Source organism: Pseudomonas sp. XK-1 (assembly GCF_038069885.1).
Lineage (GTDB): Bacteria > Pseudomonadota > Gammaproteobacteria > Pseudomonadales > Pseudomonadaceae > Aquipseudomonas.
Window position 1 is genome coordinate 961,171 of sequence record NZ_JBBPES010000001.1, and the last position, 112,766, is coordinate 1,073,936.

Here is a 112,766-nt window from a genome sequence, read left to right on the forward strand (position 1 = left end):
TGCCCCATGGTGTTGCGCACGCCGATGGGTGCCGGCATCCGCGCCCCCGAGCATCACAGCGAAAGTACCGAGGCGATGTTCGCCCATATCCCCGGCCTGCGCGTGGTCATTCCCTCGTCGCCGGCGCGGGCCTATGGCTTGCTGCTGGCAGCCATCGACGACCCCGATCCGGTGATCTTTCTCGAACCGACCCGGCTCTATCGGATGAACCCTCAGGAACTGCACGACGACGGCAAGCGCCTGCCCCTGGACAGCTGCTTCACCCTGCGCGAGGGCAGCGACCTGAGCCTGATCAGCTGGGGCGCGAGCATCCACGAATGCCAGCAGGCCGCCGAGCTGCTGGCCGAGCGCGGCGTGTCGGTGGAGCTGATCGACGTGGCCTGCATCAAGCCGCTGGATCTGGACACCCTGGAGGCTTCGGTGCGCAAGACCGGGCGCTGCGTGATCGTGCACGAGGCACCGAAAAGCTGCGGGGTTGGCGCGGAGATCGCCGCCAGCCTCTACGAGCGGGCCTTGCTCGATCTGCAGGCACCGATCCAGCGGGTGACCGCGCCGGATATTCCGCCACCGCTGTACCGCCTGGAGGGGCTGTATATCCCCGATGCCTCCGACATAGTCGCGGCTTGCGAGGCGGTCTTGAATTACGCCTGAACGACAAGGGCTGGTGCGCACGGCGCACCCTACGAGGTTGGTGCGGGCAGGGTAGGGTGCGCCGTGCGCACCACGATGGAGAATGTGGGGAGAGCGCCATGAAATATTTCAAACTGCCCGATCTGGGCGAAGGCCTGCAGGAAGCCGAGATCGTCGAGTGGCACGTCAAGGCCGGCGACGAGGTCAAGGCCGACCAACTGCTGGTCTCGGTGGAAACCGCCAAGGCCATCGTCGATATTCCTGCGCCCTACGACGGGGTGGTGGTGAAAACCTTCGGGGCCGAAGGCGATATCCTGCATGTCGGTGAGCCGCTGCTGGCCTACGAAGGCGAGGCCGATGCCGGCACTGTGGTCGGCCGCCTGGAGGGGGGTGGCAGCGCCCAGGCCGACAGCTTCTTCGTCGGGGCTGCGCCGTCCACCCGCGAACACCTGGCCCCGCGGGCCACCCCGGCGGTGCGCCAGCTGGCGCGGCAACTGGGGGTGGACCTGGGGCACCTGGCGGGCAGCGGCACGGATGGCCTGATCACCCGCGCCGATGTTGAGGCGGCGACCCAGACGGCGCGGGACCGGTTTGGCGGCGAGAAGCTGCGCGGAGTGCGGCGCAGCATGGCGATCAATATGGCCCGCGCCCACGCCGAAGTGGTGCCGGTGGTGATAGTCGGTGATGCCGACCTGCACCTCTGGGCTGAGGCCCGCGACCCGCTGGTGCGTCTGGCCCAGGCGATTGCCGCGGCCTGCCGGGTGGAGCCGCTGCTCAACAGCTGGTTCGATGGCAAGAACCTGTCGCTCAAACAGCACGAACGGCTCGACCTGGGCATCGCCGTGGACAGCCCCGATGGCCTGTTCGTACCGGTATTGCGCAATGTCGGCGCACGCAGCGCCGAGGACCTGAAAGCCGGTGCCGCGCGCCTGCGCGCCGACGTCAAGGCGCGTTCCATCCCGCCCCAGGAAATGATGGGCGCGACCCTGACCCTGTCCAACTTTGGCACCCTGTTCGGTCGCTACGCCAACCCCATCGTGATGCCGCCCCAGGTGGCGATCATCGGGGCCGGCGGCATCCGCGACGAGCCGGTGGCGGTCAAGGGCAAGGTCGAAGTACACCCGATCCTGCCGCTGTCGCTGACTTTCGACCACCGTGCGGTTACCGGCGGCGAGGCGGCGCGTTTTCTTCAGGCGTTGGTGCAGGCGCTGGAGCAGCGAGAGGGGTGAGAAGCCCTATAGGCATGGTGTAGCTGTGTAGGGTGGACGGCGCTATGTCCATCCACCACATCGCGATGGTGGATGGGAGCGGCGTCATCCACCCTGCAAGGCTGAAAAACATCACGGGCATGGGTCAGGCACCCCGGCCGCTCCTACGGGGCGGGTGGTTGTTCAAACGCTACGGTGTCTAGCCGGTAGCCCGGATAAAGCGCGCTACACGCTGCAATCCGGGACAAAGGGCGGGTGGCCGGTATAGCTGGGGGCTACTCGGCTTGGGCTTCGCCCAGTTCGCTTAAGGCATCGGGCTGGTTCTTGAAGGCCTTGGCGAAGATCTCGCGGTTTTTCGCCATAAAGATCCCCAGTTCCTCACCCTGCTGCTCGTTCAGCGAAGGCACGGCCTTCTGCAGCACATCGGTCAACAACTCGGCCAGCTCGAGCATCTTGTCATGGCGGTCGGCTTCGGCTTTATCCATAAACAAACGCTCCAAATCTCGGCTGCTGCGGTACACCACTTCGACGGCCATTCATCACCTCTACGCCTTCACGCTGATGGGTTACGGGGAGTTAACTGTTTATTCGTACAGTGGTGACGAGCATAAAGAACTCGCGCGACTTTGCCCAGCGCTAATTGCTTGGCTGTGTAGGGTGCGCCGTGCGCACCGCGAAGGAAAGAGGGCCAGGTTGCTCGCTGTAGCGAAGTAGGTGAGCAGTCCATAGACCCAGTAGGGTGCGCCGTGTGCGCAGCAGCAGTCCCCCTTGGTGGTGCGCACGGCGCACTCTACGAAATCGGCGTGGCGTAGCGCGTGAACAGGTTTTCAGTCACTTAACGGCGCAAACAGCGCCTGCAGGTCTTCCTCGCCGAGCTGCCACTGGGCCTGACTACCGCCCTCCAGCAGGCCGCGGGCCAGGTCGGCTTTGCTCTGCTGCAGTTGCTGGATCTTTTCCTCGACGCTGCCGCGGGCGATCAGCTTGTAGACGAACACCGGCTTGTCCTGGCCGATGCGGTAGGCGCGGTCGCTGGCCTGGGCTTCGGCGGCCGGGTTCCACCAGGGGTCGAAGTGGATCACGGTGTCGGCGGCGGTGAGGTTGAGGCCCGCGCCGCCGGCCTTGAGGCTGATCAGGAAGATCGGCAGTTCGCCTGCCTGGAACTGCTGCACCGGGGTGCGGCGGTCCTGGGTGCTGCCGGTGAGCTTGGCGTAGGGGATATGCCGCACCTTTAATTCGTTTTCGATCAGCGTCAGCATCGCGGTGAACTGGGAAAACAGCAGCACCCGGCGGCCCTCGGCGAACAGTTCCTCGAGCATTTCCAGCAGCTCGCTCAGCTTGCCGGAGTCGTGGCTGCCCAGCGCCGCGTCGCCGTCTTCGCCGAGCAGGCGCAGGTCGCAGCAGGCCTGGCGCAGGCGCAGCAGGGCTTCGAGAATCACGATCTGGCTACGGGCCAGGCCCTGGCGGGCGATTTCCGCGCGGACCTTCTTGTCCATGGCCAGGCGCAGGGTTTCGTAGCGGTCGCGCTGCACCGCGGTCAGCTCGATCCAGTGGGTAATCTCGGTCTTGGGCGGCAGCTCGCGGGCCACCTGCTCCTTGCTGCGGCGCAGGACGAAGGGCTTGATCCGCCCGGACAGGTGCGCCAGGCGCTGGGCGTTGCCCTGTTTCTCGATGGGGGTGCGGTAGTCGCGCACAAAGCTCTTGCTGTCTCCCAGCCAGCCGGGCATGAGGAAATTGAACAGCGACCATAGCTCGCCGAGGTGATTTTCCAGCGGCGTGCCGGTCAGGCACAGGCGCTGCCCAGCCTGTATCTGCGCGGCGGCCAGGGCGGCCTTGCTGCGCGGGTTCTTGATGTTCTGCGCCTCGTCGAGAATCAGCAGGCGGTAGCTGTGCGCGTTGAGCGCCTTGAGGTCGCGGGGCAGCAGGGCGTAGGTGGTGAGAATGATGTCGTGCTCGCCGATCTGCTTGAACAGCGCCCGGCGCTTGGGCCCGTGCAGGGCCAGCACCCTGAGCTGCGGGGTAAAGCGCGCGGCCTCGTCCTGCCAGTTGGGGATCAGGCTGGTGGGCATCACGATCAGCGCCGGCTGGCGCAGGCGTCCGGCCTGCTGTTCGCAGAGGATATGGGCCAGGGTTTGCAGGGTCTTGCCCAGACCCATATCGTCGGCCAGCAGGCCGCCGACTTCCAGCTCGGCCAGGGCCTGCATCCAGGCCAGGCCCTGCAGCTGATAGGCACGCAGCTCGGCCTGCAGGCCTGGCGGGGCCTGAATCTGCGTGGCATTGAGGCTGTGCAGGCGCTGGGCGAAGTCGCGCAGCTGAGCGCCACCGTGCCAGTTCAGGGCTGGGCCCTGTGCCAGCAGGTCCAGGCGCGCGGCATCCAGGCGCGACAGGCGTAGGCGCTGGCTGGATTCGCCCGGCTCGCGGAAGAACAGCTCGCCAAGGGTCGCCAGCAGCGGCTTGAGGCGGGCGAAGGGCAGGGCGACGCGCTTGTGGTTGTGCGGCAGGCTGACCAGCAGCACCTCACTGTCATCGCGCTTGTTCAGCGCCTCGCCATTGAGCAGCCAGGGCGTGCGGCGGATCGCCTGCAGCAGGATCGGTAGCAGGCTCAGGCGCTGGCCTTCGACCTCGATACCCAGCTCCAGGTCGAACCAGTTCTGTTCCGGATCTTCCTCGACCGTGGCGTACCAGTCGTCCACCTGCGCCAGGTTGAACTGGAACTCCGGCTGCATACGGATTTCCCAGCCTTCCTCGCGCAGGCGCGGCAGCTGTTCGCGGACAAACAGCAGCCAGGCCGCCTCGTTGGGTTGTTCATAGGCCTCGCCGGCGCTCTCCGGCAGGGCTTCGCTCTGGCGCAGCGCAACCTGCAGGCCGGTCTGCTCAAGGCGCTTGCGCAGCGCGGCCTCCTGGCCGGCGTCGCGGACGATGCGCAGGCTCTGCTGCGGACTCTGTTTAATCAGCAGATCCTTGACCGGCTTGCCCGTGGCCAGATGGCCCTGGTAGTCGAAGGCCAGGGCGGCGCGGTGCTGGGTCTGCTCCTGCATCCGGCCTTTGCGCGCATCGAAATGCACCCGCACCAGGCTGCCCAGGCTGAGCACCGGCTTGGGCTGCACGTCCTGCAGCAACTGTTCGACCGATTCCGGGCTGGGCACGATCAGGGGCGACAGGTCGACGCCCTGATCCTGCTGGTTCTGCAGGGTCAGCAGGGCGCTGGCCACGTGCTTGCAGTTGAAGCCCACCGGGCAGCTGCAGCGGCCGCTGACGCTCCAGCCCTGGCCGTAGGGCTTGAGGGTGATGCGTTGGTGGTAGGTCTGCGCGCCCGAGCCGCGGCAGTTGGCCAGCAGCAGGTCGCCCTTGAGGCTGAGCAGGGTGCTGCGGCCCTGCGCGGCATAGCCCTGGCCACGCTGCAGGTCACCCGAGCCGAATTCCGCGCGCCAGTCTTCCTGGCGAATGCGCAGCAGGTCGAGGGGCATTAGCACCACCCCAGGGTGGCAAAGGCGATGCGTGGCATGGCGAAGGCATATCTGAAGGACAGCCGACGATTCTGGCACAGGCCGGGCGGATTAGCAGGCTGTTGTGCGGCCCCGTGTGTCGCCAAGTTGGTGCAGGCCTTGGCCGCGGGAACGACACCTGGGGCTTAGCGCCCGGCGAATGACTGGCGGTACTGTCCCGGGGTCGCCCCCAGGGCCTGGCGGAAGCGGTTGCTGAAATGGCTGGCACTGGCAAAACCGCAGGCCAGGGCCACCTCGCCCAGGGGTAGCGGACTGCTGCGCAACAACTGCTGGGCGCGCAACAGGCGCTGGGCCAGCACATAGCGGTGTGGCGGCAGGCCGAAGCTGAGCTGGAACATCCGCGCGAAGTGGTATTCGGACAGCGCGCAGAGCCCTGCCAGCTGTCCCAGGCTGAGCGGCTCGGCGAGATTGGCCTGAACAAAGTCGCGCAGCCGGCGGCGCAGGCCGGGGGCCAGGCCGCCGTTCAGGCGCAGGCCCTCGCGGCGACCGACCTGGTTCAGCAGGGCATGGCTGATCAGGTCGTGGGCCAGGCTGCTGCTGAGCAGGCGCTCGCCCGGCTCGCTCCAGTCCAGGCTGCTGAGCTGGCGAAAGCGCCGGGCCTGCTGTGCATCGTCGAGAAAGGTGCCTTCGCGCAGCTCCAGCTCCCGGGGTTCGCGATCCAGCAGATTGACCGCCGCCAGGGCGAACTGCTCCTGGCTGATATACAGATGAGCCAGATGGATTTCACCGTTGATCACCCAGGCCGACTGATGGCCCGCGGGGAGGATGCACAGCTTGTCCGGCGCGCCCTTGCTGTGCGGGCTTTCGCGGCGAAAGGTGCCGGTGCCGCCGGCCAGGTAGCAGGACAGGGTGTGATGGCTGGGGGCCTGGTAGTCGCGAGCGTCATGACGGTTGCTCCACACGGCCGCGGCCAGCCCATCGCCCAACTCGGCGCTGCGGTGCAGGCGGGTGTTGGGTGAGCTGTGCATGCTCTGGAAAACCTGTAGATGCTCAAGTTGCGCCATAAAACCTCCGGTCGCCCAATGCTACGCCGGCCCGCATCGGCTGCCAGCCCCCGGTTGGAGAAATGCGCAAGATTGTGCAAGGCGTGGTTCAGGCGTTGAGCAGTTTTTCCACTTCGCCGACGGTCAGCACCTTGCCGACCGAGACCACCTTGTCGTCAATTGCCAGGGCAGGTGTCGACATCACACCGTGGGCGGCGATTTCGGCAAAGTCGGTGACCTTGATGACTTGTGCCTCGCGCCCCAGATTGGCCAGTGCCGCTTGGGTGTTTTCGCTCAGAGTGATGCATTTCTTGCAGCCGGAACCGAGGATTTTGATGATCATGCCGTGCTCCAAAAGTCAGATAAACAGATAGGTAAACGCATTAAACAGATAGCCGATCAGCACGATGCCAACGGCCACAATGCCGAAGAACAAGGCCAGCAGCGGTGCCTTGACCACTTTCTTGAGCATGATCAGCGAGGGCAACGACAGCGCGGTAACGGCCATCATAAAGGCCAGCGCCGTGCCCAGGCCGATGCCTTTGGCCACCAGCGCTTCGGCAATCGGCAGGGTGCCAAAGATATCGGCATACATCGGCACGCCTACCAGTGTCGCCAATGGCACCGACCACCAGTTGTCCTGCCCCAGCAGCGCTTCGATCCAGTCCGCTGGAATCCAGTTATGGATGGCCGCGCCTATGCCGACACCAATCAGCACATAGAGCCAGACCCGGCGGAAAATATCGCTGACCTGGGCCCAGGCGAATTCCGCCCGGTCACGCCGCATCAGTTCTGCCTGGGGGATGTCGAGCACCGGGTTGTGCATGACAAAGGCTTCGACGTAACGCTCCATCTTCGCCCGGCCGATCAGCGTGCCGCCCAGCACCGCCAGCACCAGGCCAATCAATACATAGGCGATGGCAATCGACCAGTTGAAGATGCTCGCCAGCAGAATCACCGAGGCCAGGTCCACCAGCGGTGAGGAAATCAGAAAGGCGAAAGTCACCCCCAGCGGCAGCCCCGAGCTGGTAAACCCGATAAATAGCGGAATCGACGAGCAGGAACAAAACGGCGTGATGGTGCCCAACAATGCTCCGGTGAGTTTGGCCTTGAAGCCACTCATGCCGCCGAGAATCCGCCGCGTACGTTCGGGCGGAAAATAACTCTGCACCCAGGAAATGCTGAAGATCAGCACCGCCAGCAGGATAAAAATCTTGATCACGTCATAGATAAAGAAGTGCAGGCTGGCACCAATGCGGCTGGTCATGTCCAGGCCGAAGCCGTCCTCCAGCAGCACACGCACCAGCCAGGCCAGCCAGTCCATGCGCAGCAGTTGGTCGTTCAGCCATTTGAACAGTTCCATGGGTTTTCCTTAGTCTTGCACCTGAGTGCGCTCGTACCAGCCCTTGCTGTTATTGACCATGCGCACCAGCCAGAGCATCACCGGCACCTCGATCAGCACGCCGACCACCGTGGCCAATGCTGCGCCGGAGTTGAAGCCGTAAAGCGCGATGGCCACCGCCACGGCCAGCTCGAAGAAGTTCGACGCACCGATCATCGCCGCCGGGCCGGCGATATCGTGGCGCACCTTGAGTTGGCGGCACATCCAGTAACCCAGCGCAGCGATAAACAGCGTCTGCAGCAGAATCGGCACGGCCAGCATGGCGATGATCAGCGGCTGCGCAACGATGGTCTGGCCCTGGAAGGAGAACAGCAGCACCAGGGTGGCGAGCAGGGCGAGGATGGAGAACGGCCCGATACGCGCCAGCACCGCTTGCAAGGCCGCATCGCCATGGCGCAGCAGGCGCGCGCGGATAAATTGGGCGATGGCCAGGGGGATAACGATATACATCACCACCGACAGCAGCAGGGTGTCCCAGGGTACCGGAATCGATGACACGCCCAGCAGCAAAGCGACTATGGGGGCGAAGGCGAACACCATCACCAGGTCGTTGATCGCCACCTGGGTCAGGGTGAAGTTGGCGTTGCCCCTGCACAGGTTGCTCCAGACGAACACCATGGCGGTGCAGGGCGCGGCACCGAGCAGGATCAGCCCGGCCACATAGCTGTCGATCTGCTCGGCCGGCAGCCAGCCGGCGAATGCATGACGCAGAAACAGCCAGGCCATAAAAGCCATGGTAAAGGGCTTGATCAGCCAGTTGACGGTCAGGGTCACGCCCAGGCCGGCGCGCTGCTGGTAGACCTCGCCAATGGCGCTGAAGTCGATCTTTATCAGCATGGGGATGATCATCACCCAGATCAGCAGGCCCACCGGAATATTCACCTGGGCGATTTCCAGTGCGCCCACGGCCTGCGCCGCCTCTGGGGCGAACAGGCCGAGCAGGGTGCCGCCGATGATGCAGAGCAATACCCAGAGCGTCAGGTAACGTTCGAAAAAGCCCAGTGGCGAGCCGGCCTGAGAGGCCGAGGATTCGAGGGTGTTGGTCATGCTGGCTTCCTTGAGGCAACGTCACGAGTCTAGTCAGGCCCGCCGGGCGCGGTATTGATCTGGGTCGGCTTGGGCTTGGCTGAATATACGGTTTACAAGATATATGGATATCAATATATTCGCAAAACCGTATTTATGTGACGCCCACCGCCATGAGCCAAAAGACCCGCGTGCTGTTTCTCTGCGTGGCCAACGCCGCCCGCTCGCAGATGGCCGAAGCCCTGCTGCGCCATACCGACCCCGAAGGCTACGAGGCCTTTAGCGCCGGCACCCAGCCCGGCGAGGTGGACCCGCGTGCGCGTCTGGCGCTGGAGCAGCTGGGGGTAAGTACCGAGGGGCTGCAGAGCAAAGGCCTGGAGCATTTCGACGGTCAGCAGTTCGACTACGTGATCACCCTGTGCGACAAGTCCGCCTTCGAGTGCAGCACCCTGCCCGGGGCCGGCGAATATATCGCCTGGGACTTCGAGGACCCGGCCAGCAGCCGCCAGCCGAATGCCTACAAGCACTGCCTGCAGCAGATCCATGAGCGCATCAAGATGTTCGTGCTGGTCAAGAACAAGACCAGGGCCCCACTGCAGATGCTCGCCCCTGTCACCCTGTTCAAGGCCCTGGCCGACGACACCCGCGCGCGCATGACCCAGTTGATCGCCCAGGAGGGCGAGCTGTGCGTCTGCGAGCTGACCGCTGCCCTGGAGGAAAGCCAGCCGAAGATCTCCCGCCACCTGGCCCAGTTGCGCAGCAGCGGCCTGCTGCAGGATCGCCGCGCCGGGCAGTGGGTCTATTACCGTTTGCACCCGCAACTGCCGGCCTGGGTTGGCCAGACTCTGGCCCAGGTGCTTGAGGCCGGTGATCCGCAACTGGCCGAGGATCGCTTGCGTTTGCACGGTATGCGTGACCGCCCCGATCGCGCCGCGGTGTGCGGCTAAGCCATTCGAGGGATAAGGCAACGATGATCAATACCTTGGGGTTATTCGCCCTGACGGCGCTGGCCGAGATCATCGGCTGCTACCTGCCGTATCTGTGGCTCAAGCAGGGCAAGAGCATCTGGTTGCTAGTGCCGGCTGCTGTATCGCTGGCGCTTTTTGCCTGGCTGCTGACCCTGCATCCAACCGCTACCGGGCGGGTGTATGCCGCCTACGGCGGGGTCTATGTGGCGACGGCAATCATCTGGCTGTGGCTGGTGGACGGCATTCGTCCGACCCATTGGGATCTGCTGGGTGCGGCTGTGGCCGTGCTCGGTATGGCGATCATTATGTTTGCACCGCGCAATATCTAATCCCTTCAACAGAGAGAGTCTGTGCATGGCTATCAAGGTAGGTATCAACGGTTTTGGTCGTATCGGTCGTCTGGCGCTGCGTGCTGCCTGGGGCTGGCCGGAGTTTGAGTTTGTGCAGGTCAACGACCCGGCCGGTGACGCCGCGACCCACGCTCATCTGCTGAATTTCGACTCGGTGCATGGCCGCTGGCAGCATGAGGCGAGCAGCGAAGGCGAGTGCATCCTGATCGACGGCAAGCGCATCCAGATCACGGCCAACAAGACCATCGACGATACCGACTGGAGCGGCTGTGATCTGGTGATCGAAGCCAGCGGCAAGATGAAAAGCGTCGCGGTGCTGCAGGCCTATCTCGACCAAGGCGTAAAGCGCGTGGTGGTCTGCGCGCCGGTAAAAGAGCCGGGCGCGCTGAATATCGTGATGGGCGTCAACCAGCAGCTGTTCGACCCGGTGCAGCACCGCATCGTTACCGCCGCTTCCTGCACCACCAACTGCCTGGCTCCGGTGGTCAAGGTGATCCACGAGAACCTCGGCATCCGCCACGGTTCGATCACCACCATCCACGACCTGACCAACACCCAGAGCATTCTCGATACGCCGCACAAGGACCTGCGCCGGGCACGGGCCAGCGGCATGAGCCTGATCCCCACCAGCACCGGTTCGGCCACGGCGATTGCCGAGATCTTCCCCGAGCTGCGCGGCAAGTTGAATGGCCATGCCGTGCGCGTACCCCTGGCCAACGCCTCGCTGACCGATTGCGTATTCGAGGTGGAGCGCGCCACCACGGTGGAAGAGGTCAACGCTCTGCTTAAAGCCGCCGCTGACGGGCCGCTCGCTGGGATTCTTGGCTATGAGGAGCGGCCGCTGGTGTCCATCGACTACCGCACCGATCCGCGCTCCTCGATTATCGATGCGCTGTCGACCATGGTGGTCAACGGCACCCAGGTGAAGCTCTACGCCTGGTACGACAACGAATGGGGCTACGCCAACCGCGCGGTGGAATTGGCGCGGATGGTGGGGTTGGCCGATTGATCCGTAGGGTGGATGACGCCTTTTTCATCCACCTTGGTTATCTGGTGGATGGATAAAGCGCCATCCACCCTACGCTCTGTAGGGGCGGCGGGAACGCCTAGTTATTGGCCGCGATGGATCGTCGGTATTGCCATCGCGGGCAAGCCCGCTCCTACAAAAGCCTGTTGCGAAATCCATCACTTACTCCATGCGGTACAACAGGATTTCTCCGATGCACGCCTTATCCCGCCTAGCCCCCGACGTGCGCCAATACCTGCTGGTGACCGGCAACTACTGGGCCTTTACCCTCACCGACGGCGCGCTGCGCATGTTGGTGGTGCTGCATTTTCACAGCCTGGGTTACTCGCCGCTGGCGATCGCCGCGCTGTTTCTGTTCTATGAGATTTTCGGCGTGGTGACCAATCTGGTCGGCGGCTATCTGGGGGCGCGGCTGGGGCTGAATCGCACCATGAATATCGGCCTGGGCCTGCAGGTGGCGGCCTTGCTGATGCTCACCGTGCCAGCGGCTTGGCTGACCATTCCCTGGGTGATGGGCGCGCAGGCGCTGTCCGGTATTGCCAAAGACCTGAACAAGATGAGCGCCAAAAGCTCGATCAAGTTGCTGGTGCCGGACAGCCAGCAGGGCAGGCTGTACAAGTGGGTGGCGATTCTTACCGGCTCGAAAAACGCGCTCAAGGGCGTGGGCTTCTTTATGGGCGGCGCGTTGCTGGCGTTGCTCGGTTTCACCGGCGCGGTCCTGGCCATGGCGGCTGTGCTGGCGCTGATCTGGCTGGCCAGCCTGCTGCTGCTGAAAAAGGATCTGGGCAAGGCGAAGGCCAAACCGAAGTTTCGCGACATTCTGTCCAAGAGCCGGGCGATCAATATTCTGTCGGCGGCGCGACTGTTTCTCTTCGGTGCCCGCGATGTGTGGTTTGTGGTGGCGCTGCCGGTGTACCTGTCCAGCGTGTTTGGCTGGGATTTCTGGATGGTCGGCGGCTTTCTCGCTGCCTGGGTGATTGGCTACGGCATTGTGCAGTCCTTCGCCCCGACCATCACCGGCAAGGCCAGCGGCCAGTTGCCGGATGGTCGCGCGGCATTCGCCTGGGCTGCCGTGCTGGCCGGGTTGCCCGCAGCCATTGCTCTGGGTTTGAGCACTGATCTATCGGCGCACTGGGTATTGCTCGGCGGGCTGATGGCGTTTGGCGCGCTGTTTGCGGTGAACTCCTCGCTGCACAGCTACCTGATCGTCAGCTACGCCAAGGAAGACGGCGTATCGCTGGATGTTGGCTTCTACTACATGTCCAACGCCCTTGGTCGGCTGATCGGCACGCTGCTGTCGGGCTGGGTGTATCAGGCCTATGGCCTGCAAGCCTGCCTGTGGGTGTCGTCGGCCTTTGTCCTGCTCGCCGCGCTGATTTCCATTGGCCTGCCCAGGCATGCTGAGCAGAAACCCGCGGGCTGATCAGTCGCAGCTGGCCCCACAACCACCCTCAGGTCCCGGGTATACGGGGGCAAAGCCGCCGCCTGGGGTACGAAAATTGGTGGTCTGGCCCTGGTACAGGCGCGCGGCCAGCCACTGCACCTGGCTGTCGTAGGCATAGGCGCGCAGGTCGAACTTCAGTGCCGGGGTTTCCGGTGACATGGCGCGTTGCCCCGGCAGCACCAGGGCCTGGGCCACGTAATCGCCGGCGAGGATTTCCTGCCATACGCGCTGGGTCAGTTTGTCGCCGCGGTAGGCGGCGCGGCTGCCGTAACCGGCGCAGGGTTTGAAGAACAGCTGCTTGCGCGTGCGCCACAGGCGTTCGGCATTGGCTGGCTCGACTACTTCGGTATGCGGAATGGCCGCCAGCAGCAGTGCCTGAATATCCTCGGGCACGCCGAGGGCCTGCAGTTGCTCGGCATCGCTCAGCAGCGCCAGGTTGCGTTTGTCGGCATACAGGGCATGGGCCTGCGGGTGCGGGGTGAGCAGGGTGGCGCGCTCAAGATAGGCCTGGCGCAGCTGGGCATGGGCCGCATCGTCCAGGGCGAAATCGGTCAGGCGGTTATAGACCAGGTCGATGGCCAGTTCGCCATGCCAGAGCTGGCCGTCACGCAGGCTTAGCTCGCTGGGGTCGGCGATTACCGCCTGCAGGCCGTGGCGTTGGAACAGCTGTTGGAACAGCAAAAACTCCGGGTACAGATACTGCTGCTCGGGCCTCTCGTCGACTATGGCGATGCTGCGCAGCGGCCGGGTATGACCCGCCAGGGCCCATTCCTGCTGGAACATGGCAATGATATTGGCCTCCAGGCTTTCGGCCCGCAGCGCCGGCGGCAGCAGTTGCTCGATGGCCGGGCAGCACGCCCGCTGCGCCCGCGCCAGCACGGCGTTAAGCATGGCCCCGCCGGCATTGCTGTTGATCTCGATCAGGCCGATGCCGTCTTCGGCGATATGGAAGTCATAACCGAAAAACACCCCCTTGGCCCCAGGCTCAAACCGGGCAATGGCCGGCGAGCGGGCCAATACCCGCTCGCGATAGGCCGGCAGGGCCACCACCGACTCGATGGCGCGAATCACCTCGGCCATGCGTTCGAGCTGGGCCCTGGCGACGAATACAGGGTGGGCGGCAAACAGGTAGGGGCAGCGCTCGCGCACCAGTTCGAACAGCCCAGGTTGGCCCAGGTTTGACTCCAGGGCATCGCGCAGCGCCGTCTGATCCAGGCTGATGCAGAAGCAACGGCTGTTGAGCGTTTTGATCGACACCTCGGCCAGGGCCGCACCGACGCTGGCCGAAGAGAGATAGCTAGCGTCTTGTTCGCTGAGGGGGAGCAGCGGCTGGGTCATGGTGGTTTCCGTGTGATTCTGGAGTGGATTGCCTAGGGTTGTAGCAGTCGCTGCCCGCGTTGGCCATAGCGCCCAGCCAATACGTCCGTCACTGCAACTCGCGTCCAGAAAAAGCGCAACTTTATGCAAGTGGTGGCGGCCTAAGGCGCGCAGACTTCAGGCTTGTTATCGGGAGTCTGTTGATGAACCTGTCGCTCTATCTATTGACCGTACTGATCTGGGGCACCACCTGGATCGCCCTCAAGCTACAACTGGGCGAAGTGGCGATTGCCGCCTCCATCGCCTACCGCTTCGCCCTGGCCTCCGCCGTGTTGTTCGCCATCCTGCTGCTCAGCGGCCGCCTGCAGAAACTCGATAAGCGCGGCCAACTGATCTGCCTGGCGCAGGGGCTGTGCCTGTTCTGTATCAACTTTATGTGCTTCTACACCGCCAGCCAGTGGATCCCCAGCGGCCTGGTGGCGGTGATCTTCTCCACCGCGACGCTGTGGAATGCGATCAACGCGCGGCTGTTCTTCAAGCAGAAGATCGCTGCCAATGTGCTGGCCGGTGGTGCGCTGGGCTTGGGCGGCCTGGCGTTGCTGTTCTGGCCGGAACTGGCCGGGCAGGAGGCCAGCCATGAAACCCTCCTGGGCATCGGCCTGGCGCTGATCGGCACCCTGTGTTTTTCTGCCGGCAATCTGCTCTCTAGCCTGCAGCAGAAGGCCGGCCTCAAGCCGCTGACCACCAACGCCTGGGGCATGCTCTATGGCGCGCTGATGCTGGTGGCGATCTGTCTGGTCAGTGGCACGCCGTTCGGCTTTGAGTGGAATACCCGTTACGTCGGCACTCTGCTGTACCTGGCGATTCCCGGCTCGGTAATCGGCTTTACCGCCTACCTGACCCTGGTCGGGCGCATGGGCCCGGAACGTGCAGCCTACTGCACCGTACTGTTCCCGGTGGTGGCGCTGAATATCTCGGTGTTTGTCGAGGGCTACCAGTGGACCGCCCCGGCGCTGTTCGGTCTGGTACTGGTGATGCTGGGCAATGTGCTGGTATTTCGTAAGCCCAAGGCGATACCTGCAACCGTGGCTAGCGCACAGGGTTAGCTGCGCCTTTCTCTGCCGGCCCATAGCGCCGGGTTGTTGCCCCCGGCGCTGCGTGAGGCTATTCAGCCGGCATAGTCCGGACTAGTGATTTCTCGGGTCGTCCGCCGGGTCGAGGTAGCTGAGGCCCCAGGGGCCGACGCCATGTACCTGAACGATGACTTCCTGATCCCGGGTGGTGGCGAACATCGGCATCCCCGCGGGAATGATCAGGGTATCGCCCGGTTGGTAAGCCTTGACCATGGCCGGGTCGGACTTGTCGCCGGTGGCAAAATAGAAAGTGCCCGAGATAACGGTCACGCGCTCGGCGAGCGGATGGGTGTGCACGCCGATATTCGAGTTTGCCGGCACCTTAAGGCGGAAGGTAAAGGGCTCGGCGGCTTTCAGGTCGCCTTCGATCACGGCGATCATCGCGCCGGGGCCTACTGACGGCGCAGGGGTCCATTGCAGGTCTGACGGGGTAGCCGCAATAAATCCTGAATCCTCCGCCAGGGTGGTGGAGGCCAGGCATAAGCCGCCGAGCAATGCCAGGGCTACAGCGACGGGTTTAAAAGTGTTCATCATGGTTTCCTCTTGTCCGGCTGGAACAACGTGAGGGCAGGGCTTATCGCGACAGAGGGAAACAGATGGCCGTCACAGGGAACTCTGTGCGATCAGCTTACATAGATGACGTTAGCCGAGATTGGCCCTCTGGATAGACCTATTCAGCACAGGCTTATAACGGCCAAATATGAGCGCAAGCAGGTACTGCCGGGTTGCGCCTGGGAGGCGCGTCATCCCGGTTGCGCTGCGCTTGTCGGCGCGATGGAGGTGGAGGCCCGCGAGACATAGAGCCGTAGGGTGGATGACGCTCTTTTCATCCACCATTTGGCCCGCATCGCGCAAACGTCTTTAGAACAGCCCCAGCTGCCCGCCGATCAGGGTGGCGAAGTCGTCGTCGACAAAGGGCAATATGGCATCGGCCACCGGCTGCAGCTGGCGGGTCAGGTAGTGGTCGTAGTCGATGGCGGCGCTGCGCGCTTCCAGCGGTTGCGGGCCGGCGGTGGTGATCACATAGCTGATCCAGCCGCCATTCTGGTACTGCAGCGGGCGGCCGTGCAGGGTGTTGTATTCATCGGCCAGGCGCGCGGCGCGCACATGGGGCGGCACGTTGCGCTCATAGTCGGTCAGCTTGCGGCGCAGGCGTTTGCGGTAGATCAGCAGCTCATCCAGCTCGCCATTCAGGGTGCGCTCGACATAGTCGCGCACATAAGCCTGGTATGGCTGGTTGAGGAAGATCCGCTCGTACAGCTCGCGCTGGAACTGCTGGGCCAGCGGCGACCAGTCGCTGCGCACGGTTTCCAGGCCCTTGTAGACCATTTCATGACTGCCGTCGGCGTGCGTCACCATCCCGGCATAGCGCTTCTTGCTGCCTTCCTCTGCACCGCGGATGGTCGGCATCAGAAAGCGGCTGTAGTGGGTTTCGAACTGCAGTTCCAGAGCGCTTTGCAGGCCGTACTCATGGTGCAGATGCTCGCGCCACCAGGCATTGACCTTGGCCACCAGGGCGCGACCGATCTGCGCGGCATCCTCCTGGGCTTGCGGGCGCTTGAGCCAGACGAAGGTGGAGTCGGTATCGCCGTAAATCACCGCATAGCCCTCGGCCTCGATCAGCGCGCGGGTGCGGGCCATGATCTCGTGGCCGCGCAGGGTGATGGAGGAGGCCAGGCGCGTATCGAAAAAGCGGCAACCGCTGGAACCGAGTACCCCATAGAAGGCGTTCATGATGATCTTCAGCGCCTGCGACAGCGGCGCGTTGTGCTCGCGCTTGGCGGCCTCGCGGCCCTGCCATACGCGCTCGACGATGCTCGGCAGACAATGCTGAGTGCGGGAGAAGCGCGCGCCGCGAAAGCCCGGCACCGAGTGCGCATCGTCCGGTTGGCTCAGGCCTTCGATCAGCCCCACCGGGTCAATCAGAAAGCTGCGAATAATTGACGGATAGAGGCTCTTGTAGTCGAGCACCAGTACCGACTCGTACAGCCCCGGCTGCGACTCCATGACGAAGCCGCCGGGGCTGGCTTGCGGCGGGTTGTCGCCCAGGTTCGGCGCGACAAAACCGCGGCGGTGCATCAGCGGCATATACAGGTGCTCGAAGGCCGCCACCGAGCCGCCGTTACGGTCGGCGGGCAGGCCGGTGACGGTGGCGCGCTCCAGCAGGAAGTCGAGGATCGCGGTCTTGGCGAAGATCCGCGTGACCAGCTCACAGTCGCGCAGGTTGTAGCGCGCCAGAGCCGGTTTGTCCTCGCGGAACATGCGGTCGATTTCGTCCATGCGCTGGTAAGGCGTGGAGATATCCTTGCCTTCGCCGAGCAGGGTTTGCGCGACGTTTTCCAGGCTGAACGAGGGGAAGCTCCAGGTCGCCGAACGCAGCGCCTCGATGCCGTCGATGATCAAACGGCCGGCGGCGTCGGCGAAAAAGTGGCCGTTGCGGCTGCCATGCTCGCGCCACTGCATCTCGCTGCCATCGCGGCCCAGGCGAAGAGGGATGGCCAGGCTGCGCGCGTGCTGGTGCAGCACGCGCAGGTCGAACTGCACCAGGTTCCAGCCGATGATGGCGTCGGGATCGTGCTGCGCCATCCAGCCGTTCAGGCGTTCGAGCAGCTGGCCCCGGCTGGCGCAATATTCCAGCTGAAAATCCACGGCCGGCGGCTGCTCGGGCGTGCGGCCGAGCATATACACATTGCGCTGGCCGCAGCCTTCGATGGCAATCGAGTACAGCTCGCCGAAGGCATTGGTTTCGATATCCAGCGAGGCCAGCTTGAGGCGTGGTCGGTAGTCGCTGCAGGGCTTGATCTGCGCATCCAGCAGCAGGCCATTGCCGCTCGGGTCGGGCGTGCCCGCAAACAGCAGTGGTGCGGTGATAAAGCGCTCCATCAGGTAGCGCTCCGGCGGGCGCACATCGGCCTCGAATACCTCAACGCCGGCACGGCGCAGCAGCTTGTCGATATCCATCAGCTGGCGATGCTGCTGGCAATACAGGCCCAGCACCGGGCGCTGGTGAAAATCCTTGAGGCCCAGCGGGCGCAGCTCGACGCCGCGCTCTTTGCTTAATAGCGCTTCGGCTTGCTCGCGCTGCTCTGCCGGAATAAAGGCCACCGAGGGCTGATAGGGCAGGCGCAGTAGACGTGGGCCGTTATCGGTGGCCAGCCAGAACTCCACCTGCGTCCCTGCCGGCGTATCACGCCAGTGCCGGGTCAGCAGAAAGCCCTGTTGTAAGTCCACCGCGGTATCACCTCAAAACATGCCAGGGCGGTGATTCTACGTGGCATTGCCTGCCGGTGCGCGCCTCTCGGGCCGCTGCCCATCGAGAGGCAGCAGGCCCGCTGAAGGTGTTCTCCAGGCACCGCTGGATAAATGGCTGCTGAATGGGCTTTGAGCCATACCAGGCGAGGCCTCCGCAGCTGCAATGGCGGCGCTCAGAACAAGCTTAAGGGGGCCTTAAGCAGGCGTTTTATTGGCTTCAGCTTGGCTTCAGGCGAGGGCGCTAGGGTTGCGTCATTCCTACTGGAGAGATTGATCATGAACAACACAGCTTTCGCCCTGGCCCTTGCCGGTGTGGCCGCTTTTCCCGCCTTGGCACAGGCCCGTGAAATCACCCTGCAGACCACCCTCAAGGAGTACCGCGGTAACGAGGCTTACCTGGCGATATATGTCACCGATGCCGAAGGTAGCTATCAACGCACACTCTGGGTGGCTGGCAAGAAAGCCAAGTACTACAAGCATCTGCGTGACTGGGCGCGGGCGGGCAACAAGGCGGCCGAGTACGACGGGCTCACGGGGGCCAGTGTCGGCAGCGGTGAGACGCTGGAGGTGGTGGTGGAACTGGAGGACGCGCTGATTGATGCCGGCTATCAAGTTCGTATCGATACGGCCGTCGAGGATAAGCGTGACAACCGTGCCGAAATCACTGTGCCGCTGACCGGCCAGGCTACTGAAGCCCGCGGCAGTTCGACAGGATATGTCGACAGTTTCCGTTACCAGTTCTGATCCCGGAGCACGCACATGCTGCAACGCACTCATGTTGTGCTCAGTCTGGCCCTGGGCATCCTGCTTATGCTGTCCGCCGCCACGGGCCTGGTTTTATCCGGCAGCACACTTGTCGATCATCTGCGCGCGGCACCTGGCAACGGGCAGAGCGTGGCTGCGGTGGCAGGGCTTGTCGCCGAACAGGTGCCGGGTGTCGAGCGTATCGAACGCGCACCCAGTGGCGAGTTGCGGGTCGCGTTCAGCAATAACGGTGCGAGCGACGTCGTGCTGGTTGATCCGGCTACGGGCGCGGTTATCGCGCCTTACCAGCCTTCGCCGGCCCTCAGCTGGGTGCGTAAGCTGCACCGTGAGTTGTTCCTGGGTGATTTTGGCCGCTGGTTGAGCGGTTTTTCGGCCCTGGCCTTGCTGTTGCTGGTGGCAACGGGCAGCTGGCTGCTGGCGCGTCGGCTGGGGGGCTGGTCTCAGCTCTTGCTGCCGATTCCCGCCGGCCAGGGGCTTGCCCATTGGCATACGGTGGTGTCGCGCTGGGCCTTGCCTGTGCTGGCGATTGTTGCCGTAAGCGGGCTTTATATTTTTGCCAACAGCCAGGGGCTGCTGGGTGACGGTGAAGGTGCCGAGCCGACCTATCCAGAGGCCAGCTATAGCGCGCCGGCAGCCGAACTGGGCAGCCTGTCCGCACTGCGCAATATCGCGCTGCAGGACCTGCGCGAGCTGGAGTTTCCCAGCGACCCCGAGCAGGCCAACTACTTCTTGTTGCGCACGACCTCAGGTGCAGGCTTGGTCAATGCCAGCACCGGGCAGTGGATCAGTTACCAGCCCCACGGATTCGCCGCGCGCCTCTATGAAACCTTCTACGAGTTGCATACCGGTGCGCACTCGCCTCTCTGGGCCTTGATCCTGAGCGCAGCCAGCCTGTGTGTGGTGTTTCTCGGCGCTACCGGTTTACTGGCCTGGTGGCGGCGCAAGCGTCAGGCGGCCACGCTGCGCGGCAATACGCCGGCCAACCGGGCGGACATCATTATTCTGGTTGGCAGTCAGGGTGGGGCCACCTGGGGCTATGCGCGGCAGCTCTATGAGCAAATGCGCGCGCAGGGCCTGCAGGTGCATTGCGCCAGCATGAATCAGCTGCAGCCGCGTTACCCCCAGGCCCGGCAGATGCTGCTGCTTACTTCGACCTACGGTGATGGCCAGGCACCGGATTCGGCCCGCGAGTTTCTCCCGCGTTTGCAGCAGAGCCAACTGGGCAGCGGGCTGCAGGTTGCACTGCTGGGCTTTGGTGACTCCCGCTTCCAGTCTTTCTGCGGTTACGCCCGTGAAGTTGAGCAAGGCCTGCAGCAACAGGGTTTGCCGGCGTTGTTGCCCCTGCACTGCATCGACCGTAATTCGCTGGATGCGCTCAATCAGTGGGCGGAAAAGCTCGGCCAGCAACTGGCTATTCGCCTGCGCTTTCGCCAGGAAGTGGCCCATGAAAACCCGCAAACCCTGCAACTGCTGAGCCGCAAGGTCTACGGCGAGAACAGCGAGTCACCGGCTGCCATCCTGCGCTTTGCCGTTATGCCGCGGCAGTCGCGCGGCTGGTTGCGCTCGCGCCGCAGCCGTTTTGCGCCGGGCGATCTATTGGCCGTCAGCCCGGGCAGTGGCTTGCCCGCGCGCTATTACTCGATTGCCAGTGGTGATGAAGACGCTGCCCTGGAAATCTGCGTGCGCAAACAGGCCGGCGGGCTCTGCTCAACGCGCCTGCATCAGCTGCAGGTGGGGGAATGTATCGAAGGCTTTATCCAGCCCCATGCCGATTTTCGTCCGACAGCTGGGCAGCACCCGCTGATTCTGGTCGGGGTGGGAGCAGGGCTGGCCCCCTTGATTGGTTTCGTGCGCAAGAATGCCAAACAGCGTGCGCTGCACCTGTACTGGGGGGGTCGCAATGCCCAGTCGGACTTCCTCTATGAAGCGGAGTTAAGCGAGTACCTGGCTGACCATCGCCTGACCAAGCTGGGGCTGGCGTTCTCCGAGTCTGCCGAGCCCATGTATGTGCAGGATCGCCTGCGACAGGACGCCGGTGAACTGACGAGGCTGTTGCAACAGGGCGCGCAGGTGCTGGTCTGCGGGTCACGGGAGATGGCCGCCGGGGTCCGCGCGGTCATAGAGCCGCTGCTGCTGCAGCTGGGTTCCACTATCGAGCAGCTCAGGCTGCAAGGACGTTATCGTGAAGATGTCTACTGAGCCCCAGGCGCTGCAGCGCTTCAGCCTTAGCGGTGCGACCATGGGCACGCGCTTCAGTGCGGTGCTGTATAGCGCCAGCGGCCTCGACCTGGCCGCCTTGACTGGACAGCTGCAATTGGCGGTGGACCAGGTCGACCAGCAGATGTCGACCTGGAAGCCCGAGTCTGACCTGATGCAGCTCAATGGGGCCGTCTGCGGCGAGTGGCTGAGCGTGCCCGAGGAGTTGTTGTGGGTGCTGATCAGCGCGCTGCGTATCAGCGAAGACTCGGCTGGTGCGTTTGAAATTGGCGTTGGTGCGCTGGTCAATGCCTGCGGCTTTGGCCCCCAGCAGCCGGCCGCCGCCTTGCCCGGCAAACAGCCCAGTGCGCGCGCAGTGCTGGAAATCGATCCGGGCAATTGCCGGGTACGCAAGCATGCGCCGGTTACCCTGGATCTCAATGGCATCGCCAAGGGCTTTGCCGTCGACCAGCTAGCCCGTTGCCTCGACCGCAATGGCCTGGAGTCATACCTGGTGGGCATTGACGGGGAGATGCGGGCCAAGGGCGTGAAAGGTGACGGCAGTGATTGGCGTATTGCCCTGGAGAAACCCGTCAAGGGACGCCGTGAGGTGCTCGGTTCACTGGAGCTGAGCAACACCGCTATTGCGACCTCGGGCGACTACCGACAATGGCGTGAGCGCGAGGGCCTGGTGTTCTCGCACACCATGGATCCCCACACCGGCGCGCCGCTGAGTTCGGTGCTCGCTTCGGTATCGGTGCTTTGCACCAGTTGCATGTACGCCGATGCCTGGGCCACCGCGCTGATGGTGCTGGGTGTGCAGCGTGGTGCGCAGCTGGCCAGGGCCCAAGGCTTGAGCGCGATTTTTGTGATTCGCGATGGGGATGTGCTGCGCGAGGTGACGGTTGGGCTCTGACAGCAGGCGATCTCTAGTGGCCTGACGTTGGCCGCTGCGTGGCCAACCGAGCCGAAGCTGTCAGGGCTGGGGCTACCAATCCGTACCCTGCTTCAGCTGCGCCGCAGCGCTTTAGCCATCGCCTGATCAACATGCTCGCGCCAGTCGCTATCGCGCTTATCGTTGTTTCGTAGCTTCAATTCAATGGCACTTTCCAGGGCGGCTTGGCATTGGCGGAATCCGTCGTCCCAGCCTTGTGCATACTCGGGTTGTTGCAGGTAGCGCGGCACATCCTTGCGAAAGCTATCGAGTGCTCCCGCCGCTTGCCGGCCGCTGCTACAGCCCGCCTCGAAACCATCAATAAAAACTGGTGGGTAGCCTTCGGCCTGCATCCATTCCCGAGTACTTTGGCAGCCGCCGAGCAGCAGCACGCTGACGATGACTGCCGCGCAGCGCCAGCCGCCAGGGCGTGCGCGGCCTTTGCTGCCTATCGACTGATCGTTCACCCCTTGAGCCTCTCAGTAAACCAGGTCATTACCATGCACAGGCTCCAGGGGCTGGTGCTGCAGGCACCCTGGCTTAGCGCTGTTTGCAGCTCGGTGATATCGACATTAGCCATGTAGCGCTCGGCATCGCCCAGGCGCTGCTCGCCGCCAAAACCGCCGCCGCGCATTTCCGCCAGGGCCTGCTGCTTGCTCCAGCCTTGGTAAACCACGCGGTACAGTGCAGCGATCAGCCCAGTGCGGTTCTGTCCATGCTTGCAGTGAATCAGCACCGGACCACGGACCTGGGCCTGGCGGATGTTGCGCAGCACCTCAAGTACATCGCTGTCGTCGATCCGGTCGGTGCGCAAAGGTAGATGGATCTGACGTATCTGCGGGTCGTGCAGCCAGGCACTATCCTCGCGCTGGTAGAAATTGATCACCGTAACAATCCCCAGCGCCTTGATAAGTGGCAGCTCCGTAGCGGTGGGCAGGGCGCTGCGGTACAGGTCTGGCTGCATGCGATACAGATTCAGGCCCTGGTCTAGCGGTTGAGCCCAGGTCTGCGGACGCGCAACGGAATCAATCCCCGTGCCTGCCTGCACCGCGCTCCAGGCCATGCTTATGGGCAATGCCAGCAGTGCAACTGCCAATACCAGCGTGGCCAGCAGCAGACGACCAACCAACAGTAAGTTACGCATCACTCCACGCCTCCCAGCAATTTTGCCTCGATCTGCCTGGCGGGCTGCGGCGCGGGCGCGCGGTAGAGCAGCCCGCGATAACAAAGCAGGCAGATCAGCCAGTCGAACAGTAATGTCCACAGGTTGTGTGAGAGAAAGTGCGCGCCCTGCATCATGCGTCCGAGGGAAAACACCGCCCCCAGGCCCAAGGCCAGTACCAGCGCTACCCGCGCCGCGCGTGGGCGGCGGTCGCGCAAGGCAAAGAACAGCGCCAGCAACGAGAAGCCTGATGAGGCATGACCACCCGGCCAGCAACGTCCGGGGTTGTCGGTGGGCGCGCGCGGGCTCAGCAGCGGCGTAAAGGTTTCGCTGCCACCAAACTCGCTGAGGCTCCAGGGGCAATGCACGGCGGTGAGGTTTTTCAAGGGGGGGACAATGCTGGTCGACAACCCCAGGGCCAACACCAGAAAGCCCATCGGTCGCCGCCATGCACGCCACGGGGGCAGCAGGCTAAGGCCGAAGCCGAGGATGGCCAACACCCCGAACAGGATTACCAATTGTTTGGCGCGGTCATGCAGGATGTCTTCCAGCCAGAAACTATGCCGGCCGATAAACCCCTGGCCCGGCTCATAGAACAGCCGCGCCAGGGCGAAATCCAACCCGCTGGGTTCAAGAGTCAACAGCAGAACCATCAGGGCCAGCGGTATACCCAGGCCCAGGCGAAAATCAAAAAACCGCGAGACCGGCGGCGCGATAACCGTCATGACAAGGCTCCAATAAGGCACTGTCATGCAGTGCCGGGACAGGTGGTGGATTAGCGTTTGCTCAGGCGCGGCCCCTCTGGCGAGGAGGCGTCCGGGTGCCAGGTAATCAGCTGTTTCTTGAAGGCATGGCTGGCCCCCTGGTAATAGGCGATGTCGCGGCGCAGCAGGGCATCGTTGCTGTCGGCGGATGACTCATGGCTGAGGCCCAGAGCGTCGTCGTGGCGGCGCATGTTTTTGCGTGGGCTGAGAATCGCCAGGCTGTCGCCATCGAACAGCCCCAGGTGCTGATAGTTGCCCACCAGCGCGCGGCCTGGGGCATGGTCTTCACGCAGCAGGTTGCGGCCGAAGAAGGTCGACACATAGTCGATATTGAGCAAACCCAGCAGCGTCGGCGCGAGATCGATCTGGCTGGCCAATACGCTGAGTTCGTCGGGCTGGATATGCGCCGGGCCATAGATAAACAGTGGGATGTGGTAGTTGGCCACCGGCAGGTCTTCCTTGCCGGCGCTACCTGCGGTGTGGTCGGCGACGAAGACAAACACCGTGTCCTTGAACCAGGGTTTGTTGCGCGCCTGGGCGAGGAACTGGCCAATCGCATAGTCGGTGTATTTCACCGCGCCTTCGCGGCCGTCACCGGAGGGAATATCAATACGGCCCTCGGGATAGGTATAGGGGCGATGGTTGGAGGTGGTCATCAACTGCAGGAAGAATGGCGTGCCGGCGGCATGGTCGGCATCGGCCACTTTCAGGGTCTGCTGGTAGACGTCTTCATCGGACATGCCCCAGGCGTTCTGAAACTGTATATCCGCCTCGGCTACGCTGCTCTGGTCGACGATGCGGTAACCGTTGCCGCCGAAGAAGGCATTCATGTTGTCGAAGTAGCCCCGCCCGCCGTAGATAAACACGCTGTCATAGCCCTGCGCGCTGAACTGCTGGCCCAGGCTGCCGTAACCGGACTCCCGGCCAATGCGCTTGACGATGGAGCGCCCAGGGGTTGGCGGAATCGACAGGGTGATGGCCTCCAGGCCGCGGTCGGTGCGTGTACCAGTGGCGTAGAAGTTGCTGAACGCCAGACTCTGGGGGCGTAGCCGATCAAGGTTGGGGGTCAGGCCACGGCTATCGCCGAAACTGCCGAGGTACTTGGCACTCAGGCTCTCGATGGTCACCAGCACCACATTCAAGCGCCTGGGCTGGCCGGGGTTGTCGATGCGTCGGCGAATATCCAGCGGGTCGCTGCCAATAAACTGCGCATTCGGTTCACTGAGTTCCTGGCGCAGCAGGCTGGCCACCTCGGCCTTGGGCAAGGTGGCAAAGAACTGCTTGTAGTCCAGTTCGTTATTGCGGAAGGCGGCGAAGAACTGAAAGGGCCCGTTACTGGCCAACTCCCGCAGGTAGGTGTTGCCGCCCAAGCCGCGGGGCGTATCCTGACCAATCGCAAGACCATCCAGCCCGGCCAGCAAAAGCACTATCGCCAGGCTTGTGTAAGCGCGCACTCGGGGCAGGGGAGGCGCATTAAATGCCGCCTCCAGGTATTTATGCAGTGCAACGCTGATGGCTGTGGCGATAACCGCGAGCAGCGCAATCAGGGGGTAGATCGGGTAGGACTCGAGAATGTTGTTGATTACCTCTTGCGAATAAACCAGGTAATCCACGGCAATAAAGTTGAAGCGCACGCCGAACTCATCCCAGAACAACCATTCGGCTACCGCGGTAAACAACATTGCGAACAAGCTTATACCCACAAGTCCACGTAACAGCCGCTGGTGCCAGCGCCGCCGCCATAGACTGGTTGGACACAAGAGCAGATAGAGTGTCAGTGGCAGGATCGCATAAAGCAGAAAGCCCAAATCGTAGGCCAGGCCAATGCCGTAAACGCCGACCAGTTGCAACAGGCCGACATGGGTGTCCGCCAGGGAAGTGACCAGCAAGAAGCTGCGCGTCAGGAAGAACACCGCTAGCCATGTCAGCACAATGATGGACAGGTAACGAAGTTGGGCGTAATGGAGCTGAGGCATCGTATGATCCTTGCTGGATGAACGTGCCGAAGTCTGTTGTAGGGCCTGTGAGCCGCGCGTCAACGCGATGTGAAGAAAGTGTCAAAACCAGAGAAGAGATAGACCTGTGCGCATCCTAGTCATCGAAGACAACCGCGACATCCTGGCCAACATCCTCGACTACCTGCAGCTCAAGGGGTTTACCGCTGACTGTGCCCAGGATGGTTTGAGCGGTTTGCACCTGGCCAGTACCGGCCACTATGACCTGATCGTGCTGGACATCATGCTGCCCGGCATTGACGGTTATCAGCTGTGCAAGCGTCTGCGCGAAGATGGCCAGAATGACGTGCCGATACTCATGCTGACCGCCCGCGATGCCCTGGATGACCGCCTGCAAGGCCTGCAGGCCGGTGCTGACGATTATCTGATCAAGCCCTTTGCCCTCTCCGAACTGGTGGCGCGTATCCAAGCCATCCTGCGGCGCAGCCAGGGCAGCCGTAAGCGCCAGCTGCAAGTGGGCGATTTACTTTATGACCTCGATACCCTGCACGTCAGTCGCGCCGGCCAGCCGCTCAAGCTCAACCCCATCGGGCTGAAACTCTTGGCTGTGCTGATGCAGAAGAGCCCCGCCGTAGTCCGCCGCGAAGCGCTGGAAGAAGCGCTCTGGGGCGATGACTGCCCGGACAGCGACAGCCTGCGCAGCCATATCCATCAACTGCGTCAGGTGCTGGATAAACCCTTCGCCACACCGCTGCTGCATACCCTGCATGGCGTCGGCTATCGCCTGGCGGAGTCTGCCAATGCCGTCTAAACAGCCCTTTGCCCGGCGTATTCTGATCGCCTTTGTCCTGATGACCATCCTGGTCAGCGGGGTGTTTTCCCTGAGCATCGTGGCGGTGGTGCACCTGATTGAGGAGAATCTGGTTTCCGAGGAAATGCAGCGTGAAATCAACACCGTGCTGCACGAGGATCTCCGCCAGGGGCGTACCCCACGCCTGGATGCGGCCACCCGATTCTTTGCCTCCAGCCTGCCCGAATACGCCATACCTCCGCAGTTCTCGGGCCTGGACGAAGGCTTCAACGAAGTCGTGGATGGTGATCAGGCGTTCTATGTCTACGTGCAAGAGCTCAACAACCAGACCTATCTGCTGGTGCAGGCGCAACATGAATTCGAGGCCCGTGAACAGGCGTTGTTCAATGTAGTGTTGGCGGGTTTTCTGCTGACCGTGATCGGGGCCTGGGCGCTCGGCCTGGTGATGGCGCGCAAGGTCATGGCCCAGGTCAGCCGCCTGGCCCAACAGGTGCGCCATCGCGATCAATTGCATGCTCTGGCCCCGCCTCTGGCCCCGGACTACCCCGATGACGAGATTGGCCAATTGGCGGCGGCTTTCGACAGCACCCTGGGCCAGGTGCGTCAGTCGCTGGAGCGCGAGCGGCTGTTTACCAGCGATGTCAGCCATGAGCTGCGCACCCCGCTGATGGTTATCGCCAGCTCCTGTGAACTGCTGGCCGAGGCCGCTTTGTCGCCCCGCGAGCGCGAGCAGGTTGAGCGCATCGGCCGGGCCTGCGAGGAAATGCGCGAGCTGGTGCAGACCTTTCTGCAACTGGCCCGGGATAAGGTCAACGAGAGTGCTTTGGTCGCCAATAGCAGCCTGGCCGAGGTGGCTGCCGAGCAGGCGGATCGTTGGGGGCGGCTGTGCAAGGACAAGGGCCTGGATTTCCAGTGCGTGGAGGAGGGGGGCGATAGCGGTCTGTACAACGTCACCTTTCTACGTGCCGTGATGGCCAACCTGTTGCGCAATGCATTGCATTACACCGAGCAGGGCACGGTCCGTCTGGTGCTGGAAACCGGTGGTTTTCGCGTCGAGGACAGCGGCCCGGGCATAGCGCTTGAGCAGCAGGAACGGATCTTCCAGCCATTCGTGCGGGGCACCCAGGCCCGTGGCGAAGGGTTGGGGTTGGGCCTGTCGCTGGTCAAACGCATCTGTGCCAAGCAGGGTTGGACGATTTCGTTGCATAGCTCGGCGGGCGGCGGCAGCTGTTTCAGGCTGTCATTTATCAAGCCGGCTTAACGAGTTTTTCACATCCCTTTGACGGGCTGTTGATGCCCCGCTCTTTAGTCTGGCTAGCGTACCCTCTACCGGACGCCTCGCCATGCTCAAGCCCAGCCCCATCGAACTCGAGTTTTCCCGCAAGTACGATCAGGGCCATGCCTGGGAATACCTGCACAAGCATCGGGATGGACTGGCCCGCAGTTTGTCCCATTGGCGTGATGTACAGGTGGCGCGGCAGGCCTTGAAAATGGCCGATGAGCCCAACCTGGTGCTGGATCTGCCCTGTGGTGCCGGGCGCTTCTGGCCACTTTTGGCCGAGCAGCCGAATCGGGTGATTCTGGCCGCTGACAACTCCGCCGCTATGCTCGCCACCGCCCGCGCCGCGCAACCGGCTGAGGTGGTGGCGCGGGTCAATACCTTTCAGACTTCGGCGTTTGCCATCGATCTGAGCGCCAATGCGGTGGACTGCATCTTCTCTATCCGCCTGCTGCATCACATCGAATCCGCCGAGCATCGCCTGGCCATGCTGCGCGAGTTCCATCGGGTCAGTCGCGATACGGTCATTCTTTCGCTCTGGGTCGATGGCAACTACAAGGCCTGGAAACGCCGGCGTCTGGAGCGCCGCCGCGCCGCCGAGGGCCGGGCGACGCAGAACCAGAATCGCTTTGTGGTGGACCGGGCGGTGATTGAGGCCGAATTCAAACAGGCGGGTTTTCAGGTCATCGGCCATCAGGATTTTCTCCCCGGCTATGCCATGTGGCGCACCTATGTGCTGCGCAAACAGGAGGCCCGCGCATGAACACGCTCTCCACGCGTACCGCCAGCCTGCCGGTTGCGACCCATTTCGACCGTTGGTGGCATAGCTCCGGCACTTGGGTGGAACCGGCCAACCAGCGGCGTGGTGGCGAAAGCGGAGTGCAGTTGCTGCAACCGCGCGAGCCCAGCCATGCGCCGCTGTACTGCAAGCGCCAGAGTGGACACCTCTATCGCTCGCTGCTGCACCCCTTCGGCCGTCCGACCATATTGCGTGAGCAGCAGGCCTACCGCGCCCTGGCCCGCATCGGGGTCAAAACACCGAAGCTCGTCTATTGCGCCGCCCGCCGGCAGCAGGGCCATTGGCAGGCGCTGCTGGTGACCGAGGCGCTGCCGGGCTTTGTCAGCCTGGAACAATGCTACGCCAGCACGCCGAGCGCCGAGTTCAGGCACGCGATGCTGCAGCAACTGGCGGCGACCCTGGCGCGGTTGCACCAGGCGGGCTGGCAGCATGGCTGTTGCTATGCCAAACATATCTTTGTCAAAGCCCAGACCGGGCGGCAGGACGACGTGCAGGTCGAAATTGCCCTGCTCGACCTGGAAAAAAGCCGCCGTCGCTGGCGTAGCAAAGCTGCCGCGCGGCATGACCTGCGCCAGTTGGCCCGCCATCGCGGCGCAATGCCCGAGGCCGACCTGGCGGTGCTGCTGCAGGCTTATCAATCAGCCGTGCACGGCCCTGCTGGGGTGTTGCGACCATGAGTGACCACGCCTTGCACAAGGATCAGGATGCCCAGTCGCTCAAGGGCCGCCGCGGGCTTGTGCGTATTCTGCATGCCGCAGGCTATTCGCTGGCGGGGCTGCGGGCGGCCTATTGCGGTGAGGCCGCGTTTCGTCAGCTGCTGCTGCTCAATGGCTTGCTGCTGCCACTTGCCTGCTGGCTCGATGTGACCCGCAGCGAGCGTGCCTTGTTGATGCTCGTGCCGCTTCTGGGACTGGTCGTGGAACTGCTCAATTCGGCCATCGAGGCTACCGTGGACCGTATTTCCCTGAGCCTGCACCCACTGTCGAAACAAGCCAAGGACATGGGCAGCGCGGCGCAGTTCGTGGCGCTGGCGATGATCGCTCTGACCTGGGCACTGATCCTGTTGTAAGTCGTTTTCGCCAACCTTATAAGGCTGCCCCTGCATGACCCAACGTCCACCCGCCCCAGACGCCACACCCCGGATAGGGTTGCGCGAACATCTGACCTTTGTGTTCACCAGCGCTCTGTTGCTGCTACTGCTGTTGTCCTTGCTGCGCCTGGCGTTACTGCTGTTCAACCGTGAATTGATCGGCGACACGAGTCTGTTCAGCCTGGGTCATGCCTTTGCCAATGGGGTGCGCTTTGACCTGCGCCTGGTGGTGTTTATCTGCGCGCCGCTGACCCTGGCGCTGGCCTGGCCTTACGCCATGATGCGGCGCGGCTGGCAGCGCGTGTGGCTGGGGGCATGCGCCATCCTGGTGATACTGCTCGGGTTGATCGAGCTGAATTTCTACCAGGAATTTCACCAGCGCCTCAACGCCCTGGTCTTCCAGTACCTGCAAGAAGACCCGGCAACCGTGCTGAGCATGCTCTGGTATGGCTTTCCGGTACTGCGCCTGCTGCTGGCCTGGGCGGTGCTGAGCGTCGGCCTGGTTGTTCTGCTGGGTCGGCTCGACCGCTACAGCCGTGGTGCCAGCCCCGCAGTGCGCGTGTCGCGCCCCATAACCACGCTACTCCAGCATGGGCTGGTACTGCTGCTGTGCGTGGTGCTGTCGGTAGTGGCGGCGCGCGGCACCTTGCGGCAGGGGCCGCCCCTGCGCTGGGGCGATGCTTTTACCACGGACTCGGTGTTTGCCAACCACCTGGGGCTCAATGGCGTGCTCAGCCTGTATGCCGCGGCCAAGAGCCGCTACGCGGACACCAGCAGTAATATCTGGAAGCCCAGTATGCCCGCCGAGCAGGCCACAGCCCTGACCCGCGAGCTGTTGCTGACAGACCACGAGCAACTGGTCGATCAGGACACCGCAGCGGTGCGCCGGGATTTTCTGGCCCCCGCGGACACCCGCCTGCCAGTGCGCAACGTGGTGGTGATCCTGATGGAAAGCTTTGCCGGTCACTTCGTCGGCGCGCTTGGCAGTGAGGCCGGCATCACGCCGAACTTCGACCGCCTGGCCGAGCAGGGGCTGCTGTTTCGTCGTTTCTTCGCCAATGGCACCCATACCCACCAGGGCATGTTCGCCAGCATGGCCTGCTTTCCCAACCTGCCGGGCTTCGAGTACCTGATGCAGACGCCGGAGGGCGGGCATCAGTTTTCCGGCCTGGCGCAGCTACTCAGCGCCCGCAACTACGACGACCTGTATGTCTACAACGGCGACTTTGCCTGGGACAACCAGCGCGGCTTTTTCAGCAACCAGGGCATGACCCGTTTTATTGGCCGCAATGATTTCGTCGATCCGGTGGTGTCCGATCCGACCTGGGGCGTAGCCGACCAGGATATGTTCGACCGCGCCGCCGCAGAGCTGCTTAAACAGGACCCCGAGAAACCCTTCTACGCCCTGTTGCAGACGCTCTCCAACCATACGCCCTATGCCTTGCCGGATACCCTGCCGGTGGCCAGCGTTCAGGGCCATGGTTCGCTCGATCAGCACCTGACGGCCATGCGTTATTCCGACTGGGCCCTGGGCCAGTTCTTTGAAAAAGCCCGCAAAGCGCCCTATTTCAACAACACCCTGTTCGTGGTGGTGGGCGATCATGGCTTCGGTGCCCATGAGCAACTGACGGAAATGGACTTGTACCGTTTCCATGTGCCCCTGCTATTGATCGCGCCGGGTATCCAGGACAGCTTTGGCGCAACCGAGGACAGGGTCGGCAGCCAGGTCGATATAGTGCCAACCATCATGGGCCGCCTGCCCGGTGCCGTGCGCCACCAGTGCTGGGGGCGTGATCTGTTGAGCCTGCCCGCCAGCGACCCCGGCTTTGCCATTATCAAACCCTCCGGTAGCGACCAGACCGTGGCCATGCTCAGCGGCGAGCACATCCTTGTCCTGCCCAAGGGCGGGCCGGCACGTGGCTACCAGTATCGGCTTGGCCGGCAGGCCGAGGCGCTTCCCCTGACGACACCGACGCAGGAGCAGCGCCTCGGCCAGCAACTGCAGGCCTATCTGCAAACCGCCACCAGTAGCCTGCTGGGTAATACCACCGGGGTTGTCGATAACAACGCTATGCCACAGGGGGCGAACGTCGCGGAGTTGTCATCGAAGCTGGCCCCGGTGCGCGGCAAATGAGCCGTGTCCTGGGGCCGTGGCAGGTTGCGCGGCCTACAGGTGGTCGGCCGGCACAGACAAATGGTCGATTCCGGGTAAAATGCTCGGCCTGATTGACTGCCCGATACCCAAACCATGTCCCTGCCCAAGCACCACCTCGAACTACTGAGCCCGGCGCGCGATACCGCGATTGCCAAGGAAGCCATCCTGCATGGTGCCGATGCGGTGTATATCGGCGGGCCAGGCTTTGGGGCGCGGCACAACGCCAGCAACAGCGTGGCGGAGATTGCCGAGCTGGTGCAGTTTGCCCACCTGTTCCATGCGCGGGTGTTTGTCACCCTCAACACCATCCTCCATGAGGATGAGCTGGAACCGGCGCGGCAGATGATCTGGCAGCTGTACGAGGCCGGCGTCGATGCGCTGATCGTGCAGGACATGGGCGTGATGGAGATGGACCTGCCGCCCATCGAGATCCATGCCAGCACCCAGTGCGATATCCGTACCCTGGAGAAAGCCCGCTTCCTCGATAACGCCGGCTTCTCCCAGCTGGTGCTGGCTCGCGAGCTTAACCTGCAGGAGATCAACAACATCTGCCGCAACGTCGATTCGGCGGTCGAGTTCTTTATCCACGGCGCGCTCTGTGTGGCGTTCTCCGGGCAGTGCAATATCTCCCACGCGCAGACCGGGCGTAGCGCCAACCGCGGCGACTGCTCCCAGGCCTGCCGCCTGCCGTACACCCTGAAAGACGATCAGGGCCGCGTGGTGGCGTTTGATAAGCACCTGCTGTCGATGAAGGACAACAACCAGACCGACAACCTGATCCATCTGGTGGATGCCGGCGTGCGCTCGTTCAAGATCGAAGGGCGCTACAAGGACATGAGCTACGTGAAGAACATCACCGCGCACTACCGCCGCGAACTGGATGTCATTCTCGAACAACGTCCGCATCTGGCTCGCGCGTCCAGTGGGCGCACCGAACACTTCTTCACTCCGGACACCGACAAGACCTTCCACCGTGGCAGCACCGATTATTTCGTCACCGACCGCAAGGTGGATATCGGCGCGTTCGATTCGCCGACCTTTACCGGGCTGACCGTGGGCGTGGTGGAGAAGGTCAACAAGCGCGACCTGATCGCCGTCACCGACACGCTGCTGTCCAACGGCGATGGCCTTAACGTGCTGATCAAGCGTGAAGTGGTGGGTTTCCGCGCCAATATCGCCGAACTCAAAGGTGAGATCGAGGAAGACGGCGAGAAGCGCTACCGCTACCGCGTCGAGCCTAATGAGATGCCTGAGGCCATGCACCGCGTGCGGCCGCTGCAGCCGCTGCATCGCAACCTCGACCACAACTGGCAGCAGGCCCTGCAGAAAACCTCATCCGAGCGACGTATCGCGGTAAGCTGGCAGCTTGCTGTGCAGGGCGATCAGCTGAATCTGAGTGTCACCAGCGCTGACGGCATCAGCGCCAGCGTTAGCCTGGCCGGCCCCTTTGCGGCCGCCAAGGATGCCGAGCAGGCCCGCGAGCAACTGGCCGATGGCTTGAGCAAACTGGGCACCACCATCTATTACAGTGCCGGCGCGCAGATCGACTGTGAAACCGTGCCCTTTATCCCCGGTTCACAGCTCAAGGCCCTGCGCCGCGAAGCCATCGAAGCCCTGACCCAGGCCCGCGTCGCCGCTCACCCGCGTGGCGGACGCAAGGCGGTCAGCGTGCCGCCGCCGGTCTACCCGGAGTCGCACCTGACCTTCCTCGCCAACGTCTACAACGACAAGGCCCGCACCTTCTACAAGCGTTACGGCGTGCAACTGATCGATGCGGCCTACGAGGCCCATGAAGAGGCGGGCGACGTGCCGGTGATGATCACCAAACACTGCCTGCGTTTCTCCTTCAACCTGTGCCCGAAACAGGCCAAAGGCGTGACCGGCGTACGCACCAAGGTCTCGGACATGCAGCTGATCCATCAGGACGAAGTGCTGACCCTGAAGTTCGACTGCAAGCCGTGCGAGATGCACATCATTGGCAAGATGAAGGGTCATATCCTGCATCAGCCGCAACCGGGCAGCGCCCAGAGCAAGGGCGGCGCGGTGGGCTATATCACCCCGGACGACCTGCTGAAGACCATCAAGCGGTAAGCCTGTAGGAGCCAGCTTGCTGGCGATGCTCTTGCTTTGGCATGGATCGCCAGCCAGCGGCGGGCAAAGCTTCGCCATGTCCAGCCTGGCAATAGCCTTCGTGGATATTCGGCCTACGCGCGAGGCAGCAGCCGTCGTTGGTGCGCGCGGCGCACCCTATGGGTGGGCTTTTCTGTAAGTAGCAACCCCAACGAAAAAGGCGAAGCCCATGGGCTTCGCCTTTTGTTTTTCAGCGCAGGCTCAATGCTTGCGCGGTACCGGTTTGAGCAGTTCGTCCGGCGGCATTTCGCAGGCGATCTTGCGGCCCATCAGGGCCTCGATGGCCGGCAGGGCGTAGGCGTCGTCTTCGCCAGCGAAGCTGATCGAGGTGCCGCTGCTGCCGGCGCGGCCGGTACGACCGATGCGGTGCACGTAGTCGTCCGGGGTTTCCGGCAGGGTGAAGTTGATCACATGGCTGATGGCGTCGACATGGATGCCGCGGCCGGCCACGTCGGTGGCCACCATGACGCGGATCTTGCCTTCGCGGAAGCCTTCCAACGCCTTGATGCGCTTGTGCTGCGGCACGTCGCCGGACATCTGCACGGCGCTGATGCCGTCGCGGGTCAGGCGCTCTTCGATACGCCGCACTTCATCCTTGCGGTTGGCGAAGACCATCACGCGGATCCAGTCGTTCTGCGTGATCAGGTTGTACAGCAGCTTGTATTTGTCGCTGCCGGCCACGGCGTAGACATGCTGTTCCACCGTGTCGCTGGCGACGTTCTCCGGTTCGATCTCGACGATGGCAGGCTCCGTGGTCCACTGCTTGGCCAGGTTCATCACGTCGTCGGTGAAGGTGGCGGAAAACAGCAGGGTCTGGCGCTCGCCCTTGGGCGGGGTCTGGCGGATGATCTGGCGCACCTGGGGGATAAAGCCCATATCGAGCATGCGGTCGGCTTCATCCAGCACCATCACCTCGACCATATCCAGGTGCACTTCGCCGCGCTGGTTGAAGTCCAGCAGGCGGCCCGGGGTGGCCACCAGGATGTCGCAGTAGCGCGATTCGAGCAGCTTGAGCTGTTTGTCGAAGTCCATGCCGCCGACAAACTGCATGACATTGAGGCCGGTGTACTTGGTCAGGTCGGCGGCGTCCTTGGCGATCTGCACCACCAGCTCGCGGGTCGGCGCGATGATCAGTGCCCGCGGCTCGCCCATATAACGCTCTTTCGGCGGCGGGGTCTGCAGCAGCTGGGTGATGATCGAGACCAGGAAGGCCGCAGTCTTGCCGGTGCCGGTCTGGGCGCGGCCGATGGCGTCCTGACCCTTGAGGGTGAAGCCCAGCACCTGTGCCTGAATCGGCGTGCAATAGGGGAAGCCCAGGTCGTGGATGGCGTGCATCAACTCGGGGGCCAGCTTGAAGTCGTGGAAGCGGGTCTTGCCCTCGGCGGGCTCGACCTGGAAGTCTTCCAGTTTCCAGGTGTCTACCGGCTTGGCTGCACGTTCGCGGCGTGGCTTGTTCTCCGCGCGGGCACGCTCGGGCTTGGCGGCGCTGGCCGTGGGAGCCTCTGGGGCCGGGGAAGCAGTGGGTTCGCTGGCCGCCTTGCGCGGGGTGGCGTTGCGGTTGCGGTTTTCGCTGGGGGCATCGTTAGCACGAGGCGTTGCAGGCTGGCTTGCTGGGCTGGGCTGCTGGCCCTCGGCTTTGCCGAACATTTTCTTGAGTGCTTTGAGCACGGTCATCTCTTCAATTGGTTAAGGAGTGAACGGCTGCCAGTGTAAAGCAAGAAGCCGGCGCGGCGAAGTGCCGCGCGGATCGCCGCCATTCCAGGGTTTTCGCGGCGGTTTTTCTGGGTGGAGGGCGGATAAAATCGGGTTTTCGACGCAGGCGGCCGCCCTTGCACCCGGCCTTTCAAGGCTGCGGCAGGCTGGCCAGCAGCAGGCGCTGCACATTGCCGCCCATGATCGCGGCGATCTCCTCGTGGCTGAACCCCGCTTCGAGCAGGCCCTGGGTCAGCTGCGGCAGGCCGGTGACGTCGAAGGGCGTGTGCACGGTGCCGTTGAAATCCGAGCCCAGGGCCACGTGCTGGACGCCGACTTTGTCGGCGGTGTAGCGGATCGCCTGGACGATAGCGTCGACCGAGGTGGCGCATACCGCGGTTTCCCAGTAGCCGATGCCGATCACCCCGCCAGTGGCAGCGATGCCTTGCAGGTGCTTGTCGCTGAGGTTGCGGGTGCCCGGGCAGGTGCCTTCGACGCCGGTGTGGGACACCAGCACGGGGCGGGTGGCCATGGCCAGCACATCGTCGATCAGCGCCCGCGAGGCGTGGGCCAGGTCGACCAGCATGGCCTTTTCCTCCAGGCGCTTGACCACCTGGCGGCCCAGCGCGGTCAAACCGCCTTTTTCCAGGCCGTGGGCCGAGCCGCCCACTTCGTTATCGAAGAAATGGGTCAGGCCGGCGATGCGGAAGCCGGCGTCATAAAGGGTGTCGAGGTTCTCCAGCTGGCCTTCGATGGGCTGCAGCCCCTCAGTGGCGAGGATGGCAGCCAGGCGCTGCGGGTTCTGTTGCCAGGCCTGGATAAAGTTGGCCAGGTCGGCGCGGGTTTTGATCATGACCAGGCGGCCCTGGCTGTTGGCGCTGGCTTCGTCGAGTTTCTGCGCCTGATAGAGGGCACGCTGCAGCAGGCTGCTCCAGGTTTCCCGCGGCCAGCGCTGAGCCATGGCCAACAGAGTGATATTGTCGGTTTCCGCGCTGTTGCGTTCGTAGTTGAGACCGCGCGGGGTCTTGGTCACGGTGGAGAAAACCTGCAGACCGACGCGGCCTTCGAGCAGGCGCGGCAGGTCGGAGTGGCCGAAGTCATAACGCCTGAGCAGGTCGCGCTCCCAGAGCAGGGCGTCGTCATGCAGGTCGGCGATAAACAGGGTCTGGTGCAGCTGCTCGGCGGGGGCGCTGGCGGGGTAGGGCGCGGGCGTCTCGACGCTGTTCATCCGGCGGTCGAGCAGGGACGGCAGGCTGAAGATCAGGGCGCTGCCGACCAACAGGGTAATCAGCAGGCTCAGGAGAAGTTTGCGCATGGGCTGCCATCCGGGCGTGGTTGTGATGCGCGGACTCTAGCAGAGCGCTGGCTGTTAGCCGTACAGGCAGTTGCGACCTTGCCGCTTGGCCCGATACAGGGCGCTGTCGGCGCGGGCGATCAGGCCTTGCAGGCTGTCCTTGGGGCGCATCCTGGCCAGGCCGATGGAGACGGTTACTCCCGGTATGACGCCTACGGGGGAGTGGAACGAGCCGATCTTCTGCAGTGCCAGGCGCAGCCGCTCGCCGATGCTGCGGGCTTCCTCTTCGGAGATGTCCGGCAGCAGGATAACGAACTCTTCGCCGCCGAAGCGGGTCAGGCTGTCCTTGGGCCGCAGCTGGTTGCGCAGGGTATTGGCTACCAGGGACAGGGCATAGTCGCCAGCGAGGTGACCGTGCTGGTCGTTGTAGGCCTTGAAGTGGTCGACATCGAGCATCAGCATGCACAGGGGCTTGCCATTGAAGGCGCTGCGGGTGCTTTCCCGCTCGAACATCTGTTCCAGCCAGCGTCGGTTGTAGGCACCAGTGAGGGCGTCGATATTGGCGTTCTGTTCGCTGCTGATAATGATGCGGTTGCCCTTGCGCACTCGCTCGCAGAGCAGCTCCAGCATGTTCTGCATCAGTTCGGGGGATTGCTGGAACAGCTGGAACAGCGACTCGCGGTGCAGGCGCAGAACCTGGCTCGGTTCGCTCGCCACGACATAGGCGGAAGGGTGGTCGTTGTCGATAAAGCTGATTTCGCCGGCGCAGTCGCCCGTTTTCAGGGTGCTTACCGCCTGGCTTTCCAGGGTGCCGAGGTGGACCTTGAGTTGGCCCTTGAGCAACAGGTAGAGGTACTGATTGCGGTTGAAGGGCGAGAGCAGCACTTCTCCTGCTTCTAGATCGCAGGCGTGAAACTCCTTGAGCAGCAGATTGACGCTGCCGAGCGCGACATTCTGGAACAGCCGCAGTTGCCGCAGCTGGTGCAGGTCGGCCTGCCAGGTGGCCTTTTTCATGGCAGTGCCATCGCGGGTTGATTGAACGCTGTGGTTGGCATCGCTAACGCTCCCTGCATTGTGGGCGAACACCTGGGACGAACATATTCCTAAGTCCAGTGGCCTGACAATCCCAAAACCCAGTCTGAGTGACCGGCGGCATTTAAACTGAACCTTCGGTCACACTTTCGGCGCAATCCCTGCGCCGGCGTGCATGTTAGTGGCCGTGATGCAACTCGATGGGGATGGCGAAACCCGCCAGTCGTTCAGTCACTGCCTGTGCAAGCGCCGCATCCTTGCTGGCCAGGTGGATATGGGCCACCTGGCCGAGGCGCTCATCGCTGAGCACTTCGACTTGCAAGTTGCCGGGCAGTTCACTCAGAGCCAGTTCATAGGTGCGGCGAATGGCATCGAAGCGCAGGCTCGGTTTGAAGGTCTTGCCCACTGCGGTCAGCGGAATGGCGTCGATGATCCACACGTCCTTGGGGATGGCTGCGCGCTCGGGGATATGCGCAGCGGCATGGGCCAGCAGTTCGGCCTCGCTGGCCTGCAGACCGGGCTTGAGCTGCACATAGACCACCGGCAGTTCACCGGCCTTCTCGTCGGGCTTGCCGACTGCGGCGGCCAGGGCCACGGCGGGGTGTTTGTGCAGCGCTTCTTCGATCAGCTGCGGGTCTATATTGTGGCCGCCGCGGATGATCAGGTCCTTGCTGCGCCCGGTCAGCCAGACATAGCCATCGGCGTCCATACGGCCCAGATCGCCAGTGTTGAACCAGTCGCCATCGACCCAGATACCGGCATTCTTGCCGGCTTGCAGATAACCCTTGAACACCGTGGCTCCGCGGATGCACAGGTTGCCGATTTCATTGCGCGCCGCTTCGCGCACGTACTGGCCCTGGTCGTCGAGGACCTTGATGCTGACCTCGCAGTAGGGCATGCGCAGGCCGATGGAGCCGGGACGGCGCTCGCCGCCGACCGGGTTGGCGCAGCTGCCGCAGGTGCCTTCGGTAAGGCCGTAGCCTTCGATCAGGGTCAAGCCGGTCTTGCCTTCGAACTGGCGGATCAGTTCCACCGGCATCGGTGCGGCACCGCACAGGGCGTATTTCAGCGAGGACAGGTCATGGCCTTCGCTGGACACCTGCAGGAGGCCTGCGTAGATGGTCGGCACGCCGCTGAAGAAACTGACCCGGTGGCGTTCGATGATCTTCCAGAAATTGCCGATCAGCGCCGTGTTGCGATAACCCTGGGGAGTGGCCAGCAGCACCTCGGCCCCGCCGGTGAAGGCGGTCAGGCCGGTGACGATCACGCCGTTGACGTGGAACAGTGGCAGGCCGCAGAGGGTCACGTCGCCCGGGGCGAAGCGGGTCACCAGGTTCATGCTGTAGGCCATGGCCACTTCGTTGCCATGGCTGTGTGGCGCGAGCTTCGGCGTACCGGTGGTGCCGCCAGTGTGGAAGTAGCTGGCGATGTCGTCGGCGGCGATAACCCGGCCGCTTTCCAGGTGGTCGGCGGGGCAGGCGGCGATCAGCTCGTCGAAGTCCAGTACGCCGTCCGGCAGCGCGCCGCGCTGGTCCTGCATGGCACTGCGCTGCGGCTCGGGCAGCAGCTTGGCCATGTCCACGCAGATAATCGCCTTGAGCTGCGGCAGGCGCGCGCGTAGCCCGGCGACCTTGGCCCACAGGTCAGTGCCGGGGAAGGGTGCCAGGGTCACCAGCAGCTCGGAGTCGGAGGCCTCGATCAGCTCGGCGATGTGCTCGGGCTCGAGCAACGGGTTGATCGCGTTGACGATCCCGGCCGCTTCGCCGCCCCAGATGGTGAAGTGAGTCTGCGGTAGGTTGGGCAGCAGGAAGGACACCGCCTTGCCCGGGCGCAGGCCCAGGCGATGGAAGGCATTGGCGGTCTGGGTGATCTTGCCCAGCAGCTCGTTATAGCTCAGGCGATAGGCCGCTTCATCGGCGTTGCCCTGCAGGATAAACGACAGGGCGGGGGCATCCCCGTGCCGGGCGGCACTGCGGCGAATCAGCTCGAAGGTGCTGGCCGGCAGGTCGCGGGCGGCCAGTGGGGTCTGTTCGATCTGTTCGATATCGCGCAGTGATTCGATTGCGGGGATGGCGTGCATTTGTTGTTGTCGCTCCGGCAGTCAGCGGTTCAGGCGTTGCTCCAGCCAGTCGGCGATGTCGCGGATTTCCTCATTGATCACTTCGTGACCCATCGGATATTCGCGCCATTGCACGCTGACGCCAGAGGCGCTCAGGTAGTCATGGGCGGCGCGGCCCATGGCCGGCAACACGATGTCGTCGAATGTGCCATGCAAACAGAGGGTTGGCAGTTGTCTTTTTGTATCCGTCAGCTGCACCTCGGCACCGAAGGTCGGCGCGTAGGTGGACAACGCCAGCACCCCGCCGAGGGCGAACTGCCAGCGCAGGAAGGCGGTGTGCAGCACCACCGCGCCGCCCTGGGAGAAACCGGCAAGGACGACGCGCGCCGGATCGATGCCGCTGTCGCGCTGCGCCTCGATCAGCTCGATCACCTGCTGTGCCGAGGCTTCCAGCTGGTCGCGGTTGATCGCCCGCGCCGGGCTCATGGCCAGAATGTCGTACCAGCTGGGCATGGCGTAGCCGCCATTGATGGTCACCGCCCGGGTCGGGGCCTGCGGCAGGACAAAGCGGGTACTGGGCAAACGCTGCTGCAGGGCTTCGGCCACCGGCATGAAGTCGTAACGGTCGGCCCCCAGGCCGTGCAACCAAATGACGCAGGCATCGGCCGCAAGTGTGGGCTGAAGGATCAAGGGTTCACTCATCTGTGGTTCCGCCGTGGTGCGTGCGCGCCGAATTAGTGCGCGCTAAATTTTAGGGGGTGACTAATCTGGAAAGAAGTTGTCGCCAGGCTGCAAGTTTTGCTCTTGACCTGTCCGTATGGTGCTCAAAGCGCGGCGCTGGTACGGGCCTTGCTATAAACCTTAGGGACTGATGACGTTGTCCGGTAGTGGTAACACAGTTACCCAATCGGGCGCGGAGCAGACTGGAATGCCTTTGCATGGGTTTCCAATACGTTCGCCACGGGCTACAGGCTGAGCGATATGTCACTTGCTATCTGTCTCTGACCCATTCAAATAATGGGTGGATGCGAGGTTATGGCCGTTGGAGCATTCGGCTACTAGACTGGCATCAAGGTCCGATCCCCGGTTGATCCTGTTGCTGCCGACAGGTTCAACGAGCCCCATAAGGGTACGGCGGTAGAACCGAGACTCCAAACACAACAAAAGCAACTGGAGGTTTTAATGAAGATGGTGAAATCCACTTTGGCAGTACTGACTACCGCAGCCGTTCTCGGTGTCAGCAGCTTCGCGCAAGCGGGCGCTACCCTGGACGCGGTACAGAAGAAAGGTTTCGTACAGTGCGGTATCAGCGATGGTCTACCTGGCTTCTCCTACGCTGACGAGAAAGGCAATTATCTGGGTCTGGACGTCGACGTCTGTCGCGCCGTAGCCGCCGCCGTATTCGGTGACGCGACCAAGGTCAAGTACAGCCCGCTGACCGCCAAGGAGCGCTTCACCGCGCTGCAGTCCGGCGAAGTCGACATCCTCTCGCGTAACACCACCTGGACCAGCTCGCGCGATTCCGGTCTGGGTCTGAACTTTGCTGGCGTCAACTACTACGACGGTCAAGGCTTCCTGGTTAACAAGAAACTCGGTGTTTCCAGCGCCAAGGAACTCGACGGCGCAACCGTGTGCATCCAGGCCGGTACCACTACCGAGCTGAACCTCTCCGACTACTTCCGCGCCAACAGCCTGAAGTACACCCCGATCACTTACGATACCTCCGACGAGAGCGCCAAATCGGTTGAAGCTGGCCGTTGCGACGTGCTGACTTCCGACCAGTCGCAGCTGTACGCACAGCGTATCAAGCTGGCCGACCCGGATTCCTACGTGGTACTGCCGGAAGTGATTTCGAAAGAGCCACTGGGCCCAGCCGTACGCCAGGGTGACGAAGAGTGGTTCGACATCGTGCGCTGGTCGCTTTACGCGATGGTCAACGCCGAAGAGTTGGGCGTGACTTCGGCTAACGTCGTTGAAATGTCGACTTCCACCAAAAACCCCGATGTAGCGCGTCTGCTCGGTGCTGAAGGTGAATTCGGCAAAGATCTGAAACTGCCGAAAGACTGGGCCGTACAGATCGTCAAGCAAGTGGGCAACTACGGTGAGAGCTTCGAGCGTAACGTTGGTGCCGGCAGCGAGTTGAAGATCGAGCGTGGCCTCAACGCCCTGTGGAACAAGGGTGGTCTGCAATACGCACCGCCAGTGCGCTGACCGTCTGTTGCCAGCGTCCCGTCCTGGGCCGCTGGCATCGTTCTGATTGATGTGAACCTCATGCCCGCCGATGCGGGCATAAGGGTTCCAAGAGGGCTCCTATGCAAACCACTGCAAATGTCCCGCGCCCCGGTGGATCGGTCTGGACCGACCCCAAAGCGCGTGCTTGGCTATTTCAAATTCTTGCCGTTATCGCCGTTGTCGCGCTCGGCTGGTTTTTGTTTGATAACACCCAGACCAACCTGGAGAAGCGCGGCATCACCTCGGGCTTTTCCTTTCTCAATAACAGTGCAGGCTTCGGCATCGCGCAAAGTCTGATCGACTACAACGAAAGCCACACCTACGGCCGGGTATTCTTCGTCGGCTTGCTCAATACCCTGCTGGTCTCGGTTATCGGCATCGTCCTGGCGACCCTGCTGGGCTTTCTGCTCGGTGTCGCGCGGCTGTCGCCCAACTGGCTGATCAGCAAGCTGGCCACCGTCTACATCGAAATCTTCCGTAACATTCCGCCGCTGCTGCAGATCTTCTTCTGGTACTTCGCGGTGATGCTTTCGCTGCCCGGGCCGCGCCAGAGCATGGGGATAGGCGAAACCTTCTTCCTTAATAGCCGCGGCTTGTATATGCCGGCCCCCAGCCCGTCGGACAGCTTCGGCACCTTTTTCGCCGCCCTGGTGATTGCGCTGATCGGCGTGGTGCTGCTGGTGCGCTGGTCACGGGCGCGTTTCGAGGCCACCGGCAAATACTTCCCCGTGTCCCTGGGCGCGGTACCGCTGTTACTGATCGTGCCCGGCCTGGCAATATTGCTGACCGGCAATCCGCTGCAATGGAGTACGCCTGAGCTGACCGGCTTCAACTTCCGTGGCGGTTGGGTGCTGATCCCCGAACTGATGGCCCTGACCCTGGCGCTGACCATCTACACCGCGGCCTTTATCGCCGAGAACGTGCGTTCCGGGATCATGGCGGTCAGCCATGGCCAGACCGAAGCGGCGCGCTCCCTGGGCATACCAGCGGGCAAGACCCTGCGACTGGTGATCATTCCCCAGGCGCTGCGGGTGATCATTCCGCCGTTGACCAGTCAGTACCTCAACCTGGCGAAGAACTCCTCGTTGGCGGCCGGTATCGGCTACCCCGACATGGTCTCGCTGTTTGCCGGCACGGTGCTTAACCAGACCGGACAGGCGATTGAGGTGATTGCCATCACCATGAGCGTTTACCTGGCGATCAGTATCAGCATTTCCATGCTGATGAACTGGTACAACAAGCGCATTGCGCTGATCGAGCGGTAAGGAGCAGCCATGCAGACCCATACCTTTAAACCTGATCTACCGCCACCCGCGCTCAGCGTCGGTGTGGTCGGTTGGCTGCGCGCCAACCTGTTCTCCAGCTGGTTCAACAGCCTGCTGACCCTGTTCGCCGCCTACCTGGTGTGGCTGATCGTGCCGCCGCTGATTCAATGGGCATTTATCGACGCCGACTGGACCGGTACCACCCGCGCCGATTGCACCAGCGGTGGCGCGTGCTGGGTGTTTATTCAGCAGCGTTTCGGCCAGTTTATGTACGGCTTCTATCCGACCGAGCTGCGCTGGAGGGTGGACACTACTCTGTGGCTGGCGATCATCGGTGCCGCGCCGCTGTTTATTCCGCAGATGCCGCGCAAGGCCTTCTATGGATTGAGCTTCCTGGTGGTGTATCCGCTCGTGGCCTACTGGCTGCTGCACGGCGGCTTCTTCGGTCTGTCGACTGTTGCCACCAGCCAGTGGGGCGGCCTGATGCTGACCCTGGTGATCGCTGCCGTGGGTATAGCCGGGGCCTTGCCGCTGGGTATTCTGCTGGCTCTAGGACGGCGTTCGGACATGCCGGCGATCCGGGTGATCTGCGTGACCTTTATCGAGTTCTGGCGTGGTGTCCCCCTGATCACCGTGCTGTTTATGTCCTCGGTAATGTTGCCGCTGTTCCTCCCCGAAGGCCTGAGTTTCGACAAGCTGATCCGCGCCCTGATCGGGGTGATTCTGTTCCAGTCGGCCTATATCGCCGAAGTGGTGCGTGGCGGCCTGCAGGCCATCCCAAAAGGGCAGTACGAGGCCGCTGCGGCCATGGGCCTGGGCTACTGGCGGATGATGGGCCTGGTGATTCTGCCGCAAGCCATGAAGCTGGTGATCCCCGGCATCGTCAACACCTTTATCGCGCTGTTCAAGGACACCAGCCTGGTGATCATCATCGGCCTGTTCGACTTGCTCAACAGCATCAAGCAGGCGACCACCGACCCGGCCTGGCTGGGTATGGCCACCGAAGGCTATGTATTCGCCGCGCTGATCTTCTGGATTTTCTGTTTTGGCATGTCCCGCTACTCCGTGCACCTGGAGCGCAAGCTGGACACCGGTCATAAGCGTTAGGAGTTTTTTCAATGTCTGAAGCAATCAAGCAAACCAGCGCCGAGCCGATGATCCTGATGCAAGGCGTGCACAAATGGTACGGCCAGTTCCATGTACTCAAGGACATCAACCTGAGCGTGAGTCAGGGCGAGCGTATCGTCCTCTGCGGCCCGTCGGGTTCCGGCAAGTCCACCGCGATCCGCTGCATCAACCGTCTGGAAGAACACCAGCAGGGGCGCATCGTGGTCGATGGCACCGAACTGACCCACGACCTCAAGCACATCGAAATAGTGCGCCGGGAAGTCGGCATGGTGTTCCAGCACTTCAACCTGTTCCCGCACCTCACCGTGCTGCAGAACTGCACCCTGGCCCCGATGTGGGTGCGCAAGATGCCCAAGCGCAAGGCCGAGGAAATCGCCATGCACTTCCTTGAGCGCGTGCGCATTCCGGAACAGGCCAACAAGTACCCGGGGCAGCTTTCCGGTGGCCAGCAGCAGCGCGTGGCAATTGCCCGGGCGCTGTGCATGAAGCCGAAGATCATGCTGTTCGACGAGCCGACCTCGGCCCTCGATCCGGAAATGGTCAAGGAAGTGCTGGACACCATGGTCAGCCTGGCCGAAGACGGCATGACCATGCTCTGCGTAACCCACGAGATGGGCTTTGCCCGCACCGTGGCGAACCGAGTGATCTTCCTCGACAAGGGCGAGATCATCGAAGAAGCCGAACCGAATACCTTCTTCACCAACCCGCAGAACGAACGCACCAAGCTGTTCCTCAGCCAGATCCTGCACTGAGTCGTAGCCGTAACCAGAGAGGGAGCCTGCGGGCTCCCTTTTTTGTGGGCCCTGTCCCGTCCTGTTGCATGCTGCAATTCCTTTTAGGAGCCCTTGGCCACGAAAGTGTCTGGCCGCGCGCGGATCGCGGGCATGGGACTGCACGTCCACCCGTTCCCACAGGGCGTTGGGCCTTACGGTGCCTGACGCATACGCCGGCGAAAGGCCCCAGGTGTTTCCCCGCAGAGCTGCTTGAACAGCTTGGCAAAGGTGGCGCGGTCGGCGTAGCCCACTTGAGCGGCGATCCGTTCCAGCGAATTGGCAGGGCTGAGCAGGGCCTGCTGTGCGCTGCTGATGCGCAGGCGTTGCAGGTAGTCGTTGGGCGTCAGCCCGGTGCCGGCCTTGAAGCGGCGCAGCAGGGTGCGCGGCGAGCAGCTGGCCTGCTCGGCCAGGCGCTTGAGGTCGATGGCTTCGCCCTGATGACGCTGCATCCACTGCAGCAGGGTGGCCAATTGGCTGTCCTGGACGGCCTGGCTGGGCAGCAGTGGCGCATAGCGCGCCTGGCTGCCGCGCTGGCTGTCGAATACCAGGGCGTTAGCCACCTGCCGGGCCAGTTCGGCCCCCGCCTGCTGGCCGATCAGGTACAGACACAGGTCCAGCCCGGCCTGGGCTCCGCCCGAGCTGAGCAGGTTGCCGTCGTGACAGAGCAGTTGCTCGATCTGCAGGTCCACTTGCGGGAAGCGCCGGCGGAATTGCCCGGCCAGGGCCCAGTGGGTGGTGGCGCGGCGGCCATCGAGGAGGCCGGCGGCGGCGAGCAGAAAGGCGCTGCTGCACAGGCTGGCGAGTTGCTGGCTGGGTGGGCGCTGGGCCAGCCAGGGCAGCAGCGCGGCATTGGCGCTCAGGGTGCTGTCGATGGCGCTGCCGGTGGCCGGCAATAACAGGCAGTCGGCCGCGGCGGCCAGGCTCAGGTCACCGTCGACCTGGACTCGGGCGAAGCCGAGATCGACCGCCTGGCCATCCAGGCTGAAGCGCTGCAGCTCGAATTCGGCGCGCCCGGACAGGCTGTTGGCCAGGGCAAAGGCGTCCATGGCCATGCTCAGGCTGGAGCAGCGGGTTTGCGGGCAGACATACAAGGCGATCTTCGGCATGGCAGCGGGCCGGGTAATGATTTTGGCGATTATTGACACAAAGTTGTCTTTAGCGCCAATCGCGTGCCGGAGCTTTTGCCGCAATACTCAACGCAGACCCAACCCGGAGCCTTGCCGACATGCCTCATGCCAACGCCGAACTGATCACCCGTTTCTATCAAGCCTTCCAGCAGCTGGATGCCGAGACCATGGCCAGCTGTTATGCCGAAGACGTGCATTTCAGCGACCCGGTATTTACCGACCTGCGCGGCACGGACGCCGGCGATATGTGGCGCATGCTCTGCGCCAAGGCCCAGGACTTTGCCCTGACCTTCGAGGGTGTGGCAGCGGACGAGTACTCCGGCCGGGCGCGCTGGGTCGCGACCTATGTGTTCAGCCAGACTGGCAAGACGGTGGTCAACCATATCGATGCCAGTTTCGTGTTTCGCGACGGCAAGATAGTCGAGCACCACGACCGTTTCGACCTGTGGCGCTGGGCCGCCCAGGCCCTGGGCAGCAAAGGCCGCCTGCTGGGCTGGTTGCCGCCGGTGCAGAACGCCATTCGCCAGCAGGCGGCCAAGGGCTTGGCGGCTTTCCAGAAGAATCGTTAAGCTCGGCGACCCCGTTTACTCTCTGCCGACCTTACTGATGCCCGACTCCTCTTCTACACCCAGTGCGGCTTGCACCAAACCCTGGTTTGTCTACCTGGTACGGGCGGCCAACGGCGCGTTGTACTGCGGCATCAGCGACGATCCGCACAAGCGCTTTGCCAAGCACCAGAGCGGCAAGGGCGCGCGTTTTTTCCATTCCAGCCCGGCCCAGGCTCTGGTCTACACCGAGGCCTGCGCGAGCAAGGGCGATGCCCTGCGCCGCGAGCGGGCGATCAAGGCTCTGGCCAAAGCCGCCAAGGAAGCGCTGGTGGCGGCCGTGGTTATCGGCGCGGCTGATGGCAGCCTATCAGGCTAAGCGGGTAGGCTGGCCGGGGCTGGCAGGGTTAAGCTGCGCGCTTACCTACAGTGGCGGAGCCCGTTATGCACGAGTTGATCCTGCACCATTACCCGACTTCACCCTTCGCCGAAAAGGCCCGCCTGATGCTGGGCTTCAAGCAGCTGTCGTGGCGCTCGGTGATGATCCCGCCGATCATGCCCAAGCCTGACCTGACCGCCCTGACCGGCGGCTACCGCAAGACCCCGGTGTTGCAGGTGGGAGCCGACATCTATTGCGATACCGCGCTGATCGCCCGCCGCCTGGAAGCGGAGAAGTCCACCCCGGCGCTGTTCCCGGAAGGCCAGGAGTTCAACGTTGCCAGCTTCGCCCTGTGGGCCGATACCCAGGTATTTCTGCATGCGGTAAGCCTGGTGTTCCAGCCGGAGTCCATCGCGGCGCGCTTCGGCAAGCTGCCGCCGGAGTTTCTCAAAACCTTTGTTGCCGATCGTTCGTCGTTGTTCAGTGGCGGCCTGGCCACACGGATTCCATTGGAAGTGGCCAAGCACCAGTGGCCGACCCTGATGGCGCGGCTGCAGCAGCAGCTTGAGCGCGAGGCAGGAGATTTCCTGTTTGGCGAACCGTCGCTTGCCGATATCGCCATGGCTCATCCACTCTGGTTCCTGCGTGGCACCCCGGTAACCGCAGGGCTGGTCGACGACTACCCGGCAGTGGCCACCTGGCTGGCCCGGGTGCTGGATTTCGGTCACGGTTCGTTCAGCGATATGAGTGGCGAAGAGGCTGTTGCCATTGCCCGTGACGCCAGCCCTGCGGCCTTGCCGGAGCAGGCTCTGGTTGACCCCAATGGCTTTGCCGTCGGCCAGCAGGTGGCAATTTCCGCCATCGATTACGGCGTCGATGCGGTGGAAGGGGAGCTGGTATTCAGCGGCGCTGAAGAGCTGATCCTGCGCCGCGAAGATCCTCGCGCCGGGACCCTGCATGTGCATTTCCCGCGCATGGGCTTTCGCATCGAGGCGCGTTAGCGGCAGGCCTGGCAGAGCGCCGGAGCCGGGGTCTGGCGTAGGCGTGGCAATTGTGCGGCGAGCGCATGGAAATAGCTCAGGCGTTCGTAGCACAGCACCAGCTCGCCGCCGGTACGGCTGTACCAGGCGTCCGTTGCGCCGCAATTGCTCAGGCGCAGCACCAGATCGCGAGGCAGGCGGTAGGTTTCACTGGCGCGGGCGGCGATGGCCTCCACTTCGCCCGAACGGTGGATCTGCGCGAGCAGGTGCCGGCTGTCGTCCAACTGCTGGCTGGGAGGCTCGTAGATCACCCGAATGCGATGGTGGACCGGCTCCCCCGGCTTAAGGCCGTGTTGTTGTTCGACCCAGGCCAGCGCCTTGCGCACCTGGGCGTACTCCTGGTCGCAGTAGAGCGCGCGTTCCACCGGCAGCCCGGTGACCTTGGGGATCCACTCCAGGCGGTCCGGATCGCTGCCGTAGATCAGGCATGCCAGGTTGTAGAAGCGCTGGGCGTCGAGACCATGGCTGGCCCAGGCGTGCACCTCTTCCTCCGCAGGTTTTATCCGTTGCCATTCCAGCCGCCAGTAATCGGCGATATCCAGTAACTTGGCATAGAAGTCGGCGTCGCGTTGGCGGCCGTAGGAGAGGAACAGGCTGATAAAGCCAAGCTGATCGGCCGCATCCTCTTCGCGGCCGAGCACCGGCAGATCCAGCTCGGCGATCAGCAGATGACCCATCTCGTGCAGCAGGGTGAACTCGGCATTGGCCGCCACGAAGCGCCCGCTATCGCTGCGCAGCGCTTGCGGCGGTGGCTGCTCCGTGGCCATGGCCAGTGTGGCAGCCAGCAGGACCAGGCACAGCGCTGCACGTGCACGCCTGGGGCGCGGGCAGGGAGGCGGGCAGGACGAGCTGCGAAGGGAAGCCATTGTCGGCTCCTGGCGGCTGGGGCAACCTACTCTATGACTCTAGTTCAGTCGTCACTGCCTGTGCGCGGAGGCCCGCGATTCAGTAAGCCGCGCGCATGGCCTGCGGGTTGTAACCGTGAATGAGGGTGCCCTTGATATTCAGCAGGGGCACGCCGCGCCCACCCAGGGCCTTGAAGCGCGCATTGCCGGCGGCATCCTTCTCGATATCGACTTCGCGGTAGGCCACCCGGTCTGCTGCCAGCTGCTCGCGCGCCTTGGCGCAATAACCGCACCACTGGGTGGCGTACAGCACCACCTCGCCGGGCCGATTGGCCTGCGCCGGCTGCAGCCAGTTCTGCAGTTTGTCCCAGTTCTGATAGAGCGCCAGACAGGCCAGCAGCAGGATGATTTTCTTCATGGACGTTCCTTGGTCTCGGGCGGGGCGGCTACGGCAGAGGCGTCTCGAACTGCGCGCGTTGCAGTTCTGCCAGGCTAAACGGGGCCGGGCTGTCCGGCCAGTCCAGCTGCAGGCGTTCCAGCTCGCGGGCCAGCAGGCTCGCCACCAGCCAGTCGCGCAGCCAGCGATGGTTCGCCGGGATCACATACCAGGACGCTGCCGGGCTGTGGCTGGCGCTTAGCTGCTCGGCCCAGCGCTGCTGGCGCAGGTCGTATTCGCGGTAACTCTGCAAGTCACTGGCATGCAGCTTCCAGCGCTTGTGGGGCTTCTCGATCCGTTCGCGCAGGCGCTGATACTGCTCAGCCCTGGAAATATGCAGGAAGCATTTCAAGGGATGCAGCCGCTGCTCAGGCCACTGGCTTTCCAGTGCGGCAATCGCCTGTTGCCGCGCCGGCAAGTCGGCGGCGCTGCACAGTCCATCCAGGGGGTCGCTGATCAGGCCTTCGTAATAGCTACGGTTGAACACCCCGAGCAGGCCGGGGGGCGGCAGGCGGCGCTGGTAGCGCCAGAGAAAGTCATGACGCTGCTCGCAGGCGTCGGGTTGGAAAAAGCTGTGGATGCGCAGCCCTTGCGGGTCGAAGCTGCTGATCACCCGGCGAATGATACCGTCCTTGCCCGAGCTGTCGGTGCCTTGCAGGATCAGCAGCAGGGCGTCGCGGCGGTTGGCCCAGAGCATGCGCTGCTGGTGGTTGAGCCAGGGCCGCAGCTCCGCCATGGCCTGCTGGGCGCGGCATTTGTCCAGACCGAAATCCCGCGCCGGGTCCTGCCCGAAGGGGGCCGCCGGGTCGCACAGGCAGGCGTCCAGCAGGGTGTCGGGTAGACGGGCCATGGCTGTTGCCTCAGCCCTTGCGGCGCTTGAGTTGATCGGTCAACTGCGTCGGCAGATTGCGAATCACCAGGGTGTCGCTGCTTTCGTCATATTCGATCTTCGAGCCCAGCAGGTGCGCCTCGAAGCTGATCGAGAGCCCTTCGGCACGGCCGGTAAAGCGCTGGAACTGGCTGAGGGTGCGTTTGTCCGCCGGGATCTCCGGCGACAGGCCGTAGTCCTTGTTGCGGATATGGTCGTAGAAGGCCTTGGGCCGCTCTTCGTCGATCAGCTCCGAGAGTTCGGTCAGGGTCATGGGCTCGCCCAGCTTGGCCTGGCTGCTGGCATAACCGACCAGGGTCTTGGTCTTTTCGCGGGCCTGTTCTTCCGGCAGGTCTTCGCTTTCGACGAAGTCGCTGAAGGCCTTGAGCAGGGTGCGGGTCTCGCCCGGGCCGTCGACGCCTTCCTGGCAGCCGATAAAGTCGCGGAAGTATTCCGAGACCTTCTTGCCGTTCTTGCCCTTGATAAAGGAGATGTACTGCTTGGAGTTGGCATTGTTCTGCCACTCGGAAATATTGATCCGCGCCGCCAGGTGCAGCTGGCCCAGGTCCAGGTGCTTGGCCGGGGTCACGTCCAGCGCTTCGTTCACCGCCACGCCTTCGCTGTGGTGCAGCAGGGCGATAACCAGGTAGTCGGTCATGCCTTGCTGGTAATGGGCGAACAGCACATGGCCGCCGGTGGACAGGTTGGACTCCTCCATCAGCTTCTGCAGCTGCTCTACCGCCTGACGACTGAATGCGGCGAAATCCTGGCCGCCGTCGAGGTAATGCTTCAGCCAGCCGCTGAAGGGGTAGGCTCCGGACTCGGCGTGGAAAAAGCCCCAGGCCTTGCCCTGCTTGGCGTTATAGCTCTCGTTGAGGTCGGCGAGCATATTCTCGATGGCCTGGGACGCGCCCAGCTCGGTGTCCCGGGCATGCAGCACGGCGGGCGTGCCATCGGGCTTCTTGTCGATCAGGTGGACGATGCAGTGGCGGATCGGCATGCAGATTCTCTTCAAATAGCGTGAGCGGTGAACAGGGGCGCTGCGCCGCCGTTATGGCGGCACAACGACCGGATAATGCCGCGCAGTTTACCCGACTGACCCGTCCGGGGTCGCCCGGCGCTGTTGCAGGGCGTGCAGGCGTTCGATCACATAGCGCAGGTGCACATGCAGTTCATACAGCTCGTTGGAGTAGGACAGCGGCACATCGACCTTGGCCAGCTCGTCTTCCAGCTGCTCCAGGCGTTCCACTTCGGCGTCCAGGCGTTCGGGCAGGGTGCCGGCGTCCAGCTGTCGGTCAACCTCGCGCAGGTGCTTGTACCAGCGGTAGATGCGCGCGCGGATGCGCCAGCGGTACAGCGGGCCGACCGCCTTGAATAGGGGGATCAGCACCACCAGCAGGGGGATCAGCAGAATGATATAGCGGTCGGCCAGGGAGGCGATGCGAAACGGCAGATAGCGCTGCAGCAGTGGCAGGCCGTTCTTGTAGTAGTGCTCGGCGTCGCTGGACAGTTCGAAGGTCAAGGGCTCGGCGCTGGGAAAGGTCCCGGCCTTGTCGAGCAGGGTGCCGTTCTTCATCACTTCGCGGCTGGCATCGAGAAACAGCGGCACCAGGCCCGGATGGAAATTCTGGTTGATCACCAGGGTGGCCACCGGAGAGAGGATCTGGGTGTCCTGGGGCGGGCTGTTCTGCGCCAGGTTGAGCAGGCCTTCACCCACCGTGAGGCGATTGAAGAACGGCAGGCGGGCCTCATAGGCAGCGGCGCGGCGGAAGGTCGCCAGGCGCAGCGCCGGGTTGGCGGCCAGCTGCTGTACCTGGGCACTCTCAGCCGGGCCGACAAAGAAGGCGGCGTCCAGCTCACCGGCCATCAGGGCTGTCACTGCTTTGCCGCCGCCGCTGGCTTGCCAGTTGAGGGGGTAGCGCTCGGGGTTTATCGCATTGGCTTCGAGAATGGCGGCGGTGGCCGCCTGGGTGCCGCTGCCGGTGCTGCCGAGAGCCAGACGCAACGGCAGCAGGTCGGCGATGCGGTCCAGGCTGAGTTCGGCGCGGTAGAACAGCCACAAGGGTTCCTGATAGATCGCCCCCAGGCTTTGCAGGCGCTGGCGGTCGGCCTGGACCAGCTGGCGCTCCATGCCGCTTTGCACCAGGGCGATTTCGACCGGGCCGTCCGCGGCCAGCAGCCGCTCCAGGTTATCCCGCGAGCCCCTACTCGGTACCAGCTCCAGCTCGAAGCCCTGCTTGGCCAGTTCTTCGCGCAGGCGCTCGGCGAACAGGCGGTACGCTCCACCTTCGGCACCAGTGGCCATGACCGCGCTCATCGGCGGTGGTGGCGCGACGAAGTAGAACACCGCCCCCACCAGCGCGGCCACCACCGGCACTACCCATAGATTGGCCAGCAGCATGATTTTCAGGTCATTGAGTACGCGGGGCATGGGGCATCCTTTCTCGTTAGTCAGAGCAAGGATAGAAGGATGTGCGGCCCTAGGTCACCTTTAGAGTCTGTTTACGCGGGCTGCGCAGATAGTCGAGGCCGCACAGCAGCGCCAGCAAACCCAGGGCATACCAGGCGTCCACACCCAGCATCAGCAGCACCAGGCTGCACAGCAGCGTGCTGAATGCGGCCAGAGCGCGCCAGATACCGCGCAGCAGCACCCAACCGGCGGCCATGCTCAGCAGGTAGATGACCACGAAGTTGCCGTTGGCGTAGCGGATCAGGTCGTCCACCGTCAGCTCGAGCACGCTGGCCAGACTGGCGCACAGGGCGCAGCTGAGGATCACCAGCAAGAGTGCGCGGGCTGGCACACCGTGTTTATTGCGCAGGGCCAGGCTGGAGGGCAGTTTGCCTTCGTCGGCCAGGCTCCAGATCAGCCGGGCGAAGCCCTGCATATAGACGTTCATCGAGGCGAAGCAGGCCAGGTAGCCTACGGTGGCGGCGATCCAGCGTGCCTGGTCGCCCAGCAGCAGGTCGAGCATGCGCGGCAGGGATGCGGCATCGGTTGTCACATCGCCGTAGGCCTGAAAACTCAGCACCGCCACCGAGCAGGCCCAGTACACCAGGCCGGCCAGCAGCACGCCAAACAGCAGGGCCAGGGGGAAGTCGCGCTCGGGGTTCTTGAACTCCTCGCCCATATGGGTAAAAGCCTCGATACCGACAAAGCACCAGAACATCACCCCCAGCGCCGCGGGCAGCAGATGCCAGGAGCCCTGGATGGGCGGTAGCAGCGGCTGGCTGCTGACGGGCAGATCGCCGACCCACCAGATCAGGGCAATGGTGGCGATAATCGCCACGGCAATCGCGCCCTGAATCACCCCGCTGGCTTTGGCCGGGTGCCGGCCGAGTAGCAGCATGGCCGCCAGGGTGGCGAGCTGGATGGCCAGGGCCTGGCCGCGGCTGAGATCGAACAGCGCCTGCCAGAAGCCGCTTGCGATATTCAGCGCTGCCGGCAGCCCTACCGGCAGCACGGCGAGAAACAGCAGGGCACTCAGACGCTCCATGCGCGGGCCGAACGCGCGGCCGATCAGATGCGGCGCGCCGCCGGCATGGGGGAAGTGGCGGCCCAGCTGGGCAAAGGTAAAGGCCACAGGCAGCACCAGGGCGATCAACAGCATCCAGGCCCATAGCGACGCTTCGCCGGCAGTGGTGGCGGCCAGTGCCGGGATCACGAAAATCCCGGTGCCCAGCAGCGAGGTACTCAACAGGCCAATCCCTTGCAGCAGGCCCAATTCCTGATTTAGACGGCTCATGTTGTATGCTCTGCGGTTTCGTTCGCCATGTTAAATCGCCCACCTGTTGCAGGCTGCTGGCGAAGTGTCGGTTTTTACCGACGATCTGGCGCAACTGGCCGTCAAATTGCCTTTTTCGAGAGCCCGCGTGGACAAGTTCGATCAGCAGATACTCGCCCTGTTGCGCGCCGATGCGCGCTTACCCGTCAGCCAGATCGCCCGCGAGGTCAACCTGTCGCGCTCGGCGGTCAGCGAGCGCATTCGTCAGCTGGAACACAGCGGCGTGATCGGCGGCTATCACGCCCAGGTGGCGCTGCCGGGCGAGGCGGCGATCAAGGCCTATCTGGAGTTGTTCTACCAGGGCGGGCGCTGCGAACACTATGTCGAGCTGATGCGCGTGTTCCCCGAGGTGCGCCGCTGCAGTGGCATCAGCGGCGAGACCGATATGCTGGTGTCCATCGAAGCAGCGTCGATGCAGCGCTTGAGCGAGATTCGCGGCGAGATCGAAAACTTCCCCGGCATGCAGAAAGTGAAGACCCATATGGTGGTCAAGGATTGGGTGTTCTAAGCATGCGCATTCTCCACACCTCCGACTGGCACCTCGGTCAGCACTTTATGGGCAAAACCCGCCAGGCCGAGCATCAGGCGTTCTGTGCCTGGCTGATCGAGCAGGTGCGCGCGCATCAAGTGGATGCCGTGCTGATTGCCGGCGATATCTTCGATACCGGCGCGCCGCCCAGCTATGCCCGCGAGCAGTACAACCGCTTTATCGTCGAACTGCGCGGCACTGGCTGCGAACTGGTGGTGCTCGGTGGCAACCATGACTCGGTGGCCATGCTCGGTGAGAGCAAGACCCTGCTGGCGCAGCTCGGTACCCGGGTGATTCCCGGCGTCTGCGAGTCGCTGGATGAGCAGCTGCTGGTGCTGCATCGGCGCGATGGTTCGGCCGGGGCGATTCTTTGCGGCATCCCCTTTATCCGTCCGCGCGATGTATTGCTTAGCCAGGCCGGGCAAAGTGCCCAGGACAAGCAGCAGTCGCTGCAACAGGCAATCCAGCAGCACTATCAGAACCTCTATGCCCTGGCCGAGGCCAAGCGTGCCGAGCTGGGTGGCGATCTGCCGATTATTGCCAGCGGCCATCTCACCACAGTCGGTGCCAGCGCCAGCGATTCGGTGCGCGAAATCTATGTCGGCAGCCTGGAGGCCTTTCCCACCAGCGCCTTTCCTCCGGCGGCCTATATCGCCCTGGGGCATATTCACCGGCCGCAGAAGGTCGGCGGCCTGGAGCATATCCGCTACTGCGGCTCGCCGATTGCGCTGAGCTTCGATGAAGCCAAACAGCAGAAAGAGGTACTGCTAGTGGAGTTGGATAGCAGCGGCTTGCGCCAGATCAGCGCGCTGCCAGTGCCGCGTTTTCAGCCGCTGCTGTCCTTGCGCGGCTCGCTTAAAGAGCTGGATGTGCAGATCAGGCAAGCGGCGGAGCAGGGCAGTGTCGAGCAACCGGTCTGGCTGGAAGTGCTGGTCGGCAGCGACGATTACCTGAGCGACCTGCAGCTGCGTATCGCCGCCATGTGCGAGGGGCTGCCGGTGGAGGTGCTGCGTATCCGCCGCGAGCGTGGCAATGCAGTGGCCGGCCTGCAGGGCCAGGCCAAGGAAACCCTGGATGAGTTGAGCGTGGAGGACGTCTTCGCTCAACGCCTAAGCAGTGAAAGCCTGGACGATGCCGACCAGCAGCGCCTGCTGGGGCTCTATCAACAGGTGGTGAGTGAGCTGCGCGAGGGCGAGCTATGAAAATCCTCAGCCTGCGCTTGAAAAACCTCAACTCGCTAAAAGGCGAGTGGAAGATCGATTTCACCGCCGAGCCCTTCAAGGACAACGGTCTGTTCGCTATCACCGGCCCGACCGGCGCGGGCAAGACCACGCTGCTCGACGCCATCTGCCTGGCCCTGTACCACCGCACGCCGCGGATGAGCACAGTGTCGGCCAGCGCCAACGAGCTGATGAGTCGGCATACCGCCGACTGCCTGGCCGAGGTTGAATTCGAGGTCAAGGGTGTGGCTTACCGCGCCTTCTGGAGCCAGCGCCGTGCCCGCGACAAGGCCGATGGCGCGTTGCAGGCACCCAAGGTGGAACTGGCTGCCGCCGATGGTCAGGTCATTACCGACAAGATCAATGAGAAGCTGCGCGAAACCGAGCGCCTCACGGGCCTCGATTTCGAGCGCTTTACCAAGTCCATGCTGCTGGCCCAGGGCGGTTTCGCCGCCTTTCTCGAAGCCAATGCCAACCAGCGCGCCGAGCTGCTGGAAGAGCTGACCGGCACCGATATCTACGGACAGATTTCCCAGCGGGTGTTCGAGCAGTGCCGCGAGGTAAAAGTCGCCCTCGACCAGCTACGCGCCAAGGCCGAAGGCGTCGAGCTGCTAAGTGACGCGCAGCGTAGCGAGCTGCAGGCACAGGCCGAGCAACTGGCGATTGATGAAGCCGCACTCGGCGCACAGCACGCCGAGCTGCAGCGCCAGCGCCGCTGGTGCGAGGAGCTGAGCAAGACCCAGGCGCAGTTGCACGCCAGCCAGCAGGCCGAGCAGGCGGCGCAGCAGGAGTTACAGCAAGCCCAGCCACAGCTGGCGCAACTGGCCGCCAGCGAGCCGGCACTGCGTTTACAGCCGCTGCACCATGACTGGCAGCAGACCCAGCGGAGCCTGGCGCAGACCGAGCAGGGCTTGCAGCAGAATGCCGCCGAGCAGCGCCAGGTTGAGCAGGCCATTGCCGAGCACAGCTGGCAGGCCCGCGAGCTTGGCGCTGTGCTGCTTGCCGACTGTCAGGCGCAGCGCCAGCAGTTGGCCGAGCGCCTGCAGCAGTTGCAACAGCAACTGGCCGCGCAGCCGCAGCATGGCCGTCTGGGGGAGCAGCTAGGTAGTTGGGGCGAGCAGCTTAAGGCGCGCCAGCAACAGGTCGAGGAAATCGCCCAGTTGCAACTGAGTCAGCAGCAGCTGCAAAACAGCATCGCCGCCTTGCAAGCGCAACTTGGCCAACAGGCTGAACGGCTCAGCGCCGAACAGAACCGCCTGCAGCAGGCGCAGGAACAGGAGCGCGCCGCGCTTCAGCAACAGCAGGCGCTGCTGGCCGGGCGCAGTGAGGCAGCCTTGCGTGAGCGCTGGCAGCAGCTGCATATCCAGGGCGGTGTACTGACTCAGCTGGGTGAATTGGCCGGGGCCGGGCAGCGGCTGAGTGCCGAGCAAACGCAACTGGCCAGTGCCCTGACGCTGTTGCGCGAGCAGCATCAGGCCAAGGGGGCCGAGGTGGCGCAGTTGCGCCTGAGCTACAAGGACCTGCAGCAGCAGGTGCAGGCCCAGGAAAAACTGCTGGAGCAGGAACAGCGCATCCAGGCCCTGGAGAGCCACCGTGCCCAGCTGCAACCCGGCGAGGCCTGCCCGCTGTGCGGCTCCGAGTCGCATCCGGCGATCAGTGCCTACCAGGCCCTGGATGTTTCGGCGACCAAGGCCTTGCTCAACAGCAAACGCACTGAGCTGGAGGCCCTGACCGAACATGGTCGGCAACTGGCAGGTGAACTGGAGAAACTCGCCGCGCGCCTGGAGCAGCAACAGCAGCAGTTCGAGCGTGGCCAGCAGACCCAGGCCGAGCAGCGCGAACGCTGGCAGGCGCTCAGCGCGCAGCTGGAAAACCCATTGGCCGATGCCGTTGCACTGGCTGAGCAGCAGGCGCAACAAAGCCTTGAGTTGCAACAGTTGCAGCAGAGCCTCGAGCAGCTGCAACAGCTGAGCAGCAACCTCGAACAGCGCCAGCAGGCGCGTTTGGGTCTGCAGCAGCAATGCAGCGAACTGGAACAGCAGCAGGCCCTTAATCGTCTGCAGCTGCAGCAGCGCCAGGAGCAGGCCGCACAAGGCCAATTGCGCCTGCAGCAGCTGCAGGGTGTTGCCGATGAACGTACCTCTAGCCTAAGCCAAGCCCTGGCTGAGTTCGGTTATCAGCTGCCGGACGACGCCAGCGCCTGGCTGGCCGAGCGCCAGGCAGAGTGGCAGCGCTGGCAGGACAATCAGCAGCAGAGCCTGGATTTACAGCGCCAGCTCAGTGAGCGGGATCACAGCCTGCAGGCTGCTGTGCAGCAGGCTCTGCTCTGGCAACAACGCTGGACTGCGCTGGGTTTGGACGATCAACCGACCTTGGCCAAGCCTGCCGATGCCCAGGTGGCCTTGCAGCAAGCGCAGGTTCAGCTGGACGAGGCGCAGCGCCGCCAGCAGCAGTTGGCCGGTAGCCGTCAGGCCCTGGCCAGCCGTTTACAGGATGAGCAAGCGCGCCTGCAACAGGCCGAGCTGCAGTGGTCGGCGGCTCTGACCGCCAGCCCCTTTAGCGATGAAGCCGATTATCTTGCGGCGCTGCTGGATGAGGCGCAGCGCGCAGCGTTGCAGCAAATGCGTCAGCGTCTGGACAAGGCCCTGAGCGATGCCCAGGCCCTGGCCGGTGCCGCCGCGCAGCAACTGGCTGCCTTACAGGCCTGCCCGGCCACCGCGCTCAATCTTGCGCAGTTGGACGAACAGTTATTCGCCCTTAACGCTCAGCTCAAAAATCTAAGCGAACGCCAGGGCGAAATTCGCGCCCAGTTGCAGGGCGATGACGCCCGTAGGCAAGGCCAGCAAAGCCTGTTTGCCGCGATCGGCACCAAGCAAGCCGAGTACGATCTGTGGCAGCAGCTCAACAGCCTGATCGGTTCGGCCGATGGTGCCAAGTACCGCAAGTTCGCCCAGGGCCTGACCCTGGATCATCTGGTCTACCTGGCCAATCAGCAGCTCGAACGCCTGCACGGCCGTTATCAGCTGGCGCGGCGCAGCAGTGGCGAGCTGGAGCTGGAGGTGATCGATACCTGGCAGGCCGATGCGGCGCGCGACACCAAGACCCTGTCCGGCGGCGAGAGCTTTCTGGTCAGCCTGGCATTGGCCCTGGCGCTGTCCGATCTGGTCAGCCACAAGACCAGCATCGACTCGCTGTTTCTCGACGAAGGCTTCGGCACATTGGACGGCGAAACCCTGGAGGTGGCCCTGGACGCCCTGGATAACCTCTATGCCAGCGGCAAGATGATCGGCGTGATCAGCCACGTCGAGGCGCTCAAGGAGCGCATTCCGGTGCAGCTCAAGGTGCACAAGGGGGTGGGCATGGGTTACAGCGGCCTGGATAAGCGCTTTGCGCTTTAAGGGCCGCAGTGCCAAGCCCGAACCAGATCTGGGACTTGGCATTGCGCCAGCGCCGAATGCTTGCCCACCCTAGAGCGTAGCGGTGGACAAAGCTTCGCTATGGCCACCCTACAAGCGACGCGGAGCGTCATCCGTGTAGTCCCGGCGCATCCAGAGCCGCTGCTAGAGGCGGGTTACGTGACGGGTCTTAACGCACATACTCGAAACGGGTAAACCAGTCTTCCGCCAGATGGCGATCATGTTCGGCACCATCCAGGTGGGTCTGATAGGTGCTGTCATTATCCAGATAAACCTTCATCCAGGAGGTCACCAGGGTTTTGAAGCGGGCATGCTGGGTGGCGCTGCCGCTGTTGATCCAGTCCAGGTGGGACGCCCCTCTGAAGGTGGTCAACGCACGGGTGAGGCTGGTCGGCAGCGACTGGTAATAGCTGGCGACGACAGAGGGGTAGGACACGGTGTCGTTGGCACCTGCCTGGATCAAGGTCGTGGCGCTGATGCTCGCATAATCGGGCGAGCTGAAGCCTAGGTAGGGTGCCAGGGGGATTGCGGTTTTGATCTCTTTTTTGAGATCGGCCGCCGCCAACAGCGTACCGCCACCGCCCATGGAAAAGCCCATGATGCTCAGTTTGCTGGTTGCTACCTTTTTGTAGATGGGGGATGCGCTGCGCGTGCCTTCACTTTTGAGTTTGGCGATGCCAGCTTTGTGTGCCGTCGCCCAACCGGGCGGCGTACCGAAGATATTATTGGGCGTGATAGCGATAACGATATAGCCGTGGCTAGTCAGGTGGTTGGCCAGCCAGGTCATATCCTCTTTGGTGTTGAGGTACCCGCCAGTGAGCGTAGTGGCCGGGTAAGTCGGCTTGCTGAGGTTGCAGGGATAGGTAACGCGCGCCGAGGAATAACTCCAGGAGGATAGCCCGCTGGTGTAAGAGCACACCGCATCGGCACCAGGGTCGGCGGGCGACAACATGGCGCTGGCAGCACTGCTGCCCAGTAGCAGGGCTGTGCACAAGACGAAGCTAAAGGCTTTGCGGGGTATTGCAAGCATGGTGTCTCCAGGGTTTTTTATTGTTGTAGGGCAGGTCCATAACGCACAGGCTGATCAAAGTACTCATGTGACCTGGTATTACGCTAACCGCTGGGTGGGCTCAGGGCTTGAATGAATTGACTGTCTTCGCCGAAGCTTGCGCCTCGACGAAAACTTCTAGCCCGGCGCGTGGCTTTACCAGCGCCGAGGGCTGGATGCCGAGGATGGTGCGATAGGTCCGAGTGAAGTGCGCGGCATCGGCGAAGCCCGCTCCCAGCGCAGCCTCGGTGACGCTGGCACCGCAGGCGATACGCTGGGTGGAAAGGAACAGCCGATACCACAGCCGGTAGCGGCGGATCGGAACACCGATCTGCTCCTTGAACAGGTTGGCCAGGCGTGAAGTTGAAAGCCCGACCTGCTGGGCCAGGCTGGCGACGCTGAGGTTCTCCAGGGGGCTGACCTTTATGCGTTGCAAGGTGTTGAGAATTCGCTGATCGCAGCGAAAGGCCGTGCCCTCGGCTAGTTCCGCAGGGTTCAGCCAGGCGTCCAGTTGCTGGTACAAGACCTCGGGCAGCGTCAGGCGCTGGCTGACAGCATCAAAGGCGGTGATGAGCAGATGCTCGTTGCTCAGGTCGCAATACGCAGACTGATCCTGGCGGTTGGCCAGCTGACGCAGCACGGCATAATCGAAACCGGTGACATCCAGGTGGCAGTCCGCCACGCACAGCCGGCCGCTATCAACCGTGCCTTGCCAGCCCACGGGCAGCAGCAGACTGCGCGAGAAAGAGTCGCGCTGCTGGGTACGGTGACGAAAGCGGATATTGCCCTGCAGGCCGATCAACAACCGCGATGCGGCGAGAGACAACTGCGCCGGCGAACGTAGGGGGCCGAGGTAGAGTGTGCGGCGCTCCCAGAGGTAGAGGCGTTGCGGCAAAGAGGCAATCATGGCGTTGGGTCTATCACTGGAAATCTGCAGAGCGTATTCGTACCGGGTCGCTTTGCCACTCACCCAAACGGGGGCGTAATCGAGCCAAGTGCAGCCTGGAGCGCATAGGTCCCCGATTACCTGATGTCCCTATGGCCGCAACTTAGCAGCCTGGTTGGTTCGGCTGATGGGGCCAAGTACCGCAAGTTCGCCCAGGGCCTGACCCTGGGGCATCTGGTCAGCCTGGCATTGGCCTTGGCGCTGTCCGATCTGGTCAGCCACAAGACCAGCATCGACTCGCTGTTTCTCGACGAAGGCTTCGGCACGTTGGACGGCGACACCCTGGAGGTGGCCCTGGACGCCCTGGATAACCTCAATGCCAGCGGCAAGATGATCGGCGTGATCAGCCACGTCGAGGCGCTCAAGGAGCGCATCCCGGTGCAGCTCAAGGTGCACAAGGGTGTGGGCATGGGTTACAGCGGCCTGGATAAGCGCTTCGCGGTAGAGCGATAACGCCTATCCGGCCAGGCCTCGGCGCGCCTGGCCGCAGTCGGCCTGCTACAGCGGCGTCGCGGCGATGAACTTCACCACCACCTCGGCAAGCCGTTCGCCCTGGTCTTCCTGGAGAAAATGCCCGGCATTGACGATAGTGGTGTGGGCCTGGCCGCGGGTGCCGGGGATCAGCTTGTGCATCAGTTTGTCGCCGCCGGCGGTGATCGGGTCCGAGTCGCTGAAGGCGGTCAGGAAGGGTTTTTGCCACTGGCTGAGCACCTGCCAGGCGGCACGGTTGTTCTCGCTGGCGGGGTCGTTCGGGGTGATCGGCACTAGCAGTGGGAACTGGCGCGCACCTTCCTTGTAGCGTTCGTCAGGATAGGGCGCATCGTAGGCGTCGATCACGGCCTGGGGCAGGGGTGTGACGGTGCCGCCCTTGATCACCCCGCCGGAGGGGAATACCGGCACCTCCTGGGAGAACTGCTGCCACTTGAGGAACGCTGCGCCGGGGTGGTGATCGCCGGTCGGCAGCATGGTGTTGGCCGCCACCACCCGGGCGAAACGCCCGGGGTTTTCCGCCACCAGGCGCAGGCCGATCAAGCCGCCCCAGTCCTGGCAGACCAGGGTAAGACGCTCGAGCCGCAACTGGTCGAGCAGCCCCTGCATCCAGTCGACGTGGCGTTGATAGCTGTAGTCCTCGCGGCGGGTCGGCTTGTCGGAACGGCCGAAACCGACCAGGTCGGGGGCAATGATCCGGTGTCCGGCGGCGACCAGGATAGGGATCATCGTACGGTACAGGTAACTCCAGGACGGCTCGCCATGCATCAGGAGTACGGGATCGGCCTCGGCGGGGCCTTCATCGAGGTAGTGCACGCGCAACTGGCCACCTTCGCCGTCATCCACCAGCAGGTAATGGGGCGCGAAATCATAGCCAGGCAGGTCGCGGAAACGGCTATCGGGGGTTCGCAAAAACTCCATGGTTCGTTCCTCTTGGGGGCAGTAGGCGAGAGTTGCTCCACACCCGCTAAGCTTGCTCTTGGCGGGCGCTATCAGACAGCGAATCAGCCAGGCTGATTTAGCTGCATAACTTGGACGCGAGTCCGTGCAAGATGCTTGAGTAGGCCGCAGGCTATGTGAGCGTGGGCTGCCAATAGACCCTAGTACAACCATTCAACCCAGGATCGCCAATGATCGCCGTATTTCTAGCTAACACTCTGATCGTGGTCATCGCGGTCATCTTCCATTACGAGTTCCTCTATCGGCTGACGTTGCTGCTACCGCGTATTCAGGTGCGCCATCGCTTCCGCATCGTGCTGGGGGTCGGTGGCGCTCTGCTGGCCCATGTGGTCGAGGTGTGGATATTCGCCATCGCCTACTACCTGATGCACCGCGCCGATGGCTGGGGTTACCTAGAGGGCAACTTCGACGGCAGCTTGATGGACGCCGTGTATCTTTCCTTCACGATCTTCACCACCCTCGGCTTCGGCGATATCCAGCCGCACGGTGATCTGCGTTTTCTCACCGGTATCGAATCACTCACCGGGCTGGTGCTGATTACCTGGAGCGCCTCATTTCTCTTCGTGGAAATGCAGCGGTTCTGGAATGCCCGATAGCGCGGGGCGTTGCTGCTCTGTCATCGGCGCTAACAGGATTGCCCGTTGGTAACCGCCCCATACTGGCGCATGATCACTGTGGGTTCTGACGAGCATCGCCAATGGCCAAGCCTCCGGTTACTCCCCCTGTAGCTTCCGCGCTGGGACGCTTTCTCACCCTGGCGGGTACCGCCACACGTATCGGCGGTGGCCTGCTGGGGCAAGGCCTGCGTCCGGGGCGCAGCGGCATCGACTGGCAGCCGGTGGGCGACCTGCTTGGCGAGGTACTGGGGCAGATGAAAGGCCCGGTACTCAAGCTCGGGCAGATGGCGTCGCAGTGGCAGGACGTGCTGCCGCCGCCGGTGGCCGCAGCGCTCGGCAATTTGCAGAACCGCGTACCGGCGTTGCCCTTCGAGGCGCTGCGAGGTCATTTGCAGCAGGTCTATGGCGACGACCTGGGGCAGTTCTTCCAGCATATCGACGAGCAGCCCTTTGCCGCCGCGTCCCTGGGCCAGGTGCACCGTGCGGTGGCCCTGGATGGGCGGGCGCTGGTGCTCAAGGTGCAGTACCCCGGGATTGCCGAGATCTGCGCGGCCGACCTGCGCCAGCTGCGCCGTTTGCTGCCGCTGGGGCGCTTGTTCCGTGCGCCGGCCAAACAGCTGGAAGGTGTGTATCAGGAACTGGTGGCGGTGATCAGCGCCGAGCTCGACTACCCCGCCGAGATGCAGCGCCTGCAGCGTTTTCGTCAGCACTTCGCTGATTGGCCGGGCCTGCGCCTGCCGCAGCCCCAGGAAGACCTCTGCCGGCCCGGGGTACTGGCCCTGAGCGAGGAAGCCGGTTTGCCCTTTGCCGAGGTCAGCCAGGCCAGTGCCGAGGTGCGCGAGCGCCTGGCCCTGACCCTGGTGCGCTGGCTGAGTGCCCAGGCCTTCGAGCTGGGGCTGCTGCATGCCGACCCGCACCCCGGCAATTTTGCCTACACCGCCGCGGGTGAGTTGGTGGTGTATGACTTCGGCTGTGTGCAGACACTCTCCGCAGAACTGCTGGCCGCCTACACCCAGACCTATCAGGCCCTGCAGGCCCGCGATGGCGAGCAGCTGGAACGCGCCTTCCAGGCCCTCGGCACGCGCCAGCCGCAATCGACCACGCCCTATGGCCTGTACCGTCAGTTGCATGGGCTGCTGGGACCGTTGTTGCAGCCCGGCGCGCACTGGGATTTCGCCGCCACGTCCTTGCATGAACAGCTGCAGCGCCTGTTACCGGATGTTCTGGGCGCGCTGGGCAGCCTGCAGCCGGCACCGGCCACCTTGCTGGTCAACCGCACGCTGGAAGGGCACTACTGGAATCTCAGCCGCCTGGGCGTGGCCTTGCCATTGGCGGATCTGTTGCAGGTGCAGATGGCCGCACGCTGAGTCGCTGATGATTTTCGGCGGGTGCCGAGATCGGGCGCTAACGAATCAGGGGCGTATCGGGCTGTGCGTCAGGCACTTCCTGCTGGTAGCGGCCCTGTTGCAGGTCGTCGAAGTAGCGCTGGTAGCGCCCGCTGTCGCGATAGCGCTGCAGGCGCTTGTTGAAGCGTGCGAGCAGCGCCGGGCTGCCTTCCAGGCTTTTCGGCAGCATCAGGTAGCTGAGGTTGACCAGCAGGGGCTTGGGGTGGTGGGTGATCTTGGCCCTATCGGCGGCGTTGAAGTGGTTGCGCAGGGCGGCATAGCCCACGTTGATTTCCTGCGGATAGAGCACCACCCGCTCCCTGAGCAGCTTCTCGAAGTTCTGCATATCGCTGGAAACCCGCTCCATCTTCACCTTGTCCTCGGCGAGAAAGGCATCGAAGGCCGGGCCGTAACTGTATTCCAGGCCGCCGCCGAGGGTCATGCCGGTAAGGTCGTCAAAGCGCTGCCAGTCGAAGGGCAGGCTTTTCAGGTGAAAGAACACGAACTGCTCGTCGAGCAGCGGCGCGCTGAAGAGAAAATCCGCCTCGCGCTCGGCCTTGTGCATCCACACCGCGCTGGCGTCGAAACGCCCCGCCGCGGCGGACGCATAGGCGCGGGGCCAGGGCAGAAACTGGAACCTGACGCGATAACCCTCATCGGCGAACAGGTCGCTGATCAGGTGGGCGATCACGCCGTTATGTTTCAGCTCGCTGGACAAATAGGGCGGCCAGTCGCCGACGCTGATATTCAGCACACGCTGTTCATGGGCCTGGGCCGCCAGGCTCGGCAGCAGGCACAGTGCGACGAACAGATTCTTCCACTTCATTAAAACCCCTTGGTTGCAACCGGGATTACGGCGATGCGCCTGGTAATGGCGCAGTATTACCACCTCGGTGGCAAGGATGAAATGCCATCAATGCTTCATCAAAGCGTCATCCTGCGGGTAAAGACTGCTGCGGATCTGTTCAATCCCCATGTCTTTGCCTTAAGGATAGTTGCTGTGCTGCGAATCCCTACGTTTTGTGCGCTTTTCGCCCTGGCTCCGTTGGTCACGGCAATGGAACTGAAACCTCTGGCTTTGTACCAGAGTGGCTTTACCGCCGGCACCGAAATTGTCAGTGTGCAGGCCTCGAGCATGCGTGTGATTGTGTCCAACAGCGCCGAAGGCCTGGTGGATATTCTGCAACTCGACCCGGCCAAGGGTCTCAACCGCATGGCTCGCCACAGCCTGGTGGCGGCAGATGCGGGGGAAATCACCTCGGCGATTTTCCATCCCAGCGAAGACCTGTTTGCCGTGTGCATCCGCAACAGCGATGGCCTGAAAAACGGCCGGGTCGAGTTCCGTGCGGCGGCCGATGGCAAGCTGCTCAATACCGTGGAGATTGGCATCTGGCCGGACAGCCTGGCATTTTCGCCCAAGGGTGATTTTGTCGTGGTGGCCAACGAAGGCGAAGGCTATGTGCGTGACGGCGAGGGCTTTCACAGTGGCGAGGGCTCGATCAGCCTGATCGACCTGCGCGGCGGTGTGGCGGCGGCCAAGCACAGCCTGATCACCCTGCCGGACCTGGCCGGCGTCGAGGGCGCGACCCAGGCTGAGCACAAGCGTCTGGTGGAACGGGTGATCGACGGTGAAGAGTTGAAAGTGCCGTTCGGCACCAGCCCTGAACATATCGAGCCGGAGTACGTGATCTTCAGCCCGGACGGTGCGCGGGCCTACGTCAGCCTGCAGGAAAACAACGCGATTGCCGTGGTCGATATCCTGCAAGGCAAACTGGACAAGGTGTTTGGCCTCGGCACGGTGCGCCATGCTGCGGATATCATCGATGACGGCAAGTATGAGCCGAGTGGTGAACTGTTCGCCCTGCGCGAGCCGGATGCCCTGGCAGTGAGCGCCGATGGCCGTTATCTGATCAGCGCCGATGAGGGCGATACCGACCCGAAAATCGCCAAGACCAAGGCCGGCCTGCCCAGCGGTGGTGGACGTACGGTCAGCGTGTTCGACGCCATCAGCGGCAAGCTGATCGGCGATACCGCCAGCCAGCTCGATGATATGGCCGCCGAGGCCGGCGTCTACCCGGATGCGCGCAGCCCTAACAAAGGCAGCGAGCCGGAAGGCGTGGTGAGTTTCGATGCCTTCGGCAAGCGCCTGGTGGTTGCCACCCTGGAACGCGCCGATGCCCTGGCTCTGATCGATCTGGATCAGCCTGCGCAGCCCAAGGTGCTGCAGGTTATAGGTGCCGGCGAAGGCGCAGGTTCCGGCGAGCTGGCCCCGGAAGGTCTGGTCCATGTCGAACACAACGGTCGGCATTTCCTGGTAACCGCCCTGGAGAAGAGCGGCAACGTCGCGCTGTTCGAACTGCTCAAGTAAGACGCAGCAGCCTGACCCTGTAGGGTGCGCTGTGCGCACCAAGAGTGACTGAATGCTCTGGTGCGTATGGCACACCCTGCCTATCAAATGGCGGTAGATTTTCCAGGCCGCCAGTTCCCTGCCAGCGCTGGCCCCATTAGAGTGCTGCAGCGCAACCCTGCGCATGCAATGGGATGGCTGGGCATGACCTTCTGGGTCGTTTCAATTCTGTTTGTATTGACCTACCTGGGCATGGCCGCAGGGGGCATCCGTGGCCTGCGCATCGATCGCAGCTGGATAGCCGGCTGCGCCGCGGTTCTGTTGCTGTTTACCGGTGTACAGTCGCCCAGGGAGGCGGCCGACCATCTGGATGCCGGCGCGCTGTTGCTGCTATTGGCGCTGATGCTGATCAGCGCGCAGTTCGATTTCTCTGGCGTCTATGCCTGGCTTAACCAGCGCCTCGCTCACTATGCCGCGCAGCCGGCGTTACTGCTGTTGGGTGTGGTGCTGCTGGGCGGCGTGCTGTCGGCGTTGCTGGTCAATGACATCGTCGCCTTTGCCCTGACTCCGCTGCTGTGCCATAGCCTGCTGGCGCGCGGCCTGGATCCGCGGCCCTTTCTGTTGGCGTTGGCGCTGTCGTGCAATGCCGGCTCCAGCGCCAGCCTGATCGGCAACCCGCAGAACATCCTGATCGGCCAGGCCGGCGGCCTGGATTTCTGGTCCTACAGCTGGATCGCCGCCCCGCCGGCGCTGGCTGCGTTGACCATCACCTATGGGGTGATCTGGCTGCAATGGCGTAAACGCTGGGGCACGGCCAAACCTGTGGCGCAGGAAGAAACCCCGGTGGAGCGAATCTACGGCACCCACAGCTACCTCAAGCCGCTGCTCGCCAGTCTGGTGCTGCTCGGGTTGTTTTCCACCAATCTGCCGCGGGAGATATCCGCGCTGCTGATTGCCGCCCTGGTGATGATTTCGCGGCGGGTGGATAGCCGCGACTATGTGCACAAGGTCGATTGGAACCTGTTGCTGCTGTTCGCCGGGCTGTTTGTGGTCACCGGCGCGGCGCTCAGTCTGCCGCAGGTCGCGGGCATGGCCAGCAACCTGGCCGGGCTGGGCTTGTTACCCGAGGGGGTGATTTCCCTGGCCAGTGCATCGCTGCTGGCCAGCAACCTGATCGGCAATGTGCCCTTCGTGATACTGCTGCTGGGCGTGCAACCCGAGGCGTCCGAGTCGATGCGGGTGGGCCTGGCGATCATGTCGACCCTGGCCGGCAACCTGCTGCTGATCGGCAGCGTGGTCAACCTGATCGTCGCCGAAAGTGCGCGGCGTCAGGGCGTGCCGCTGAGCTTTGTCGACTTTGCCCGCAGCGGCGTGCCGGTGACCTTGCTCAGCATGGGGGTGGCCGGGTTGTGGCTGGTGCTGGGCGGCTGGTTGCCCTGGTAGCACGCGTTGGCCTCGGGCGGCATGGGTATCGCTGCGCTCAACCTACGCGGTCCGACCCATCCTACGACCAGCGCGCTTTTCGCCAGGCCTGCTGCTGTTCCGGCGTCTGGAAGGTCCAGGCAACAAAGCGGCTCTGCTTCTGGCCTTGGGCCATTTCCACGGTCTGTACCTGCAGCGCGCCGGCCTTTTTCAGGGCGCTGTAAACACCTGGCAGGTTGCCGGCCTTGGAAATCAGGCTGCTAAACCACAGCACCTGCTGGCCGACCTCGACACTTTCCTCGATCAAGCGGCTGACAAAGGCCGCCTCACCGCCCTTGCACCACAGCTCCGCCGCCTGACCGCCGAAGTTCAGTACCGGCAGTTTGCGTTTGGGGTCGAGCTTGCCCAGGTTGCGCCATTTGCGTTTGCTGCCGCTGCTGGCCTCTTCCGCGCTGGCATGGAAGGGCGGGTTGCACAGGCTCAGGTCGAAGCGCTCATCGCGTTGCAGCAGCCCCTGGAAGATATGCGTGCTGTCGCTCTGCTGGCGCAGCTCGATGGCGTCGTTCAAGCCCGGGTTGGCCTGCACGATGGTTTTGGCCGAGGCGATGGCGCTGGCGGCGATGTCCGAGCCGAGAAACTGCCAGGCATATTCGCGGTTGCCCAGCAGCGGGTAGATGCAGTTGGCCCCCACGCCAATATCCAGCGCCCGTACCCTGGCCCCGCGCGGTATCTCGCCGCCATTGCTGCGGGCCAGCAGGTCGGCCAGGTAATGCAGGTAATCGGCGCGGCCGGGGATCGGCGGGCACAGATAATCCGCCGGAATATCCCAATGCGCGATGCCATAGAACTGCTTGAGCAGCGCCCGATTGAACACCTTGACCGCCGCCGGGTTGGCGAAGTCGATGCTCTCATTGCCATAGGGATTGATGATCACAAAGGCCGCCAGCTCCGGACTGGCCTTGATCAGCGCGGGAAAGTCATAGCGCCCCTGATGGCGGTTGCGCGGGTGTAACTGGCCCTTGGTGGCATCGGGCGTACCGGTGCCGGGCTTGCTTGCGGCCGGGCGCGGCGCTACGGGTTTACGGCTGGGGCGTTTCGGCGGCAGGGACATGGCAGGGGGATCTAAGGCTTGGGGGGCGGGATTTTCCCACAGCTGGGCGCGGGTTGCGCGTCGCTAGACAATATTCAGCCACATCACCAGGTAATCGAAGAACAGGCAGTAAAGCGCGATCGGCAGCGGCAGGCCGAGCAGGGTGCCGAGCAGGTAGGTACGAAAGGGCACGCCGGACAGCGCCAGGGCGTAGTTCAGCGCCGGCACGGTCTGAAACATCATGCGCAGGGCGATGATGCTGGTCAGGGGATGACGATCCAGGCCAGCGAGCAGGCGTTGCGCCAGGCGATTGTCCAGCCCGCGCAAGGCGTCGCCTCCCAGGTAGCGGATGGTGACGTAAGTGAACACGCAGGAAACGCTGGCCGCGAAGAAGGTGGCGATACCGCCGTAGACCCGCCCCAGTGCCAGTACCGCGGCGGCTAGGAAGACCCAGCCGGGAATCTGAATCAGGTTGCCCAGGGCGAACAGCAGGGTAAACGCCAGCAGGCCAACCAGCGGGTGCATCAAAAGCATGGCTTGCAGGGTGTGCAGATTGAAGTGCGCTCGCAGCCCCAGGGCCTCGAACAATGCGAATAGGCCGAGCAGAAACAGGATGACCAGTAACAGGCGGCGGGAGCTGCGCATGTGGTTAGGGATAATCCAGCACGCGCTTGATCTGCGCCAGATTGGCGCTAATCCACTGTGGGTTGATCGGCCCCCAGCTACGAACGACGTAGTGCCCGGCGTTATTGCGCTCGCCGCTTTCCTGTTGGAAGACACAGTCGATATCCAGTTCGGCCAGGGCGCTCAGGGTGTCCTGGGCGGTGCGCCGCGGCATGCCGGTGGCCGCCATCAGTGCGGGCACGCTGCAGGCGCTGCCGCTGTCGATCAGCCAGGCCACATAGAGCCTGCGGTAGAAGCTGGTTCTGGTTTTGCTTACATCCATAGGGCGTTGCGCTCCTGGAGGCTATGACGGGTGCTGCGGCGCAGCACCCGTCTTCACTCAGATGGCGAAGATCGCGATATAGCTCAGCGCGCCGGCGATATAGCCGGCGAAGGCCAGGCCGCTGATGTATTTCACGTACCAGATAAAGTTGATCTTCTCCATGCCCATGGCTGCCACACCGGCTGCTGAACCGATGATCAGGCAGCTGCCGCCGGTACCGGCGCAGTAGGCGAGCATTTCCCAGAAGTTGCCATTGACCACAAAGTTGCTCAACCACGGCAGCTCGCTGGCAGCGCTGCTGGCCAGGACTTCCGGGCTGACCAGGGGGTACATCTTCATGGCACCTGCCACCATCGGCACGTTATCCACCACGGCGGAGAGCAGGCCGATGGAGATGGCGATGGTGTAGATATTGCCCAGGCTGTCTTTCAGGTAGGTGGCGACATCGATCAGGTGGCCAGCGGTGGACAGGCTGGAAACTGCCAGCAGGATGCCGAGGAAGAACAGCACGCTGGTGATGTCGATGCGGCGCAGTACGCCGACCACCGAGAGCGGGTCCTTGTCTTCGCTGTTCTTGCTGCGGTGGATGATTTCGGTGGTGACCCAGAGGATGCTCAGGCCGAACAGGATGCCCATATAGGGCGGCAGGTGGGTGATGGTCTTGAACACCGGGACGAAGATCAGCGCGCCCAGGCCCATGACGAATACCAGATTGCGTTCGAATGGGGTGGTCGGGTCGCGGCGGCTCTCGCGGCTTTCCTTGAGCTTGGGCGGCGTGATATCGCCCTTGAGTACGAAGCTCATGATGGTCAGCGGTACCAGTAGGCAGATCAGGCTTGGAATAAACAGCTTTACCACAATACCGCTGGCGGTGACCTGGTTGCCGATCCACAGCATGGTCGTGGTGACGTCACCAATCGGCGACCAGGCACCCCCGGCGTTGGCGGCGATAACCACGATGCCGGCGTAGAACCAGCGCTCTTTCTGATCGTCGATCAGCTTGCGCAGCAGCGAGATCATCACGATGGTGGTGGCCAGGTTATCCAGGGCGGCCGACAGGAAGAAGGTGATCAACCCCACCAGCCAAAGCAGGTGCACGCGCTTGTTGGTGCGGATGCGGTCGGTGATGACCTTGAAGCCTTCATGGGCGTCGATCAGCTCGACGATGGTCATGGCCCCCATCAGGAAGAACAGGATTTCGGAAATTTCTCCGAGGTGATGACGCAACTCGCCAACCACCAGACCGGTGTTATCGGCGGCGTGGGCACCGGCTTCGAGCATCGGCAGGATGCTGTCGGCGCTCAATACCAAAACCGTCCAGGCCAACACTGCGGTGAGCAGCGCCGAGGCGGCCTTGTCGATCTTCAGTGGATGTTCCAGTGCGATGCACAGGTAGCCAAAGACGAAAATTAACGCCATCAACGCATACATGGTGAGGGTTCCCTGGTTAGGTATTGTTATAAGTAGTGGTGTCGCAGAATTTCTCGGGGCTGAACCATGCCTCAATTTTCAAGAAATAGGCAGGGGGAATAATTCATCGATGCGACCTTAAGTCAGGTGGCTAGATAAATTAATACCTCTAAGGAGTTAGAAGTCCGCTACTAAATGTCGCATAGCGTTCCTGCGCAGGGCCGAATAATGGCCCCGCGCCTACTTGGGCGCGGGGCTGCGCAGGTGAGCGGCGGTTAAAGGTTGGCGATTTTTTCGCGTTGGTCGGCCAATTTGCCCAGAGCCTGTTCCGCCTCGGCCAGCTTGGCGCGCTCCTTGTCGAGTACCTCGGCCGGTGCCTTGGCGACGAAGCCTTCGTTGGCCAGCTTGCCGCCAACGCGCTGCACTTCACCAGAGAGGCGGGCGATCTCTTTATCCAGGCGCGCCAGTTCGGCGTCCTTGTCGATCAGCCCGGCCATCGGCACCAGCACCTGCATCTCGCCGACCAGGGCGGTGGCGGACATCGGTGCTTCTTCGCCCGCTTCCAGCACCCGTACCGACTCCAGCTTGGCCAGCTTGTTCAGCAGTGGCGCATTGTCGGCCAGACGGCGGCGATCTTCGTCGCTGGCGTTGGCCAGGATGATGTCGATGCGCTTGGCCATGGAGATTTTCATCTCGCCACGGATCTGGCGCAGGCCGAGCATCAGCTGCTTGACCCACTCGATATCGCCTTCGGCGGCGGCGTCGATACGGCTTTCATTGGCCACCGGCCAGGCCTGCAGCATGATGGTGTCACCGCTGACGCCGGCTTGGGCCTTGATCCGCTGCCAGATTTCTTCGGTGATAAACGGCATGAACGGGTGGGCCAGACGCAGCGCCACTTCCAGCACGCGCACCAGGGTGCGGCGGGTGCCGCGCTGGCGTTCGATCGGTGCGTTCTCGTCCCACAGCACTGGCTTGACCAGCTCCAGGTACCAGGCGCAGTACTCGTCCCAGATGAACTCGTAGAGCGCTTGCGCGGCCAGGTCAAAGCGGAAGGCGTCGAGCTGGCGGGTGACTTCGGCTTCGGTGCGCTGCAGGGCGGAGATGATCCAGCGGTCCACCGAGGACAGCTCGACCGGCTCGCCATTCACACCGGTGTCCTGGCCATCGGTGTTCTCGATGACGAAGTTGGCGGCGTTCCAGATCTTGTTGCAGAAGTTGCGGTAACCCTCGACCCGGCCCATGTCGAACTTGATGTCGCGACCGGTGGAGGCCAGCGCCAGGTTGGTGAAACGCAGGGCGTCGGTGCCGTAGGCGGCGATGCCCTCGGGGAACTCGGCACGGGTCTGCTTGGCGATCTTCTCGGCCAGCTTGGGCTGCATCATGCCGCTGGTGCGTTTCTCCAGCAGCTCGTCGAGGGTGATGCCGTCGACGATATCCAGCGGGTCGAGCACGTTGCCCTTGGACTTGGACATCTTCTGGCCCTGGCCGTCGCGCACCAGGCCATGCACGTACACGGTCTTGAACGGGATCTGCCCGGTCAGGTGGGTGGACAGCATGATCATCCGCGCGACCCAGAAGAAGATGATGTCGAAGCCGGTGACCAGCACGTCGGTCGGGTGGAAGGTCTTGAGGGCTTCGGTCTGTTGCGGCCAGCCGAGGGTGGAGAAGGTCCACAGACCGGAGCTGAACCAGGTGTCCAGTACGTCTTCGTCCTGGCGCAGGTTGGCGTCGCCGAGGTTGTGGGTAGCGCGTACTTCCGCCTCGTCGCGGCCGACATAGACGTTGCCGGCATCGTCGTACCAGGCCGGAATACGGTGGCCCCACCACAGCTGACGGCTGATGCACCAGTCCTGGATATCGCGCATCCAGCTGAAGTACATGTTTTCGTACTGCTTGGGCACGAACTGGATTTCACCGCTCTCGACCACGGCGATGGCTTTTTCGGCCAGCGGCTTGGTGCTGACGTACCACTGGTCGGTGAGCCACGGCTCGATGATGGTGCCGGAGCGGTCGCCTTTCGGCACTTTCAGGGCGTGGGCGTCGATGCTTTCCAAGAGGCCTGCGGCTTCAAAGGCCGCAACGATCTGCTTGCGCGCCTCGAAACGATCGAGGCCGGCGTATTCGGCCGGCAGGCTTCCGTCGATCTCGCTGTTGACGCTGCCATCGACATTGAACACCTGGGCGCGGGCCAGCACCGCGGCATCGGCATTGAAAATGTTGATCAGCGGCAGATTGTGGCGCTTGCCGACTTCGTAGTCGTTGAAGTCGTGGGCCGGGGTGATTTTCACACAGCCGGTGCCGAATTCGGGGTCGCAGTAGTCGTCTGCGATGATCGGAATGCGTCGGCCTACCAGGGGCAGTTCGACGAAGGTGCCGATCAGCGCCTGGTAGCGTTCGTCACTCGGGTTAACCGCGACGGCGCTGTCGCCGAGCATGGTTTCCGGGCGGGTGGTGGCGACGATCAGGTAGTTTTTGCCGTCGGCGGTGGTGTTGCCGTCGGCCAGTGGATAGCGCAGGTTCCACAGGCTGCCCTTCTCGTCGTGGTTTTCCACTTCAAGGTCGGAGATGGCGGTGTGGAACTTGGTGTCCCAGTTGACCAGGCGCTTGCCGCGGTAGATCAGTCCGTCCTGGTGCAGGCGCACGAAGGCTTCCTTGACCGCTTCGGACAGGCCTTCGTCCATGGTGAAGCGCTCGCGCGACCAGTCCACCGAGCTGCCCAGGCGACGGATCTGCCGGGTGATGGTGCCGCCGGACTGTTCCTTCCATTCCCAGACTTTTTCCAGGAATTTCTCGCGGCCCAGGTCGTGACGGCCGATGCCGTCGGCGGCCAGCTGACGCTCGACCACCATCTGGGTGGCGATGCCCGCATGGTCGGTGCCGGGTTGCCACAGGGTGTTGCGGCCCTGCATGCGGCGCAAACGAATCAGGCAGTCCATGATCGAGTTGTTGAAGCCGTGACCCATGTGCAGGCTGCCGGTGACGTTCGGCGGCGGGATCATGATGGTGTAGGGCTCGCCTGCACCTTGCGGGGCGAAATAGTTATTCGCCTCCCAGTTCTGGTACAGGGCGGTTTCAATGGCGTGCGGCTGGTAGGTCTTGTCCATGCGCGGCGGGACCCTTATGACGGCTAGACGGAAAAGCCGACAAGTATAGCGGGGATGGCCTGTGTGACGTAAGGGCGCGCGTGGAGGGGCTGACTGGTGGGCGTGAGGCTATATGGGCCACTCGTAGCCCGGATGCGATCCGGGGCAGCGGGCGCTACGGACGGCTATTTGCGCGATGGCAGCAGTCGGCTCAGGCGCGCCTGCAGGCGGCGTTTGAGTTCGGCCTCGATCTGCGGCACGAAGTCGTCGATCACATCCTGCAGGATCAGCTCGGCGGCGGCGCGCAGTTCGCTGTCCAGGCGGTTCATTTCGCTGTCGCGGCTGATGCTTTGCGCAACCGTGTCGCGCAGGCTGGGTGCAGGTGCAGGTGCAGGTGCAGGTGCAGGTGCAGGTGCAGTGCTGGGCGGCGCGGGACGGGGCACCGGCAGGGGCGGCGGGGTAACGATCTCCGAGAGCAGGGGGATGCTGTCCGGGTCTATCGACTCGATCAGCAGCGGCGGCTCAAGGCTTTCGTCGCCCAGCAGTTGGCGGATCGACTCCAGGTCGTTCAGCAGCTGAGCAGGTTTTTGCGGCGGTTTGGGGTTGTCCATGGTGTGCAACTTGGAGGCGGTTGAAAAACGTAGGCGAGGCAGGCAAGACAAGGCGCTACGGGCTGTAAATGAACATGACTCGTTTCACTCGCCCTCCGGGTCGCGCTAAAGCGCGTTAGCCGCAAGCGGCTTTCCGAGGCCGCTTTTAACGCAGTATTGCCAACGCAGGTAGTTTTTCAACGGCCTGCTAGAGTTCGACGCGTTTGGGATCATACCCGCGCTGGCGGTAACTGCGGAAATTCTCCCGGCAGGCGGTCAGCAGATCGGGTTCCTGGTTGACGATTTCAATCACCCGGCTAAAGCGCTCGACATGGGGCGACAGGGTGCTGCCCAGGTTGATCAGCACGCCCTGCTGGCTGGCAGGCTCGTCGTCCAGGCCAATTGTCACCGGGGCCTGCGGATTGTCCTGGTGCAGGTCGTGGGGGACAAAGCTTTCGGCCTTGAAACGCCACAACAGTTCATCCAGCTCACTGCATTGCTGCACATCGCTGCCGCGGACAAACACCGGCAGGCCGGCACGCCAGGCTTTCATCGCCAGTTGGCAGGCCGCGCGCAGGCGTTCGGCCGGGGTGGCGGTGGAGAGGACGTAAAATTCAATTCGGGGCATGGCGGCACGCTTTGGCGTTATTTGCAGGAGCGGCTTGCTGACAGGCGCGCAGCTTACCAGTCAATCGCGGTCAAGACCGCTCCTACAATGCGCCTGGGGCGTAGAACCTGTTTCGGATCTCGCGAGCTAGAGCGAGACAAGGCAAAAATGGTCGAGGAAGCGGAGTTTACGAGCTGTAAATGAGCATCCGAGGCCATTTTTAACGCCGTATCGCCGACGCGCAGCAGATCCGATGCAGGTTCTCAGGCGTTGCTGCGATCCAGCAGATACTGCGTCAGCATCGGCACCGGCCGACCGGTCGCGCCTTTTTCCTTGCCGCCGCTGATCCAGGCGGTGCCGGCGATATCCAGGTGCGCCCAGTTGTAGGCCTTGGCGAAGCGCGAGAGGAAGCAGCCAGCGGTGATGGTGCCGGCTTTCGGCCCGCCGATATTGGCGATGTCGGCGAAGGGGCTGTCGAGCTGTTCCTGGTATTCGTCATACAGCGGCAGCTGCCAGGCGCGGTCGTCGGCGGTCAGGCCGGCGGCGAGAATCTGCTGCACCAGTTCCTCGTTGTTGCCCATCAGGCCGGAGACATTGCTGCCCAGGGCAACGATGCAGGCCCCGGTGAGGGTGGCGATGTCGATCACCGCTTGCGGCTTGAAGCGCTCGGCATAGGTCAGGGTGTCGCACAGCACCAGGCGGCCTTCGGCGTCGGTGTTGAGGATTTCCACGGTCTGCCCGCTCATGGTGCTGACGATATCGCCAGGGCGAGTCGCGCCGCCGCTGGGCATGTTCTCGGCGCAGGCTAGCAGGCACACCAGGTTGATCGGCAGTTGCAGTTCGAGCACGGCCTTGAGGGTGCCGAATACGCTGGCGGCACCGCACATGTCGTACTTCATTTCATCCATGCCGGAGGAGGGCTTGATGCTGATGCCGCCGGTGTCGAAGGTGATGCCTTTACCGACCAGGGCGTAGGGTTTCTCGGTTTTCTTGCCGCCCTGGTAGTTGAGTACGATCAGCCGCGGCGGCTGGTCGCTGCCCTGGGCGACGGCGAGGAAGGCCCCCATGCCCAGTTCCTTGAGCTTCTTCTCGTCAAGGACTTCGATCTTGAGGTTCTTGTAAGCCTTGCCCAGCGCCTTGGCCTCTTCGGCCAGGTAGCTGGGGTGGCACAGGTTCGGCGGCAGGTTGCCCAGATCGCGGGTCAGGGCCATACCGGCGGCAATCGCCAGGGCCTGGCGGGTGGCGCGCTCGACATCGGCCTGGTCGGCCTTGTCGCTGAGCAGGGTGAGCTTCTTCAGGGCGCTGGCGTCGGCCTTCTGGCTCTTGAAGCGGTCGAACTGGTAGCCACCGTCGGCCAGGGTTTCCACCATCAGGCGGGCCTTGCCATAGGCATCGCGGCCTTTTACCTGGAGGTCCTGCAGGGCCAGGGTGGCGTCGCTGCCGCCGAGGGTTTTCAGCACGGCATGGGTGGCGGTGAGCAATTTGCGCAGCTGGCGGTCAGACAATTCGCTGTCCTTGCCGCTGCCGACCAGTAAAATCCGCTCGGCCTTGAGCCCCGCCAGGTTATGGGCCAACAGGGTCTGGCCGAGTTTGCCGGCCAGGTCGCCGCGCTTGAGCAGGGCGCTGATGGCTCCGGCGCTGGCCGCGTCGACGGCTTTGCCGATTTCGCCGAGCGTGCGACCTTCACCAACAGGGATAACCAGGGTGGCGGTTTTTAGTGTTTCTGGGCGAACGCTTTTAACAATAAATTCCATTACGTGGTGTCCCCAAGACAACGAGTCGGTATTGCAGGATAATGCCGGCTATTTTTCCGATGGTTCATCTTTCAGGTGAGCCGGCAAGCAGTGCGGCTAGTTTGCTCGTAGCCGCCTGAGCCTGACAACCCTGGAGCGTCTGGTTTGATTGTCTTCCGTTATCTGTCCCGAGAAGTGTTGGTGACCTTGAGTGCGGTAAGTGCCGTGCTGTTGGTGATCATTATGAGTGGCCGCTTTATCCGCTATCTGGCCCAGGCGGCCCAGGGCCTGCTCGATCCCGGTGTGCTGCTGCTGATCATGGCCTACCGGATTCCCGGCTTCCTGCAGCTGATTCTGCCGCTGGGGCTGTTTCTCGGCATTCTGCTGGCCTATGGACGCCTGTATCTGGAAAGCGAGATGACCGTGCTCTCTGCCACGGGCATGAGCCAGCAACGTCTATTCGTCTACACCCTGGCCCCGGCCACGCTGGTAGCGCTGCTGGCGGGCTGGCTGAGCCTGGGCCTGGCTCCCCAGGGGGTCGAGCATGTGGCGCGGATTCTCAATCAGCAGAGCGCCATGACCGAGCTGGATACCCTGGTGCCAGGGCGTTTCCAGTCGATGAAGAACGGCTCGCGGGTGACCTATTCCGAGGAATTGTCCGATGATCGCGGCGAACTGGCCGGGGTATTCATTTCCGAGAAGCGGTTTTCCACCGAGGGCGACAAGGAGCGCGGCATTTCCGTGCTGGTTGCCGAATCCGGGCGTCAGGAGCTGCAGGCCGATGGCAGCCGTTACCTGATCCTGGAAAACGGCTACCGCTATGACGGTAACCCGGGTGAGGCCAATTATCGCGCCATCCGCTACGACACCTATGGAGTGCTGTTGCCCAAGCCCGAGGTGGTCGCCGATGTGACGGACCGCGAGGGTATTGCGACCCGTCAGCTGCTGGGCAGCAAGGACGGGCGTCTGCAGTCCGAATTGCAGTGGCGTCTGTCGATCCCGGTGCTGGTGTTCGTGGTTGCCTTGCTGGCGGTGCCGCTGTCGCGGGTCAATCCGCGCCAGGGGCGCTTTCTCAAGTTGCTGCCGGCCATCCTGCTGTATATGGCCTACCTGGCCGTGCTGATTGCGGCGCGCGGCGCGGTGGAAAAAGGCAAGATCCCGCCAGCCCTGGGGTTGTGGTGGGTGCATGGGGTGTTCGCCCTGGTTGGCGTGCTCCTGCTTTACTGGGAGCCGTTGCGCTTGAAATGGGCCGCCCGTGGCGTGGCTAAGGAGATGGCCCGTGGTTAAGTTGGATAGATACATCGGCACGCAGGTGTTCGTTGCCATTCTCGGCGTACTCGGGATCATCGTCGGCCTGGCCCTGCTGTTCGCCTTTATCGATGAGCTGGGCGATATCGAAGGCAACTACAGCCTGCTCGATGCGTCCGGCTATGTACTGCTGACCGCGCCGCGGCGCATTTACGAGATGCTGCCGATGGCGGCGCTGATCGGCTGCCTGATCGGCCTTGGTTCCCTGGCCAGCAACAGCGAACTGACCATCATGCGCGCGGCCGGGGTGTCCATCGGGCGCATCGTTTGGGCCGTGATGAAGCCGATGCTGGTGCTGATGCTGGTCGGCGTGCTGATCGGCGAGTACCTGGCTCCTTACAGCGAGAACAAGGCCCAGGCCGGACGCGCCATGGCCCAGGGCAGTGGCGATGCGCAGAGCGCCAAGCGTGGTCTGTGGCACCGCCAGGGGCAGGAGTACGTGCATATCAACGCGGTACAGCCCAATGGCGTACTGTTCGGCGTAACCCGCTACCGCTTCGATGACGAGCGCCGCATGCAGTCGGCCAGCTTCGCCCGCCGTGCCCAGTACCAGGGCGATCATTGGCAGCTGGAGGACGTGGTGACCACCCATTTCCGTGAGCGCAGCAGTGAAGTCATCAAGCAGGCCAGCGAGCGCTGGGATGTCGAGCTGACCCCGCAGCTGCTCGGCACCGTGGTGCTGGCTCCGGATGCGCTGTCGATGAGCGGTTTGTGGCGTTATATCCACTACCTGGCAGAGCAGGGCCTGAATAATGGCCAGTACTGGCTGTCGTTCTGGACCAAGGTGTTGCAGCCGCTGGTGACCGCGGCCCTGGTGCTGATGGCGATTTCCTTTATCTTCGGTCCATTGCGCTCGGTAACCCTGGGTCAGCGCGTATTTACCGGAGTGTTGGTGGGCTTTACGTTCCGCATCGCCCAGGACCTGCTTGGGCCTTCCAGTCTGGTATTTGGCTTCTCGCCGTTGCTGGCGGTGCTGACACCGGCGGCGATCTGCGCCCTTGCTGGCGTCTGGTTACTGCGCCGCGCCGGTTGATCTGGGCGTAAAAAAGCCGGCGTGCGCACTGCGTGCACGCCGGCTTTTTTATGCCTGCCATCCATAGTGGCTAGCCTTTGGGCTTTCGCTACGCGAGGTTAAAAATGGCTGTGTCCCAGTACGTTGTTGCGTTCAGACCTCGGTGCTTAAGTGAGCCGGGCCTGACCTTGTAGGGTGACGCGGGGCCGCCTAGGTCGTGCGCGCCAGCGCTGGCTGCAGAGTCTTGGTGCGCACGGCGCACCCCACCCAAGCTGTCCATGCCACACGGAATGGGTACATAGCCTTAGAAATGGCTCCCGGCCATTTTTTGGGCGGGATTTACTTCTTGTGGATGTTCTTCGGCAGCTGTACCACTTGGCTGTCCGAGTAGATGTCATGCCAGCTGCGCTTCTGCTTGTCCCACAGTACCCAGAGATAGCCCAGGCCGAGCGGCAGCCATGAACCGATGGCAACCAGAAAGCGCAGCATCGCCTGCCACAGGCTGATGGCTGTGCCGTCGGCATTCTGGATGCGCAGGCCCCAGACCTGCATGCCCAGGGTCTGGCCGTTGTGGGTCCAGAACTTGGCGAAGAAACCGAACAGGCTGAAAAACAGCAGGGTGGACAACAGCGGGTCGCCGTCCAGCGCGCCGGCGTCGGACATCTGCTTGAGCTGCGCCTCGCCGTAGAAACCCATCAGGATCAGCTTGTAGATAAAGGTCACGACGATCAGCAGGGCGATGCACAGCAGAAAATCATAGAACAGGGCGGCCAGGCGGCGGGTCAGTCCGGCGCTGGGGAAGTCACCCTGTGGGCGCAGCAGGTGTTTCGGCATGGTCGGCTCTTTACTCAATCGGCTGGCGGAATGGCGGCAACAATACGGCATTTAGGCGCGGAAAAAATGGCCTGCAGCCATTTTTAACATCGCCTGGCGGCGGCCCCTAAGGTGATCGCTGTGGGCGGACGGGCATAAAAAAACCCCTGATGTCACCATCAGGGGTTTTGCAAAACGGCAGGGTTATTCCTGAACTTGAACTTCGTCAGCCTGCATGCCTTTCTGACCTTGAACAGCGATAAAGCTGACTTTCTGGCCTTCTTTCAGGCTCTTGAAGCCGTTGCCTTGGATCGCGCGGAAGTGCACGAACAGATCCGGACCGCTTTCTGGAGTGATAAAACCAAAACCTTTCTCGTCGTTAAACCACTTGACGGTACCGCTCTGACGATTCGACATGTTGTATTTCCTTGAACCTGGAGTTGATGACAGCCGCCACTCGATATGAGGGCTGAATACTGGTTGCAAGGAGGTGTGCGACGTCGAGCGGGATGTAGCGGATCAAGGCGATCTACTGCACCAGGTCACGATTTTCGGCGACCCATGCAAACACAGTGAGCAAAACTTTACGCTAACTCCCAGGCAAATGCCAAGCCCCGCCAGGGTTTGCGGTTGTTGGGTTGCAGGTCTGCTGGGCAAGTCCTGGATCATGCATTTTGCGCACGGTGTGGAGGGTGTCGGGAGGTGATGCCAGGGCGTCGCTTTGATGTGTCGTGGCTTTATCGCAGGCAATAAAAAAGGCCTTGATAATCAAGGCCTTTTTTCGAGTTTGTGGTGCCCCGGGGGAGACTCGAACTCCCACTTCTTTCGAAAACGGATTTTGAATCCGCCGCGTCTACCGGTTCCGCCACCGGGGCACAATGGCGGCGCAGTATAGGGATGGTCTTGGGGTTGGTCAATCCACTTGCGTGGTCAGCCTGGACTATTTCCGGTAAGCTTTGCCGCCCTGCTAAATGACCCCTCCTCCGATCATGCGTGTTGCCGACTTTCATTTCGAGCTGCCTGACGCTCTTATCGCCCGTCATCCCCTCGCCGAGCGCCGTGCCAGCCGTTTGCTGGTGCTGGACGGGCCGACTGGGGCGCTGGCGCATAAACAGTTCAGTGATCTGCTGGATTATCTGCGCCCTGGCGATCTGATGGTGTTCAACAATACCCGAGTGATTCCGGCGCGACTGTTTGGCCAGAAGGCCAGCGGCGGCAAGCTGGAAGTTTTGGTCGAGCGGGTGCTGGACAGTCACCGCGTGCTGGCCCATGTGCGTTCGAGCAAGTCACCCAAGCCCGGCTCGAAGATTCTGCTCGATGGCGGCGGCGAGGCCGAAATGCTCGCGCGCCACGATGCCCTGTTCGAGTTGCGCTTTGCCGAAGAGGTGCTGCCGCTGCTTGAGCGGGTCGGCCATATGCCGTTGCCTCCTTATATAGACCGGCCGGATGACGAAGCCGACCGCGAGCGCTACCAGACGGTGTATGCCGCGCGGGCCGGTGCCGTTGCCGCGCCGACCGCAGGGCTGCATTTCGACCAGGCGTTGCTTGCGGCGATTGCCGAGAAGGGTGTTGAAAGCGCGTTCGTGACCCTGCATGTGGGGGCTGGGACCTTTCAGCCGGTACGGGTTGAGCGCATCGAAGATCACCATATGCACAGCGAATGGCTGGAGGTTGGCCAGGATGTGGTCGACGCCGTGGCGGCCTGCCGTGCGCGGGGCGGCCGGGTGATCGCAGTCGGCACCACCAGTGTGCGCTCGCTGGAGAGTGCCGCGCGCGATGGCGTGCTCAAGGCATTCAGTGGCGACACCACGATCTTTATCTACCCCGGGCGGCCGTTGCATGTGGTCGATGCTCTGGTGACCAACTTCCATCTGCCCGAGTCGACCCTGCTGATGCTGGTGTCGGCCTTCGCCGGCTACCCGGAAACCATGGCGGCCTATCAGGCGGCGGTGGCGGGAAAGTACCGCTTCTTCAGTTATGGCGATGCCATGTTTATTACCCGTAACCCCGCGCCGCGCGGGCCAGAGGAACAGCTATGACGCGCACCTGCCGGATGTCTTTCGAATTGCTTGCCACCGATGGCAAGGCGCGGCGTGGTCGGCTGACGTTCCCCCGCGGCGTGGTGGAGACCCCGGCTTTTATGCCGGTGGGCACCTATGGCACGGTCAAGGGCATGCTGCCGCGCGATATCGAGGCAACCGGGGCGCAGATCATCCTCGGCAACACCTTCCATCTGTGGCTGCGGCCTGGCACTGAAGTGATCAAGAAACACGGCGATCTGCACGACTTTATGCAGTGGCAGGGGCCGATCCTCACCGATTCCGGCGGTTTCCAGGTGTTCAGCCTGGGTGCCATGCGCAAGATCAAGGAGGAGGGGGTGTATTTCGCCTCGCCGGTGGACGGTGCCAAGGTGTTTATGGGGCCGGAAGAGTCGATGCAGGTGCAGCGCGACCTGGGCTCGGACATCGTGATGATCTTCGACGAGTGCACGCCCTATCCGGCCGAGTTCGATGTGGCCAAGCGCTCCATGGAACTGTCGCTGCGCTGGGCCAAGCGCTCGAAGGATGCCCATGGCGAAAGCACGGCGGCGCTGTTTGGGATCGTCCAGGGCGGCATGCATGAGGAATTGCGCAAAGTCTCTCTGGATGGGCTGGAGCAGATCGGCTTTGACGGTTATGCCATTGGCGGGCTGTCGGTCGGCGAGCCGAAGGACGAGATGATCAAGGTGCTGGACTATCTGCCGGCGCAACTTCCGGCCGACAAGCCGCGCTATCTGATGGGGGTGGGCAAGCCGGAGGATCTGGTTGAAGGTGTGCGCCGTGGCGTGGATATGTTCGACTGCGTGATGCCGACCCGCAATGCGCGTAACGGCCACCTGTTTGTCGACACTGGCGTGCTGAAAATCCGCAATGCCTTCCACAAACAGGATGACTCGCCGCTCGATCCGACCTGCGACTGTTACACCTGCAAACATTTCTCCCGCGCCTACCTGCATCATTTGGATAAGTGCGGCGAAATGCTGGGCAGCATGCTCAATACAATCCACAACTTGCGCCACTATCAGCGCTTGATGGCTGGTTTGCGCGAGGCTATTCAACAGGGTACATTGGCCGCCTTTGTCGATGCCTTCTATGCCAAACGCGGGCTACCAACGCCGCCTCTGGACTGATAATTCAACTTTTAAAGACCCTTGCAACAGGAGTGTTACATGAGCTTTTTGATCCCCGCTGCTTTCGCCGATGCTGGCGCGCCGGCTGCCGGCCCTGCCGGTAGCGGTTTTGAATGGGTATTTCTGGTTGGCTTCCTGGTTATCTTCTATCTGATGATCTGGCGCCCACAGGCCAAGCGTGCCAAAGAGCACAAGAACCTGATCGGCAACCTGCAGAAGGGTGACGAAGTGGTGACCAGCGGTGGTATCGCCGGCAAAGTTAACAAGGTCAGCGATGACTTCGTGGTTATCGAAGTGTCCGATACCGTTGAGCTGAAAATTCAGAAAGTGGCCATCGCCGCCACGCTGCCCAAGGGCACACTGAAAGCGATCTAAGCAACACACCATCACCATTCGACGGGGCGCTTAATGCGCCCCGCGTCATAACGGGCGGCGTCATGCTCAACAAATTTCCCCTCTGGAAGTACCTGCTGATCCTGGCTGTACTGGCAATCGGCTTTCTCTACTCCGCACCCAATCTCTACCCGGACGATCCGGCTATCCAGATCAGCGGCACCAGTTCGGCCATGCGGGTCGAGCAGGCCGACCTGGATCGCGCCAGTCGTGCGCTGGAAGCCGCGGGCATCAGCGTCAAGGCGGTCAGCCTGGCCAATCAGGGCCGTGCCGGTCTGCTGCGCCTGAATGATGCGGAAGATCAGTTGCCGGCCAAAGAGCTGGTGCGCAAGGCCCTTAGCGATGAGTTCGTGGTGGCCTTGAACCTGGCACAAACCACGCCGGACTGGTTGCGCAACCTGGGCGGCAGCCCGATGAAGCTGGGGCTGGATCTTTCCGGTGGCGTGCACTTCCTGATGGAAGTGGATATGGACAAGGCCCTGGATGCACGACGCAAGGTCTATGAGGGGGAGGTCAAGAGCCTGCTGCGCAAGGAGCGCGTGCGCTACCGCAGCCTGCCTGAGCTCAATGGTGCCATTCAGCTCGGCTTCGCCGATGAAGCCACTCTGGAGAAGGCCCAGCGTCTGATCCGCAAGGATTTCACCGATTTTGACCTGACCACTGTGGAGCGCAGCGGCCAGCAGGTTTTGCGTCTGGCGCTGACCCAGGCCAAGTTGGTGGAGATTCGCGAATACTCGATCAAGCAGAACCTGACCACGGTGCGTAACCGGGTCAACGAGCTGGGCGTGGCCGAGCCGCTGGTGCAGCGCCAGGGTGCCAACCGCATCGTGGTCGAGCTGCCGGGCGTGCAGGACACTGCCGAAGCCAAGCGGATTCTCGGCAAGACCGCCAACCTGGAGTTCCGTCTGGCCGCCGAGCCGGATGCAGCCAAGGCAGCCACCGAAAGCTTCGAGTTCCGTGAAGAAGGTCGTCCGCCGGCGCAGCTGGAGCGTGACCTGATCATCACCGGCGACCAGGTCACCGATGCCCAGGCCAGCTTCGACGAAAACGGCAGCCCGCAGGTCAATATCCGTCTGGATGGCCGTGGCGGCGATCTGATGAACCGTGCTACCCGCAACAATGTCGGGCGCAGCATGGCAGTGATCTTTATCGAGCAGAAGCCGGTGGTGCGCTATATGCGCCAGGTGGTCGATGGCGTCGAGAAGGAGGTCGAGGTCCAGACCTTCGTCGAGGAGAAGAAGATCATCAGCCTGGCGACCATCCAGTCGCCGCTGGGCAGCCAATTCCGTATCACCGGCCTTGATGGCCAGGGCGAGTCGTCCGAGCTGGCGTTGCTGCTGCGCGCCGGTGGTCTGGCCGCGCCGATGTACTTCGCCGAAGAGCGCACCATTGGCCCGAGTCTGGGGGCCGACAACATTGCCAAGGGATTGGAAGCCTCGCTTTGGGCGATGCTGTTCGTGTCGCTGTTTATCGTGATCATCTACCGTTTCTTCGGTGTGCTGGCGACTGTCGCGCTGGGCTTGAACATGGTGCTGCTGCTGGCGCTGATGTCGTTGCTCAGTGCCACCCTGACCCTGCCGGGTATTGCCGGTATCGTGTTGACCATGGGTATGGCGGTGGATGCCAACGTGCTGATCTTCTCGCGTATTCGCGAGGAAATCGCCAATGGCATGTCGATTCAGCGAGCCATTCACGAAGGCTTCGATCGCGCCTATTCGGCCATCGTCGACGCCAACCTGACCACGCTGCTGGTCGGCGGCATCCTGTTCGCCATGGGCACCGGGCCGGTCAAGGGCTTTGCGGTGACTCTGTCGCTGGGCATTCTCACTTCGATGTTCACCGCGATTCTGGTGACGCGGTGCATGGTCAACCTGACCTGCGGTGGGCGTGATTTCAAGAAGTTGTGGATTTAAGGGGCTGTGATGAAGCGTACGATCAACTTCATGGGGGTGCGCAATATTGCGTTCGCCTTCACCGTATTGCTCACGCTCTTGGCGTTGGGCAGCCTGTTTGCCAAGGGGCTGAATCTGGGTCTGGATTTCACTGGTGGTACCCAGATCGAGCTGAGTTACGAACAGCCGGCTGAGCTCGGCAAGATTCGCCAGCAGTTGGCGGGTGCGGGTTATGCCGATGCTGTGGTGCAGAGCTTTGGTGCGACCACCGATGTTGTGGTGCGCATGCAGGGTAACGATGCCGACTTGGGTACCAAGGTGGCCGCGGCATTGCGCCAGGCGGGTGACAAGCTTGAGGTCAAGAAGGTCGAATTCGTCGGGCCGCAGGTGGGGGAAGAACTGCGTGACCAGGGTGGTCTCGGTCTGCTGCTGGCGCTGGGTGGGGTGATGCTCTACCTGGCCTTCCGCTTTCAGTGGAAGTTCGGCCTTGGGGCGATTATTTCCCTTATTCACGACGTGATCATCACCCTGGGGATTCTCTCGTTCTTCCAGATCACCTTCGATCTCACCGTGCTGGCGGCGTTGCTGGCCATTATCGGTTACTCGCTCAACGACACCATCGTGGTGTTTGACCGGGTGCGGGAAAACTTCCGCGTGCTGCGCAATACCAGCCTGATCGACAATATCAATATCTCCACCACTCAGACGCTGCTGCGCACCATGGCCACTTCGATTTCCACTCTGTTGGCCATCGCTGCGCTGCTGATGTTCGCGGGTGACAATCTGTTTGCCTTCTCCGTGGCCCTGTTTGTCGGGGTGACGGCCGGTACTTATTCGTCGGTGTATATCGCCAACGTGGTGCTGGTCTGGCTGGACCTGACGGTCGAGGATCTGATCCCGCCGGTGGTGGCTGAAGAGGTTGATGACCGTCCTTAGGTCTGTTGGTTAAGGGTTGGCGGTAATGACGAAGCCGGGCAGTCGTTGAACTTGCCCGGCTTTTTTGTGTTCCAAGGTAGAGGGAATGGCGTGCCTGTACGCCGAAGTGAGTCCGGGAGATAGTTATGAACAAGTCAATGCTGGTGGGTGCGGTGCTGGGTGCTGTGGGTGTAACCGCGGGTGGTGCTGTTGCCACGTACAGTTTGATCGGTGGCCCGGAGTATGCCGAGGTGCTGGCGGTCAAGCCGATCAAGGAGACCATCAAGACGCCGCGGCAGGTCTGTGAGGATGTCACGGTGACCCGCCAGAAGCCGGTCAAGGATCAGCATCAGATCGCCGGTACCGCCATAGGTGCGGTAGTGGGTGGCTTGCTGGGTAATCAGGTTGGTGGCGGCACAGGCAAGAAGATTGCCACGGTTGCCGGTGCTGTCGGTGGTGGTTACGCCGGTAACAAGGTGCAGGAGAATATGCAGGCTGGCGACACCTACACCACCACTGAAACGCGTTGCGATACTGTCACTGATGTCAGCGAAAAGCTGGTCGGCTATGACGTCAAGTATCAGCTCGATGGCAAGGAAGGGCAGGTGCGCATGGCCAGCGATCCGGGCAATCGCATTCCGGTCAAGGATGGTCAGCTGGTGCTGTCCGCCAGCGAGCAGTAAAAAATACAGGCAATAGGAAAATGGCCTGGAGCCATTTTCAGCGTTGTGCGGCGACGGCTCGAAGGGGCGTCGCCAGGTATGACGGACAATAAAAAAGCGCCCGCAGGCGCTTTTTTATTGTCCGTACGATCAGCGCTTCAGTGACGCCGACAGGTGTGGCTGAATGGCTGTCAGTACGGCCTTGAAGCACTTGGTGTTGCCGGCAACGATCTGGCCCTTCTCGAGGAATTCGTGACCACCGTTGAAGTCACTGATCAGGCCGCCTGCTTCCTGGATCAGCAGTGCGCCGGCGGCCATGTCCCATTCGGACAGGCCGAATTCCCAGAAGGCGTCGAAGCGCCCTGCGGCGACATAGGCCAGGTCCAGGCTGGCGGCACCGGCGCGGCGAACGCCGGCGGTCTGGCCGACCAGGCTGCGGAACATGCCCAGGTAGTTTTCCAGGTTGTCCATCTGGCTGTCGCGGAACGGGAAGCCGGTGCCGAGCAGGGCACCTTCGAGGCTCTTGCGGTTGCTCACGCGCAGGCGGCGGCCGTTAAGGGCGGCACCGCGGCCACGGCTGGCGGTGAATTCTTCCTGACGCACCGGGTCGATGATTACCGCATGTTCCAGGCGGCCGCGGTATTTGCAGGCGATGCTGACGGCGTAGTGGGGGATGCCGCGGATAAAGTTGGTGGTGCCGTCCAGCGGATCGATGATCCACAGGTAGTCGGCACCGTCGCCGCTGCCGGCGCTCAGGCCGCTCTCCTCGCCAAGTACGCCGTGGTTGGGGAAAGCTTTGCGCAGGGCCTGGATGATCAGCTGCTCGGCGGAGCGGTCGATCTCGGTCACGTAATCCTTGGCTTCTTTCTCGTCGACCGAGATGACGTCCAAGCGTTCGGTCGAGCGGAAGATCATTTCGCCGGCGCTACGGGCTGCGCGCAGCGCGATATTCAGCATGGGCTGCATGGATGTTCACCTGGGTCGTTAAAGAAAGCCGGCCATTCTAGCAGAAAAGCGCGGGGGTTGAAGTGCAACCTGTGTCTTGCGTGGCGCAAGCGGGGTTGCTTCTGTAAGATTTGCTGCCTTATCTCCACTGTGTGAGCGCTAGCGTTGCTGGAAAATATTCGCGTCGTCTTGGTCAATACCAGTCATCCGGGCAATATCGGCGGGGCTGCGCGGGCCATGAAGAACATGGGGTTGTCGCGCCTGGTACTGGTCGATCCGCAGGATTTCCCCAGTGGTGATGCGGTGGCGCGGGCCTCCGGGGCCACCGATATCCTCGATGCCGCACAGGTGGTTGGCACTCTGGAAGAGGCGTTGGTCGGCTGCAGCCTGGTGCTCGGCACCAGTGCCCGCGATCGGCGCATCCCCTGGCCCTTGCTGGATCCCCGTGAGTGTGGGGTGGCCGCTTGCGAGCAGGCGGCTCAGGGTGGCGAGGTGGCGCTGGTGTTCGGCCGTGAGTATGCCGGGCTGACCAATGAAGAGTTGCAACGCTGCCATTTCCATGTGCACATTCCTTCTGACCCGCAGTTCAGTTCGCTGAACCTGGCGGCGGCGGTGCAGGTGCTGGCCTACGAGGTGCGTATGGCCTGGCTGGCGGCGCAGAATCAGCCGACCAAAGTACTCAAGGTGGAAGCCACGGCGATTCAGAGCTCGCAGCCGGTGACCGCCGATGAGTTGGAATCTTTTTATGTGCACCTGGAGCAGGCGCTGGTCGAGATCGGCTTTCTCGACCCGGCCAAGCCCAGGCACCTGATGAGTCGCTTGCGCCGCTTGTACGGTCGTAGTGCGGTGAGCAAGCTGGAAATGAATATCTTGCGTGGCATTTTGACGGAAACCGTCAAGGCGGCACGTGGTGAGCACCATAAGCAGGGGAAGGCAGATGTTTGAGCGCATGCAAGAGGATATCCAGAGCGTATTCCATCGTGATCCGGCGGCGCGCAACGCCTTCGAGGTGGTGACCTGCTATCCCGGCTTGCATGCGGTCTGGTTGCATCGCGTGGCGCATGCGTTGTGGGTCAATGGCTGGAAGTGGCTGGCGCGGGTGGTATCGAATTTCGGTCGCTGGCTGACCGGTATCGAGATTCATCCGGGTGCCCGGATTGGCCGACGTTTCTTTATCGATCACGGCATGGGTATCGTTATCGGCGAGACCGCCGAGATCGGCAATGACGTGACTCTCTATCAGGGCGTGACCTTGGGCGGCACCAGCTGGAACAAGGGTAAGCGTCACCCTACCCTGGAGGACGGGGTGGTAGTGGGGGCAGGGGCTAAGGTGCTTGGGCCTTTTACGGTCGGTGCCGGGGCCAAGATCGGCTCCAACGCGGTGGTGACCAAGGCGGTGCCGGCCGGGGCGACCGCGGTGGGCATTCCGGGGCGGATCATCCTCAAGTCGGATGACGAGCAGGAAGCCAAGCGTCAGGCGATCGCCGAGAAGCTCGGTTTCGATGCCTATGGCGTTAGTCAGGACATGCCCGACCCGATAGCCCGCGCCATCGGCCAGATGCTCGATCATCTGCATGCCGTGGATGGCCGTCTGGAGGGCATGTGCGGTGCGCTCAAGTCCCTGGGCAGCGATTACTGCGCCAAGGATCTGCCCGAATTGCGCGCCGAGGACTTCGCCGGAGTGGTCAAGGAACCTGACGACAAGCCTGCGGCCTGATGGTGCGGATGCGCACATTTTGCTATGCTGCGCGCCCTTCTGTGCTGGCTAATCCCGACTAAAACTATAGGTCTTATAGTTGACTTAAATACTCGGGAATTGCATACTCGCGGCATATTGTGATTACGCGGTAATTCCTTATGCGACTGACCACCAAAGGCCGTTACGCCGTCACCGCCATGCTTGATCTGGCGTTGCACGCGCAGCGTGGGCCGGTGTCTCTGGCCGATATTTCCGAGCGACAGGGTATCTCCCTTTCCTACCTGGAGCAGCTGTTTGCCAAGCTGCGTCGCGGCAATCTGGTTTCCAGTGTGCGCGGTCCAGGTGGCGGCTATCAGCTGTCGCGGGATATGGGTGGCATTCAGGTGGCCGAAGTCATCGATGCAGTTAACGAGTCGGTGGACGCTACCCGTTGCCAGGGGCAGGGCGATTGCCATGCCGGTGATACCTGTCTGACCCACCACCTGTGGTGCGACCTCAGTCAACAGATCCACGAATTCCTCAATGGCATCAGTCTGGCTGATCTGGTGACCCGTCGAGAAGTGCAGGAAGTTGCCCAGCGCCAGGATCAGCGCCGCTGCGATGGCAGGATGCCGCATCCGGATAAGATCGAAGCGTCCGCCGTCGAATAAGCGAGCGACGCCGGCCAGCAGGCCTGATACCTGATTAGGAGAGAGTCAATGAAATTGCCGATTTACCTCGATTACTCCGCCACCACGCCGGTCGATCCGCGTGTTGCGCAAAAAATGAGCGAATGTCTGCTGGTCGATGGCAACTTCGGTAACCCGGCCTCGCGCTCCCATGTCTTTGGCTGGAAAGCCGAAGAGGCGGTCGAGAATGCGCGTCGCCAGGTGGCCGAGCTGGTCAATGCCGACCCGCGCGAGATTGTCTGGACCAGCGGTGCCACCGAGTCCGACAACCTGGCGATCAAGGGCATTGCCGACTTCTACAAGAGTAAAGGCAAGCACCTGGTCACCTCGAAGATCGAGCACAAGGCGGTGCTGGATACCATGCGCCAGCTTGAGCGTGAAGGCTTCGAGGTCACCTATATCGAGCCGGGCGAAGATGGCCTGATCACGCCGGCCATGATCGAGGCGGCACTGCGCGATGACACCATTCTGGTGTCGATCATGCATGTGAATAATGAAATCGGCACCATCAACGACATCGCTGCCATCGGTGAGCTGACCCGCTCGCGCGGCGTGTTCTTCCACGTTGATGCCGCCCAGTCCACCGGCAAGGTGGCCATCGACCTGGAAAAGCTCAAGGTCGATCTGATGTCCTTCTCCGCGCACAAGACCTATGGTCCCAAGGGCGTTGGTGCGCTCTACGTACGGCGTAAGCCGCGGGTGCGTCTGGAAGCCCAGACCCACGGTGGTGGTCATGAGCGCGGCATGCGTTCCGGCACCCTGGCGACTCACCAGTGCGTAGGTATGGGTGAAGCCTTCCGTATCGCCAAGGAAGAAATGACTCAGGAGAACCAGCGTGTACTGGCCCTGCGTGATCGTTTCTTCGCTCGGCTTGAAGATCTGGAAGAGTTGTATGTCAACGGCAGCATGACGGCCCGCGTACCGCACAACCTCAACCTGAGCTTCAACTATGTCGAGGGCGAGTCGCTGATCATGGCGCTCAAGGATCTGGCAGTTTCCTCCGGTTCGGCCTGTACCTCGGCCTCCCTGGAGCCGTCCTACGTATTGCGCGCCTTGGGCCGCAACGACGAGCTGGCACACAGCTCGATCCGTTTCAGCTTCGGCCGCTTTACCACTGACGAAGAAATTGACTACGCCGCGGACAAGGTTCGCGAGGCGGTCACCAAGCTGCGCGAATTGTCGCCGCTGTGGGATATGTACAAAGACGGTGTCGACATCTCCAAGATCGAGTGGGCGGCGCACTAAGTAGTCGCCGAGCAAGAGCGGCTCTCTGATGAGGAAGGAATACCAGCATGGCTTACAGTGAAAAGGTTATCGACCATTACGAAAACCCGCGCAACGTCGGCAAGATGGACGCGGAAGACCCTGATGTCGGCACCGGCATGGTCGGCGCGCCGGCCTGTGGTGACGTGATGCGCCTGCAGATCAAGGTCAACGAACAGGGCGTGATTGAAGACGCCAAGTTCAAGACCTACGGCTGCGGTTCCGCTATCGCCTCCAGCTCCCTCGCCACCGAGTGGATGAAGGGCAAGACCCTGGACGAGGCGGAAACCATCAAGAACACTCAGCTGGCCGAAGAGCTCGCTCTGCCGCCGGTCAAGATCCACTGCTCGGTTCTCGCCGAGGACGCCATCAAGGCGGCCGTGCGTGACTACAAGCAGAAGAAAGGTTTGCTCTAAGGAGGTTTGTCGATGGCTATCAGCATGACCGAAGCTGCCGCTCAGCATGTGCGCCGCTCCCTCGATGGGCGCGGTAAGGGCGACGGTATCCGCCTGGGTGTTCGCACCACCGGCTGTTCCGGCCTGGCTTATGTGCTGGAGTTTGTCGATGAAGCCGCCGCCGAGGATCAGGTGTTCGAGAGCCACGGGGTCAAGGTGATCATCGATCCCAAGAGCCTGGTGTATCTCGATGGCACCGAGCTGGACTTCGTCAAGGAGGGCTTGAACGAAGGTTTCAAGTTCAACAACCCCAACGTGCGCGGCGAGTGTGGCTGCGGCGAAAGCTTCAATATCTGAGGCCTGTGTGGGAAGTCCTTGTCATTTTGCCCTGTTTGATCTGCAGCCAAGTTTCCGCCTGGATCTTGATCAGCTAGCCGCGCGATACCGCGAGCTGGCGCGCAATGTCCATCCAGACCGGTTTGCCGATGCTTCCGAGCGTGAGCAGCGCCTGGCCCTTGAGCAGTCCGCCAGTCTCAACGAGGCCTATAGCACGCTCAAGAGCGCGCCGCAGCGTGCCCGTTACCTGCTGGCGCTGCGTGGACCCGAGCTGCCTCTGGAAGTGACGGTGCAGGACCCGGATTTCCTGCTGCAGCAGATGCAGTTGCGCGAAGAGCTGGAGGACTTGCACGACAGTGCAGATCTGGCCGGCGTCGCAGCGTTCAAGCGGCGTCTGAAGCAGGCTCAGGATGAGCTCAACGAAAGCTTTGCGGTTTGTTGGGATGATGCTGCACAGCGCGAGCAGGCCGAGCGTCTGATGCGTCGCATGCAGTTTCTCGACAAGCTTTCCCACGAGGTTCGCCAGCTGGAAGAGCGCCTCGACGATTAACGCGCGCGTGCCCACGAGGCGTGCCCGAGTCTAGATAAGCATTGATTAATCATGGCCCTACTGCAGATCGCTGAGCCCGGACAAAGCCCCCAGCCACACCAGCGCCGCCTGGCCGTGGGGATTGATCTGGGTACCACTAATTCGCTGGTCGCTGCTGTGCGCAGTGGTCTTTCCGAGCCGCTAGCCGATGCTGCCGGGCAGGTCATCCTGCCGTCTGCCGTGCGCTACCACGCGGAGCGTGTCGAGGTGGGTGAGGTCGCCAAGGCGGCGGCTTCCAGTGATCCGCTCAATACCGTGCTGTCGGTCAAGCGTCTGATGGGGCGCGGCCTGGCCGACGTCAAGCAGCTGGGTGAACAGTTGCCCTACCGCTTTGTTGGCGGTGAGTCGCATATGCCCTTTATCGACACCGTGCAGGGGCCGAAAAGCCCGGTCGAAGTGTCGGCCGATATTCTCAAGGTGCTGCGTCAGCGCGCCGAAGAGGCTCTGGGTGGTGAGCTGGTGGGTGCGGTAATCACCGTTCCAGCTTATTTCGACGATTCGCAGCGCCAGGCCACCAAGGATGCTGCGCGTCTGGCGGGCGTGAGTGTGTTGCGCCTGCTCAACGAGCCGACCGCCGCGGCGGTGGCCTATGGTCTGGATCAGCATGCCGAAGGTCTGGTGGCGATCTATGACCTGGGCGGCGGTACCTTCGATATTTCCATTCTGCGCCTGACCGGTGGCGTCTTCGAAGTGCTGGCCACCGGTGGCGATAGCGCCCTGGGCGGCGATGACTTCGATCACGCGATCGCCGGCTGGATGGTCGAGCAGGCCGGGGTTTCCTCGGACCTTGATCCGACGCAGCAGCGCCTTTTGCTGGAGGCCGCTTGCGCCGCGAAAGAAGCGCTGACCGACAGTGCCGAGGCGACTCTGGCCTATGGCGACTGGCAGGGCAGCCTGAGTCGTGGGCAGTTCGATAGCCTGATCGAACCCATGGTTGCACGCAGCCTCAAGGCCTGTCGTCGCGCCGTGCGTGATGCGCTGATCGAGCTGGAAGACATCAAGGCGGTGGTCATGGTCGGCGGTTCGACCCGGGTCCCGCGGGTGCGCGAGGCGGTGGCCGAGCTGTTTGGGCGTGAGCCACTGACCGATATCGACCCCGATCAGGTGGTCGCCATTGGCGCGGCGATTCAGGCCGATGCCCTGGCCGGCAATGCGCGTGGCGAGGGCGAGGAGTTGCTGCTGCTGGATGTAATCCCGCTGTCCCTCGGCCTGGAAACCATGGGTGGGCTGATGGAGAAGGTGATCCCGCGCAACACCACCATTCCGGTGGCGCGTGCCCAGGATTTCACCACCTATAAGGATGGCCAGACGGCCATGCTGATTCATGTGCTGCAGGGCGAACGTGAGCTGATCAGCGATTGCCGTTCCCTGGCGCGCTTCGAGTTGCGCGGTATCCCGCCGATGGTGGCGGGGGCGGCGAAGATTCGCGTGACCTTCCAGGTGGACGCCGACGGTCTGCTCAACGTATCGGCGCGGGAGTTGGTGTCGGGGGTGGAGGCGAGCATTCAGGTCAAGCCGTCCTACGGCCTGACCGATGGCGAAATCGCTCGCATGCTGCAGGACTCCTTCAAGAATGCTGGCGACGACAAGGTTGCCCGTGTGCTGCGTGAGCAGCAGGTGGATGCTCGGCGTCTGCTGGAAGCGGTCGAGGCTGCGTTGCTGGCCGATGGCGAGCGCCTGCTGGAAACCGATGAGCGCCTGGCCATCGAGGCGCAGATGCAGCAGTTGCGCGAACTCATGGCTGGCAGTGATGGCCTGGCCATCGAGCAGCAGACCAAGCGCCTGACCCAGGTGACTGATGCCTTTGCGGCACGTCGTCTGGATGCCACGGTCAAAGCCGCCCTGGCTGGCCGTAGTCTTAACGAGATTGAGGAATAAGCATGCCGCAGATCATCTTTCTGCCCCACGCCGTATTCTGCCCGGATGGGCTGGTCGTGGAGGCCGAGCCTGGCACCTCGATCCTCGATGTGGCGCATGAGCACCATATCGAGATCGAAAGCGCCTGTGGTGGCGTCTGTGCCTGCACCACCTGCCACTGCATCATTCGTGAGGGCTTTGAGTCGCTGAACGAAGCAGATGAGCTGGAGGAGGACCTGCTGGACAAGGCCTGGGGGCTGGAAGCGCAATCGCGTCTGTCCTGCCAGGCGATTGTTGGCGAGACGGATCTGACCGTCGAGATCCCGAAATACTCGCTTAACCACGCCGCTGAAGCGCCGCACTGATTCGAGAGGTTGTTATGAGCCTGAAATGGGTTGATGTGCTGGAAATCGCGATTCAGTTGGCTGAGGCCAAACCGGAGGTGGATCCGCGTTACGTAAATTTCGTCGATCTGCACAAGTGGGTTCTGGCTCTGCCGGAGTTCAGTGATGATCCACAGCGCGGCGGCGAAAAGGTACTTGAGGCCATTCAGGCGGCCTGGATCGAAGAGGCGGATTAGTCGGCCATTTGGCCTGCCCTACGCATTTAACCGGAACCCGCGTATAATTCGCGGGTTTAATTTTTCGCTTTAATCATTGTTTCTGGAGTTTCACATGGCTGTTCAACGCACTTTCTCCATCATCAAGCCCGATGCCGTTGCTAAAAACGTTATTGGCGAGATCACCACCCGTTTCGAAAAAGCCGGCCTGCGCGTCGTCGCTTCGAAGATGGTTCAGCTGTCCGAGCGTGAAGCCGCTGGTTTCTACGCCGAGCACAGCGAGCGTGGCTTCTTCAAGGATCTGGTTGCTTTCATGACCTCCGGTCCGGTTATCGTTCAGGTTCTGGAAGGCGAAGACGCCGTTCTGAAAAACCGCGAGCTGATGGGCGCAACCAACCCGAAAGAAGCGGCTGCCGGCACCATCCGTGCTGATTTCGCGGTTTCCATCGACGAGAACGCCGTACACGGTTCCGATTCCGAGGCTTCCGCCGCTCGCGAAATCGCTTATTTCTTCGCTGCCACCGAAGTTTGCGCACGCATTCGCTAAGCGAAACGTGCGAGGGTGAAGCCATGACTAACGCTGCCGGTAAAATCAATCTGCTGGGTCTGACCCAGGCAGAGATGGAACAGTTCTTCGAAAGTATCGGGGAGAAGCGTTTCCGTGCCGGTCAGATGATGAAGTGGATTCACCACTTTGGCGTCGATGATTTCGATGCCATGAGCAATGTCAGCAAGGTCTTGCGCGAAAAGCTCAAGGCCTGTGCTGAAATCCGCGGCCCTGAAGTGGTCAGCGAAGATATTTCCACCGATGGCACGCGCAAGTGGGTAGTGCGGGTGGCGTCGGGCAGTTGTGTGGAAACCGTGTATATCCCCCAGGGCTCGCGGGGCACCCTGTGTGTCTCCTCGCAAGCCGGCTGTGCGCTGGATTGCAGTTTCTGCTCGACTGGCAAGCAAGGCTTCAACAGCGATCTCTCCGCCGCCGAAGTGATTGGCCAGGTGTGGATCGCCAACAAGTCGTTCGGCAGTGTGCCGGCGAAAATCGACCGCGCCATCACCAACGTGGTGATGATGGGCATGGGCGAACCGCTGCTGAATTTCGACAACGTCGTTGCCGCCATGAAAATCATGATGGACGACCTCGGCTATGGCATTTCCAAGCGCAAGGTGACCCTGTCCACCTCCGGCGTGGTGCCGATGATCGACAAACTCGGCGAGGTGATCGACGTATCCCTGGCCCTGTCGCTGCATGCACCCAACGATGAGCTGCGCAACCAGCTGGTGCCGATCAACAAGAAGTACCCGCTGGAAATGCTGCTGGCGGCATGTAAGCGCTATGTCTCGCGCCTCGGTGAGAAACGTGTGCTTACAATCGAGTACACCCTGCTCAAGGATGTCAACGATAAACCCGAGCATGCTGAGGAAATGATCGCACTTCTCAAAAACGTGCCTTGCAAGATCAACCTGATTCCGTTTAATCCCTTCCCCCACTCGGGGTACGAGCGGCCGAGCAACAATGCCATTCGCCGTTTCCAGGACCTGCTGCACAAAGCCGGGCACAATGTCACCGTGCGCACCACCCGTGGTGAGGACATCGATGCCGCTTGTGGCCAGCTGGTTGGCCAGGTCATGGATCGTACCCGCCGGAGTGAGCGTTATATCGCTGTGCGTGAATTGAGTAGCGAGGCCGAAACGCCGAGTTCCGCCGCCAATCGAACTTGAGGGGAGGAAATCCATGACCTTGCGTCCTGCGCTGTTGCTGTTAATCGCCAGCCTTGTGGCTGGCTGTGTGTCGACGGGCAATGTCGACCCGATGAAGACCGACAAAGGCCGCGACGAGGCCCGCGATGCCTACACCCAGCTGGGCATAGGCTATCTGCAGGAAGGGGCGACGGAGCGCGCCAAGGTGCCGCTGAAAAAAGCCCTGGAACTCGACCCCTCCAGTGCCGATGCCCATGCTGTACTGGCGCTGGTGTTCCAGATCGAGATGGAGCCCAAGCTGGCGGATGAGCACTTTCGTAAAGCGCTGTCACAACGACCCGATGATGCGCGTTTGCTGAATAATTACGGCAGTTTCCTGTTCGAACAGAAGCGCTATCAGGAGGCTTTCGAGCGTTATCAGCAGGCGGCCCAGGACACCCTCTACCCCGAGCGCTCACGGGTTTTCGAGAACCTCGGTTTGACCGCGCTGATGCTCAAGCAGCGTGAGCAGGCCAAGGCCTATTTCGAGCGCTCGCTGCGCCTCAATAGCCGGCAGCCCCGCGCTCTGCTCGAAATGGCGATGATCTCCTATGAAGACAAGCAGTATGTACCGGCTCGCCGCTACTACGAGAGCTACAGCCAGCTGAGAGAGCAGGACGCACGCAGCCTGCTGCTGGGTACGCGTCTGGCGAGGATCTTCGAGGACCGTGACAATGCTGCGAGCCTGGGGCTGCAGTTGAGACGTCTTTATCCCGGTACGCCGGAATATCAGCAATACCTGTCGGAGCAATGATGAAAGCGGTGCATCCAGAAGTGCTAGCAGTTCCCCGTGTCAATCCGGGCGAGTCCTTGCGTAAGGCTCGCGAGGATCGTGGCTGGACGGTTTCTGAGGTGGCTGCCCAGCTTAATTTGACCCCGCAGCGACTGACGCAGATAGAGCAGGGTGCCTTCGACCAATTGCCTGGGCATACCTTTGCCCGGGGTTATGTGCGCGCCTACGGGAAACTGCTCGAAATCGATCAAAGCCGTCTGGTGCTGGAGTTCGATCAGTTCACCGGCAGCGATGCCGCTGGCAGCAGCGTACACAGCCTGGGTCGTATCGAAGAGCCCGTCAGTTATTCGCAGCACATCCTGCGTACCGTCAGTTTCGTATTGCTGCTGGCCCTGGCTGCGCTGGGCTTTTACTGGTGGCAGGAGCAGGCCGAGACAAAAGTCGATGACCTGGCCGTGGTCGGTATCGAGCAGATCGAGGTCGAGGGGGCCGACGGTACCACCCAGATTCATCAGTTCGACGAGCCGGAAGACCAGGCTGTGCTGGCCGCTCAGGCGGACGGCGAAGTCAGCCTGCCACTGCTCGCCGCCCCCGGCGAGGAGCAACCTGTGGCTGTCGTGCCAGCTGAGCCAGGCACCTCAGAAATCCCACTGCCAGCGGCCACCACGTCTGCTACCGCCCCTGCAGAGTCCACTGCCACTCAGGAAGAACCTGCTGCCAGTGCGCCGCAGCAAACGCCGGCCGCTACCCCGCCGGTTGCCGCTGGCGAGGCTCTGGTCAGCGTGACCTATGTCGCCGATTGCTGGACCCAATTGACCGATGCCACCGGCAAGGTGCTGTTCAGTGCCTTGAAGCGCAAGGGCGAAACCCTTGAGCTGGCCGGCAAGCCGCCATTCGAGCTGCGTCTGGGCTTCGCCCGCGGTGCCCAGGTGAGCTACAACGGCCAGGCGGTCGATGTAGCGCCCTTCGTCTCGGGTGAAACGGCGCGCCTCAAGTTGGGTGGTATCTGACATGCACGGGGAGTCGCCGATCAAGCGTCGCCTGACGCGCAAAATATGGGTAGGTTCGGTTCCGGTGGGCGGCGATGCGCCTATCGCCGTGCAGAGCATGACCAACAGCGACACCAATGATGTGGCCGCCACCGTGGCGCAGATTCGTCGCCTGGAAGATGCCGGCGCAGACATCGTGCGGGTCTCGGTGCCGGATATGGATGCCGCCGAAGCCTTCGGCCGAATCAAGCAGCAGGTGCGTGTGCCGCTGGTGGCCGATATCCACTTCGACTACCAGATCGCCCTGCGCGTAGCCGAACTCGGCGTCGACTGCCTGCGTATCAACCCGGGCAATATCGGTCGTGAAGACCGCGTGCGCGCCGTGGTGGAAGCCGCCCGTGATCGTGGCATCCCGATCCGTATTGGCGTCAATGCCGGTTCTCTGGAAAAAGACCTGCAGAAGAAATACGGCGAGCCGACGCCTGCCGCCCTGGTTGAATCGGCGCTGCGCCATGTCGAGCACCTCGATCGGCTGAATTTCCCCGACTTCAAGGTCAGCGTCAAAGCCTCCGATGTGTTTATGGCGGTGGAGGCCTATCGGCTGTTGTCCAAACAGATCGAGCAACCCCTGCACCTGGGCATTACCGAGGCCGGCGGCCTGCGCTCCGGCACGGTTAAGTCGGCGGTGGGGCTGGGCATGCTGCTGGCCGAGGGTATCGGCGATACCATCCGTATCTCCCTGGCCGCCGATCCGGTGGAAGAGGTCAAGGTCGGTTTCGATATCCTCAAGTCGCTGCGCCTGCGCTCGCGGGGCATCAACTTTATCGCCTGCCCAAGCTGCTCGCGGCAGAACTTCGATGTGGTCAAGACCATGAACGAGCTGGAGCAGCGCGTCGAAGACCTACTGGTACCGCTGGATGTGGCGGTGATCGGCTGTGTGGTCAACGGCCCGGGCGAAGCCAAGGAAGCCCATATCGGCCTGACCGGCGGCTCGCCGAATCTGATCTATATCGATGGCAAGCCCGCGCACAAGCTTGGTAATGACAACCTGGTGGATGAGCTGGAAAAGCTGATCCGCCAGAAAGCGGCCGACAAGGTCGCTGCTGACGCCGCACTTATCGCGCGCAGCTGACACTCTTAAGGAATTGAAGTGAGCAAGTCCCTGCAAGCCATCCGTGGCATGAACGATATCCTCCCCGAACAGACCCCGCTCTGGCGTTACTTCGAAGGCACAGTGGCCAATTTGCTGGATGGCTACGGCTACCGGCAGATCCGTATGCCCATCGTCGAATTCACCGAGCTGTTCAAGCGTTCCATCGGCGAAGTCACCGATATCGTCGAAAAGGAGATGTACACCTTCGACGACCGCAATGGCGACTCCCTGACCCTGCGTCCGGAAGGTACCGCCGCCTGCGTGCGTGCCGTGCTCGAACACGGCTTGGCCGGTGGTGGGCAGACCCAGAAACTCTGGTATATCGGCCCGATGTTCCGTCACGAGCGTCCGCAGAAAGGCCGCTACCGTCAGTTCCACCAGATCGGTGTGGAAGTCTTCAATATCGACGGCCCGGATATCGATGCCGAGCTGATTATCCTGACCTGGCGCCTTTGGGGCCTGCTCGGTATCCGCGAGGCGGTCAAGCTTGAACTCAACAGCCTCGGCACCAGCGCTTCGCGGGCGGTGTATCGCGAGGCTCTGGTCGAATTTCTGACTGCCCATGCCGAGCAGCTGGATGAAGACAGCCGCCGCCGCATGACCAGCAACCCACTGCGCGTGCTCGACAGCAAATCGCCGGAAACTCAGGCGCTGTTGGCCGATGCGCCGAAGATGGCCGATTACCTGGATGAGGAGTCGCGGGTGCATTTCGAGGGGCTGAAAGCCCGCCTGGACGCTGCCGGTGTGCCCTATGTGATCAACCCCAAGCTGGTCCGCGGCCTGGATTACTACAGCAAGACGGTGTTCGAGTGGGTCACCGATCAACTCGGTTCCCAGGGCACGGTCTGCGCCGGTGGCCGTTACGATGGCCTGGTCGAGCAGATGGGCGGCAAACCCACCCCCGGCGTAGGTTTTGCCATGGGCATCGAACGTTTGGTGCTGTTGCTCGAAACTCTAGGTAAAGTACCGGCTGAAATCGCCCGTACGGTTGATATTTACCTGTGCGCCTTCGGCGAGCCTGCCGAATTGGCGGCGCTGGCCTTGAGCGAGCGTTTGCGCGACGAACTGCCGAACCTGCGTCTGCAGGTCAATGCCGGGGCCGGCAGCTTCAAGAGTCAGTTCAAGAAGGCCGACAAGAGTGGTGCGCTGTACGCCCTGATCTTGGGTGAAGACGAATTGGCCCAGCAAGTGGTAGGTTGCAAGCCGCTGCGCGGTCAGGGTGAACAACAAAGTATTGCGTGGTCGGCATTGGCCGACCATCTGGCGACCTGCGCCGATCAGGCCTGAGCGCCTGTTAAGTGATTTAGCGAATAGGAGTGTTGGGGTGGTTTCGCGTACTGATGATGAAGAACTGGCGGTAATCAAGGACTGGTGGCAGCGCAATGGCATGCCATTGCTCACGGGCGTTGCATTGGCCCTGGTCGCCGTCTTCGGCTGGCAGGGCTGGCAGAAGTACCAGGCCAACCAGTCTCATGGCGCTTCGCTGGTTTATCAGCAACTGCTTGAAGCAGCGCTGGATCCAAGCGGCCAGCCGGATGCGGGCAAGGTGGCCGAACTGGCTCACACACTGAAAAACGATTATGCCGGTTCCCACTACGCCCAGTACGGCAGCCTGTTCGTTGCCAAGGTGGCGGTCGAGGCGGGCAAGCTGGATGACGCTGCTAGCGAGCTGCAGGCGATCGTCGACAAGCCTGCCGATGACAGCTTGGCCGAGTTGGCCCGTCAGCGTCTGGCCCGGGTACTGGCTGCCCAGGACAAGGCCGAGGCTGCGCTCAAGCTACTGGATGGCAAGGTCGAGCCGGCATTTGCCGCCAGCCGCGAAGAACTCAAGGGCGATCTGCTGGTTCAGCTCGGCCGTAACGACGATGCCTATGCCGCTTACGAGAAGGCCAAGGCCGCTCTGGCGGAGGATGCCGCCGTCGGTGGTTTGCAAATGAAGCTCGATGATCTGGCAAAAGGGGATGCGTGACGTGATGCGCTGGAAGAATGCCGCACTGCTGGCCCTGGCCTTTATGGCCGTAGGTTGCAGCAGCAACAGTAAGAAGGAACTTCCCCCAGCCGAGCTGCCGAAGTTCGAACGTGAAGTGCAGCTGAACAAGGAATGGAGCCGTTCGATCGGCGCAGGCCAGGGCGAAACCTTCAATATGCTGGTACCTGCCATCGAAGGTGAGCGCATTTATGCGGCTGACGTCGAAGGCCTGGTCATGTCGCTGGATCGCATGAACGGCAAGGTGATCTGGAAGACCGACCTGGAACTGCCGGTTTCCGGTGCCGTTGCCGTCGGCTATGGCCTGGTGGTGGTCGGGACCCTGAAAGGCGAGATTATCGCCCTCGACACCGACAGTGGTGAAGAGAAGTGGCGTGCCCGGGTCACCAGCGAAGTGCTGTCCGCCCCGGCCCTCAACGGTGACGTGGTGCTGGTACAGACCCAGGACGACCGTCTGATTGCCCTGGATATGGACACCGGTAGCCAGCGCTGGATCTTCGAAAACACCCCGGCCGTACTGACCCTGCGCGGCACCGGCAGCCCGGTGCTGACCAACCGTCTGGCGATTGCCGGCCTGTCCAGCGGCAAGGTGATTGCGCTGGATGCGCAGCGCGGTATTCCGGTCTGGGAGCAGCGCGTGGCGATTCCCCAGGGGCGTTCCGAACTGGAGCGCGTGGTGGATATCGACGGTGGCTTGCTGCTGTCCGGCGGCACCCTGTATGCCGTCAGCTATCAGGGCCGTGTGGCGGCGCTGGAACTGGAGAGCGGACGCATCCTCTGGCAGCGCGAAGCCTCCAGCTCGGTCGGCGTGGCCCAGGGTTTCGGCAACGTATACGTCAGCCTGGCCAGCGGCACCGTGGAAGGTATCGACGAGCGTTCGGCGTCGGCACTGTGGAGCAACGATGCCCTGGCCCGTCGCCAGCTGTCGGCCCCGGAAGTGTTTTCCAGCTATGTGGCCTTCGGCGACCTGGACGGTTACCTGCACCTGATCAGCCAGGTGGATGGCCGTTTTGTCGGTCGTGAGCGTATCGACAGCGATGGTCTGCGTGCCCGTCCGCTGGTGGTGGGCGACTGGCTGTATGCCTTCGGCAATGGTGGCAAGCTGGTCGCATTGACCATCAAGTGACCATTCGCTAAGGCCTTGGCTATGCTGCACAGCACCCGTGCTGTGTAGCCTGGCCGACGCAAGAATTCCGGCCGCTGCCCATGCAGCGGCTTTTGTATTTTCTGAAATAACGAAGTGGAGAGCCTAATGGTTCCCGTAATTGCCCTGGTGGGCCGCCCTAACGTCGGCAAGTCCACCCTGTTTAACCGCTTGACCAAGTCCCGTGACGCGATTGTCGGCGACCTGTCTGGTCTGACCCGAGATCGCCAGTACGGCGAGGCCAAGTGGCAGGGGCGCACCTATATTGTGATCGACACCGGCGGTATTTCCGGTGACGAAGAAGGTATCGACGCGAAGATGGCCGAGCAGTCGCTGCAGGCCATCGAAGAGGCCGATGCCGTGCTGTTCCTGGTGGACGCCCGCGCCGGGCTGTCCGCCTCCGATCAGATGATCGGCGAGCACCTGCGTCGGCGTAACAAGCGCAGCTTCCTGGTCATCAACAAGGTCGACAATATCGACGCCGACCTGGCCCGCGCCGAGTTCTCCAGCATGGGTATGGGCGAGTCCCTGGCGATTGCCGGTGCTCACGGTCGCGGCATCACCCAGATGCTCGAAGCCGTGCTGGGCTCCTTCCCCAAGGATGCCACCGAGCCGGAAGAGGGCGAGGAAGAGGAAATTGTTCTCGAAGGTCAGGAAGCCAAGCGCATTCCCGGCCCGAGCGAGAAGGACGGCATCAAGCTGGCGATCATCGGCCGGCCTAACGTTGGCAAGTCGACTCTGGTTAACCGTATGCTCGGCGAAGACCGGGTGATCGTCTATGACCAGCCCGGTACTACCCGCGACAGTATCTATATCCCGTTCGAGCGCGATGATGAGAAGTACACCCTGATCGACACCGCCGGCGTGCGTCGTCGCGGCAAGATCTTCGAAGCGGTGGAAAAGTTCTCGGTGGTGAAAACCCTGCAGGCGATTCAGGACTCCAACGTCGTGGTGTTCGTCATGGACGCTCGCGAAGGTGTGGTCGACCATGACCTCAACCTGCTGGGCTTCGTCCTGGAAAGCGGCCGCGCTCTGGTCATTGCCCTGAACAAATGGGACGGCATGGAACCGAGCGAGCGCGACTATGTGAAGGTCGAACTGCAACGCCGGCTGTTCTTCGTCGACTTCGCCGATATCCACTTTATTTCGGCGCTGCACGGCACCGGCGTGGGCAACCTGTACAAGTCGGTGCAGGCCTCGTTCAAGTCGGCGATCACCCGCTGGCCGACCAACCGTCTGACCACGATTCTTGAAGATGCCGTCAGCGATCATGCACCGCCCATGGTCAACAACCGCCGCATCAAGTTGCGCTATGCCCACCTGGGGGGGGCCAACCCGCCGCTGATCGTGATTCACGGCAACCAGGTCGAGGCGGTGCCCAAGTCCTATATCCGCTACCTGGAAAACACCTACCGCCGCGTGCTCAAGCTGGTCGGTACGCCGATCCGTATCGAGTTCAAGGGCGGCGATAACCCCTATGAGGGCAACAAGAACACCCTCACCGATCGTCAGGTGAACAAGAAGCGCCGCCTGATGAGTCACCACAAGAAGGCCGAGAAGAAGCGCAAAGACAAGCGCTAAGCCCTGGAGTTATTTCCAACTTTAACGCTCTATAAAGGCACCTTCGGGTGCCTTTTGCCTTTCTGGGCGTTGGGCTATCCTGCGCCATCAATAGCGTTCAAGCCCGGCGCTTGGTCCAGGAATATTGCCTCGATGCTTATCAGCAAACTGCCGAACGTCGGCACCACCATCTTTACCCGCATGTCGCAGCTCGCCGTGGAAGCCGGTGCGCTCAACCTGTCCCAGGGCTTCCCGGATTTCGACGGTCCGCAGGCCCTGCGCGATGCGGTTGGCCGGCATATTGCCGCTGGGCATAACCAGTACGCGCCGATGACCGGCTTGCCGGCACTGCGTGAGCAAGTCGCGGCGAAGATCGCCCGCAATTATGGCCGTGTGGTCAGCGCCGACAGCGAGATCACCATCACCCCGGGTGCCACCCAGGCGATCTTCTGTGCGATTCAGGCGCTGATTCAGCCAGGCGATGAGGTCATCGTCTTCGATCCCTGCTACGACAGCTACGAGCCCTCGGTCGAGCTGGCCGGCGGGCGCTGCGTGCATGTGCCGCTGGCGTTGCCGGATTTCAGCATCGACTGGCAGCGCCTGGGCGAAGCGCTGAGCGACAAGACCCGCCTGATCATCCTCAACAGTCCGCACAATCCTAGCGGGGCATTAATTTCGCGCGCCGAGCTGGACCAGCTGGCGGCGTTGATCCGCGAGCGCGATATTTACCTGATCAGCGACGAGGTCTACGAGCACCTGGTGTTCGATGGCATCCAGCACGCCAGCGTTCTGGCCCATGACGAGTTGTATCAGCGTGCCTTTGTGGTCAGTTCGTTCGGCAAGACCTATCACGTCACCGGCTGGAAAACCGGCTATGTGGTAGCACCGCCGTCCTTGAGCGCCGAACTGCGCAAGGTTCATCAGTACGTCAGCTTCTGCGGCGTTACCCCGCTGCAGTGGGCCCTGGCAGATTATATGGCCGAGCATCCCGAGCACGTCGAAGAGCTGCCGGCGTTCTACCAGGCCAAACGCGATCTGTTCTGTGACCTGCTGGCCGGCTCGCGCTTTACCTTCACCCGCGCTGCTGGCACCTATTTCCAGCTGGTCGATTACTCGGCTATCCGCCCTGAGCTGGATGATCTGGCCATGGCCGAATGGCTGACCCGCGAACATGGCGTGGCGGCGATTCCGGTATCGGTGTTCTACCAGACACCACCCGAGGACTTGCGCCTGGTGCGCTTCTGCTTCGCCAAGCGCGAAGACACCCTGCGTCAGGCGGCGGAAAAACTATGCGCGATTTAAACCAATTGGCCGACCTCGAGCTGGCCTTGATTCAGACCGAGTTGGCCTGGCAGGACCCCGCGGCCAATCGTGCGCATTTCGAGCCCCTGCTGGAGCAGGCGCGTGGTGCCGATCTGGTCGTGCTGCCGGAGATGTTCAGCACCGGATTTTCCATGGATTCCGCCGCCCTGGCCGAACCCGAGGACGGTCCGACCAGCCAGTGGCTGCGCGAGCAGGCCCAGGCCCTGCAGGCTGTCGTCACCGGCAGCTTGATTATCCAGGCCGCCGATGGCTCCTACCGCAACCGTCTACTCTGGGCGCGGCCGGATGGCACTGTCGCGCATTACGACAAGCGCCATCTGTTTCGCATGGCCGGCGAGCACAAGCACTACAGCGCGGGTGAGCAACAGGTGCTGCTGGAGGTCAACGGCTGGCAGGTGCGCCCGCTGATCTGCTACGACCTGCGCTTCCCGGTATGGAGCCGTGACCCTCTGGACACCGATCTGCTGCTCTACACCGCCAACTGGCCGGCGGCGCGGCGCACTCACTGGAATCGTCTGCTGCCGGCCCGGGCCATCGAAAACCTCTGTTATGTCGCGGCGGTCAACCGCATCGGCGAGGACGGCAAGGGCTATGCCTATAGCGGCGACAGCCAGGTACTGGATTTTCAGGGGGAGCCACTGCTTGCGTCTGGGGCGGCGGCCGGTGTGTTTCGAGTATCTCTCAAGGCGGCGGAGCTGGTGGCTTATCGGCAGCGCTTTCCGGCCCACCTGGATGCCGACAGCTTTAGCCTGATCTAGCCGCTTGCTCGGCGGCGCTGGCTTCAAGGCGCAGTTTCTCGCTGCGCAGAAAGTCGCGCAGCTGCTGCAGGTCGGCAAGTTTGTGCTCCACCTCGGCCAGCTTGCGGCTGACCAGCTCCGCGCCCTGGGCGCAGTCGAGCTGTTGCTCGCGTCTGGCCTTGAGGATTTCGCCGATCTCGCCCAAGGAAAAGCCCATGCTCTGGGCCTGCTGGATAAAACCCAGATCGCCCAAGGTCTGCGGGCTGTATTCGCGGTAATTGTTGTCACGGCGCAGGGCGCTGATCAGCCCCAGGCTTTCGTAATAGCGCAAGGTGTGACGGCTGGCACCGCTGCGTTTTTCCAGTTCGCCTATGCGCATGAAGATCTCGCTTGACTGTAGAGTGTGCTCGACAGTTTAGCCTGCTTGGGTCATCAACGACTCAAGAGGATTGGCGATGAATCAGCCATGTTTTGTCACCGGCGGCAGCGGTTTTATCGGTCAGCATTTAGTTGCGCTACTGACCCGTAAGGGGCACCCCGTCACTGTGCTGATGCGTCAGCCACAAGCCCTGCCGGCCTTGCGCGCGCAGATTGAGCAATTGGGCGGCCGCGGAAAGCTGCTGGCGGCGTTGGCTGGTGATCTGGGGCGGGCTGATCTGGGCCTGGATGCCGCGGCCCGGGAGCAGGTGCGTCAGGCTGCCGTGGTGTTCCACCTGGGCGCGCAGTTCGCCTGGGGGCTGGCTGCCGAGCAGGCGCGCCGGGTCAATGTCGAGGGCGCGTTGGCGGTGGCCGAGCTGGCGGCCAGCCGGGGCAGTCGCTTGCTGATGGTGGGCGGTTTTATGCTGGCCAACCATGGGCATCTACGGCTTATTGGCATTGATCTGCAACGGCCCGAGCGCACCGACTGGGACAAGGTCTATCAACGCACCGGGGCCTATGAGGGCAGTAAGCTGGAGGCGCATTTCCGCGTGTGCGCACGTATGGCTGAGTTGCAGGCACCACTGACGGTGGTGCACCCGGCTACTGTCTGTGGTCATAGCCGCAGCGGGCACATTCTGCCGGCGCAGCCGTTGGCTGGGCTGATCGGCAATCTGGCGGGTGGACGGCTTGGGGCAATACCGGGCTCGACAGCGCATTGGCTGCCGCTGGTCAGTGTCGATTTTCTCGCTGAGTTGATCGTGGCTGCGGCCTTTGATGAGCAGCAGGTCGGGCAGGAGATTTTGGCGTTGGATGCACGCACGCCAAATTTGCTCGGCATGCTGCAGCCACTGGCCCAGGTACTGGGCGTGCGTGCGCCAAAGCATCATGTGCCGATACCTGTGTTGCGTGTGCTACTGAGCATTCCGGGCTTGCCACGGTTGTTGCGCACCGATGCCGAGTCACTGGATTTTATCCAGACCGCCCGGTTTGATACGGCTGCGACAGAGGCGTTGGCCCAGCGCCATGGGTTGACCTGGCCAGATATGACAGAGGCTTTGCGGATGACCGCGCGTTATTTAGCAGCTGCGCCGTAAGCCGCTGAAGACTCTGCGCCTGGGCGTACGCGGTGGATAGGCTTGCATCGATCAACAAAACGCCGGGCTACGCCCGGCGTTTTGTTGCAACAGCGCTGCTTAGCTCAGGGTTGGATAATCGGTGTAACCCTCGGCTCCGCCGCCATAAAGGGTGTTGCCGTCCAGTGGGTTGAGTTCTGCGCCGGCTTTAAAGCGCGCCAGCAGGTCTGGGTTGGCGATATAGGGGCGGCCGTAGGCGACTAGGTCAGCCAGGTTGTTGGCGATGGCCTGCTCACCGCTTTCTGCTGTCTGCCCACCCGCAATAATCAGCGTGCCCTTATAAATGTCGCGAAGGGCGCGCAGCAGATCATCAAAACCCTCGAAGGTGCCTCCCAGCCAATCCGGACGGTTGACGTGCAGGTAGGCCAGGTTGCGGCTATTGAGTTGGCTGACCAGATAGCTGAAGGTCTCCAGCGGATTGGCATCGTGCACATCGCCAAACGTACCCATGGGCGAAATACGGATGCCTACCTTGCGGCTGTCACCGACTGCAGCAACGGTAGCGTCGAGTACTTCAAGTACAAAGCGGGCGCGATTTTCCACCGAGCCGCCATAGGCATCGCTGCGCTGGTTGCTGTTGGAGCAGAGGAACTGATCCAGCAGGTAGCCGTTAGCAGCATGCACTTCAACACCATCGAAACCGGCCTTGATGGCGTTTTCACTGCCGTGGGCGTAAGCGGTTACAACACCAGGCAGTTCATCCAATTCCAGTGCGCGTGGCATGGCAGTGGCAGCCTTGTGGTGGCTGCCGTCTGCCTCTACGACATAGCATTCGGCCTTAGCCTGAATGGCCGAGGGTGCCACCGGATCAGCGCCATTCGGTTGCAGTAGCGGGTGAGAGATACGGCCCACGTGCCATAGCTGCAGGAATATACGACCGCCGGCCTGATGCACCGCCTGGGTAACCTGCTGCCACCCGGCCACTTGGGCGTCGCTGTGAATGCCAGGGGTCCAGGCATAGCCCTGACCTTCGGGGCACACCTGGCTGGCTTCACTGATAATCAGACCTGCATTAGCGCGTTGGGCGTAGTAGCGGGCATTTAACTCGCCTGGGACATTGCCCGGCAGGCTGCGCTGACGCGTCAGGGGTGCCATCACCAGGCGGTTGGGTAGCGCCAAAGCGCCCAGTTGCAGTGGTGCCAGCAGGTGTTTAATCGTCATAAAGTCTCCATCAAGGTCGCCTAAAGGCCGTTATAAGCCATGACAGCCATTATGCGCGTGGCAATCTTTTTTGGAAGTACGTACGATAAAGGAGGTAACTTACTTAAAGGTAACTATTGATGGCTGAACAGCAATCTGAGCCGGTAGAAAACAAATGCCTGATGCAGGGCAATAAGCTCTACAGCACACCAATGGATGTCACCTTGGAAGTTATTGGTGGCAAGTGGAAGGCTCTGCTGGTGTACCGACTGCTTAATGGTCCGTTGCGCTTTTCCGAACTAAAGCGCCTGGTGCCGGACATCACCGAGAAGATGCTGACCCAGCAGTTGCGCGAACTGGAGCGTGTTGGCGTACTGACCCGCACGGTATTTGCCGAGGTGCCGCCGCGAGTGGAGTATTGCGTGACTGAACATGGCGCTACCTTGCAGCCGGTGCTGGCCGCCATGTGTGAATGGGGGCGCAGCCATTGGCAGCAGCAGGGCGAATGAGGCGGGTTGGCGATGCAGACCGCTATCGGACATGGCTCGATAGCGGTCTGCGCCATTTAGGCGGCTTGTTCTGCCGCTTGGCCGAGGGCGCGATTGAGGGCGCTGAATAGCGCACGGAAGCTGGCGGTAGTCAGGTTTTCATCGATACCAACACCATGCAGGGCGCGGCCGCCGTTAACCCGCAGTTCGATATAGGCCGCCGCCTTGGCGTTGGTGCCGGCACCGATGGCGTGCTCGCTGTAGTCCATGATCTCCACGGCCACCGGCAGGCCGGCGACCAGGGCTTCCAACGGGCCCTTGCCGATACCGCGCCAGTGCTGGGTTTCGCCGGCATTGATGATCTCGACATCGACCGCGCTGGTGCCGTTCTCTTCCTGCAGGCGATGGCCTTTCAGCGCATAGGGAATAGTGGCTTGCAGGTACTCGCGCTCCAGCAGTTGGTAGATCTGCGCGGCGCTCATTTCCAGACCGAGGCGGTCGGTTTCCTTCTGCACCACCTGGCTGAACTCGATCTGCATACGGCGCGGCAGGTTGATGCCGTATTCCTGCTCCAGCAGGAAGGTGATGCCGCCCTTGCCGGATTGGCTGTTGACGCGGATTACCGCCTCGTAGTCGCGGCCGATATCGGCCGGGTCGATCGGCAGGTAGGGCACTTCCCACACGGCGTCAGCCTGCTGCTGGGCGAAGCCCTTGCGGATCGCATCCTGGTGCGAGCCGGAGAAGGCGGTATGCACCAGGTCGCCGACGTACGGATGGCGCGGGTGCACGGGGATCTGGTTGCAGTCCTCGACCACCTTGCGCACGGTGTCGATATCGGAGAAGTCCAGTTGCGGGTCGACGCCCTGTGTGTAGAGGTTCAGCGCCAGGGTCACCAGGCAGACATTGCCGGTGCGCTCGCCGTTGCCGAACAGACAGCCTTCGACGCGATCCGCGCCGGCCATGACGGCCAACTCGGAGGCAGCCACGCCGGTGCCACGGTCGTTATGGGTGTGCACGCTGATCAGCACGCTGTCGCGACGGTCGATATGGCGACCGAACCATTCGATCTGATCGGCGTAGTTGTTCGGCGTGGCGCACTCGATGGTCGCCGGCAAATTGAGGATCA

General features: G+C 62.5%; 105 protein-coding genes, 1 tRNA gene and 1 pseudogene (2 of these 107 only partly in view). 63 read left to right on the forward strand and 44 right to left on the reverse strand.

Going from position 1 to position 112,766, the window contains the following annotated elements; genetic code table 11:
- Positions 1-651 carry the 3' portion of an alpha-ketoacid dehydrogenase subunit beta gene (locus tag WMW70_RS04250; protein WP_341436247.1) on the forward strand. The gene continues 336 nt to the left of window position 1, outside the view, so only the last 651 of its 987 coding nucleotides appear in the window; its start codon lies off the left edge, out of view; it ends in the stop codon at positions 649-651.
- Positions 652-749: 98 nt separating this feature from the next.
- The gene (locus tag WMW70_RS04255; protein ID WP_341436248.1) at positions 750-1,859 is read left to right on the forward strand and encodes a dihydrolipoamide acetyltransferase family protein; all 1,110 of its coding nucleotides are present in this window, start codon (positions 750-752) and stop codon (positions 1,857-1,859) included.
- Positions 1,860-2,113: 254 nt separating this feature from the next.
- On the opposite strand, the gene WMW70_RS04260 is transcribed toward WMW70_RS04255, so the two are convergent.
- From WMW70_RS04260 to arsB, 6 genes are all read right to left on the reverse strand, one after another.
- Entirely contained in the window at positions 2,114-2,374 is a 261-nt protein-coding gene (locus tag WMW70_RS04260; RefSeq protein ID WP_341436249.1) for a YebG family protein, read from the reverse strand.
- Positions 2,375-2,665: 291 nt separating this feature from the next.
- Complete coding sequence (locus WMW70_RS04265) at positions 2,666-5,302, reverse strand: DEAD/DEAH box helicase (protein WP_341436250.1); 2,637 nt, start codon at positions 5,300-5,302, stop codon at positions 2,666-2,668.
- A 164-nt stretch (positions 5,303-5,466) separates the two neighbouring features.
- Positions 5,467-6,345, reverse strand: a complete 879-nt coding sequence (locus WMW70_RS04270) for an AraC family transcriptional regulator (RefSeq protein WP_341436251.1) — start codon at positions 6,343-6,345, stop codon at positions 5,467-5,469.
- Between the two features lie 88 nt (positions 6,346-6,433).
- The gene (locus WMW70_RS04275) at positions 6,434-6,667 is read right to left on the reverse strand and encodes a thioredoxin family protein (RefSeq protein WP_339459555.1); all 234 of its coding nucleotides are present in this window, start codon (positions 6,665-6,667) and stop codon (positions 6,434-6,436) included.
- 15 nt (positions 6,668-6,682) lie between these two features.
- A complete protein-coding gene (locus tag WMW70_RS04280; protein ID WP_341436252.1) occupies positions 6,683-7,687 on the reverse strand; it encodes a permease in 1,005 nt (334 codons plus the stop codon).
- 9 nt (positions 7,688-7,696) lie between these two features.
- Positions 7,697-8,773 carry an ACR3 family arsenite efflux transporter gene (gene arsB, locus WMW70_RS04285; protein ID WP_341436253.1) on the reverse strand — a complete coding sequence of 359 codons (1,077 nt, stop codon included), beginning with the start codon at positions 8,771-8,773 and terminating at the stop codon, positions 7,697-7,699.
- A gap of 152 nt (positions 8,774-8,925) precedes the next feature.
- On the opposite strand from arsB, the gene WMW70_RS04290 reads away from it, so the two are divergent.
- The 4 genes from WMW70_RS04290 to arsJ all read left to right on the forward strand — a co-directional run bounded on the left by WMW70_RS04290 (position 8,926) and on the right by arsJ (position 12,520).
- Positions 8,926-9,699, forward strand: coding sequence for a metalloregulator ArsR/SmtB family transcription factor (locus tag WMW70_RS04290; protein ID WP_341436254.1), 774 nt, complete (start codon positions 8,926-8,928; stop codon positions 9,697-9,699).
- A 23-nt stretch (positions 9,700-9,722) separates the two neighbouring features.
- The gene (locus tag WMW70_RS04295) at positions 9,723-10,049 is read left to right on the forward strand and encodes a YnfA family protein (protein WP_341436255.1); all 327 of its coding nucleotides are present in this window, start codon (positions 9,723-9,725) and stop codon (positions 10,047-10,049) included.
- A gap of 25 nt (positions 10,050-10,074) precedes the next feature.
- Positions 10,075-11,079, forward strand: coding sequence for an ArsJ-associated glyceraldehyde-3-phosphate dehydrogenase (locus tag WMW70_RS04300; protein ID WP_341436256.1), 1,005 nt, complete (start codon positions 10,075-10,077; stop codon positions 11,077-11,079).
- 211 nt (positions 11,080-11,290) lie between these two features.
- Positions 11,291-12,520, forward strand: a complete 1,230-nt coding sequence (gene arsJ / locus WMW70_RS04305) for an organoarsenical effux MFS transporter ArsJ (RefSeq protein WP_341436257.1) — start codon at positions 11,291-11,293, stop codon at positions 12,518-12,520.
- On the opposite strand, the gene WMW70_RS04310 is transcribed toward arsJ, so the two are convergent.
- Complete coding sequence (locus tag WMW70_RS04310) at positions 12,521-13,879, reverse strand: hypothetical protein (RefSeq protein WP_341436258.1); 1,359 nt, start codon at positions 13,877-13,879, stop codon at positions 12,521-12,523. It lies immediately after the preceding gene.
- Between the two features lie 182 nt (positions 13,880-14,061).
- Between WMW70_RS04310 and WMW70_RS04315 the strand changes: the two genes are divergently transcribed.
- Complete coding sequence (locus WMW70_RS04315) at positions 14,062-14,964, forward strand: DMT family transporter (protein WP_341436259.1); 903 nt, start codon at positions 14,062-14,064, stop codon at positions 14,962-14,964.
- A gap of 81 nt (positions 14,965-15,045) precedes the next feature.
- On the opposite strand, the gene WMW70_RS04320 is transcribed toward WMW70_RS04315, so the two are convergent.
- Both WMW70_RS04320 and WMW70_RS04325 read right to left on the reverse strand, forming a co-directional pair.
- Positions 15,046-15,522, reverse strand: a complete 477-nt coding sequence (locus WMW70_RS04320) for a cupin domain-containing protein (RefSeq protein ID WP_341436260.1) — start codon at positions 15,520-15,522, stop codon at positions 15,046-15,048.
- Between the two features lie 330 nt (positions 15,523-15,852).
- On the reverse strand, positions 15,853-18,222 hold the full coding sequence (locus WMW70_RS04325; protein WP_341436261.1) for a DNA polymerase II: 2,370 nt from the start codon (positions 18,220-18,222) through the stop codon (positions 15,853-15,855).
- A gap of 297 nt (positions 18,223-18,519) precedes the next feature.
- Here WMW70_RS04325 and WMW70_RS04330 point away from each other — a divergent pair, with 297 nt between their 5' ends.
- From WMW70_RS04330 to WMW70_RS04340, 3 genes are read left to right on the forward strand one after another with little or no spacing between them, the layout of a single operon-like run.
- A complete protein-coding gene (locus tag WMW70_RS04330; protein WP_341436262.1) occupies positions 18,520-18,987 on the forward strand; it encodes a DUF2271 domain-containing protein in 468 nt (155 codons plus the stop codon).
- A gap of 15 nt (positions 18,988-19,002) precedes the next feature.
- Positions 19,003-21,207 carry a PepSY domain-containing protein gene (locus WMW70_RS04335; RefSeq protein WP_341436263.1) on the forward strand — a complete coding sequence of 735 codons (2,205 nt, stop codon included), beginning with the start codon at positions 19,003-19,005 and terminating at the stop codon, positions 21,205-21,207.
- Positions 21,197-22,120: an FAD:protein FMN transferase gene (locus WMW70_RS04340; RefSeq protein ID WP_341436554.1), complete on the forward strand. Its 924-nt coding sequence runs from the start codon at positions 21,197-21,199 to the stop codon at positions 22,118-22,120. The genes WMW70_RS04335 and WMW70_RS04340 overlap by 11 nt, the downstream gene beginning before the upstream one ends.
- A 92-nt stretch (positions 22,121-22,212) precedes the next feature.
- On the opposite strand, the gene WMW70_RS04345 is transcribed toward WMW70_RS04340, so the two are convergent.
- The 4 genes from WMW70_RS04345 to WMW70_RS04360 are packed head-to-tail and all read right to left on the reverse strand — an operon-like array spanning position 22,213 to position 26,040.
- Positions 22,213-22,605 carry a hypothetical protein gene (locus WMW70_RS04345; protein ID WP_445942097.1) on the reverse strand — a complete coding sequence of 131 codons (393 nt, stop codon included), beginning with the start codon at positions 22,603-22,605 and terminating at the stop codon, positions 22,213-22,215.
- The gene (locus WMW70_RS04350; RefSeq protein WP_341436264.1) at positions 22,602-23,282 is read right to left on the reverse strand and encodes a dual specificity protein phosphatase family protein; all 681 of its coding nucleotides are present in this window, start codon (positions 23,280-23,282) and stop codon (positions 22,602-22,604) included. The genes WMW70_RS04345 and WMW70_RS04350 overlap by 4 nt, the downstream gene beginning before the upstream one ends.
- On the reverse strand, positions 23,282-24,025 hold the full coding sequence (locus tag WMW70_RS04355; protein WP_341436265.1) for a phosphatase PAP2 family protein: 744 nt from the start codon (positions 24,023-24,025) through the stop codon (positions 23,282-23,284). Before WMW70_RS04355 ends, WMW70_RS04350 begins: the two co-directional genes overlap by 1 nt.
- A 50-nt stretch (positions 24,026-24,075) precedes the next feature.
- Positions 24,076-26,040, reverse strand: a complete 1,965-nt coding sequence (locus WMW70_RS04360) for an LTA synthase family protein (RefSeq protein WP_341436266.1) — start codon at positions 26,038-26,040, stop codon at positions 24,076-24,078.
- A gap of 106 nt (positions 26,041-26,146) precedes the next feature.
- Between WMW70_RS04360 and WMW70_RS04365 the strand changes: the two genes are divergently transcribed.
- The 7 genes from WMW70_RS04365 (at position 26,147) to WMW70_RS04395 (ending at position 34,244) form a co-directional block, all read left to right on the forward strand.
- Entirely contained in the window at positions 26,147-26,830 is a 684-nt protein-coding gene (locus WMW70_RS04365; RefSeq protein ID WP_341436267.1) for a response regulator transcription factor, read from the forward strand.
- On the forward strand, positions 26,820-28,091 hold the full coding sequence (locus WMW70_RS04370; RefSeq protein ID WP_341436268.1) for a sensor histidine kinase: 1,272 nt from the start codon (positions 26,820-26,822) through the stop codon (positions 28,089-28,091). The genes WMW70_RS04365 and WMW70_RS04370 overlap by 11 nt, the downstream gene beginning before the upstream one ends.
- 82 nt (positions 28,092-28,173) lie before the next feature.
- Positions 28,174-28,872 carry a class I SAM-dependent methyltransferase gene (locus tag WMW70_RS04375; RefSeq protein WP_341436269.1) on the forward strand — a complete coding sequence of 233 codons (699 nt, stop codon included), beginning with the start codon at positions 28,174-28,176 and terminating at the stop codon, positions 28,870-28,872.
- Positions 28,869-29,585 carry a lipopolysaccharide kinase InaA family protein gene (locus tag WMW70_RS04380; RefSeq protein ID WP_341436270.1) on the forward strand — a complete coding sequence of 239 codons (717 nt, stop codon included), beginning with the start codon at positions 28,869-28,871 and terminating at the stop codon, positions 29,583-29,585. The genes WMW70_RS04375 and WMW70_RS04380 overlap by 4 nt, the downstream gene beginning before the upstream one ends.
- Positions 29,582-29,977 (forward strand): diacylglycerol kinase, encoded by a 396-nt coding sequence (locus WMW70_RS04385; protein ID WP_341436271.1) that lies wholly within the window; start codon positions 29,582-29,584, stop codon positions 29,975-29,977. Before WMW70_RS04380 ends, WMW70_RS04385 begins: the two co-directional genes overlap by 4 nt.
- A 34-nt stretch (positions 29,978-30,011) precedes the next feature.
- The gene (locus tag WMW70_RS04390; protein ID WP_341436273.1) at positions 30,012-32,132 is read left to right on the forward strand and encodes an LTA synthase family protein; all 2,121 of its coding nucleotides are present in this window, start codon (positions 30,012-30,014) and stop codon (positions 32,130-32,132) included.
- 114 nt (positions 32,133-32,246) lie between these two features.
- On the forward strand, positions 32,247-34,244 hold the full coding sequence (locus WMW70_RS04395; protein ID WP_341436274.1) for a peptidase U32 family protein: 1,998 nt from the start codon (positions 32,247-32,249) through the stop codon (positions 34,242-34,244).
- A gap of 240 nt (positions 34,245-34,484) precedes the next feature.
- Here WMW70_RS04395 and rhlB read toward each other — a convergent pair whose 3' ends face one another.
- The 5 genes from rhlB to WMW70_RS04420 all read right to left on the reverse strand — a co-directional run bounded on the left by rhlB (position 34,485) and on the right by WMW70_RS04420 (position 41,062).
- Complete coding sequence (gene rhlB / locus WMW70_RS04400) at positions 34,485-35,951, reverse strand: ATP-dependent RNA helicase RhlB (protein ID WP_341436275.1); 1,467 nt, start codon at positions 35,949-35,951, stop codon at positions 34,485-34,487.
- Positions 35,952-36,126: 175 nt separating this feature from the next.
- Positions 36,127-37,290, reverse strand: a complete 1,164-nt coding sequence (locus tag WMW70_RS04405) for a dipeptidase (protein WP_341436276.1) — start codon at positions 37,288-37,290, stop codon at positions 36,127-36,129.
- 54 nt (positions 37,291-37,344) lie between these two features.
- The gene (locus WMW70_RS04410; protein WP_341436277.1) at positions 37,345-38,283 is read right to left on the reverse strand and encodes a GGDEF domain-containing protein; all 939 of its coding nucleotides are present in this window, start codon (positions 38,281-38,283) and stop codon (positions 37,345-37,347) included.
- A gap of 196 nt (positions 38,284-38,479) precedes the next feature.
- The gene (locus tag WMW70_RS04415; protein WP_341436278.1) at positions 38,480-40,381 is read right to left on the reverse strand and encodes an acyl-CoA synthetase; all 1,902 of its coding nucleotides are present in this window, start codon (positions 40,379-40,381) and stop codon (positions 38,480-38,482) included.
- Positions 40,382-40,402: 21 nt separating this feature from the next.
- Positions 40,403-41,062, reverse strand: coding sequence for an alpha/beta hydrolase (locus tag WMW70_RS04420; RefSeq protein WP_341436279.1), 660 nt, complete (start codon positions 41,060-41,062; stop codon positions 40,403-40,405).
- A gap of 480 nt (positions 41,063-41,542) precedes the next feature.
- Here WMW70_RS04420 and WMW70_RS04425 point away from each other — a divergent pair, with 480 nt between their 5' ends.
- The 4 genes from WMW70_RS04425 (at position 41,543) to WMW70_RS04440 (ending at position 45,737) form a co-directional block, all read left to right on the forward strand.
- A complete protein-coding gene (locus WMW70_RS04425; RefSeq protein ID WP_341436280.1) occupies positions 41,543-42,571 on the forward strand; it encodes an amino acid ABC transporter substrate-binding protein in 1,029 nt (342 codons plus the stop codon).
- Positions 42,572-42,672: 101 nt separating this feature from the next.
- Positions 42,673-43,857: an amino acid ABC transporter permease gene (locus WMW70_RS04430; RefSeq protein ID WP_341436281.1), complete on the forward strand. Its 1,185-nt coding sequence runs from the start codon at positions 42,673-42,675 to the stop codon at positions 43,855-43,857.
- Positions 43,858-43,866: 9 nt separating this feature from the next.
- On the forward strand, positions 43,867-44,964 hold the full coding sequence (locus WMW70_RS04435) for an amino acid ABC transporter permease (RefSeq protein WP_341436282.1): 1,098 nt from the start codon (positions 43,867-43,869) through the stop codon (positions 44,962-44,964).
- An 11-nt stretch (positions 44,965-44,975) separates the two neighbouring features.
- Positions 44,976-45,737 (forward strand): amino acid ABC transporter ATP-binding protein, encoded by a 762-nt coding sequence (locus WMW70_RS04440; RefSeq protein WP_341436283.1) that lies wholly within the window; start codon positions 44,976-44,978, stop codon positions 45,735-45,737.
- A 173-nt stretch (positions 45,738-45,910) separates the two neighbouring features.
- On the opposite strand, the gene WMW70_RS04445 is transcribed toward WMW70_RS04440, so the two are convergent.
- Positions 45,911-46,864, reverse strand: a complete 954-nt coding sequence (locus WMW70_RS04445) for a GlxA family transcriptional regulator (protein WP_341436556.1) — start codon at positions 46,862-46,864, stop codon at positions 45,911-45,913.
- A gap of 119 nt (positions 46,865-46,983) precedes the next feature.
- On the opposite strand from WMW70_RS04445, the gene WMW70_RS04450 reads away from it, so the two are divergent.
- The 3 genes from WMW70_RS04450 to WMW70_RS04460 all read left to right on the forward strand — a co-directional run bounded on the left by WMW70_RS04450 (position 46,984) and on the right by WMW70_RS04460 (position 48,810).
- Positions 46,984-47,454 carry a nuclear transport factor 2 family protein gene (locus tag WMW70_RS04450; RefSeq protein ID WP_341436284.1) on the forward strand — a complete coding sequence of 157 codons (471 nt, stop codon included), beginning with the start codon at positions 46,984-46,986 and terminating at the stop codon, positions 47,452-47,454.
- Between the two features lie 37 nt (positions 47,455-47,491).
- The gene (locus WMW70_RS04455; RefSeq protein ID WP_341436285.1) at positions 47,492-47,809 is read left to right on the forward strand and encodes a GIY-YIG nuclease family protein; all 318 of its coding nucleotides are present in this window, start codon (positions 47,492-47,494) and stop codon (positions 47,807-47,809) included.
- A gap of 65 nt (positions 47,810-47,874) precedes the next feature.
- The gene (locus WMW70_RS04460) at positions 47,875-48,810 is read left to right on the forward strand and encodes a glutathione S-transferase family protein (protein ID WP_341436286.1); all 936 of its coding nucleotides are present in this window, start codon (positions 47,875-47,877) and stop codon (positions 48,808-48,810) included.
- Here the strand turns inward: WMW70_RS04460 and WMW70_RS04465 are convergent.
- The 6 genes from WMW70_RS04465 to yjeH form a co-directional block, all read right to left on the reverse strand.
- Entirely contained in the window at positions 48,807-49,715 is a 909-nt protein-coding gene (locus tag WMW70_RS04465) for a DUF4344 domain-containing metallopeptidase (protein ID WP_341436287.1), read from the reverse strand. The genes WMW70_RS04460 and WMW70_RS04465 overlap by 4 nt on opposite strands.
- Positions 49,716-49,794: 79 nt before the next feature.
- Positions 49,795-50,112, reverse strand: a complete 318-nt coding sequence (locus tag WMW70_RS04470; RefSeq protein ID WP_341436288.1) for a glutaredoxin family protein — start codon at positions 50,110-50,112, stop codon at positions 49,795-49,797.
- 28 nt (positions 50,113-50,140) lie between these two features.
- Positions 50,141-50,980, reverse strand: coding sequence for a polyphosphate kinase 2 family protein (locus tag WMW70_RS04475; protein WP_341436289.1), 840 nt, complete (start codon positions 50,978-50,980; stop codon positions 50,141-50,143).
- Between the two features lie 10 nt (positions 50,981-50,990).
- A complete protein-coding gene (gene yejK / locus WMW70_RS04480) occupies positions 50,991-51,998 on the reverse strand; it encodes a nucleoid-associated protein YejK (protein ID WP_341436291.1) in 1,008 nt (335 codons plus the stop codon).
- Positions 51,999-52,085: 87 nt separating this feature from the next.
- Positions 52,086-53,429 (reverse strand): TAXI family TRAP transporter solute-binding subunit, encoded by a 1,344-nt coding sequence (locus WMW70_RS04485; RefSeq protein ID WP_341436292.1) that lies wholly within the window; start codon positions 53,427-53,429, stop codon positions 52,086-52,088.
- 49 nt (positions 53,430-53,478) lie between these two features.
- Positions 53,479-54,741 (reverse strand): L-methionine/branched-chain amino acid transporter, encoded by a 1,263-nt coding sequence (yjeH, locus tag WMW70_RS04490; RefSeq protein WP_341436293.1) that lies wholly within the window; start codon positions 54,739-54,741, stop codon positions 53,479-53,481.
- Between the two features lie 127 nt (positions 54,742-54,868).
- Between yjeH and WMW70_RS04495 the strand changes: the two genes are divergently transcribed.
- From WMW70_RS04495 to WMW70_RS04505, 3 genes are read left to right on the forward strand one after another with little or no spacing between them, the layout of a single operon-like run.
- Positions 54,869-55,288 (forward strand): Lrp/AsnC family transcriptional regulator, encoded by a 420-nt coding sequence (locus WMW70_RS04495; protein ID WP_341436294.1) that lies wholly within the window; start codon positions 54,869-54,871, stop codon positions 55,286-55,288.
- A 2-nt stretch (positions 55,289-55,290) separates the two neighbouring features.
- Positions 55,291-56,511 (forward strand): exonuclease subunit SbcD, encoded by a 1,221-nt coding sequence (gene sbcD, locus WMW70_RS04500; protein WP_341436295.1) that lies wholly within the window; start codon positions 55,291-55,293, stop codon positions 56,509-56,511.
- A complete protein-coding gene (locus tag WMW70_RS04505) occupies positions 56,508-59,927 on the forward strand; it encodes an SbcC/MukB-like Walker B domain-containing protein (RefSeq protein ID WP_341436296.1) in 3,420 nt (1,139 codons plus the stop codon). Before sbcD ends, WMW70_RS04505 begins: the two co-directional genes overlap by 4 nt.
- A 187-nt stretch (positions 59,928-60,114) precedes the next feature.
- Here WMW70_RS04505 and WMW70_RS04510 read toward each other — a convergent pair whose 3' ends face one another.
- Together WMW70_RS04510 and WMW70_RS04515 are read right to left on the reverse strand one after the other, a co-directional pair.
- Positions 60,115-60,975: a poly(ethylene terephthalate) hydrolase family protein gene (locus tag WMW70_RS04510; RefSeq protein ID WP_341436297.1), complete on the reverse strand. Its 861-nt coding sequence runs from the start codon at positions 60,973-60,975 to the stop codon at positions 60,115-60,117.
- A gap of 100 nt (positions 60,976-61,075) precedes the next feature.
- Positions 61,076-61,900, reverse strand: coding sequence for a helix-turn-helix domain-containing protein (locus WMW70_RS04515; protein ID WP_341436298.1), 825 nt, complete (start codon positions 61,898-61,900; stop codon positions 61,076-61,078).
- Between the two features lie 129 nt (positions 61,901-62,029).
- Here WMW70_RS04515 and WMW70_RS04520 point away from each other — a divergent pair.
- A pseudogene (locus WMW70_RS04520) lies at positions 62,030-62,392 on the forward strand (SbcC/MukB-like Walker B domain-containing protein); the annotation flags it as partial.
- Between the two features lie 45 nt (positions 62,393-62,437).
- Here WMW70_RS04520 and WMW70_RS04525 read toward each other — a convergent pair.
- Complete coding sequence (locus WMW70_RS04525; protein ID WP_341436299.1) at positions 62,438-63,349, reverse strand: haloalkane dehalogenase; 912 nt, start codon at positions 63,347-63,349, stop codon at positions 62,438-62,440.
- A 209-nt stretch (positions 63,350-63,558) separates the two neighbouring features.
- On the opposite strand from WMW70_RS04525, the gene WMW70_RS04530 reads away from it, so the two are divergent.
- Together WMW70_RS04530 and WMW70_RS04535 are read left to right on the forward strand one after the other, a co-directional pair.
- Complete coding sequence (locus tag WMW70_RS04530) at positions 63,559-63,984, forward strand: potassium channel family protein (protein ID WP_341436300.1); 426 nt, start codon at positions 63,559-63,561, stop codon at positions 63,982-63,984.
- Positions 63,985-64,085: 101 nt separating this feature from the next.
- On the forward strand, positions 64,086-65,372 hold the full coding sequence (locus WMW70_RS04535; protein ID WP_341436301.1) for an ABC1 kinase family protein: 1,287 nt from the start codon (positions 64,086-64,088) through the stop codon (positions 65,370-65,372).
- 37 nt (positions 65,373-65,409) lie between these two features.
- Here WMW70_RS04535 and WMW70_RS04540 read toward each other — a convergent pair whose 3' ends face one another.
- On the reverse strand, positions 65,410-66,216 hold the full coding sequence (locus tag WMW70_RS04540; protein ID WP_341436302.1) for a substrate-binding periplasmic protein: 807 nt from the start codon (positions 66,214-66,216) through the stop codon (positions 65,410-65,412).
- Between the two features lie 231 nt (positions 66,217-66,447).
- Here WMW70_RS04540 and WMW70_RS04545 point away from each other — a divergent pair, with 231 nt between their 5' ends.
- Positions 66,448-67,758 (forward strand): choice-of-anchor I domain-containing protein, encoded by a 1,311-nt coding sequence (locus WMW70_RS04545; RefSeq protein WP_341436303.1) that lies wholly within the window; start codon positions 66,448-66,450, stop codon positions 67,756-67,758.
- A 183-nt stretch (positions 67,759-67,941) separates the two neighbouring features.
- On the forward strand, positions 67,942-69,180 hold the full coding sequence (locus WMW70_RS04550) for an SLC13 family permease (RefSeq protein ID WP_341436304.1): 1,239 nt from the start codon (positions 67,942-67,944) through the stop codon (positions 69,178-69,180).
- A 61-nt stretch (positions 69,181-69,241) separates the two neighbouring features.
- On the opposite strand, the gene rlmF is transcribed toward WMW70_RS04550, so the two are convergent.
- The 8 genes from rlmF to WMW70_RS04590 form a co-directional block, all read right to left on the reverse strand.
- Positions 69,242-70,270 carry a 23S rRNA (adenine(1618)-N(6))-methyltransferase RlmF gene (gene rlmF, locus WMW70_RS04555; protein ID WP_341436305.1) on the reverse strand — a complete coding sequence of 343 codons (1,029 nt, stop codon included), beginning with the start codon at positions 70,268-70,270 and terminating at the stop codon, positions 69,242-69,244.
- Positions 70,271-70,333: 63 nt separating this feature from the next.
- On the reverse strand, positions 70,334-70,894 hold the full coding sequence (locus WMW70_RS04560; RefSeq protein WP_341436306.1) for a VTT domain-containing protein: 561 nt from the start codon (positions 70,892-70,894) through the stop codon (positions 70,334-70,336).
- A gap of 4 nt (positions 70,895-70,898) precedes the next feature.
- Positions 70,899-71,195, reverse strand: a complete 297-nt coding sequence (locus tag WMW70_RS04565) for a winged helix-turn-helix domain-containing protein (RefSeq protein WP_341436307.1) — start codon at positions 71,193-71,195, stop codon at positions 70,899-70,901.
- 57 nt (positions 71,196-71,252) lie between these two features.
- Complete coding sequence (gene nhaD / locus WMW70_RS04570; RefSeq protein WP_341436308.1) at positions 71,253-72,626, reverse strand: sodium:proton antiporter NhaD; 1,374 nt, start codon at positions 72,624-72,626, stop codon at positions 71,253-71,255.
- Between the two features lie 254 nt (positions 72,627-72,880).
- Positions 72,881-75,712, reverse strand: a complete 2,832-nt coding sequence (locus WMW70_RS04575) for a valine--tRNA ligase (protein ID WP_341436309.1) — start codon at positions 75,710-75,712, stop codon at positions 72,881-72,883.
- A 164-nt stretch (positions 75,713-75,876) separates the two neighbouring features.
- Complete coding sequence (locus tag WMW70_RS04580; RefSeq protein ID WP_341436310.1) at positions 75,877-76,302, reverse strand: DNA polymerase III subunit chi; 426 nt, start codon at positions 76,300-76,302, stop codon at positions 75,877-75,879.
- Between the two features lie 187 nt (positions 76,303-76,489).
- On the reverse strand, positions 76,490-76,909 hold the full coding sequence (locus WMW70_RS04585) for a DNA polymerase III subunit chi (protein ID WP_341436311.1): 420 nt from the start codon (positions 76,907-76,909) through the stop codon (positions 76,490-76,492).
- 242 nt (positions 76,910-77,151) lie between these two features.
- Positions 77,152-78,642: a leucyl aminopeptidase gene (locus tag WMW70_RS04590; RefSeq protein ID WP_341436312.1), complete on the reverse strand. Its 1,491-nt coding sequence runs from the start codon at positions 78,640-78,642 to the stop codon at positions 77,152-77,154.
- Between the two features lie 144 nt (positions 78,643-78,786).
- On the opposite strand from WMW70_RS04590, the gene lptF reads away from it, so the two are divergent.
- The gene (gene lptF / locus WMW70_RS04595) at positions 78,787-79,908 is read left to right on the forward strand and encodes an LPS export ABC transporter permease LptF (RefSeq protein ID WP_341436313.1); all 1,122 of its coding nucleotides are present in this window, start codon (positions 78,787-78,789) and stop codon (positions 79,906-79,908) included.
- The gene (lptG, locus tag WMW70_RS04600) at positions 79,901-80,962 is read left to right on the forward strand and encodes an LPS export ABC transporter permease LptG (protein WP_341436314.1); all 1,062 of its coding nucleotides are present in this window, start codon (positions 79,901-79,903) and stop codon (positions 80,960-80,962) included. The genes lptF and lptG overlap by 8 nt, the downstream gene beginning before the upstream one ends.
- 318 nt (positions 80,963-81,280) lie before the next feature.
- On the opposite strand, the gene WMW70_RS04605 is transcribed toward lptG, so the two are convergent.
- From WMW70_RS04605 to WMW70_RS04615, 3 genes are all read right to left on the reverse strand, one after another.
- Positions 81,281-81,775 carry an RDD family protein gene (locus WMW70_RS04605; RefSeq protein ID WP_341436315.1) on the reverse strand — a complete coding sequence of 165 codons (495 nt, stop codon included), beginning with the start codon at positions 81,773-81,775 and terminating at the stop codon, positions 81,281-81,283.
- 183 nt (positions 81,776-81,958) lie between these two features.
- Positions 81,959-82,171 (reverse strand): cold-shock protein, encoded by a 213-nt coding sequence (locus WMW70_RS04610; RefSeq protein WP_325508685.1) that lies wholly within the window; start codon positions 82,169-82,171, stop codon positions 81,959-81,961.
- 373 nt (positions 82,172-82,544) lie between these two features.
- A tRNA-Leu gene (locus tag WMW70_RS04615) sits at positions 82,545-82,629 on the reverse strand.
- A 114-nt stretch (positions 82,630-82,743) separates the two neighbouring features.
- Here WMW70_RS04615 and queA point away from each other — a divergent pair.
- The 6 genes from queA (at position 82,744) to WMW70_RS04645 (ending at position 88,806) form a co-directional block, all read left to right on the forward strand.
- Positions 82,744-83,793 (forward strand): tRNA preQ1(34) S-adenosylmethionine ribosyltransferase-isomerase QueA, encoded by a 1,050-nt coding sequence (gene queA, locus WMW70_RS04620; protein WP_341436316.1) that lies wholly within the window; start codon positions 82,744-82,746, stop codon positions 83,791-83,793.
- 14 nt (positions 83,794-83,807) lie between these two features.
- Positions 83,808-84,923, forward strand: a complete 1,116-nt coding sequence (gene tgt, locus WMW70_RS04625) for a tRNA guanosine(34) transglycosylase Tgt (RefSeq protein ID WP_341436557.1) — start codon at positions 83,808-83,810, stop codon at positions 84,921-84,923.
- A 39-nt stretch (positions 84,924-84,962) separates the two neighbouring features.
- Positions 84,963-85,298, forward strand: a complete 336-nt coding sequence (gene yajC / locus WMW70_RS04630; RefSeq protein ID WP_325508028.1) for a preprotein translocase subunit YajC — start codon at positions 84,963-84,965, stop codon at positions 85,296-85,298.
- 62 nt (positions 85,299-85,360) lie between these two features.
- Positions 85,361-87,229 carry a protein translocase subunit SecD gene (gene secD / locus WMW70_RS04635; RefSeq protein ID WP_341436317.1) on the forward strand — a complete coding sequence of 623 codons (1,869 nt, stop codon included), beginning with the start codon at positions 85,361-85,363 and terminating at the stop codon, positions 87,227-87,229.
- A gap of 9 nt (positions 87,230-87,238) precedes the next feature.
- Entirely contained in the window at positions 87,239-88,144 is a 906-nt protein-coding gene (gene secF, locus WMW70_RS04640) for a protein translocase subunit SecF (protein WP_341436318.1), read from the forward strand.
- 125 nt (positions 88,145-88,269) lie between these two features.
- Positions 88,270-88,806, forward strand: coding sequence for a glycine zipper 2TM domain-containing protein (locus WMW70_RS04645; protein WP_341436319.1), 537 nt, complete (start codon positions 88,270-88,272; stop codon positions 88,804-88,806).
- Between the two features lie 129 nt (positions 88,807-88,935).
- Here the strand turns inward: WMW70_RS04645 and suhB are convergent, their stop codons facing one another.
- Positions 88,936-89,751 (reverse strand): type III secretion system regulator SuhB, encoded by an 816-nt coding sequence (gene suhB / locus WMW70_RS04650; RefSeq protein ID WP_341436320.1) that lies wholly within the window; start codon positions 89,749-89,751, stop codon positions 88,936-88,938.
- A gap of 144 nt (positions 89,752-89,895) precedes the next feature.
- On the opposite strand from suhB, the gene trmJ reads away from it, so the two are divergent.
- The 21 genes from trmJ to WMW70_RS04755 all read left to right on the forward strand — a co-directional run bounded on the left by trmJ (position 89,896) and on the right by WMW70_RS04755 (position 108,480).
- The gene (gene trmJ, locus WMW70_RS04655) at positions 89,896-90,675 is read left to right on the forward strand and encodes a tRNA (cytosine(32)/uridine(32)-2'-O)-methyltransferase TrmJ (protein ID WP_341436321.1); all 780 of its coding nucleotides are present in this window, start codon (positions 89,896-89,898) and stop codon (positions 90,673-90,675) included.
- On the forward strand, positions 90,668-91,447 hold the full coding sequence (gene cysE / locus WMW70_RS04660; protein WP_341436322.1) for a serine O-acetyltransferase: 780 nt from the start codon (positions 90,668-90,670) through the stop codon (positions 91,445-91,447). Before trmJ ends, cysE begins: the two co-directional genes overlap by 8 nt.
- Positions 91,448-91,587: 140 nt before the next feature.
- Positions 91,588-92,079 carry a Fe-S cluster assembly transcriptional regulator IscR gene (gene iscR / locus WMW70_RS04665; RefSeq protein WP_341436323.1) on the forward strand — a complete coding sequence of 164 codons (492 nt, stop codon included), beginning with the start codon at positions 91,588-91,590 and terminating at the stop codon, positions 92,077-92,079.
- A gap of 48 nt (positions 92,080-92,127) precedes the next feature.
- Positions 92,128-93,342: an IscS subfamily cysteine desulfurase gene (locus WMW70_RS04670; RefSeq protein WP_341436324.1), complete on the forward strand. Its 1,215-nt coding sequence runs from the start codon at positions 92,128-92,130 to the stop codon at positions 93,340-93,342.
- A 47-nt stretch (positions 93,343-93,389) separates the two neighbouring features.
- A complete protein-coding gene (gene iscU, locus WMW70_RS04675) occupies positions 93,390-93,776 on the forward strand; it encodes a Fe-S cluster assembly scaffold IscU (protein ID WP_040261926.1) in 387 nt (128 codons plus the stop codon).
- A gap of 12 nt (positions 93,777-93,788) precedes the next feature.
- Complete coding sequence (gene iscA / locus WMW70_RS04680; protein ID WP_339459676.1) at positions 93,789-94,112, forward strand: iron-sulfur cluster assembly protein IscA; 324 nt, start codon at positions 93,789-93,791, stop codon at positions 94,110-94,112.
- A gap of 7 nt (positions 94,113-94,119) precedes the next feature.
- Entirely contained in the window at positions 94,120-94,641 is a 522-nt protein-coding gene (hscB, locus tag WMW70_RS04685; RefSeq protein ID WP_341436325.1) for a co-chaperone HscB, read from the forward strand.
- A gap of 51 nt (positions 94,642-94,692) precedes the next feature.
- Complete coding sequence (hscA, locus tag WMW70_RS04690) at positions 94,693-96,558, forward strand: Fe-S protein assembly chaperone HscA (RefSeq protein ID WP_341436326.1); 1,866 nt, start codon at positions 94,693-94,695, stop codon at positions 96,556-96,558.
- A gap of 2 nt (positions 96,559-96,560) precedes the next feature.
- Positions 96,561-96,902: an ISC system 2Fe-2S type ferredoxin gene (gene fdx, locus WMW70_RS04695; RefSeq protein ID WP_341436327.1), complete on the forward strand. Its 342-nt coding sequence runs from the start codon at positions 96,561-96,563 to the stop codon at positions 96,900-96,902.
- Between the two features lie 14 nt (positions 96,903-96,916).
- Complete coding sequence (gene iscX, locus WMW70_RS04700; RefSeq protein WP_341436328.1) at positions 96,917-97,117, forward strand: Fe-S cluster assembly protein IscX; 201 nt, start codon at positions 96,917-96,919, stop codon at positions 97,115-97,117.
- Between the two features lie 94 nt (positions 97,118-97,211).
- Complete coding sequence (ndk, locus tag WMW70_RS04705; protein WP_090442892.1) at positions 97,212-97,643, forward strand: nucleoside-diphosphate kinase; 432 nt, start codon at positions 97,212-97,214, stop codon at positions 97,641-97,643.
- Positions 97,644-97,666: 23 nt separating this feature from the next.
- Positions 97,667-98,815, forward strand: coding sequence for a 23S rRNA (adenine(2503)-C(2))-methyltransferase RlmN (gene rlmN, locus WMW70_RS04710; RefSeq protein WP_341436329.1), 1,149 nt, complete (start codon positions 97,667-97,669; stop codon positions 98,813-98,815).
- Between the two features lie 13 nt (positions 98,816-98,828).
- Positions 98,829-99,587 carry a type IV pilus biogenesis/stability protein PilW gene (gene pilW, locus WMW70_RS04715; protein ID WP_341436330.1) on the forward strand — a complete coding sequence of 253 codons (759 nt, stop codon included), beginning with the start codon at positions 98,829-98,831 and terminating at the stop codon, positions 99,585-99,587.
- Complete coding sequence (locus tag WMW70_RS04720) at positions 99,587-100,576, forward strand: RodZ family helix-turn-helix domain-containing protein (RefSeq protein WP_341436331.1); 990 nt, start codon at positions 99,587-99,589, stop codon at positions 100,574-100,576. The genes pilW and WMW70_RS04720 overlap by 1 nt, the downstream gene beginning before the upstream one ends.
- A 1-nt stretch (position 100,577) precedes the next feature.
- A complete protein-coding gene (ispG, locus tag WMW70_RS04725; protein WP_341436332.1) occupies positions 100,578-101,687 on the forward strand; it encodes a flavodoxin-dependent (E)-4-hydroxy-3-methylbut-2-enyl-diphosphate synthase in 1,110 nt (369 codons plus the stop codon).
- A gap of 18 nt (positions 101,688-101,705) precedes the next feature.
- Positions 101,706-102,995 carry a histidine--tRNA ligase gene (hisS, locus tag WMW70_RS04730; RefSeq protein ID WP_341436333.1) on the forward strand — a complete coding sequence of 430 codons (1,290 nt, stop codon included), beginning with the start codon at positions 101,706-101,708 and terminating at the stop codon, positions 102,993-102,995.
- A 100-nt stretch (positions 102,996-103,095) separates the two neighbouring features.
- Positions 103,096-103,677, forward strand: a complete 582-nt coding sequence (locus tag WMW70_RS04735) for a tetratricopeptide repeat protein (protein WP_341436558.1) — start codon at positions 103,096-103,098, stop codon at positions 103,675-103,677.
- Positions 103,670-104,821 carry an outer membrane protein assembly factor BamB gene (gene bamB, locus WMW70_RS04740; protein ID WP_341436559.1) on the forward strand — a complete coding sequence of 384 codons (1,152 nt, stop codon included), beginning with the start codon at positions 103,670-103,672 and terminating at the stop codon, positions 104,819-104,821. The genes WMW70_RS04735 and bamB overlap by 8 nt, the downstream gene beginning before the upstream one ends.
- Positions 104,822-104,947: 126 nt before the next feature.
- On the forward strand, positions 104,948-106,420 hold the full coding sequence (der, locus tag WMW70_RS04745; protein WP_341436334.1) for a ribosome biogenesis GTPase Der: 1,473 nt from the start codon (positions 104,948-104,950) through the stop codon (positions 106,418-106,420).
- 132 nt (positions 106,421-106,552) lie between these two features.
- Positions 106,553-107,701 carry a pyridoxal phosphate-dependent aminotransferase gene (locus WMW70_RS04750; protein ID WP_341436335.1) on the forward strand — a complete coding sequence of 383 codons (1,149 nt, stop codon included), beginning with the start codon at positions 106,553-106,555 and terminating at the stop codon, positions 107,699-107,701.
- Positions 107,689-108,480: an amidohydrolase gene (locus tag WMW70_RS04755; RefSeq protein ID WP_341436336.1), complete on the forward strand. Its 792-nt coding sequence runs from the start codon at positions 107,689-107,691 to the stop codon at positions 108,478-108,480. Before WMW70_RS04750 ends, WMW70_RS04755 begins: the two co-directional genes overlap by 13 nt.
- On the opposite strand, the gene WMW70_RS04760 is transcribed toward WMW70_RS04755, so the two are convergent.
- Positions 108,467-108,838, reverse strand: a complete 372-nt coding sequence (locus WMW70_RS04760; RefSeq protein WP_341436337.1) for a MerR family transcriptional regulator — start codon at positions 108,836-108,838, stop codon at positions 108,467-108,469. The two genes, WMW70_RS04755 and WMW70_RS04760, sit on opposite strands and share 14 nt — an antisense overlap.
- Positions 108,839-108,914: 76 nt before the next feature.
- Here WMW70_RS04760 and WMW70_RS04765 point away from each other — a divergent pair, with 76 nt between their 5' ends.
- Positions 108,915-109,973, forward strand: a complete 1,059-nt coding sequence (locus WMW70_RS04765; RefSeq protein WP_341436338.1) for an SDR family oxidoreductase — start codon at positions 108,915-108,917, stop codon at positions 109,971-109,973.
- A 99-nt stretch (positions 109,974-110,072) separates the two neighbouring features.
- Here the strand turns inward: WMW70_RS04765 and WMW70_RS04770 are convergent, their stop codons facing one another.
- Positions 110,073-111,173: an alkene reductase gene (locus WMW70_RS04770; RefSeq protein WP_341436339.1), complete on the reverse strand. Its 1,101-nt coding sequence runs from the start codon at positions 111,171-111,173 to the stop codon at positions 110,073-110,075.
- 119 nt (positions 111,174-111,292) lie between these two features.
- On the opposite strand from WMW70_RS04770, the gene WMW70_RS04775 reads away from it, so the two are divergent.
- On the forward strand, positions 111,293-111,661 hold the full coding sequence (locus WMW70_RS04775; protein ID WP_445942098.1) for a winged helix-turn-helix transcriptional regulator: 369 nt from the start codon (positions 111,293-111,295) through the stop codon (positions 111,659-111,661).
- Between the two features lie 56 nt (positions 111,662-111,717).
- Here WMW70_RS04775 and leuA read toward each other — a convergent pair whose 3' ends face one another.
- Positions 111,718-112,766, reverse strand: partial view of a 2-isopropylmalate synthase gene (leuA, locus tag WMW70_RS04780; protein ID WP_341436340.1) — the 3' portion only. It continues 622 nt past the right edge of the window; 1,049 of the gene's 1,671 nt are visible here — the last part of the coding sequence; the start codon falls outside the window, past its right edge; its stop codon occupies positions 111,718-111,720.

Coding starts and splice junctions, on each gene's coding strand:
- WMW70_RS04605 (WP_341436315.1), bottom strand. CDS start 81,775: ATGCCGAAACACCTGCTGCGCCCACAGGGTGACTTCCCCAGCGCCGGA.
- WMW70_RS04435 (WP_341436282.1), top strand. CDS start 43,867: ATGCAGACCCATACCTTTAAACCTGATCTACCGCCACCCGCGCTCAGC.
- sbcD (WP_341436295.1), top strand. CDS start 55,291: ATGCGCATTCTCCACACCTCCGACTGGCACCTCGGTCAGCACTTTATG.
- WMW70_RS04370 (WP_341436268.1), top strand. CDS start 26,820: ATGCCGTCTAAACAGCCCTTTGCCCGGCGTATTCTGATCGCCTTTGTC.
- WMW70_RS04360 (WP_341436266.1), bottom strand. CDS start 26,040: ATGCCTCAGCTCCATTACGCCCAACTTCGTTACCTGTCCATCATTGTG.
- WMW70_RS04430 (WP_341436281.1), top strand. CDS start 42,673: ATGCAAACCACTGCAAATGTCCCGCGCCCCGGTGGATCGGTCTGGACC.
- WMW70_RS04720 (WP_341436331.1), top strand. CDS start 99,587: ATGAAAGCGGTGCATCCAGAAGTGCTAGCAGTTCCCCGTGTCAATCCG.
- WMW70_RS04610 (WP_325508685.1), bottom strand. CDS start 82,171: ATGTCGAATCGTCAGAGCGGTACCGTCAAGTGGTTTAACGACGAGAAA.
- WMW70_RS04750 (WP_341436335.1), top strand. CDS start 106,553: ATGCTTATCAGCAAACTGCCGAACGTCGGCACCACCATCTTTACCCGC.
- WMW70_RS04355 (WP_341436265.1), bottom strand. CDS start 24,025: ATGACGGTTATCGCGCCGCCGGTCTCGCGGTTTTTTGATTTTCGCCTG.
- queA (WP_341436316.1), top strand. CDS start 82,744: ATGCGTGTTGCCGACTTTCATTTCGAGCTGCCTGACGCTCTTATCGCC.
- arsB (WP_341436253.1), bottom strand. CDS start 8,773: ATGACCAACACCCTCGAATCCTCGGCCTCTCAGGCCGGCTCGCCACTG.
- WMW70_RS04385 (WP_341436271.1), top strand. CDS start 29,582: ATGAGTGACCACGCCTTGCACAAGGATCAGGATGCCCAGTCGCTCAAG.
- WMW70_RS04390 (WP_341436273.1), top strand. CDS start 30,012: ATGACCCAACGTCCACCCGCCCCAGACGCCACACCCCGGATAGGGTTG.
- WMW70_RS04300 (WP_341436256.1), top strand. CDS start 10,075: ATGGCTATCAAGGTAGGTATCAACGGTTTTGGTCGTATCGGTCGTCTG.
- WMW70_RS04380 (WP_341436270.1), top strand. CDS start 28,869: ATGAACACGCTCTCCACGCGTACCGCCAGCCTGCCGGTTGCGACCCAT.
- secF (WP_341436318.1), top strand. CDS start 87,239: ATGAAGCGTACGATCAACTTCATGGGGGTGCGCAATATTGCGTTCGCC.
- WMW70_RS04395 (WP_341436274.1), top strand. CDS start 32,247: ATGTCCCTGCCCAAGCACCACCTCGAACTACTGAGCCCGGCGCGCGAT.
- WMW70_RS04290 (WP_341436254.1), top strand. CDS start 8,926: ATGAGCCAAAAGACCCGCGTGCTGTTTCTCTGCGTGGCCAACGCCGCC.
- WMW70_RS04260 (WP_341436249.1), bottom strand. CDS start 2,374: ATGGCCGTCGAAGTGGTGTACCGCAGCAGCCGAGATTTGGAGCGTTTG.
- nhaD (WP_341436308.1), bottom strand. CDS start 72,626: ATGTATGCGTTGATGGCGTTAATTTTCGTCTTTGGCTACCTGTGCATC.
- WMW70_RS04585 (WP_341436311.1), bottom strand. CDS start 76,909: ATGCCCCGAATTGAATTTTACGTCCTCTCCACCGCCACCCCGGCCGAA.
- WMW70_RS04410 (WP_341436277.1), bottom strand. CDS start 38,283: ATGAAAAAGGCCACCTGGCAGGCCGACCTGCACCAGCTGCGGCAACTG.
- WMW70_RS04310 (WP_341436258.1), bottom strand. CDS start 13,879: ATGACCCAGCCGCTGCTCCCCCTCAGCGAACAAGACGCTAGCTATCTC.
- WMW70_RS04255 (WP_341436248.1), top strand. CDS start 750: ATGAAATATTTCAAACTGCCCGATCTGGGCGAAGGCCTGCAGGAAGCC.
- hscA (WP_341436326.1), top strand. CDS start 94,693: ATGGCCCTACTGCAGATCGCTGAGCCCGGACAAAGCCCCCAGCCACAC.
- iscA (WP_339459676.1), top strand. CDS start 93,789: ATGGCTATCAGCATGACCGAAGCTGCCGCTCAGCATGTGCGCCGCTCC.
- WMW70_RS04515 (WP_341436298.1), bottom strand. CDS start 61,900: ATGATTGCCTCTTTGCCGCAACGCCTCTACCTCTGGGAGCGCCGCACA.
- WMW70_RS04265 (WP_341436250.1), bottom strand. CDS start 5,302: ATGCCCCTCGACCTGCTGCGCATTCGCCAGGAAGACTGGCGCGCGGAA.
- WMW70_RS04485 (WP_341436292.1), bottom strand. CDS start 53,429: ATGCCCCGCGTACTCAATGACCTGAAAATCATGCTGCTGGCCAATCTA.
- WMW70_RS04540 (WP_341436302.1), bottom strand. CDS start 66,216: ATGAAGTGGAAGAATCTGTTCGTCGCACTGTGCCTGCTGCCGAGCCTG.
- cysE (WP_341436322.1), top strand. CDS start 90,668: ATGTTTGAGCGCATGCAAGAGGATATCCAGAGCGTATTCCATCGTGAT.
- WMW70_RS04770 (WP_341436339.1), bottom strand. CDS start 111,173: ATGACGATTAAACACCTGCTGGCACCACTGCAACTGGGCGCTTTGGCG.
- WMW70_RS04575 (WP_341436309.1), bottom strand. CDS start 75,712: ATGGACAAGACCTACCAGCCGCACGCCATTGAAACCGCCCTGTACCAG.
- WMW70_RS04760 (WP_341436337.1), bottom strand. CDS start 108,838: ATGCGCATAGGCGAACTGGAAAAACGCAGCGGTGCCAGCCGTCACACC.
- ndk (WP_090442892.1), top strand. CDS start 97,212: ATGGCTGTTCAACGCACTTTCTCCATCATCAAGCCCGATGCCGTTGCT.
- der (WP_341436334.1), top strand. CDS start 104,948: ATGGTTCCCGTAATTGCCCTGGTGGGCCGCCCTAACGTCGGCAAGTCC.
- WMW70_RS04455 (WP_341436285.1), top strand. CDS start 47,492: ATGCCCGACTCCTCTTCTACACCCAGTGCGGCTTGCACCAAACCCTGG.
- WMW70_RS04425 (WP_341436280.1), top strand. CDS start 41,543: ATGAAGATGGTGAAATCCACTTTGGCAGTACTGACTACCGCAGCCGTT.
- WMW70_RS04560 (WP_341436306.1), bottom strand. CDS start 70,894: ATGCGCAGCTCCCGCCGCCTGTTACTGGTCATCCTGTTTCTGCTCGGC.
- ispG (WP_341436332.1), top strand. CDS start 100,578: ATGCACGGGGAGTCGCCGATCAAGCGTCGCCTGACGCGCAAAATATGG.
- WMW70_RS04755 (WP_341436336.1), top strand. CDS start 107,689: ATGCGCGATTTAAACCAATTGGCCGACCTCGAGCTGGCCTTGATTCAG.
- WMW70_RS04320 (WP_341436260.1), bottom strand. CDS start 15,522: ATGAACACTTTTAAACCCGTCGCTGTAGCCCTGGCATTGCTCGGCGGC.
- yajC (WP_325508028.1), top strand. CDS start 84,963: ATGAGCTTTTTGATCCCCGCTGCTTTCGCCGATGCTGGCGCGCCGGCT.
- WMW70_RS04545 (WP_341436303.1), top strand. CDS start 66,448: ATGGAACTGAAACCTCTGGCTTTGTACCAGAGTGGCTTTACCGCCGGC.
- WMW70_RS04445 (WP_341436556.1), bottom strand. CDS start 46,864: ATGCCGAAGATCGCCTTGTATGTCTGCCCGCAAACCCGCTGCTCCAGC.
- WMW70_RS04405 (WP_341436276.1), bottom strand. CDS start 37,290: ATGCGCAAACTTCTCCTGAGCCTGCTGATTACCCTGTTGGTCGGCAGC.
- WMW70_RS04465 (WP_341436287.1), bottom strand. CDS start 49,715: ATGGCTTCCCTTCGCAGCTCGTCCTGCCCGCCTCCCTGCCCGCGCCCC.
- WMW70_RS04415 (WP_341436278.1), bottom strand. CDS start 40,381: ATGCACGCCATCCCCGCAATCGAATCACTGCGCGATATCGAACAGATC.
- iscR (WP_341436323.1), top strand. CDS start 91,588: ATGCGACTGACCACCAAAGGCCGTTACGCCGTCACCGCCATGCTTGAT.
- WMW70_RS04510 (WP_341436297.1), bottom strand. CDS start 60,975: ATGCTTGCAATACCCCGCAAAGCCTTTAGCTTCGTCTTGTGCACAGCC.
- iscU (WP_040261926.1), top strand. CDS start 93,390: ATGGCTTACAGTGAAAAGGTTATCGACCATTACGAAAACCCGCGCAAC.
- WMW70_RS04375 (WP_341436269.1), top strand. CDS start 28,174: ATGCTCAAGCCCAGCCCCATCGAACTCGAGTTTTCCCGCAAGTACGAT.
- iscX (WP_341436328.1), top strand. CDS start 96,917: ATGAGCCTGAAATGGGTTGATGTGCTGGAAATCGCGATTCAGTTGGCT.
- WMW70_RS04525 (WP_341436299.1), bottom strand. CDS start 63,349: ATGGAGTTTTTGCGAACCCCCGATAGCCGTTTCCGCGACCTGCCTGGC.
- WMW70_RS04340 (WP_341436554.1), top strand. CDS start 21,197: ATGTCTACTGAGCCCCAGGCGCTGCAGCGCTTCAGCCTTAGCGGTGCG.
- WMW70_RS04735 (WP_341436558.1), top strand. CDS start 103,096: ATGCCATTGCTCACGGGCGTTGCATTGGCCCTGGTCGCCGTCTTCGGC.
- rlmN (WP_341436329.1), top strand. CDS start 97,667: ATGACTAACGCTGCCGGTAAAATCAATCTGCTGGGTCTGACCCAGGCA.
- suhB (WP_341436320.1), bottom strand. CDS start 89,751: ATGCAGCCCATGCTGAATATCGCGCTGCGCGCAGCCCGTAGCGCCGGC.
- WMW70_RS04645 (WP_341436319.1), top strand. CDS start 88,270: ATGAACAAGTCAATGCTGGTGGGTGCGGTGCTGGGTGCTGTGGGTGTA.
- rlmF (WP_341436305.1), bottom strand. CDS start 70,270: ATGTCCCTGCCGCCGAAACGCCCCAGCCGTAAACCCGTAGCGCCGCGC.
- WMW70_RS04350 (WP_341436264.1), bottom strand. CDS start 23,282: ATGCGTAACTTACTGTTGGTTGGTCGTCTGCTGCTGGCCACGCTGGTA.
- WMW70_RS04505 (WP_341436296.1), top strand. CDS start 56,508: ATGAAAATCCTCAGCCTGCGCTTGAAAAACCTCAACTCGCTAAAAGGC.
- WMW70_RS04775 (WP_445942098.1), top strand. CDS start 111,293: ATGGCTGAACAGCAATCTGAGCCGGTAGAAAACAAATGCCTGATGCAG.
- WMW70_RS04280 (WP_341436252.1), bottom strand. CDS start 7,687: ATGGAACTGTTCAAATGGCTGAACGACCAACTGCTGCGCATGGACTGG.
- WMW70_RS04440 (WP_341436283.1), top strand. CDS start 44,976: ATGTCTGAAGCAATCAAGCAAACCAGCGCCGAGCCGATGATCCTGATG.
- yejK (WP_341436291.1), bottom strand. CDS start 51,998: ATGCCGATCCGCCACTGCATCGTCCACCTGATCGACAAGAAGCCCGAT.
- WMW70_RS04335 (WP_341436263.1), top strand. CDS start 19,003: ATGCTGCAACGCACTCATGTTGTGCTCAGTCTGGCCCTGGGCATCCTG.
- fdx (WP_341436327.1), top strand. CDS start 96,561: ATGCCGCAGATCATCTTTCTGCCCCACGCCGTATTCTGCCCGGATGGG.
- WMW70_RS04765 (WP_341436338.1), top strand. CDS start 108,915: ATGAATCAGCCATGTTTTGTCACCGGCGGCAGCGGTTTTATCGGTCAG.
- WMW70_RS04420 (WP_341436279.1), bottom strand. CDS start 41,062: ATGAGTGAACCCTTGATCCTTCAGCCCACACTTGCGGCCGATGCCTGC.
- WMW70_RS04670 (WP_341436324.1), top strand. CDS start 92,128: ATGAAATTGCCGATTTACCTCGATTACTCCGCCACCACGCCGGTCGAT.
- WMW70_RS04580 (WP_341436310.1), bottom strand. CDS start 76,302: ATGGACAACCCCAAACCGCCGCAAAAACCTGCTCAGCTGCTGAACGAC.
- tgt (WP_341436557.1), top strand. CDS start 83,808: ATGTCTTTCGAATTGCTTGCCACCGATGGCAAGGCGCGGCGTGGTCGG.
- secD (WP_341436317.1), top strand. CDS start 85,361: ATGCTCAACAAATTTCCCCTCTGGAAGTACCTGCTGATCCTGGCTGTA.
- WMW70_RS04270 (WP_341436251.1), bottom strand. CDS start 6,345: ATGGCGCAACTTGAGCATCTACAGGTTTTCCAGAGCATGCACAGCTCA.
- WMW70_RS04295 (WP_341436255.1), top strand. CDS start 9,723: ATGATCAATACCTTGGGGTTATTCGCCCTGACGGCGCTGGCCGAGATC.
- bamB (WP_341436559.1), top strand. CDS start 103,670: ATGCGTGACGTGATGCGCTGGAAGAATGCCGCACTGCTGGCCCTGGCC.
- WMW70_RS04475 (WP_341436289.1), bottom strand. CDS start 50,980: ATGGCCCGTCTACCCGACACCCTGCTGGACGCCTGCCTGTGCGACCCG.
- WMW70_RS04315 (WP_341436259.1), top strand. CDS start 14,062: ATGAACCTGTCGCTCTATCTATTGACCGTACTGATCTGGGGCACCACC.
- WMW70_RS04530 (WP_341436300.1), top strand. CDS start 63,559: ATGATCGCCGTATTTCTAGCTAACACTCTGATCGTGGTCATCGCGGTC.
- WMW70_RS04535 (WP_341436301.1), top strand. CDS start 64,086: ATGGCCAAGCCTCCGGTTACTCCCCCTGTAGCTTCCGCGCTGGGACGC.
- WMW70_RS04550 (WP_341436304.1), top strand. CDS start 67,942: ATGACCTTCTGGGTCGTTTCAATTCTGTTTGTATTGACCTACCTGGGC.
- yjeH (WP_341436293.1), bottom strand. CDS start 54,741: ATGAGCCGTCTAAATCAGGAATTGGGCCTGCTGCAAGGGATTGGCCTG.
- arsJ (WP_341436257.1), top strand. CDS start 11,291: ATGCACGCCTTATCCCGCCTAGCCCCCGACGTGCGCCAATACCTGCTG.
- WMW70_RS04470 (WP_341436288.1), bottom strand. CDS start 50,112: ATGAAGAAAATCATCCTGCTGCTGGCCTGTCTGGCGCTCTATCAGAAC.
- WMW70_RS04330 (WP_341436262.1), top strand. CDS start 18,520: ATGAACAACACAGCTTTCGCCCTGGCCCTTGCCGGTGTGGCCGCTTTT.
- WMW70_RS04590 (WP_341436312.1), bottom strand. CDS start 78,642: ATGGAATTTATTGTTAAAAGCGTTCGCCCAGAAACACTAAAAACCGCC.
- WMW70_RS04450 (WP_341436284.1), top strand. CDS start 46,984: ATGCCTCATGCCAACGCCGAACTGATCACCCGTTTCTATCAAGCCTTC.
- WMW70_RS04565 (WP_341436307.1), bottom strand. CDS start 71,195: ATGGATGTAAGCAAAACCAGAACCAGCTTCTACCGCAGGCTCTATGTG.
- pilW (WP_341436330.1), top strand. CDS start 98,829: ATGACCTTGCGTCCTGCGCTGTTGCTGTTAATCGCCAGCCTTGTGGCT.
- WMW70_RS04460 (WP_341436286.1), top strand. CDS start 47,875: ATGCACGAGTTGATCCTGCACCATTACCCGACTTCACCCTTCGCCGAA.
- WMW70_RS04275 (WP_339459555.1), bottom strand. CDS start 6,667: ATGATCATCAAAATCCTCGGTTCCGGCTGCAAGAAATGCATCACTCTG.